Below are 115,343 nucleotides of genomic sequence, written 5' to 3'. Positions count from 1 at the left end.
ACCGAGTCGCTTTCGGAGCGAGGACGCCTGCTGCATAAAATGGCGCGACGGTCCGCCAATATTTCCGTTTGCACAAAGAGATTGCCGAAGGCAGGCGCCTGGGCATCGGCCATTGCGGGCGCCAGCACGACCTCAGCATAAGACGTGACCTCGATTTCCCGCCGCGTCCACGCGCGATTGGTGATACGAATTCGCCGCAGTTCGATATCATCCTCGGGCGATACGGTAATCTCGGTATGAGTATCGAAATCCAGATCCCGCCGCCGGAACTCGACCCGTCCTTCAGAAAAGACCACTCCGTAACGCTTTGGCTCTTTCAGCACGGGCTGATAGGTATTCGACCAGAACTCACCGCTTGCAACGTCGCGCAAATAACAGAAGCTCCCCCAGTAGTCACAGGTTCCATCTTCCCGCCAGCGCGTAATGGCCAGATCCTTCCAGCGGCTGCTTCCCGCTCCGCTGTTGGTCACCATGACATGATACCGGCCATTGGAGAGAAGCTGCACTTCCGGAATGGGCGTGTTGGCGGTTGAAAGCAGCCGGATCGGCATTTCCGGAAGTTCCTTGATAACCCGAACATCGGGGAGCTCGGCGATGGGGGAACGTATGACAGTAGCCTTGGGAATTCTCTCCTGCAGCAGGAGCATGGTTGCCTGGAATATGGGTTCGGAATCGAACCGCCGCTGCATGGGCCGGTTAAGCAGCAGGTATGCGAGCGAAAGAAAACTCATTCCCTGATGATGAGCCATGAATGAGCGCACGATCGCGGCCGTCTCGCCCCGGCGAAGTCGCGAGGGCGTATAATCCAGCGCTTCGTAAAAGCCGAATTTTCCCATCATATCCAGGGCGGCCAGCTCCTCCAGATTACGGCAGGCGGCTTCCGGCGCAACCATCAATGCCAGAGCGGATGCATAAGGTGCAATGACCAGGTCTTCTCCCAGGCCGCGCTTGATGCCCAGGCCGGGCACACCGAACGCCCGATACTGATAGTTGAACTGAACGTCTACAGCGTTGTAGCCGGATTCCGAAATACCCCAGGGCACCCCCCGCTCCCGCCCATAGGCAATCTGCCTGTTGACAGCGGCCTTGCAGGTCTGGTCAAGAAGCGTGTTTTCAAAGGTGGGCATTACCAGTAGCGGCATGAGGTATTCGAACATCGAGCCGCTCCAGGAGAGCAAAGCGGTCTCCCCATTGTGAGCTGTAAGCATCCGTCCCAGCGCAAACCAGCTTTCCTGCGGCAACTCGCCTTGTGCAATGGCGACAAAATTGGTAAATCGCGCCTCTGAGGCCAGCAGGTCATAGTAGCTGGCGTCCCGTCGCTGCTCACCCACGTTGTACCCGATCGCAAGCTGCCGCTGCGCAGGGTTGAACAGGAAGCCATACTCCATTTTCGCCATCTCTCCCGCCTGAAAGACCAGGCGTTCGAGAACAGCCAGATGTTCACGCGCTGCCTCCCCGCCCTGGTTTGCAAGTTGTCGCAAGGAGGGGATCTCCGCGGGTGCATCGCGGTCCTCCAGTGCGGCAGACGGTATGAGGCTGCCAAGTTCAGCAAGAGCGCGCTCACATTGCCGATTTAACGCCGTTGCCCATTCATGTGCTTCCTGCCCGGTTGAAGCACGGCGCGCTTTCTCGATCTCATGCGCGATTTCCCTGGAAAGTGCCGCCAGTCGATCCAGTTCGGCATGCAGTCTGAAAGAAGTATGCGGGGAACTTTCCCTTGCGAACTCCAGCGCCTTTCCGAACCGGGATAAAGGAGCACTGGCAGCCTCGGAGCCAGGAGTTCTCTCGAGAATCTGCAGAGTATCGGCAAGAGCCGGAAATAACTCTTCATGGACGACTGGCCTATCCGCTATTGCCATCAACGCCGCACGCAATGTCAATAGGTGGCCTGCAAGATTACCGCTGTCCACGCTCGATACGTAACGCGTCAAGGGAGTTTTTGTCTGCGTATCGTACCAATTGTAAAAATGGCCGGCATGCCGTTCCAGGGCTTCCATCGATTCGAGCGTGTTTTCGGTCCTCTCGATGAGTTGCAATGGGCCAATGTAGCCGAAGTCATAGGCAGTCACATTTGCGAGCAGCGCCAATCCCATGTTGGTTGGCGATGTCCTGTGCGCGACAGTCGCCACGGGGTGCTCCTGAAAATTATCAGGCGGCAGCCAGTTATTCTCAGGACCGACGAAAGTTTCGAAGAAATACCACGTGCGGCGCGAAGTCTGACGTAAAAAGTGGAGTTGCCCCTTGCTTAACTCCGTGCTGCGCAGCGGAAGAGGCTGGCTTATCCACCAGGCAATAAATGGCGCTGCCGTCCACAAAAGCAGTATGGGCAAGGCCGGAATCAGCGCCACGGGAGCAACCACTATCATTCCCGCGCCTGCTGCTACCGCAGCCGCCGGCGCTATCCACATCGCCCTGAAGGAAGTGCCGAGGCCACTCCATCTATTCGTCGAATCATATTCATGTTCCACAAGATGGGAAGGAGTCCATTCAAGAAGCCGGCGGTGTGTGAGGAAGAGTCGCACATGGGTGCGCAGTATCGCATCGAGGCTGAAATAAGCCTCGTACGGGAGACAGGCCAGCCCAAACAGGTTTTGCGCGAAATGCCGCCCGCCAGTGCGCATCGTAGTGACGATGTGAGAGCGCAGAGGCGCTTCGGCCTGTCTCTTCAGCAGATCGGAGGCCAGGGTAATAGCACTCGGAATAACGACCGTGCCGACCACAACCAGTGTCCAGAACCATGCATTGTCGAGCGCCAGCCAACCCACCAGCAGAAGCAGCAGCAGGGCTACCGGTACAAGACTGCGCCGGAGGTTATCCGTCAGCTTCCATCTCGACAGGATGGAAAGCGGGTTTGGCTGATAACTTCCGGCGGGGCCGGGAACCTTGGCGAGCAACCAGCTCGCCAGTTGCCAATCTCCCCGTATCCACCGGTGGCGACGGCTTACATCCGCGCTGTAACGCGATGGGAATTGCTCATACAACTGCACATCGCTCAACAGGCCTGCGCGAGCGTAGCAGCCTTCCAGAAGATCATGGCTTAAAATCCTGTTCTCGGGAAAACGCCGGCAGACCGATTGCTCGAACGCATCCACGTCGTAGATCCCTTTACCGACAAAGGAACCTTCGTAGAATAAATCCTGGTATACGTCCGAAACAACCCGCGTATATGGATCGATGCCTGCTTCACCACCAAATAGCCATGCATACCGGGACCGGTTGGTGCTCGATAATGTCACCGCCACCCGGGGCTGCAGAATGCCGTAGCCTTCCGTTACCACAGCCTTCCCGCCGGTCCTCTTGAGGCGTGGCCGGTTCAAGGGGTGCGCCATCGCTCCGACAAACTGATGGGCGATCTCCCGCGGTAATTGGGTATCGGTATCGAGGGTGATGACGTACTTGATATTGGCAAGCAAATCCGTATTGCCCACCACGATGGAAAATGCTTCCTCTCCCTCGCCACGCAGGAGCGTATTCAAGTCCGCCAGTTTTCCGCGCTTGCGCTCATGACCCATCCACACTCCCTCTTGCGGATTCCAGCAGCGAGGGCGATGGAACAAAAAAAACCGTGTTTCCTGTTTCTGCGCTGACGCTTCCGGAGCGCCATTCGTACCACCGATCATGTCACCTGCAATATGGCTCCCATACTTCCGGTTGAGATCCTCGATGCCCGTGCGGGCGATTCTCAATAAGGAGTCATCTTCGGGAAGCGTTTCCTGATTCGCATCCATGAAATCGGTGAGCAAACCGAAATAGACATTCTCGTCCTGATTTGCCAAGAACCGGACTTCAAGCGCCTCCACCAGGGCCGCGACTTCCGATTCCCGCGACAACATGGTTGGAACCACGACCAGCGTTTGAAATGTGGAGGGAATGCCGTTGGAGAAATCCATTCGCGGCAGCAGATGAGGTTTCACCAGAAAAGGACTCGCCCAATTGACCAGTGCCACCGCCAGCTGACTCATCGCAAACAGTGCGAGCACCCCAACAAGACCTGACAGCCATCCACTTGCACCATCCTCGAGCGCTTCGGTCAGCAGGGTGCCCGTCAGACCCAGCGTGACTAATGCGATGCTGCTGAGATACCAGAAAAGCGGGTATTTGCGGGTTGCGCGCCAGAATTGTTCACGCAGCGACCAGTGGACCTTTATCGCTTCCTCAAGATCAGCGAGCCCATCGTCCGTCAGGTAAAATCCGACATGCTCCTTAACGTTCTCCTCGACGGTACTTGTCGCTGCCTCACGCGCCAGGCGAAGTGCTGTCCGGGCCACGTCAACTTCCGAAAGAGGGCCTGCCTTGGCCAATCGCTCCACCGCATGCCGGTAGTGGTCGCGGCTGGCGAAATCCATCTCCGCATAGATTCCGCCTGGATCTTCCCGGAGGGTCTGTTCCACAACGCTGGTGGTTTCGACGAATTCGCGCCAGTCTATGGCGCCCAGCGTCCGCAAGCTGTTGATACTGTTCGAGATGGAAACCTGATCGGCAGCCTGCTGCTGGTTTCCCAATTGCACCAGCTGGTCGATCGTCTGGTTTGATTCGGCCAGTCGCTGCTCGATCCAGGTCAACGGAAACGCCAGGGCTGGTCCCTGCCCCTGCAATCGGCGCACCAGTTCCGAAATGAACGGGGTTGTCATGGGGGGATTCGACCGCGCCATATCTGCAATGACGAGAACAAGACTTTTCGGGTCTTTTGACGCCACCCGGATGATTTCATCTGCCCAGGTATCAGCGAGATTGCGGTCTGTTCGGCCCGCTGCCACATGCACGCCGACGCGCCGGAGATTTTCGATCAGCGATAGCCGCAGCATGATCGGTATCGCCCATAGTTCGCCCAGTTGCAGATTGACAACCGACTGGTACGCGGTTACGAAGCGTCTGAGGCTCTCTGTATCCACTCTCCCGTCCCCGTGCGATATGGCTTGCAATGCTATATCGTATACACGGGGGAGATTGGCGGATGTTCCCTTGGCAAGGAGGGGTAATTCGCGGCTATAGCTTTTGGGAAGGTGACGCTTGGCGGTGCGAATCTGATCCTCAATGAGGTAAAAATTGTCGTAGAGCCACTCCCCTGCAGGAGTGAGCAGCTTATCCGCCATGACTGCCTCGGTCAGCACACGGCAGATATTGAATAGCGTTGCCTCGTTCTCATCCAGCCTGGCCAGTAACTGATCGGTGCCGCGCGCCGACGATAACTCGTGTGAAGCCGCAAGTATGCCACCGTAAAGCTCCATCTGATCTGCACCGAACAGTTCGGACCGCAGGGGAAGTTCTTCACTCAGTGGAATACGCGGCTTTCCGATATTGCGAAACCGCGCGGTAGCCGAACTCAAAAATTCAGAAACAGGGGTGCCTTTAGCGTTCAATTGGGATATTCTCCAGACTGTGTCCGGTCAGCAGCGAAATTAAAATCGCCTGCCCTTCAGATGGAAGGGCTGCGCCACATGACATTCTGCTCCCGTCCTGTTCTTTGGGTACCGGAAGTTCATGCCTCAGACCTCCTGGAATTGGCAGCGCTTTCCGGAACCGGCGTGGTTAAAAGAAAAGCGAAAGAGCGATTCTGGAAGTATTGCCTGACACCTTCTCTATCCGGTGTCTTCACAGGGCCTGTTACCGCGCTGGGATGGCGCCGCATGAAATTATTACGGGGATTTCACAGGACATCGTTACAATTTCCAATCCCAAGTCCTCTTGCAATTCTCTCTGGATATCGGGTCGATGTATAAAGAAACCGGCTTGAACGATGCAAACGTCTTTTCGAGGCAGATCACAGCCGTCAATGCAGGCATTTTTTCAAGCAGGAAAATGATAAACGGATAACTCATCCGTAGTATGTACGCTAGCGCACAATATGGCCACTGGTAAAATGGAATACTCAAACCTCGCCGCGCGCATCGGGATCTCCTGGAAAGAAATGCTATCATAGGTCTGAACGGGTATCTTGCAGCCGCAAACCTCTGAAACTCGCCTGTGAAATCTTCTGAAGCATTTATGTTTCTTTCAGCATACCCAGGCCGCCGCACCCGACTATCATAAGACTTTCTCTCTACTAGCGGATGCAAAGTCCCCCCACACAGTTCAACCAAAACCACCTTCTAGCCGCTCTGTCCCCGGCTGAACTCGAACGTCTGAAACCCCATCTGGAACTGATTCATATGCCACTTGGCGACGTGCTGTGCGAATCAGGAGGACGCCTTTCCTACGTCTATTTTCCTACGTCGGCCATCATTTCCCTGCACTATATTCTGGAAAATGGTTCATCGTCAGAAGTCGCTGGCGTAGGGAATGAGGGTATGCTGGGCATCTCGTTGTTCATGGGCGGCGAGAACACGCCTACCTGGGCAACGGTTCAGACGGCTGGCTACTGTTACCGTCTGAAGGGCCCTCTCCTGCTGCAGGAGTTCAATCAGGGAGGCCCGCTGCAGCGCGTATTGCTGCGCTATACCCAGGCGCTCATAACACAGATCTCCCAAACCGCCGTATGCAACCGACATCACACGATCGAACAGCAGTTGTGCCGCTGGTTGCTGCTGACGCTCGATCGATTGAACTCCCAAGAACTGGTCATGACTCAGGAACTCATCGCCAGTATGCTGGGTGTGCGCCGTGAGGGCATTACCGAGGCCGCTGGCAAGTTGCAGCAAGCCGAAATCATTCGCTACCGCCGAGGACATATTACCGTCCTCAACCGTGCGGGGCTGCAGGGACATGTCTGCGAGTGCTATGACGTCGTCAAGAAGGAGTTTGAGCGCCTGTTTCGCGACGTAAAAAAATCCTGACTAGCGGCCTTTTCTCCTCCTTCGCCTCGAGTTCTGCGTCTCCCTACCGCATTTATCTCATTTCCGTGTGGCAACCCAAATCCGCACTTGGTTGCAGGTACTCGCTGCCTTCCAGTGTGCGCTGACGTACCGAACCGTTGTATGGGCAGAAGTATCATGACCATCTTCTTCTGCTTCGGGTCAGAAACCCGCCGTGACCATGAGAGTGCGTACCAGACAAATACTATCGGTCTCCGGCATTGCCTTCCTGCTGCTTGTCATCGCATTCTTCATATGGTTCGACTGGAATATGCTGAAACCATTTATTGAACGACAGGTTACGGAGAAGACGGGCCGTGAATTCACGATTCGCAATCTCGATGTAAATCTGTCGCTCCATCCTCTCATCAGTGTTGAAGGACTTTCGCTTGCGAATGCCGAGTGGGGGACCGAACAACCCATGGTTGCCGTGGATAAGGTTGCGGTACGGATCAGTCTATGGGACCTCCTGTCCGGCGACATCGTGTTGCCCGAGCTCTCCATTACGCGCCCTCGGGTACTCCTGGAAAAAAGCATGGATGGAAAGCGAAATTGGGACCTGAAAAAAGAAGAAAAAAAGAAGATGGAACTGCCTCAAATTGGCCAATTCACCCTGGACCAGGGAAAAGTCCTCTTCCGCGATCCGAAGACCAAGACAGATATAGCAGCCGATATATTCACGGATCCAGCGGTGGATGCCAGAGAATTGCCCCTTCATGTGGCAGCGGAAGGTAAATTTACCGACCTGAAATTCACAGCGCGAGCGCAAGGCGGCAAGATAATGTCGCTTGCAGATAAGGCTGTTCCCTATCCGATCAAAGCGAGTGCCGAGGTCGGAACAACGCGCGCAAGTGCAGACGGAACCATCAAAGGGCTCGCCGAGATGGCGGAAGTGGACCTGAAGCTGGACTTACACGGGGAGGATTTATCTGCACTCTACCCAGTAACCGGCATCGTTATTTTCCCCTCCCCACCGTACCACATTTCCGGAAGGATGTTGCACCACGATACGGAGTGGTCCATGAAGGGATTTTCCGGAAAGGTGGGCAACAGCGATCTTGGCGGCGATATCGTATTCGACACGGGAGGCGAGCGGCCGCTCCTTCGCGGCGACATGGTATCCAAAGTACTGGACCTGAGCGATTTGCAAGGTTTTATTGGAGCTCGACGCGGGCCGCAACCGCAGGACACCCCAGCGGAAAAACAGAAAAAGAAAGCTTCGGCAAAGGCCCAGAAAGGTCGAATTCTGCCGGATAAGGAGTTTGGAGTAGAAGGTCTTCAGGCGATGGATGCCGACATAAAATTCAGGGGTGAATCAATCCGCAACAAGGAGTTGCCGGTGGAGCATCTCGTAAGCCACCTGAAAGTAGACAATGGACTTCTGACCCTGGCCCCCGCCAACTTTGCGGTGGCAGGTGGGAATATCATTTCGAATATCACAATCAACACGCGCCCGGAAGTACCCAAGGGAGAAATCAAGATTGCGGTCAAGCGACTGCAACTGCCGAAACTCTTTCCCAAGCTTGAAATCACGAAGAGCAGCACGGGTCTGATCGGCGGGGCAATGGATATCAAAAGTCACGGCAAGTCCGTCGGTGCGCTGCTGGCTTCGGCCAACGGCGACTTTGGGCTGATCATGTCAGGCGGCCAGATCAGCAAGCTGTTGCTGGAAGTGATCGGACTTGATGGGGGCCAGATCATTAAGCTCCTGTTTGCCGGAGACAAAAACGTGCCGGTAAGGTGCGGGGTAATCGACTTTGATATCAAGAAAGGCATCATGAGCAGCAAAGCTTTCGTCATCGACACGACCGATACCAAGATTGTCGCTGAAGGACAGATAAGCCTCGCTGAAGAAAAGATTGACATGAAACTGTCTCCCCAAGCCAAAGATGTCAGCATCCTGAGCCTTCGCACCCCTATTCACATAGAAGGCACTTTCAAGGATCCTATAATCCTTCCCGACAAGATATTGGCCATACGCGCGGGGGCAGCGGTCATACTGGGGGTTCTGGCAACACCTTTAGCAGCACTCATCCCGACCCTTGAAACCGGACTGGCCGAGGATGCCAATTGCAGGGCGTTGATCGCTTCAGTGGAAACGCCGGCGAAGCGCGCGGCTGGAGTCAAAGATAAGAAAGGCGAGGATCATCCCAAGGCGTCCAGATCAAAGTAATACGAAGAAATATTCTGAGATGACTGTCTCCCCTGCTTACCTTACTCGCTCCCCGCTCAGGGAGTCTTTCGGGTTTTAGGGGGAAGCGAAGGGAGTAAAAATCACAACTGCAGAAAATGACTATTTTCTGGGGAATGACAAGCATGGTAAGAAAAGCGTCAATAGCCTGATCTTGTCTGCTACTCATTAACCAGATTATCGAAAAGAACCACAAATCGCCCAACAATCGGGAGGACAACATGTCCGGATACGGGCCTAACCAGATCAGCGAGAGAGCCATGGCCAATGAGACCGAGAAATACGAGGAAAAAGGCAGTGACATTCCAAAACAGCATCAACCACGCCAGCCCGGGCTGGAAACGGAGATGACGCCTCAACCCGACTCGACAATGGAGGAATACCACGGAAGCGGCAAACTGGAGTCAAAAGTTGCGATCATTACCGGGGGAGATAGCGGCATTGGACGATCTATCGCCATTGCTTTCGCAAAGGAAGGGGCGGATATTACAATCGTATATCTCGACGAGCATGAAGATGCTCAACGTACCAAAGAAGAAGTCGAGAAGTGTGGAAGAAAATGCATTTTAATAGCGGGCGACGTGGGAGACGAAAAATTCTGCACCGAGGTAGTGGAAAAAACGATTTCCACATTCCATCATGTCGAAATACTTGTGAATAACTCGGCCGAGCAGCATGTTCAGGAAAACATTCTCGATATCGATAGCGCGCAGCTCGAGAAAACCTTCCGCACGAACATATTTTCAATGTTCCATATGGTGAAGGCTGTACTCCCGCATTTGAAGAAGGGAGCGCGCATCATCAACACCACCTCTGTCACCGCCTACAAGGGAAGTCCCCACTTGGTTGATTACTCCGCAACCAAGGGTGCAATTGTCGCGTTTACCCGCTCCCTGTCCCTCCAGTTGATCGAACAGGGAATACACGTAAATGCGGTTGCCCCCGGTCCAATATGGACTCCGCTGATACCTGCCACTTTTCCTCCGGATAAAGTCGGCGATTTTGGAAAGAATGTCCCGATGAAACGCCCGGGACAACCTGATGAAGTCGCTCCTTGTTATGTCTTTCTGGCCTCTCAGGACTGCTCCTACATGTCCGGACAGGTGCTGCATCCCAATGGCGGCAATATCGTAAACAGCTAGAGAATAACTGCGAAACGTGGGCAGTTTCTCCTGATATGATAGGCATCGCAGGAATAGTACTGCTCAACAGGATGTATAAATTCCGTCTCGAGATGGAAGGGAGGAGACGAGATGTTCAATTTAGGATCGATGTTCAACCTGGGCCCCTCCGAGCCAGTAGTGGGCAAGGCGAGCATTCTTCTTGAATGTCCAGCGCGACAGGCATTCCAATTTATCGGTGAAAATCTCTTTTTGAACTACCCCAGGTGGTCACCGGAGGTGAAGGAACTCGAGCAAATCACCGATGGTCCGGTCTGCCTCGGAACCATCGCGCGGCAGGTGCGTGTTGACCAGGGACATCGTTCGGAGTCAAAGTTCAGGATTACGATTTATGAGCCCCATCGCCGTCTGGCATTCGCGGGCATCTCCGACCCCTTTCGCTGCATCTACGAGTTGCAGGACGAGCAGAATTCAGGCTCAACCAGGCTTTTTTTTAAGTTCGAATTACTCGAGATCCAGATGGTAATGCGCCCATTTGAACCAATGATCAGGACCGCGGTGCAGGGCGGCGCGGAACGAACGGTACAAAATATAAAGCGCCTGGTGGAAAGCGAACCAGGCGCATGAGCTAATGTGCCTCCATCATTCCCGCACGAGGAACCTGCAATGACCCAAGATTCCATGAACACACCCAAGCAGATAGAAGACGACCGCCCCCTCTGGGATATCGTGCTTGGAGTCTATGGCTACCCTGCATTACTGCTGGCGCACAAGCTGAAAATATTTCCCCTGCTCGCCGACGAGCCACTGTCGCTCACCGCAATCTGCGGCAAGTTGAATATCAAGGCGCGCCCCGCTGAAGCCATTTTAACCACTGCAACCGCGGCCGGTTTCTTATCCTTTCAGGATGGGTACTACTCCCTCACGCCAATTGCGGAGCACTATCTGCTGGAGACGAGTCCGAGTTATTTCGGCTATTTCTGGGATCTGATGATAGACGACGATCAGGTACATTCCTTTGCCAGTCTGAAAAAAGCAATTCTTTCAGACAGTCCCCAGGTTTATGGAGGGTCAGGCATATATCATCAGTCTCCGGAGGAGCAGGTGGAGCAAGTACGCAGGTTTACCCGCGGCATGTACAGTTTCAGCATTACCTCGGCCCTCTACTGGCCAGGTATACTTGATCTGTCCAACTACCAGACAATGCTCGATATCGGAGGAAGCTCAGGCGCCCATTCAATTGGCGCCGTATCAAAATGGCCGAAGTTGCAGGCCATCGTTTTTGATTTCCCGCTCGTCTGTGAGATTGCCCAGGAATTCATCGCCCGCCAGGGCCTGCAGGACCGTATCCGGACACAGGAAGGAAGCATGTGGAGCGACACGCTGCCTGCAGCCGATCTTCACTTTTATTCCACGGTCTACAATGACTGGCCTCCGGAAAAATGTAACTTCCTCACCGCTAAAAGCTTCAACAGTCTTCCTTCCGGGGGCCGCATCATCATCCATGGGATGCTTTACAACGATGAAAAGACTGGACCGTTTGCGGCCGCCGCCTTCAGCATGCTGATGATGGGATGGACGGAAGGCAGATCATATTCTGGCAGCGAGCTTTCAACAATGCTGACGGAAGCAGGATTTCAGGACATCGAGGTGCGCCCGGCCTTCGGTTACTACAGCCTGGTTACAGGAGTGAAGCCCTGATATCTGCCCTTCATGCCTTGGATGAAGGGTTGAATCCCAGCTTTTTCATGGCAGGAACTATCGACTGATTCATCTCTGCATAGTCGGCCCAGGGGTCGTTACCCTTATCCAGGCGTTCATGAATGTTGGAGGCGGACCAGCGCGCACTGCTTTTCAGCGAGGAGAGTTCCTCCCATGCCAACGGTACAGAAACGCCCAATCCGGGCCGTGCGCGTACTGACCAGGCAGATACGGTGGTGGCTCCGAACCCATTGCGCAGGTAATCGATGAAGATCTTTCCCACCCGGTTGCGCGGGCCGCTTTTTGCGGCGAAACGTGTCGGAATGGTTTTAGCCAGATGCTGTACGATGGCTTGGGAGAAACCTTTCACCGTATCCCAATCGCGCAGCCTCCTGATCGGCACGATGATGTGCAAACCCTTGCCCCCACTCGTTTTCAGGAAAGATTTCAACCCCAGTTCCTTGAGAAAGACATTGACGAGCTGGGCTGCCTCCTGGATGATTGGCCATTCGACTCCGCTGCCGGGATCCAGATCGAATGTGATTCTGTCAGGCTTGCCAATGGCATTCCTGGTGGCGTTCCACGTATGGAACTCGATCACGTTCATTTGCGCTGCGGAAAGAAGGCCTTCAGCGGTTGAGATTTCGAGCAGCGGAGGGTGGTCAGGGTCGAGCGACGGATCAAGCTGCTCGACCCCCGCCATGTTCTCTTTCTCCCAATGCTTCTGAAAAAAGAGCTCGCCCGATACCCCCTCGGGAGCGCGCACGAGCGAGACCGGCCGCCGCGCAAGGTGGGGCAGCATTAAAGGCGCTACCAGCGAGTAGTAGCGTATGAGATCGATCTTTGTAAACCCGGTGGAGGGATCGATCACACGGTCCGGGTTCGTCACTTTCAGGGTTTTTGGAATGGCGTTTGCAGGCGCCGCCTCCGCGGCAGGATGCACGGGCTTCTCGCGAACAATGACATCCGCCTTTTTGTCCGATCTCAAACCGTGGAATACCGAGTGGCGAATGTGGCCCCCTCGCGTCCATTCACTGAAGGAGACTTCTGCGATAAGCCGGGGTTCGACCCAATGCGCGTTTTTATCGATGCCACTCGCTTTCACAAAAGGACTATCCGTCGAAGCAATCCTGTCCAGCTTTGCCCTGAGGTCCTGCAGCGTCTTATCGCTGAATCCCGCGCCCACATTTCCCGCATATCTGAGTTTTCGGTCTTCATCATAAAAACCGAGCAGCAAAGATCCGATACCCTTCCGCGTACCTTTGGGATCTGTATACCCGCCGATAACGAATTCCTGGCGGTTTTTACATTTGAGCTTTATCCAGTCCTGAGATCGGCGCGAGACATAAACTGAGGTTTTACGTTTGCCGATCACCCCTTCCAGTCCAAGCCGGCAGGCGGAATCGAGAATTTTTGCTGGAGAGGCGTCGAAAACGTCGCTGAAGCGTATTTCGTCAGGAATGGGTGCCTCAAACAGCTTTTGCAGTAACGCGCGGCGTTCGACAAGGGAAGCGTTCCGCAAATCATACCCATCATAGAAGGGCACATCGAAGAGGTAATAAATGATGCGTTCGGTATGCGCGCTGTCGAAGGCATTCTGCAATGACTGGAAATCGGGAATGCCATTTTCGTCCAGCAGCGCAATTTCGCCATCGAGCCAGGACGACTTCAGTTTGAGCTTTCCCAGCGCTTTTACCAGATGTGGCAGCTTGCGGGACCAGTCGTTTCCGTTCCGCGTTATGAGGCGAACTTCTCCTCCCTCTATCCTGCTCAACATCCGGTACCCGTCAAACTTGATTTCGTAAATCCACTCTTCCGGATCCAAAGGGGGTTCGTCCACAAGTGTGGCGAGTTCCGGCGTCAATGTGTGCGGAAGATCGGCCTTGCGCGCATTGTCCGGCAAGGCCGTTTTCGTTCCCTTTCGCGATATCGAACTGCTTTTGGGTGATCCGCTTTCCAACATTGCGGGATCTTTGGAAGGGTCTGGCAGGTCGAGTTCGGCCACACTGTCCGGCATTTCGTCCACCACACTGTACTCCCGTGACGAACGGACATATTCATCTTTTTCTTTTATCAACAGCCAGGGTTCCTGCTTTTTGTTTTCCTCCCTTCTCATGCGCACCAGGGCCCAGTGCCCTTTCAGTTTGAATCCGCGCAACTCGAATTTCAGCTTGCCGTCACGATACCCCTTGCGGGGATCTTCGAGAGGAAGCCAGGTTCCCTTATCCCAAATAATGACTTTACCGGCGCCATACTGACCTGACGGTATCTCGCCTTCAAAACTGTTATAGGAAACGGGATGGTCTTCGACGTGGACCGCCATGCGTTTGTCATTAGGGTCGAAACTGGGCCCTTTGGGGACGGCCCAGCTCTTCATCGTTCCCTCCAGTTCCAGCCTGAAGTCGTAGTGCAGACGCGTTGCCCAGTGCTTCTGGACAACAAAGGACAAAGCCTTGGCGGTGCTCTTGATGGCTGTCTTGCCGCTGGCAGTGCCGCTCGGCTCGGGGGTTATCGAGAAATCACGTTTGGCACGGTAAGTTTTAAGCGAGTCCTCATTTCTCATTCTATGGAATCTGCCCTATACTGCCCGGCGCTTATTCGCGCCGCGGGCAGGTGCAGATGAGGCAGTCGTCGACCTGGCGGGCTTTCTGGCAGGTTTCCGGTCACGGTCTTCGTTATCTGTGTGCTTCTTCAGGCTGCGCTGGAGCAATTCAGTGAGATCCAGTATTTGTGCGCCGCCACGCTGCAACTCGACTTCTTCCGGCTGAGCCACAGTCTGTATATCACCCGTTTCGACCTTCTCCTTCACGAGTTTCATGATTTCGTCCTTGAACGAATCGTGAAATTCATCCGGGTCCCATTTGCCGCTCATGTCCATCACCAACTGCTCAGCCATTTTCAATTCTTTATCGGTAATGCCGGCCTCCTTGGCCCCCTCGGCCGGAAAACCCAGGTTTTCCCAATTGCGGATTTCATCCCCCCAGCGCAACAGATTAAGAACCAATGCGCGGCCGGACGGAATAAGAGCGGCAAGGTGCTGTTTTGTTTGAATAATCACTCGAGCAATGCCGACGCGCTCGGTCCTGGACAGGGTTTCGCGCAAAAGCGCATAAACCTTTTCGCCTTTATTGGCGGGTGTGACATAGTAGGGACGCTCCAGATAGATGAAGGGAATATCGGCTGCCGGTACGAACATTTCGATCGCAATCGTCTGCGTGGCCTTGGGATAAGCGGAGGCAATCTCCTCCTGGCTCAAAACCACGTAATGATCATCCTCGTACTCGATTCCCTTGACGATATCTTCCTTATCGATCTCTTTCCCGGTCCTCTTGTTGATGCGTTTATAGCCGACGGGATCCATGCTGCGCTTGTCCAGCCAGTCGAAATTCAAACCCTGCTCTGTCGTTGCAGCATGAAGGGCCACGGGAATATGCACCAGTCCAAAACTGATGGCGCCCCTCCATAAAGCCCGGGTTGAAGCAGATGCAACCATGATTGAGCGGAGAAGTGAATCCCTTTTCAGGGGCAAATATCGAAATACAGATCATGCTCTTCCCTCCTCCATTTGTATGTGCGATTGCGCACCCTGGAAAATACGAGCCTTTTCCACTCTGCCACTCTGATTTGTGTTCTTTCGAACGGAACTGCTGGTCTATGGATGAGATGATCGGAACTGGATGCGAACCCCTGATCGCGGAGTGCAAAAAAACAGTGCCGGGCAGCATACCGGACTTCACACCTTTAACGCTTTTTACATATTTAACATAATCGTAATATCTACATAATATCGACTGGAGCCAGCTTCAGAAGAATCGGAGGCATATGGATTACTTCAATTTGCTACAGTGGCCTGCCATGGTGATCAACATCCTTTCGGTCTGGCTCCTGACTTACCAGGCCAGGCGGAGGCGCCAGGCCGGTTTTCTGCTTTCTCTCCTCAGCAATGTGTTATGGATAATCTGGGGATGGCATGTCCAGGCGCTTGCGGTTCTCGGTCTCCAGTTCGCCCTGGCAGCAATCAATATCCGGGGAGTTCAAAAAACCGACTGAATAATCCGGAACAAGCGCGCAGGGACATCCTGCTCGCAATTCCACCTGGTTGCCCTTTCCCCTGCAATAACCCTCCATCACACCCGTCGAATTGCCCCATTGAATTCCTCGTTAATATAAGGGTTTTTTCAAGACCGTGTCCGTAATTTAGGTTATGATAACCCCCGTAGTCTGCGGCCCAATTTATGCGAACTCTCTTTGCCTATTGCATGCTTTCCCCGAGGCGTACTGCATACGTCCTGGTTGCGCTTCTGGCAGCAGGCATTGCAGAAGGCTTGAGCCTCACTGCCCTCCTTCCACTCCTTTCGATCGCTGTCGGCGATTCCGCCAGTTCGGACATGGGTCGGCACATCGCCGAAGTTCTCCAGAACATCGGGATTTCTCCCACCATAGGCGCCATGCTGCTGATCATCGTGGGAGGAATGATCCTCAAAAGCCTCATATTATTGATAGCGAACAGGCAGGTCGGTTATGCGGTCGCCCATGTGGCAACCGTCCTTCGCCTCGAACTGATCGACGCGCTGCTTGCCAGCCGCTGGCAGTATTACCTGCGCCAGCCGATGGGTTCCCTGGCCAATTCCGTCGCCACCGAAGCCTACCGGGCAGCCAATGGCTTTGAGCACAGCGTTACTGTACTCGCGCTGGCCGTACAGGTTGTCGTCTACGGAACCGTGGCCATGTTTGTTTCATGGGAGGCCACCCTTACTTCCATTCTGGCGGGCATCATCATGATGCAGGTGCTGCACCAGTTGATTCGTGCGACACGCAAGGCGGGAACCAGGCAGACCCACCTGCTGCGAAACCTGCTGACGTATCTTTCGGATGTACTCGTTTCAGTAAAATCGCTCAAGGCCATGGCGAGAGACAATGTAGCCGAAGCGATCCTGCGCGACCAGACCCAGCAACTGGAAAAGGCTACCCGGCGGGAAATCATCGCGCGTGAAGCCCTGATGGCGCTGCAGGAGCCTATCCTCGCCACACTGATGGCAATCGGCCTTTATCTGGCCTTGGAAGTATGGGGGCTCTCGTTGCCCTCGGTAATGGTGATGGTCTTTCTTCTGACCCGGCTCCTCAGTTTGCTCAATAAAACGCAGAGGAAATACCAGAATCTGATGGCGCAGGAAAGTGCCTACTGGGCCTTGCGTACCGCTGTTGCAGAAGCGCGTGCCGCAGCGGAAAGAACATCAGGCACGCGCGAGCCGACGCTTGAAAAGGGCATCAGCCTGCGCCACGTCAATTTCGATTACGACACCAAGCCGATTTTTCAGGACCTGAATCTCGAAATCCCGGTCAGGTCGTTTACCACCATAGCCGGACCGTCGGGGGTCGGCAAAAGCACTATGCTGGATCTCCTGTGCGGCCTGGTGGAGCCCAAGTCCGGCGAAATCCTGTTGGATGACGTGCCCATGCGTGACATCAATCCACGTGCCTGGCGTCGCATGATCGGATATGTCGCCCAGGAGAACGTCCTGCTGCATGACAGTATTCTCAATAATATTCTCGTCGGCGCCCCTGAACTGACTGAAGCGGATGCGGAAAGAGCACTGCGCCAGGCTGGCGCATGGGAGTTCGTCAGTGGATTGCCGGACGGCCTCTATACCATTGTCGGTGAGCGTGGCGGCCTGTTATCCGGAGGGCAGCGCCAACGCATTGCGATTGCCCGGGCGCTGGCTCACCGGCCTCTCTTTCTGGTACTGGATGAACCGACGAGTGCGCTCGATCCGGAAAGCGAACGACTTGTCTGTGAAACACTGCGAAACCTCACACAGGAACTCACGATTGTTGCCGTCTCCCATCAGCCAGCGCTGATCAGCGCAGCGGATGTGATTTTTGCGCTTTCCAGGGGAAAAGCGGAACGGATGCCGCCGGCGGAGGCAGTTCGTTACGCACCCGCGGAGCGGGATACTTCCTCCCTGTCTCACAGGGAAGCGGCTTTCGTTTCCCGTTAAGCGGACAACGAGTGCCTACCTGAGCCTTCGTCTCCATCTGTTCCAATCATTGTCCTCCCCTGTTCACCCTGAACCCTTCGTCTCCGTTCCCCCTGATCCCGAGTCGTCGAAGGATCGAAGGCGCGAACAGTGCTCAGAACAAGCCCCTTCGACAGGCTCAGGACAGGTCCTCTGGCAGGCTCAGAACAAGTGAATCGACGAGTCGGCAAAGAGGAGTTGATCAATCCTATTTTGCGAACACGAAGCAGGTTTCACCCCAATTTCGGGTGGTTTTGAATCTGACTTTCAAACCCGCCTGTTCCATCAGTGCTATCGCCTCCTGCTGCTCCTCGACTGTCCCCAGCTCGACGATGACGGACCTCAGTGCCGGATTCCTGAGCACATTCCCGGCACCCCGGATGATGGGTATCTCGATACCATCCACATCGATCTTGATGTAGTTGGGATAGGGAAATCCCCATTTTGAGCATAAGTCATCGAGTGTCACGCCGAATATGCCCTGTATATGCGTGGCGGGTTTTTTCATATTCTTCAAATCTTCTTTTCCGAACTGGGAGCGGTTCCCACCGCCTATGAATCTGGGAATATAAAGTTTCGAAAAGCCTTCCTCTCCGGCAACAGCCACGCAATAGGAGGTAATATTTTTTTCCAGCTTGTTGAGGTAAATGTTTTTATTCAATAAATAATAATTGGCGCATTGGGGCTCGAACGAATATACATGGATGTCCTTCCCGTATTTCTTTGCTGGATACAGGGAATACTGGCCGATATTCGCACCCAGGTCGAAAAAGCAGGAACCCGGCTCAAAACTGTCAAGCCAGTCCAGGGTATCGGGTTCCTTGATGGAATACGTTTTTGCCCGCTGGAGTGTCCGAAAATTATCCACTGCGATACGTATGGGTTGACCCTTGACATTGACTTTCGTGTAGCCGCCCTTCAATCCGTACAACGCTACTGCGCATCCGGATAATACATCCATGAAAAATGAAGACATCTATGCCGACCGTAACTTATTAGTAGAGATGAGAATAGAAAACAGGTGAATGGCGAAGGATATCTGGTTTGTAGTCCCAGCCGAAATATTTTTGCTGTGACCCGCTGCACGGACATCAACAGGATGAGCGACTCAGTCTACAGGTTGCTCAATCATCACTTCAGCGGAAGTGGAAATCATATGCAATAGTTTCTGGATTCCTTCTTTCGAGGCTTTCAAGGAAATGACGAAGGGAACGGCGGTCGAGCAAAATCGTGTCTTATCCGCGAGGCGACATCCAGTCGTTGAGAATTCCTGTCTCATAGGAAGAACCGGCCTCCGCGAGGATCGCTGAAACTTCCCCCAGGCTCACACCCTTTCTTGTCAGCACACTTTTTTTGAGGAACGGGAATCCAAGCTCGGTAATCAGCGGCTTCCTCAGGTGAAAGGTCGACTCAACCCATTGCAGGGGCCTATGATTGTAATCAGTTTGAGCAAGAACCTGCTCCAGACTGTAGAGCGCCGCAAGACGAAAGCGACGGCTGAGAAAGCGGGAAAAACCGACTTCATATCTGCGAACAATAGCCGGCTTGAATTCCAGAACCTCGATTTCCGCGAAGAAACGAAGAAATTCATCGGAGGACACAGCTTTTTTCTTGCAGTAGAGGAAATAGGACTGTAGGTGGGGATAAAAACGAAAAGAATCCGTCATTCCCACGATATCAGCCTCGCTGCCTTCGAGCCTGGCAATGATATTGTCGATACTGAAAAGTGGGCCGAGAACGCTGTCGTTGGCTAACAGAAGACCGCTGTGTTCGCGATATTCGGGATATTTTTCCAGCGCCGTTTTCCACCCATAGAAATCGTATCCCTTATTCTCACGGTTTATTATTGCGATACAGCATCGGGACAGCTTTTCCAGATCGCTTCCTGAAATCATGCTGCTCGAACTGATGAATACGATATCGAAGCCGGCCAGCATCAGAGCGTTGAGGTAGTAATACACGTTCTCCCTGACAACGCTATCTTTGTCGAAGCTGCAGAAAAGGCAAACAGGACGATCATAACGGGGAGATATAGCCTTTTCATACAACCTCACCAGCGGCTTTTCACCCTCCTTCTCTCGTTTAAGCAGATGAAAGGATAGATCTCGCGCATACTTCAAGTCTTTGACTACGCCCTTCACCGCCCACTTTATGGGTAAAGCGCAATTGGGTTTGCGCCGCAATTCAGACAGCTCCTCAGGTGGGACTTTCATGACCGATCCATGCATATTGCGCGTTTATCTTTTTTGAGTGTACAGAATCGTGCTGGATGAACCGGAGCATAAAAAAGAAAAAAGGCAGTAGCAGTCTATTGCTTCTGATACAACCCCACGAGTTCCGATTGCGCGATGATATGTCCCTGCATCTCCTGCTCGAGGATTGCCTTGGTGGGATGTTTCAGATCCGGAAGCATGATATCCAGCGCGTAGAGTTTATGAAAGTATCGATGCTTGCCGATAGGGGGGCAGGGTCCCCCATACCCTGTGCGCTGCCAGTCATTGAGCCCGCCGAGCGTTCCAATGGGAAGATCGGCTTCCGCCACTCCCTCAGGCAAACCTTGAGCCGCGGGAGGAATGTTATATAGAACCCAGTGCACCCAGGTCAGCTTGGGAGCGGCAGGATCGGGCGCATCCGGATCATCCAGAATCAAAACCAGGCTTTTCGCATTTTCCGGTATATTTTCCCAGAACAGCTCGGGTGAAGTATCATGCCCCTGACAGGTATGACGAATAGGAATCTCTCCGTGATTTGCAAAGGATGAAGATGTTATCGTCATAGACATGCGAGGTTCCTCCTTCTTTGGTTTTCTTTCCTTCTGACTCAAGAGAGCGTCTGGCTCAACCGCTAAATACGCTGAGGCTGCCAGCGTAGCCGGCATCGCGCCTGCGAGCAGGCAGATAAGCGTAATCTTCGGCAGGGCGCGCCGGCGCCGAAAAGCAAAATGCCACCTCATCATGATATAGAAATGAGCCTGCCCTTTTCAACGTTCAGCTTGGGCAGACGAACGGTCAGCACGCCGTTCTTGTAGTCCGCTCCCGCTTTGTCTGCATCCACTTCCGCCGGCAACGGCAGGGTTCGCTGGAAAACGCCGTAGGCACGTTCCATGACATGATATCTGCTGTCATTTGTATCACGCTCAAAGCGTTTTTCCCCTCTCAGAGAAAGCATGTTGCCCTCTATGCTGATCTCAAAGTCTTTTTTTTCCATGCCAGGCACTTCTATCCGTACCACGATTTCCTTGTCCGTTTCTTCCATATCCCCTGCCAGAATACTCCAGTGAGGAAAAGCTGGCATGCTGGCAGTAGAAGCCTGCCTTTTGTCTTCCTCACCCTTGCGGTGTACAAAGTGCGTGAGGGCATCGCTGCCATGATGGACGAGTTCACGCCAGCCGTCTGAAATGTGATCCCATGTCCGACTGAGTCTCCGGCTGATATTTTCACCTGCATTCTTCACGGAATCCATCATGATCGTACTCCTTCTGACTATTGGAAAAAACTGGTAATGACAGGCTAGGCAAGAATTGCCACTCGCATATTTTCCAGTTGTCTCTTAATCCGGTTGGTCTCTTAATGCCGTTGTCTCTCTTCCTTCTGCCGTTGATAACTGGTCAACCGGGAAATCGCCAGTAGTTCTTCCGACAGCAGTTCCAGCAAGTCATCCAGTGTAAGAATGCCCACCAGCGCGCCATTCTTGCCCACTATTGGCAAGCGCCGTACCGTCTTGCTGCGCATGTATTGAATCGTCTCGAACACCCCCACGCTTTCTTTCACGGTAACGAGTTCCTGCTCCATGATATCGCCCACCGTGATGACGGCCGGGTCCAGCCCGGTTGCCATGATTTCCACCACCAGGTCGCGATCGGTGACAATCCCGACGGGAATATTGAGGCCGTCCCGCTCTTCGACAACAACTACATCGCCCACATGGTGCTGACGCATGAGTTTAGCTGCATCCGCAACCGTATCGTCACGCTTCACAATTACAGTATCGCGGTTACAAATTTCCCCGACCGGCATCTTGCTCTCCATTTTCAATTACACACTATGGTGTAGGGACGGTGATGTATGTTGCAAATTCGAAACAGGCATTTAAGGCTATCGGAAAGTTTTTTCCTAACGCGTCCAGTGCACGCGCAGCAAATACTCGTCCGGGTTATAGTGAAATTCCAGATCGCCCTGATATGCGTTGTGTATGGCCTCGCCGATGCCTCTCGCCAGATGGATATCAGTAGTCGTCACCAGGGTTCCCCCGTCTTTTTCTTCAACGGCCATGATGCGATTGAACGGATGCTCGACCTTTTCACGCTTTTCCACATTGTGCACGATGTGCATGATTTCACTATGATGCGCGGCATAGAACTCGCCACCCAGCGTGACGAAGCCGGCAGGGAAATCATCCCGGATACGATGGCAAGCAGCACACATTTCCTGATGGGCGCCTTCGGGCGCTTCGCCCCATTGCCAGCGCCCCTCATGGAACACCGCGCCACAACTGGGGCAGACAGCAGGTTCCGACGGTTTGTGCCGCGCCCGGTAGGGATCGTGTATGCGCTCTTTGAAGAGCTGGTCATGGCGGGAAATCTGGCGAAAGCCGACAAAGGGAGGGTGCGTCATGGTAGAGCTCCTGTTGTATGGGTTTACATCTGACCCCTCTATATCGAGTTCTTCGGGAGTTTTTGTTGCCAAACCGCCTTCCAGGTCCCCAACTGTGTCATCTCGCTCGCATTACTCAACGCCCTTTTGGCCCTTTCAGGCAGTTCTAGCAATCATGACGTGCACGGTATGGGTCAGGACCGTGGACGCAGTGCTCTATAGAGCCAGAAGGTGATCGCGCTTTCCAAAAAAACGCGAGCAGGCGGGACGGCGCCCGGAGTGACTGATCGTTCTTCCGAGCGGAACGATCAGTCTGATGACCGGGAGAGTGACGCTCGGACTATTTCACCTCGATCCGTTTGGCGGTTTTTCCTTCCTTCTTCGGCAATGTAAGTTCCAGCGTGCCGTTTTCATATTTTGCCTCGGCCTTGGTCTCATCCACATCGCTTGCCAGAGTAAAGCTCCTGTAGCTCGATCCCTGATGGCATTCCCGGCAAATCACCCTCTCGCCTTCTTTTTCTTCTTTTTCCTGCTTTGTTTCGCAACTGATAGAAACGCGATTGCCCTCCACCTGAACCTTGACATCCTCCTTCTTTACTCCGGGTATTTCCGCGCGAACCGTATAGGCATTGTCGTTTTCGGCAAGATCGATCTTGATCTGAGGCGTGGTTTCCATATCCATGGAGAATGGACGCATTCCCCAATTCTTGAACCAGTCCTCCAGATTGTAAAACGGGTCATACCGAGTGATATCGCCAACAAGAGGCGAGCGACGAGCAATATTTGCCATGGTTTTCTCCTTTCTAAAAATGAATGCGAATTAAATGAATAGCCTTTTCTACCCTTATCACTTCATTTCTGCCTTACTCGACTGTGCGTGCCACGATGGTTCGAATTCTTTGCATGACTTCTTGCATCTATCTTTTACATATCAGAAATTCCCACCCGAATAAGACGCTCCATCCGATTCCGAATCCAAGTCCGACCAATCCTGTGTTTCCCCATAGTGCGCGCCACCACGCCGCTCGACCCGGTAATAACTTGCGGTAGAAATCACTTGGTGGCCTTTCCTCCGCTCCTGCCTGTATGGTCCATAAGATCCGGTTGCTGTGGGGCTGTCGGTAATCGCTTCTTCTGTATTCTCGACCGGGTTTTCGATCCCGTTCTTGTTGATCCTTGCATTGCCTCTGTCAGATGATGTGCTCAAGATTTTCCCTCTGAAACTGTTGATCGATTGTGCGACCGTACCGCTAGACGGCCTAGCTCTTTCTAACGGCCGGACCTTCGGATTTTTAACACCTGATCGAGGAATCGCTCTGTACGTTGCCTAACATTCGGGTGACAAACCCTGGATAAGCTGTCCGCCAACCGGTAACAAGACCTGCTTATCCAGAGTAGTCATAAGGCTTCCAACGATTAACCCGTATCCCGTTGCTGCTATTTTTTACTCTTGCAGATTCCCGGGCAGTCCGCGCCGCCGCGGGTGGGATCGCAATCATCCCTGGGATCATCCACGCAGGTCTGGCCTCCCGGGCATGGGATGCCGGCAATTCCGCCGCATGCTTGCGGCTCGGATTTCTTGCACTCCCCTTCATGTTCAACAGAAACACCGGCGGCTGCTGCAGTGCACGAGTTGCTGTAAGTCTTGCCATCACACCCGCAAACAGGCTTGAAGATTTGCGGACAAATGGTGGGTTTGGGCTTGCATTGACCTTGCGCATCCGGCATCTTGCATTTGGCCCCCAAGTCACAGTACTGGTTTGCGTCGGGGCAACGTGTTCCGGCGATACCCCCACAAACAGCTCCCCCTCCACCGCCTTCAATAGGTTTGCATTGATCGGTCAGCTCGACATTGAGGAACGTTCCCGTCCTGGGATGAATATCACGCAGACGCTTGACGAAAGCTTTAAAATCGCCTGGCTTCGAGCTGAAGCCTGCCTCCGCGCAAGCATTCAATCCCCCCTCTATCGGAATAGGTCCCCCTGCTCTTGGACTATAAACAACGAAAGTGTCCACTGTCTCTTCACTGATAGCCTTCCCCACCGTCTTTCGTATGGATTTCAGCGCCCCGCTGTCCAATGCCCCTCCCGTACTGCCGAGGTTGATGTTCACGGCACGATTTGCAGCATCTCCACCGGCTCCCCTATCTTCACCTTGCTGTGCGAAAGCCGGGGTTGTACCAAGCACGGCTGCTCCGATCAGAAAAACAACAAAGCCCAATTTACTCATTGCTTCCTCCATCAACAGGTGGTGTGGTTACATCATTTGCCCTTTCCCTTTTGATGAACTATCGCACCCAGAAGCCCACCCCAGGTGCAATATCCAAGTTTTGTATTTTTTATCCAGATCACGGTCAATTCGATAAGAGCGGCAAGAATGTCATCCCAGGATATGATTCCTCCGCCGGCGTGCCATCACCCCCATCAGACCCAGTCCGCCAAGAAACAAAGCGTATTGCTCCGGTTCGGGAACCGCTGTTATTGCCAACGTCACATCATGCTCATGGTAGAGTACGTTAAACGCCACGCCTGCCCCGAATCCGTGTGTGCTGACTGTGGCAAATGTCGAATTGGCAAGGCGTTCATCAAAGGTGGCCACCACGAAGCTGTCACCGACGGTGGGTGTATAACCCAGATTCCATATGTCAATCTCCCCACCCAGTGTCACATCATCGGTAACCGTTAATTGGTCAAAGCTGCTCAAGCTAGCAAGCTCGAAGTTGACTACTCCGCTTGCTGCCTGATGCAAATCACCGTCGATCGTGAGATGACCGATCCCGTCCCCAGGATTGATTGCGCCGCTATTGGATAAACCCAGCATGGGTGTGATAACTGTACCGTTGCCTTGTATAATCCCCGCGTTAACGAAACAATCCGCACCTCCACAAGAGGACTGGAGGGTTGCACCGGCGCTGATATTTACCGTGCCAGCATTATTCATGGCATGGGCTACATTAAACACACCTGCCTGCACATTCACCGTGCCCGTGTTATTGAATCCCACGCCCCCGCCAATGTTAGTAAGCGTGTTGGCCTGCTTGTTGTAAGTCCCGCTGTTGTTGAACGTCCCAGTGCCCGTCATCTGATCATTAAAGGCGTTGGTGTCCGTATAGGTCCCGGTGTTGTTGAAGGTGCCGTTATTGAAGAAGAGATCGTTAGCCCCGTTGCCTGTATTGCCGCTCCAGGTGGTATTGCCAGCATTCACTGTGCGTCCACCTGAAATAACCTTGGCACCGTTGCCGCTTAGCTCCAATGTGCTGTTAAAGGTCGTGGTCGCCCCACCCGTAATGGAACCGCCCGTCCAGGTAGCAGCACCACCAATGGGTGTGCTGGTACCTGCCAATGCTCCGCCTGAAAGCAGAAATCTCGAAGTGTGACTGCCTCCATTGAGATTAGCCGTACCTCCACTTATCTCAAAGGTGCCGTCACCGCTGGTTGTTACACTGTTCAGGTTATGGGTACCAAAGTTGAGATCGAGGGTTGCACCATCAGCAATGGCAAAACTGCCGCTGTGAGTGCCGCTCCCTTGCAGGCGCAATGTCCCCGCATTGACATTCACCGTGCCCGTGTTATTGAATCCCACGCCCCCGCCAATGTTAGTAAGCGTGTTGGCCTGCTTGTTGTAAGTCCCGCTGTTGTTGAACGTCCCAGTGCCCGTCATCTGATCATTAAAGGCGTTGGTGTCCGTATAGGTCCCGGTGTTGTTGAAGGTGCCGTTATTGAAGAAGAGATCGTTAGCCCCGTTGCCTGTATTGCCGCTCCAGGTGGTATTGCCAGCATTCACTGTGCGTCCACCTGAAATAACCTTGGCACCGTTGCCGCTTAGCTCCAATGTGCTGTTAAAGGTCGTGGTCGCCCCACCCGTAATGGAACCGCCCGTCCAGGTACTCAAACCGCTGAGCGTAAGATTGCCTGTACCTCCAAGGACGCCTCCTGATAAATCAAGACTGGTTATCGCCGTGTTGATTGACAGAGTGGAGTTACCACTGCTGATAATCGCTTTGTCACCTGCACCCGGCACACCCGTGGGCGACCAGTTCGTATCGACTCCAAACTCTCCCGTGCCACCAAACCAGGTGCGATCGACAGCAAAAGCAGGCTGAATAACGCCGGATGCAGCCATTGCTGCTGCGATCGGCAGTATCTGAAAAACGTTGCGACCCACTGACTCGATTTTTATACCCTGATGATTATTCTTAGTATTTTTCATTTTATGCCTCCTCCGAGTTCATTTGATTTTTTCTGTTCACGGCTTCTTTTTATCTACAAGGGCAACATTTTTAAAAATAGACTGCATTTTTCAAAAAGCAAGGAAATCGAGCGTTGAGTAAGAATTCATACGGAAGATAGCGCGGAGACGAATTTCAGCGTAGCTGGAATCAGAGCAAGCATTCAGATACTGCTTCGCAATACCATTCTCAGACAGAAGAAAACTCGGAGGAGAAAACTCGGTTACTCTCAGTTATAGAGATGGAGAAACCTGAATTCAAGGCATGACTTCGCTTTTCACGCATTGGGACTGATGCTGTCTCTCAGACAGAATTGCTCGACAGTGGAATGCAGAAAAGGGAAAAGGTTGAGGGTCTCAGATATGGCGCAAGTATATAAGGCCCAACGCTTGACCGAAAGGCAAGGGGCGGAACCTCGTCTGCCACCGAAAGACCAGCGAAGGGGTATTTTTCAACTTTGAAGGGTGGGTGCAGCCGGAGTTGATTTACTCAGCTCCCCACGCAGGCGTTCGCTTGAACGGTCGCGATGCAGGGCGCTTCGCTTCCTGCGCGGCCACCTTAAGGAATCAGGAATCGAGAAACACGGTCCCCTACAAGCCTGAAGGATAGGTCTCATCCAATTCACCGGCCCGGGGGTGGACGAATGCGGGCAACGGTTGCAGCGCTCCCGTTTTGTCGATATGAATCATGAAATCGAATTGCCGCGGGAGACAGGCATAGAAGTAATGGCTCATGCGCTCGGTTTCAGGCCGGTAGATCACGCCGATCGCACGCTGCAGCCGCTCCTCCTCCAAAAATCCTACGGCTTCACCTCCGGCGGTGAGGTCGAAAAAGAAGCGTTTCTTTTCGAGTTGCGAAAAAATTTCTTCGTAACTGCCTGCAAGCGGTTCGCGGACAGTCTTCGTTTCGGCGGGTCCGTCCCAGTCGGTCGCTGCAGTCACTGTTCCGCGGCTGGTCGAAAACCCGATGCGCAGCGACTTATCCCGATATTTCTCGGTAACGAGCTGGCCGATGTTGAATTCGCCGCGCCGCCCCATCTCGGTGGCCGCCGCATTGCCCAGATGAGAATTGTGAGCCCAGACAACAATGCGTGCTTCCCGCTTCAGTTGGCCTTCCAGGTAGCTCGCGAGCTTTTCGAGCGTCTCGAACATGTGCCGGTCTCTCAGGTTCCAGGTATTGGGTCTTCCCCTGAACATGGCGCGATAATATTCCTCCGCATTTTTCACCAGCTCAGCATTCTGCTGCGCCGAAAAATATTCGTTTCCGGCAAACGCGCCATCCTTTTCAACGTAAAACCGCCCTTTTCGCTGAAGCTGCATAAGCTGCGCGATCACTTCCTGCTCGCACGAATCCCACCGTCCAGAAGCAATGGCATAACCGTACGCCTGCGGATTTTCGATGAATTGGCCGAAGCAACCGTAGCGCGCCCAGGCGGCGAGAGCTTCTTCCGGATCGACCTTATCCAGATATGCCAGCACGGCCCGCATCGAGGTTGTCATGCTGTATAAATCGAGTCCATAAAACCCCACTGACCCCGCCGGTTCCTGCTGCTCGTGCTTGTATCTCCCCGTCTCCTGGTTATAGTTGCGCAGCCATGTGATGAAAGCGAATACTTCGGTATTCCTCCACATCCACGTGGGAAACCGTTCGAAATTGGACAAGGCCGCATCCGCATCCTTGTCTTCCGACCGGCCCGCAACAAAGCGGTTAACCCGATAGGCATCCGGCCAGTCCGCCTCGACCGCAACAGCGTCGAATCCGTCCTCGACAATGAGGTGTTGAGTAATTTCAGCACGCAGGCGATAAAATTCGGCTGTACCGTGGCTCGCTTCACCGATCAGGACAAACTTTTTTCCCTGCGCATGCTCGCGTACCGCGCGGATCAACTCACGGCCAGCATCGTACTCCGCCACAGGGCGAGCGTCCTGCTCCAGCACATCGATCAAATGGTAATCAAAATCGATATTAGCCATAATGAAATCCTCCTGGACCCTCAGGCAATGGAGTCCTGCAATTCCCTCAGTCTCCCCTGAGTCCTCCCTTGAATCCTCCCTTAAGCCGCTCCCTTTGGAGCTTCGGTTGTTCGCCGATGGGTTGTTTCCTGCCTCAGGAGCGCCAGTACCTCCTCATCCGGAGTTTGCATGAAGCTGTCATACCATTGCCCTACCCCGAAAAAAGGTTCGGGTGTATACAGGCACACGAGATCGTCCGCCTCCTGGCGTATTTTTCGACATGCCGATGTTGTGCCGACAGGTACAGCCACAACGATTCTTGCAGCACCGGCGTCGTGTAAAGAAACAATAGCAGCATGCATGGTCGCACCCGTAGCCAGGCCGTCATCGACGAGAATGATTGTTTTCCCCTGAATGTCGGGGGCAGGCATGCCTCTGCGATAAAGTTTGTTGCGCCGTTCCAGTTCAGTCCGCTCCCTGGTTATGGCAGCATCGATGGAAGCCTCATCGATATTCAGAAGCTTGATGATTTCCTTGTTGAGGACAAGAGTGTCTGTCCCTGCCATCGCTCCCATTGCCAGTTCCTCCTGGCCTGGCGCACCCAGTTTCCGTACAAGCCATACATCCAGCGGTACGGCCAGCATCCGCGCAATCTCGTAGGCAACCGGCACCCCACCGCGTGGAAGCGCCAGAACAAGCACGTCGGTTCTTCCCGCGTAGACCGACAACGCTTCCCCCAGCATCCTCCCTGCTTCGGCTCTGTCTGCGAAGTGATATTCGGTGCCCGACATGGCTTTATTGCCTGTCTATTACTTGTCTAGCAATGGTCCTGAAACCATTCGGCGGCAAGACCGGCGGCTGCCTCCAGCGTTCCCGGTTCTTCAAACAGGTGAGTGGCATTCGGCACGATCTCCAGCTTCGATTCGGTATTGAGGCGGGCGAGCGCTTCCTTGTTGAGCTCCAGAACTTGAGGATCGTTTTCCCCTACGATGAGAAGTACAGGCGCTACAACCTCTGGTAAATAAGCACCCGCGAGATCGGGACGTCCGCCTCGTGAAGCCACGGCCATGATATTTTCCGGACGCCGCGCCGCTGCAATCAGCGCTGCCCCGGCACCGGTGCTCGCTCCAAACCAGCCTATTTTCAAATCTCTCGTCTGCGACTCCTGCTGGAGCCAGGCAGCGATATCGATCAACCTGTCCGCCAGCATCGGGATATCGAAGCGTAGATGCCGCGTGCGCATGTCTATGACTTCCTCTTCTTCAGTCAGGAGATCGGCAAGGAGAGTGGCGAAGTTATATGCGTTCAACATTTCAGCCACGTAGCGATTACGAATGCTGTGCCGGCTGCTGCCGCTGCCATGAGCGAAGGCGACAATGGCCCGCGCGTGGGGCGGCATCGTCAGATCGGCATTCAGCACGACCCCGCTTGCCGGGATGCGAACAGCCCGGGCTTCAGAAACATCATCATACAAGGAACTCATAGCGCACATCCCTAGTGATTAAACGCAGGTACTTAACAAAAGCAAAAGGAGCAATGCGACAAAATGATCCGTTATTTGAACAGTTTGTAGGACGCTGGCTTCCCTTTCCGTTCGTTGCCGAACATAGTCAACTCCCGGATATTTCACCAAACCAGCTGAGAATTATAGAAAGCGGTAGCAACAAAGAAAGTACGGAAATATTTGTGGCAGCAGCTATGATTTGGAGTAACCGATATTCGCCGCACAATCAACGGAAAGGGAAGCGACTCGAATGAAAACGGTCTATCGCATTTATCCGGCAGTAGGAATTGCGCGCATAGGAAACAGCGAGAGCGCGTATTTTTTTGGTCCCGAATCTCCCGGAATCGTTCCCCCTGGACCCTATCGCGACAATTCCGGAAAAATAAAGCCGCAGGCAGCCCGATTCAGGATTTATAAATTCGTCAGGGATGATTTCGGCAAGGAAACCATTGACAGCGAGATCGTTGCGAATGAAAAAACAACGATTACATGGAGTGCTCACCTTGCCAATCGAAAAGCGGCGGGGGGAAATTTTCCTCCGGGCGGCCCTGGAGGGTCGCCGCGGAATCCAGGATATGATCGAGCGGGACTGGTCGTGGATACCACGTTGCGATCAATATCGGGAAAGAGCAAACCCGCTGCCCCCTTGAACGGAGAAATAGATTTCATAAGGAATGGCAACGTCGAAGGCAGTGCAAAAATCGATCTCGGGCGGCTGCTCACCGATGAGAACGGGCGCCTGATCGTCATTGGCGGTCCAGGCAAGTCAGGCTCTCCCCTTGGCAGGGGGTTGAACAGTTTTGCCAACAATGATGGCTGGTACGATGGGGTTTCCGATGGTCCGGTGAATGCCGTGGTGGAGGTCGAGGGAGAAGCGCCCGTCACTGCCGAAGAAGGCGCCTGGGTTGTCGTCGCCCCGCCTTCCTACGCACCAGGCATCGAAAACGTAACCACCTGGTACGATCAGGCCGTCAATGTTGCCTCCAGAAATTTCTCTCCCCTCCTGATAAAAAATGTGCCTTCGTTCACCCGCCATATCTACCCGATACTGAAGCGCGTAGTCCTGATTCACTGGGTAGTCGAGGAGAGAAACCGGCATCACGGGGGTGCCGGCAATTTTCTGAATCCGGCTCGATTGAGCAAACTCGCGGACAAGACCGAGAATGGAAGGTCCGCGCGCGAGACGGTCTTGAGCTGGCTGACAAAACCCAACACGCGTGTCGATCCCAATACCCCGCCGCGCCAGACGCCACCCAGCATGCCTAAAGTGAACAGCGGACTGGATCCGGACAACCCCGAGCGAGGAGAATACACCGCACTCACGGAGTATCAGTACACCCTCATGGAGAGATGGGCACGGGGTGATTTCGAAGCGGACTGGACGAGTGAACCAGCGCCGGTTGCTTTCGACGAATTGCCATTGAATCAGCAGCCGGACGCTTTGACCCGTGCTGTCCTGGAAGGATGTATCGGAGCGCCGTTCTTTCCGGGTATCGAGGTCACATATGTGATCGCGCAGGCAGCAACTTACCAGGCACCCTTTCGGATCAGGCAGACGCTTCCTCCGGGTTTTCTGACGGAACGGATGGCGTTACCCTGGCAGGCGGATTTTCTCGCTTGCGGAGAGCTGTGGTGGCCGGCTCAACGCCCTGTCGATGTTATCACCGCCTCCGGCCTGCAGCCGTTCTCTCGCGGCATAGATGACTATGTTGACATGGTCCGGTGGTGGACCGAACTGGGCTTTATCGTGAAGAAAGGCGACCAATATGTCGAGGATGAGCGCAGACCCATCGCGGGTCAGACCTGATCCGGTCAGAAAGGGAAAAAGGAGGACGCCAGTAGAACCTGTACCGCTTAGTCCAGTTCCTTCTTTTCTCAGATCTGCGCCTGCTTGAAGACGGATGGATCGAGCTGGTATCGCTGCAGCAGCTTGTAGAACTCCGTCCGATTACGCTTGGCGAGGCGTGCTGCCTGGGTGACGTTTCCTCCCGTGATTTTAAGTACGCGCACCAGATAATCCCGTTCAAAACTTCTGCGCGCATCCTCGAAAGACACGAGTTGCTCTTCTTCCCGGTGCATCGCATCGTAGACCAGCACCGGCGAGATAAGGGGTGCAGTACTCAAGGCAACGCATCTCTCGACGACGTTCATGAGTTGGCGCACATTGCCGGGCCAGGATGCGGCAACCAGTGTTTCCATGGCTTCGGGAGAGAAACCATTGATATTTTTCTGGTATTTCTCTGAAAACGTGCTGAGAAAGTAATTTATCAGTAAGGGAATATCTTCGCGCCTCTGCGCCAGAACCGGGATGGTAAGTGACACTACGTCCAGCCTGTAATACAGATCTTCCCGAAATGTTCCAGCAGCGATTTCTGTTTTCAAATCGCGGTGAGTGGCCGAAATAATACGCACATCCACCGGGATCGATTGCGTCGATCCAACCGGTCGAACTTGCCTGTCCTGCAGAACACGCAACAGCTTGACCTGAAGCAAAACCGGCATATCGCCGATTTCGTCGAGGAAGAGAGTGCCTCCCTCAGCCAGCTGGAATAAACCCTTATGATCCCTGACAGCTCCGGTAAATGCTCCTTTGACATGCCCGAACAGCTCGGATTCCAGCAACTGTTCCGGAATGGCCGCGCAATTGATGGCGACAAACGGATGGTCGGACCGTTTGGATGCATCATGTATGGCATGCGCGAACAGTTCCTTGCCCACGCCGCTTTCTCCATAGATCAGCACGCTGGCGTCACCTTCCGCAACCAGTCCTGCCCGAGTGAGAATATCCTCCATGACAGCACTCTGGGTGATGATATTCTTGCGCCACGATGCCTGCGACAGTTCTTTCTGCGATACGGCGCCCGGAACGAACTTGAGCGCCTGACTGATATTGGCCAGCAACGTCTTGCTGTCAAAAGGTTTGGCAAGATAACCGAATACCCCTCGCTGGACAGCCGTGACGGCATCGGGAATCGTCCCGTGCGCCGTGAGTATGATCACCGGCAAGGTTGGCAAGGTGCGGTGAATTTGCTCAAATAATGCCATGCCATCCATGCCACTCATCTGCATATCGCTGATGACCAGTTGCGGACGGGACACATCCAGATAGTTCAGGGCAGCCTCTGCGCTTGGGACGGCGTCCACTTTGTATCCCGCCGCCGTAAGGCGCATGGTCAGCAGCTCAAGCAGATCGGTGTCGTCATCAACGATCAGAATTTTGGGTTTTGCATCGGACATGATTTTACGTTTCTTTACAATTCTTTAAGCAGATTCTTTTCCATGCTTTTTATGGCATCGATCTGACTCTGCAGGGTTTCTGCACGCTTCTGCTCATCTTTCAGTTTCTGCGAAAGTTCCTCGACGCTGTGACTCAGCCGTTGTTGCTCTACGAGCAAGCCGGCCAGCAGGTTTCTGAAACTCTGCAAGTTATTTGCCGATTTCGAGTCTTTCGGCCATTCATTGAGCAGATGGGTTGCAGAGGTAACGTCTCGAAAGGAAGTATTCGGCAGGATGAGGAGCAATACCAGACGGGCGCGGTTAGTGTCGCTTTTGTTCCGTATGAAGCTCTGTTTCGCCTTGTCGTATACCCGGCTCAACTCCGCCGGCGACTGCCTGCGGATGGAATCATAAAACTCCATCATATCATCCATCTGCCCGGTCACAACAACCAATTCGGCCGGCGACGGCTCGACAGCGCGCGGGCTTTCAATGCTTTCAATGGCTGCGCACGCGGCCAGAAACATCAACGCCGCTACCGGAACCAGCCATAATCCTCCTATGCGCAGCACGCTCCTCATGCTGATCCCTCAGGCACATCATGAACGGGGAGGGTAAGCCGGAAGTGGGCGCCGCGATTAGCCAGCGGCACAAGCTCGATGTTCCCGCCGTGCGCAAGTGCATACTCCCGCGCGATCGACAATCCCAGGCCCGTTCCCCTCACGTGGCTGTCGATCACTTTTCGCCCCTGATAGAACGGTTCAAATACTTTCTCCCGATCAGCATCATCCACTCCGGGTCCAGCGTCCACTATATCCAGTTGCGCAATCCCAGCTGTCTCACTTGTCCAGATGCGGATGCATCCTCCCCTGGGTGAGAATTTCACGGCGTTCGATAAAAGATTGTCCACGATCACTTTGACTTTTTGCGGTTCGCACTCCAGCATCACTTCCGGACAAGACAAATCCATTCTCAGGCCTTTGTTCATAATGATGAGATTCTGATCGTGCAATACCGCATCCAGAATCTTCTTCAAACTCACCTCCTGTTTCACCAGCGCGGCTTTTTCGGTCTGGAGGGCGCTATAACTCAGCAAGTCCTCGATGCGCCGCTGCAACTGCAGGCTATTGCTGTGAAGGATGCGGGCAACGCGCTGCTGCTCTTCCGTCAGCTTTCCAGCTACACCTTCCACGAGCAAATCCGCCCCTTCCCGCATGGCCGTCAGCGGGGTCTTGAGTTCGTGAGAAACATGCTGCAGAAACCGCGTCTTCTGCTCTTCTAGCTTTAGCAGGCGCTGCCTCATCCAGTCCAGTCTTTCGCCAAAATAAACCAGGTCCTGGGGGCCATCCACCCGAATCGCCTTATGCAGCTTCCCCTGCCCCATGCTGCGAATGGCCTCCTCAATCTGGCGGATGGGGCGGGCGATCCGGAAGGAAAAAAAGAAGGCGAGCAATATGGCAAATGGAATCAGTGCAAGCAGTTGCCAGCCAACCGTAAAGCGCGCAGATCCTGCCATATCCTGCATTTCGTCCACCTCGCGCTCTATGAGCGCGTACCCGAGGGAGAAAAAAAAGCGTGCGGAATCCCGCAGGTGACCGAAGTTGCCGATCAGTTTACGCAGCTCTTCCGGTGATTCCTTGACGGCAGAAACCCTTTCGAAAATGACAGCTTCCTCTGATTTCAACTGCACCAGCAATCGTCCCTGCTCGTCGCTGAGAGAAAGCTCGGCAAGGCTTGCAGCGATTTTCTCGAATCCGGCATGCCCGCGGAAATAACCCTCCAGCAGGGCAGTATCACCCAGAATGTGAGTCTGACGCACCGCCCGCTCCATATTCGCGATTTCATCCGCAAGAGCGCGGCTGCTGTGCGCAATCTCCGCCGCCTGATATACAGCCTTCCGGCTCTGGTTCGCCAACCGGTCAATGGAAAAAGCGCTATTGATGAGCGCAACGATCAGCGGCAAGCCGACCAGAGCAAAGCCCAGCAGAATGAGTTTGACAAAGGATTTGGGCTTACGCCGCAGTCTTACCCACGAACCGCTTGCGCTATCCTGTCTTCCGGACTCCCCGGGGGCAATCATTTCTCTTCTTTGGTTCCTTTGAGGAATCGGAGTAATTTTATTTGCACTTGCCTCATACTGATCCTGCCACTCAGGCCTGGAAAACCCCATTGAGGCAGTTCAAACGATCGGAAGTGCCGGGATCCGGCAGCGATGATGCAGGATGCTTACTGTTCTATCCAGTACGCTATCCAGTCCGGGCATGCGGCCTTTTCTGATTTCTATTTTTTCGTCCTGGACGAATTCGCTGGGGCACTGGAGGCGCCGGGAGCAAGATAAGATTTGCAATAATGCTTGGAAGGAAACTCCTTGTTCCGTCGTGAATTCATGACAACGTCACCACCATTTCTTACACATTCCATGATCGATTTATCCAGGCTCGCGTAATGCTCGTCCGGGTCGGTATTTGCGGAAACAGGTGGCACTTTTTCCCTGATCTTGCGACAGACATCCGACTCGTCCTGCTCGTCCTGCTCGTCCTGCATCGCAGAAGCATTTTTTGATGAAGGTGGCAATGGACACAATCGGCAGGGATTTCCAGGGCAAAGGCATCCGGAACATTCGGCTTCCGCAGCAGTAGCAGTAGCAGTAGCAGTAGCAGTAGCAGTAGCAGTAGCAGTAGCTCCCGCCAGAGCAGCGGGAATAAGGCAGGAAATTATCCTTAACGCTTTGATTAACCTGAAATTCATTATCGCTTTCCGTACATGGGTAGCATATCACAAATTGATTCGCGAGTTTCCCCGGCTCCAGGGTGCATCCCTTTCATGGGTGCAAGCCGCGCCAAGGGATGCCGACTTTGAAGAGGATATGTTACAACAACTTCGTTACATTCTCCGGCGGACGGCACAGCACCGCCTGATTGCCTCTTACAACGATCGGACGCTGAATGAGGTCCGGGTTCTCCACCATGATTTTCATCAATTCCTCATCGGATAACTGCCCTGCCTGGTGCCGCTCGACAAGCTTGAGGTCGTGTGCGAGCGATTCCTCGCGACGCAATACATCCATTACCGGAATACCAAGCTTGTCAATCAGTTCGCGCAGCCGTTCAACGGTCAGCCGGGCGTCATAATAGTTCACTGCATCGAACTCTTCCCCGCTTTCTTTCAGCAGAGCGAGCGTCGCCCTGCATTTACTGCATGTCGGTTTCTGATAAATGGTGATCCTGTCAGTCATTGAATTCTCCTTCCTATCTCCTTCCTGGACCCCGAACCTCTACCGGGATCCGGTAATTCACGCTGCGAAACGATGAAAACACATTCAAGTCAAACCCTAAGTCAAACCTTGAGGCCGCTTTATCTGTTCGTGTATCTCATGCTCGGCATCCATGTCGGCTTTGGGGAAGTTCGCCAGCACATGCCGGACCATGCTGGACGCAAGTTCGTGTTCCCCGAGAAACACCATTCCCCCGCTTTCCTTTCTCAGTAGCGCTGCCTCTTCTTCGTTGTGCGTACGCACAATAATCCCGATCGGCGGGTTAAGTATACGTGCAGTTTCGATCATTCGGCGAGCGCGTAGTGTATCGGGAACCGCGATCACCAGCATCGCGGCCCGCGCGATATGCGCCTGGATAAGCACCGCGGGCTCCGCGGCGTCTCCAGCGACGGCGTGAATGCCGCGCTTGCGCAACCCTTCGACGGTCTCCCGATTTTGCTCGGCTACAACCAGGGGAATACTCTCTTTCCTGAGCGTTTCACCGATGCGCTCGCCTACGCGCCCATATCCCACCAGCACGACGTGACTCGTAACATAACTTGATGTGACAGTGGTCGGCAACTCCGCCAGGGGATCGTCCGAACGTTCAAGGATACGCGCCACTCCGGAACGGGAACGTATCCATGCCTGCGCCGGTTCAATCAGCTTGAATACCAGCGGATTCAATGTGATTGAGATGAAGGCTCCCGCGAGTATTAGACTCTGCGCTTCGACCGGCAGGAGTCCGAGCGACACTCCCAGACCGGCAAGGATAAACGAGAATTCACCGATCTGGGCCAGGCTGGCTGATACAGTAAGCGCCGTATTCAAGGGATAGCGGAAGGCGAGTACCAGCAGGAAGGCAGCGAGCGACTTGACAATGATGATGATGCCGAGTGTGGCGACCACGTGAAAAGGTTGCTCTATCAGTACATCGGGATCGAACAGCATTCCCACGGAGACAAAAAATAAAACCGAGAATGCGTCCCGAAGGGGCAGCGATTCATGAGCGGCGCGATGACTGAGATCCGATTCCCTCATGACCATGCCGGCAAAGAATGCGCCCAGCGCGAACGAAACGCCGAATAGCATGGCTGAGCCATAGGCGATGCCTATCGCAACAGCGATCACACTCAGGATGAAGAGTTCGTTGGAGTTGGTGCTGGCAACATACCAAAGCAATCTGGGAAAAACACGCCTCCCCACGACAAGCATCAGCGCAATGAAAATGGCCACCTTGCCAAAAGTAACCAGGACCGAGATCAGCAAACCCAGGCTCGATACACCCGTTGTGGCACCGCTCACGTCGCTGTGCAACCAGTCCGCAAGCGGGGGCAGCAATACAAGAACAAGAACCATCGCCATATCTTCAACGATCAGCCATCCCACCGCAATCGAACCATTGACTGATTTGAGCAAGCCCCGCTGCTCCAGGGCTCTCAGCAATACAACGGTGCTCGCGGTCGAAAGCGACACGCCATATACGATACTGATGGCCGGATTCCAGCCCCAGGAGAGAGCAACAGCGGCGCCGAAGGCCGTAGCGACGCTAATCTGAACGAGGGCGCCAGGCAAAGCGATACGGCGCACCGCCAACAGATCCTTGAGCGAGAAATGCAATCCCACCCCGAACATCAGTAGAATGACACCGATTTCCGCCAGTTGACCTGAAAGCTCCATATCAGCCACGAACCCCGGTGTATGGGCGCTCATGATGACGCCCGCAGTCAGATAGCCCACCAAGACGGGCAACTTCAGTCGATTGGCGATCACCCCCATCAGCAGGGCAAGACCGAAGCTGACAGCAATGGTAGTGATCAGGGTAAAACTGTGAGGCATGGGATTTGCCGGAGATAGTAAGGAGACCATGATAAACCCCTTTTTCTGCCGGGCTTATCGGGAATTCGCCTGAACAGGGTCAAGAACTGATACAGGAACGCGATCAGCGGTATGGATTCGGCGTGCGCCGACATGGAAAGAGGTTTATTTTATTATTACGGGTGCGTGAAAATGCTTGGGCTGAATAATCCGGGCGTGTCGGGACCGAGTTAATGTGATCCTCGGCGTCGGGTCGCGCTTGGCTGGCCAGGTAATCCCAATCCGGCAAGCATCATGGCTCGGATTTCCGTCTCCGGTACCGGAGAAGCATCTCAGCCATTCATGGCTGCATGATCCATTCCATAAAATATTTGCGCAGGTTAGGGTTTTATTCAGGCATTCCCCAGCGCCTGCAAGGGATCGACATATCGCATATCAAATTCCTGCGCAATAGCGGGATAAGTGATCGATCCACGATGCGTGTTCATTCCGTATTTCAATGCCAGATTTTTTCTGACCGCATCCAGGCCTTCATCTGCTAACTGTACGGTATAGATCGCCGTCTGGATATTAAGCGCGAAGGTGCTGGTACGAGGAACGGCACTGGGCATGTTCGCGACACAATAATGCACCACCCCGTCGATCTCATAGGTTGGATTGCTGTGGGTAGTGGGTCGGCTTGTTTCGATGCATCCCCCCTGATCCACGGCCACATCGACGATGACCGATCCTCTTCGCATTTTCGACAACATATCCGCCGTTACCAGCCAGGGGGTTCGTCCCCCTGGGATCAAAACCGCACCGATGACAAGATCGGCATTGTAGACCGCCTCCTCGATATTGTATTCATCGCTGAAGCGCGTCTGCAACTGCCCGCGATATATGTCATCCAGGTATTTCAGACGGTCGTGGCTCACATCCAGCACGGTGACCTGAGCCCCACATCCCGCAGCGACGCGCGCAGCATTCGTTCCCACGATGCCCGCACCGAGAATGGCGACGTTGGCCGCGGCCACACCAGGAACGCCGCCCATCAACACGCCTCGCCCCCCTTGTGTTTTTTGCAGATAGGTCGCGCCGATTTGAGTAGCCATGCGTCCCGCCACCTCGCTCATGGGCGCCAGCAGGGGCAATTTCCCATCTGCGGTTTGCACCGTTTCGTAAGCCACAGCGGTAACGCAACTCTCGAGCAGAGCCTCGACAAGAGGGCGGTCCGAGGCTAGATGAAGATAAGTGAAAAGCATCATATCCCGATGCAGATAACCGTATTCCGCAGGAGTCGGTTCCTTGACCTTGACCACGAGCTGCGCTGCCCACGCATCTTCCGCATGGGGGACAACCGTAGCCCCTGCCAGGCGATATTCATCATCCGAAAGAAAACTGCCTTCTCCCGCCCCGCTTTGCACAAGCACGCGGTGGCCACGCCGCGTCAATGCTTTGACGTTGCTTGGAGTCATGGCGACTCTGTTTTCATGGTCTTTCGTTTCTTTGGGCAATCCGATCAGCATAGGCATATATAACTGGGTAATCAGAAAACGAGGAGAGCGTTTTTTTATTGTACGACTGAACCTCGGAAGGTTGGCAGAGATGGCGCATAAATGGCTACAGCTGCCGGGAAGCGCTTCCCATCATTCTCACAAGTATACAACGGCATGAAATCACTCGAAAAAAATATTCGACGGGGCGTTGCAACGGTAGAACTATGGGGAGCAGAGCAATTGTTTGCGCAAGTGCTGGAGCACAGCCTTTCGCGTATCGACTCCACCTTTGAGAGCTGCCGGATAATCCAGCGTGAGGGTGGAATGCGCTTTCCCGGGTACCGTAACAGAGTGAAAGCGCGGAACGGATGATCCCGGGGCAGATTGAAGTGAGGCTTCCAGCCGCCTGAATCGAGCTGCGGGACAATGCGCATCATCCTCGAAACGGAGTCCGAGTAACGACATCGTATCCTTGCGGCTGGATGCAAAGGCCAGCACTTCGGGTTCGATATCGAGCCCTTCGGGTTGAAAGAACGGCAGACTCGGCTGGGCAGCCACGGGTGCGAGGAGGGATGCTTCGAGCATCATGGCCAGAACAAATCCGCCCGTATAGCACATACCGATGGCGCCCACACCGGGACCGCCACATTCTGCATGTATTTCTCGGCACAAAGCCCGAAGCGGTACTGTGATGCTGCTCGATTTGCCAGCAGCAAGAATGTTGAACTCCTTCCGTATGCATACGAAAGGCGCTTTCAGCAGGCCGAGCGTTACGGACTGGAGCGGCCTGCCGAACAGAAGTGGCATGACAACGTGAAATCCCCGATCTGCCAACCACTCCGCAAACTCGACAGTCTCCGATGTGAGGCCCGGCAGTTCGTGCAGGAGGATGACGCCGTACCCTCCACCTTTCCGGAAAATCGGGAATGCATGGTCGCCCGCAGTGAACAGTTCTTCCGAAAAGCCCTTGATTGCGCTCACTGCGTCATTACATCCGGCATCATCATCCAATTGCAGGTGATGTTCGACCTATAGGGCCTTGACCATGTCTTCGACGACCTTCTTGGCATCCCCGAATATCATCATGGTCTTGTCCATATAGAAGAGATCGTTGTCCAGGCCGGCATAACCCGCAGCCATGCTGCGTTTGACCACCATTACCGTACGCGCCTTATGCGCGTCCAGAATGGGCATGCCGTAGATCGGGCTGCCCGGCACATTTGCCGCCGGATTCACCACGTCGTTTGCGCCAAGCACAAGCACCACGTCGGTATTGGAAAAATCGCTGTTGATCTCATCCATCTCCAGCACCTGCTCATACGGTATCTCGGCTTCCGCCAGCAGCACGTTCATGTGCCCCGGCATGCGTCCTGCAACAGGATGGATGGCAAAACGCACATTCACGCCTTTCTTATGCAGCATTTCCGCCAGTTCCTTCACTGCATGCTGCGCCCTGGCCACGGCCAGTCCGTAGCCCGGCACGATGATGACGCTGTCAGCATTTCCCATGATGAAAGCGGCATCGTCCGCGCTGCCGCTACGGTAGGTTTTCTGCGTCCCATCACCTGCCACGGCGGCCCCCCCCTCACTCCCGAACCCGCCCAGTATGACGGAGAGGAATGGGCGGTTCATCGCCTTGCACATGATATAGGACAGGATCGCGCCTGAACTGCCCACCAGTGATCCCGCGATGATCAGCATGGGATTGCCAAGCGAGAACCCGATACCGGCCGCGGCCCAGCCAGAGTAGGAATTAAGCATGGAAATGACCACGGGCATGTCAGCGCCGCCAATCGGGATGATGATGAGAAAGCCGAGCACGAACGCAATCGCGGTCATGGTGGCGAAGGCAGTCCAGTTCGTGGTGGCGCTGAAGAAAAACCACAGGCCGAACCCAACCATGACGATCGCCATGACCAGATTGACCCTATGCTGACCGTTGAAGGTGATGGGTGCACCACTCATCCGGCCTGACAATTTGAGGAAGGCTATCACCGAACCCGACCAGGTCATTGCGCCGATGAATGTGCCGAGGAACAGTTCCAGCTTGCTGCCCATCGGCAATATCTCGGGCAGGCCAAAGGAAGCGGGATTATTGACTGCGGCGATGGCGATGAATACCGCCGCCAGACCGACGAGGGAGTGCATGAACGCGACCAGTTCCGGCATCGCGGTCATCTGCACACGTCGCGCCACAACAGCACCAATGGCGCCCCCCAATGCGATACAGACAATGATCAGCGCCCAGTTCCTGGTGATGGTAAGCGTGGTAATGACCGCGATTACCATTCCGATGATCCCGAACATATTCCCGCGTCGGGCGGAGAGCGGCGAGCTTAAACCTTTTAGCGCCAGGATGAAGAAAACCGAAGCGATAAGATACGCGAGAGCGACCGTATTTGCCGACATTGACTAGCTTCCTTTTTTATCTTTTTTTCTGAACATTTCCAGCATCCGCTGGGTAACAAGAAATCCGCCGAATACGTTGATCGCAGCCAGCGTTACCGCGGCAGCCCCCAGCCATACGCCCCAGTCGGTTTCCGCCGGCCCGGCGGCGAGCATGGCGCCGACGAGAATGATGCCGGAAATCGCGTTGGTCACCGACATCAATGGCGTGTGCAGGGCCGGAGTCACATTCCAGACCACGTGATACCCCACGAACACGGCCAGCACGAATACCGTGAGATTAATAATGGTTGGGTCAATTTCGCCAATCATGATCGCTCCTTCTAATCTATTAATTTTTTACCAGGACCGAGCCAGGGGAGGAAAAGCAGCGATAAAAACTTATGGACTGCTTTTCAGTCCGGGTCCGTGTCCTTTCAGGTTTTCCCGATAACTTCCCCATTGGCGCACACCAAGGTTCCGGCGATGATTTCGTCTTCACGATTTATGTTCAATTCGCCCGTCTTTGCGTCGAGCATCAGGTTGAGGAAATTCATCAGGTTGCGCGCATACAGGGCGCTGGAATCGGCGGCCACCAGTCCGGGCAGATTGGCAATGCCGACGAGATGCACGCCATGTTTCACGACGACCTTGTTCAATTCAGACAAGGGGCAGTTACCACCGGCTTCAACCGCCAAGTCGACAATGACAGAACCCGGTTTCATCGCACGCACCGTTTCTTCCCTGATCAGCACAGGCGCCGGGCGGCCGGGAATCAGTGCCGTCGTAATGATGATGTCGGCTGCTGAGGCACGCTGGTGCACCAGTTCGCCCTGACGGCGTTTGTAATCCTCCGACATTTCACGTGCGTACCCGCCCGTGGTTTCCGCTTGCGCCTTTTCCTCGTCGCTGAGCGAAACCTCGACAAACTTGGCGCCCAGGCTTTCCACCTGTTCCTTGGCGGCCGGGCGCACATCGAATGCTTCGATTACCGCTCCCAGCCGCTTAGCGGTGGCAATGGCCTGCAATCCCGCCACTCCTGCACCCAGAACCAATACTCTCGCCGCCTTTACCGTGCCCGCCGCTGTCATCAGCATGGGAAAAAATTTCTGATAAATGTTGGCCGCCATGAGCACCGCCTTGTATCCGGCGATGTTGGCCTGCGACGACAGCACGTCCATGCTCTGGGCACGCGAGATACGCGGCAGCTTTTCCATCGAAAAAGCGGTAATGCCGTGAGCGGCGAGGGTTTCGATGCCCTCGGCCTGATGCGGAGAAAGCAGTCCAATCAATACCGCATCCTTGCGCATCAATGCGAGCTCAGCCGCCTCGGGCGCGCGCACCTTGAGCACGATCTGAGACTGGCCATACAACTCACCGGGATCAGTCACAATACTTGCGCCGGCAGCCTGGTATTCCGCGTCCGGTATGCTCGCGCCCGCACCCGCGCCGGACTGTACCAGAACGACATGCAAACCTTTGGCGGTAAATTTCTTGACCGTCTCCGGCGTGGCGGCAACCCGGGTCTCTCCCCCACGGGTCTCTGCCGGTATTCCTATATGCATGAATATCTCCCTTTATCTTTCTTGTATGCGCCACGCCCGGTGGCGAGGTGAAAAGCCCCTTGCACCTGTCGCGGAGCCCTGTTCCAACAAAAACCCCGAATTATAAATGAACCTGGGCACAATGCAGTGCTCGATCAAATGAAAACCGATTCTTTTCTCCAACTTTCCGATAACCATTCCTGCAGAGGAGATCAGCGCGAGCATGAAATGATTCCGATTCCGGATTCGCGCACTTCTGGTTGTAACAATTCATGGAAGTGCGGAAGTGTAGGTGGGGACTCTGCCCGACAACATTTTCATCGTCCGGCAGAATCGACCTACAACTGTTCTGATTTGGAAAAGGTCAAGATTCCCACTTTCTTGAAAGCGATGTTCCCTATTTAACGAGCGGCTCCGCAGAGGCTTCGAGTTCTGGCTGGCCCGTCTCTTTCAGGCAATGACTGATCCAGCGGGTGGTCAGTTTCTCCTGCACGCTGTTCTGGCGCAAACGCGACGCCAGTCCGCCGAAATCGACCTGGTCGAGTGGTTGATCCTGATTGAAGCACGAAAAAACATACGTAACCTCTCCGGTCTTCGGGTCCTTATGCGGTTGCAGGCATTGAGCACAGATCTCTTTCATCATGCACTGCATCGGCGAATTGATGGAGCCGATGGCGAAATGGTCCGTTTTCAGGTAGGGTTTCAGCTTAGCATGGCGAGCAGCGCCCACAGCAGCCATCATCCTGTCGGAACCGATGGCAATGATACGGTCGGCATCCGCCAGCCGGATTTTCTGCGGCCCCAGCGCACCGCTTCCATAAGCGGCCATTGCCTCGACGATATTCCCCACAAAACTATAATCGCCCGGCCTGGAAGGCGTGAAGCCAGGTGCTTCGTCGCAACACCAGATCACCACGTCTGCCGCGGCCTCGATCTCAGCTACCTTATAGCGGTCGATCAGCTTCTTGTACCCTGCAAAATACAGGATTTTCGATCCCGCGGCCCGTGCCGCAGCGCCGATGGAGAACAGCACAGCGTTCCCGAGTCCCCCTCCCACCAATGCCACGGTCTCATCCGGCAGAATTTCTGTAGGCGTGCCGGTCGGGCCCATCAGAACGACAGGATCTCCCGGATTAAGTCTTGCACATAAATCCGCGGACCCGCCCATCTCCAGTGCAATGAGCGAAACCAGCCCACGGGAAACATCCACCGAAGCGCCGGTAAGCGCAATGCCTTCCATCGCAAGTTTGGTATCGCCTGCGGTTGTGGCAAGCGTTGCAAAATTCTGGAAGCGATAGAATTGCCCCGGATGAAAGCGTTCCACTGCCATCGGCGCATGCACGACAACCTCCACGATATTGGGTGTGAGGCGTTCGACTTTGTGCACGGTTGCGCGCAGCCTGCCATTGATCTCTGCAAAAAACAGCCAGGCGGGTTTCGTGGAAGCGGGTGCCAGGCGTTCAAGCACGTGGCTGACCACGGGATAACCCTGCTTGGCGCTGGACATCGCTTTCACCACATTCCCCGAATAGGACGGATGCAGGTCGCCGAAGAAGCTGATGAAACGCCCATCCTCGTTACGGCTCAGCAGTACGGTGGGGTGCTCAGGCTTGGGATTCCCGCGTGCTGGACTTGCCGGATCGCCGTTTTCATCGCAGGCGGCAAAATAGCGTCCATGCAGCTTGAAATGTTTATCGTCCTCCCGCGCAAGCACCGTATTGGGCTGTGTTCCCGCCGCGACCAGAACAGCGCGGGCAGGCAATACGGCTTGCCCGGTTTTCTGCCAGGAGCCGGTTTCGTCGAGCGCCTGTACCGCAAAATGCACAGCCTTCGCATGCTCCCATCTATCGGTATCCACACGGACGGGAGTGAGCCCTTCGGCAAACCATATACCCTCCTCCATGGCTTTTTCGACTTCTTCATGGTTGAGCGTGTAGGAAGGACTGTCGATGAGGCGTTTTCGATAGGCGATCGTCGCGCCTCCCCAGGATTGCAGCAACTCCAGTATTCGCGGGGCGCGTCCTTCCCGTTCCGCTTCCTTGCGCTCTGCCCGAATGGCGCGGGCATGACTGAGAAACTCCTCGGCAATTTCTCGTTCTTCCTCATCCCAGGCTCCACGGATCGCTGCTTCGCCCTGCACGGCAACAAGAATTTCATAGCGGCGGAGGAATTTGTCCACTTGCACGGGATAGTATGCCAGTGCTTCGGTCGCGGTATCGATGGCCGTCAACCCTCCGCCGATGACCACCACCGGCAGGCGCAACTGCATGTTGGCAACCGAGTTGCTCTGAGCCGCCCCGGTCAATTGCAATGCCATCAGGAAATCGGACGCAGCGCGCACCCCGCGCGCCAGACCATTGGGCAAATCGAGCACGGTGGGACGTCCTGCTCCTGCGGCGAGCGCTACATGATCGAATCCCATGGCGAACGCATCGTCCGCGGTGAGTGTTCCGCCAAAGCGGACACCGCCAAAAAGCGCAAACTCTTCCCGCCGCTCCAGCAGCAGGCGGATCAGCTTGAGAAAGTTCTTGTCCCAGCGGACGGTGATGCCGTATTCCGCAACACCGCCGAAACCGCCGGGCAAGCGCTCATCCAGATTCTCTGCCAGCTCATCCGTATTGCGGATGGCCCTGAACGGAACGTGCTCCCCCTGCTTGTTCACGCCGGAGAGTTCCGGTTCCAGGGGCTCGATCTTGAGACCATCGATTCCAACCACAGTATGACCGTCATTCATCAAATGATGCGCCAGGGTATATCCCGCCGGCCCCATGCCCACGACCAGCACCTTGCGGCCCGTCGGTGCCTTCGGCACAGGTCGGCGCAGATTGAGCGGATTCCAGCGAGTCAGGAGGCTGTATATCTCGAATCCCCAGGGCAGTTCCAGGACATCCTTGAGGGTGCGCGTCTCGGCCTGCGGGATATCCACCGGTTCCTGCTTCTGATAAATGCAGGATTTCATGCAGTCATTGCAGATACGATGACCCGTGCCGGCACACATGGGGTTGTCGATGACAATCATCGCGAGGCCGCCTATCGCCACGCCCTGCGTCTTGAGTTTGTGAAATTCCGAAATGCGCTCTTCGAGAGGACATCCTGTCAGCAGCACGCCAAGCTGGCTTTTCTTGAAGGTAACAGGCTCATCGGGTGTTTTCTGTTTTTCTTTCATCCCCTTGGAACAGGAATCCTTCCCCTGTTCATGGCACCAGATGCAGTAATTCGCCTCATCCAGGGCTCCCACCAGGTCGGTTCCCCGGTCGGTGAGGGAAAATCCTTCCCGGCGGCGTATATGATGAAGCTTGTGAATCGTATAACCTGCCGACGTATCCGTTTCCGTTGACAGCAGATGCAGGAAATCGAGCTTGGCCGGGGCCTTGAACAATACGCCAGTTGCATTGCGCTCCCGCCCGGCAGGAGTCTTCAACGCCCAGGCGGCATACAGCAAGGCATCCTTGAGGCGATCTTCATTCGCGCTCTCATCCAGCAGCCACTCCGTCACTTTTGTTGCAAAAACCAGTTCTGAGAAAGGAGTGCCGAATTCAGCCGCCAGTTTTGCTTCCAGTGCAACGCCATCCACTGCGGCAGCATCCGCCTCACTGACCTTGTTCATGGCGCGCCGCTGCACGAACAGCCTCTTGCAGGAATAAAGGGGTGCGAGCTGATGATGACGTGCAGCAAGCGCTCCGGCTTCTTTCTCTATGCCGAATAGCTTGGCAATGAAATCCTCCATCCAGGGCCCGACTTCAATCAGCAGTGCAGCTTCTTCCTTGCGATCGAGATGATCGGGTTGGATTCGCGCATGCTCCAGACGAACACGTAATCCCGGCTCTCCTTCATCGAGAAAACCAAGGAATGCCTGATCCAGTCTCACCAGCCCTTCCCGACGATACAGGTCGGCAAAAGCCATGCCAAACCCCAGCGCCGGAGATGGAACGTCAGATACCTGTGCCGGGTGAAGCGCCGATTGTAAACTTGTCATGATAAAGTCATTCAAAAGTTATAAGTGAAATCAAAAAGGGGGAAAAATCATCAGCTATCAAAACTGATTACGTACGAAAAGTTTTATATCCCTTTTTTGTGCTTTTTCCCGCTTTAAAAATACAAAAGCGGCAAGGTCCTGTTCCCCTTATCCGCCCTTATCTCCCCATACGCCTTGTTGAGCTTTCCGGACTGCGTGTTGCTGCCAGTCCTGCAGCATTAACACCCCGGCTACTACCTGGCAGCCTCGGGCTTACCGTCAGCCCTGGCCTTTTGAAGGACAAATCATCCCCGCGGCCACGGTATTGTTCGTAACCTCATCAATCACGATGAAGCTGCCGGTCGCATGGTTACGCTGGTATGCATCCCATACGAGAGGTTGATGGACCTTGAGCGATACCCGCGCAATGTCATTCATTTTGAGAATATCGGCGGCTTCATGTTTCAGGGTATTGATATCCAGCCGATACTCTATGCGGGATATGACGGCTTTTACCAACCGTGTAGAGTGCTTGATCAGGTATTTGCGTCGGGGATCGAGGCTCTGCTCAGACAACCAGCACAGCATCGCATCAAATTCTTTTGTAACCTGGGGAAGCTGGGAAATTTTTACCAGCATGTCCCCCCTTGATATGTCCAGATGATCTTCAATCGTCAGCGTTACCGACTGGGGCGCAACCGCACCCTCGACATTTCCTTCATAGGTAACAATCTCCTTGATGCGCGAAGTCAGGGCGGAAGGCAGAACCTGCACCTCGTCACCCACATTGATGGAACCGGATTCGATACGGCCCATGTAGCCCCGGAAGTCATGCCATTCCTCCGTTTGCGGGCGGCACACCAATTGCACGGGAAAGCGAAAATCTTCAAGGTTGATGTCATGGTCAACCGGAACCTTTTCCAGTAAATCCATCAACGTCATGCCTTCGTACCAGCCGAGGTTGTTGCCGCGCTCGACCACCATATCGCCGTTCAGCGCAGACATCGGAATATAGGCGATGTTTTTCAGATTGAGTCCGGCAACGAAACGGTGAAACTCCTGGCAGATTCGTTCAAATACGTCCTGGGAGTAATTCACCAGATCCATCTTGTTGACCGCCACCACCAGATGAGGAATACCGACGAGGCTGGCGAGGTAGGCATGACGACGGGATTGCGTGAGCACGCCCTTGCGCGCATCGATCAGAATAATGGCAAGATTGGCGGTGGAAGCGCCGGTCACCATGTTGCGGGTATATTGCTCATGGCCCGGCGTGTCAGCAATGATGAACTTGCGCTTGGGCGTGGCGAAGTAACGATAGGCCACATCGATGGTAATGCCTTGTTCGCGCTCTGCCTGGAGGCCATCGGTGAGCAGCGACAGATCGACAGCTTCCATCCCGCGCTTGCGCGAAGTATGGGTGATCGCGCTCAACTGGTCTTCAAAAATCGATTTCGAGTCATGCAGCAAGCGGCCGATCAACGTGCTTTTGCCGTCATCCACACTACCTGCGGTAATGAAACGCAACAACTCCGAATGATCGAAAGAAATATTTTCAATAGCTGACATTTAACACTCGTCTTGAAATTCTGCTTTCCCGTTACTTTATAAACTGAAACAAGGATGAAACAAGATCGGAGATTACCCGCTTTCCGAAGCTGTCATCTTACTAAACTACCACCTACTAGAAGTAGGTGGGTTAGCGCAGCTTGGGTGCAGACGACTAAAGTCGCCTATCCGCACCAAGCTAGCGCGCATGAGTCAACACATTTAAAGTCAAAGTCACCGTCTAAAGACGGTGGTTTTTACCAAATTTATAGAAATAAAGGAAAACCGGAGTCGCTCGGGAGATGGGAAGGCCTCTCAGAAATATCCTTCTCTCTTGCGCAACTCCATGGAAGCCTCCGATGTCTGGTCGTCCATGCGCGTTGCACCCCGCTCAGTAATTCGCGTAACCGCCGTCTCTGCAATGATTTCCCCAATACCGACCGCTGCCGACTCCACGGGACAGGTGCAGCTCATGTCCCCCACCGTCCGGAAGCGCACCATGAGATTTTCAACCTTTTCCCCTTCCTTCGGCTGAACCAGGTGGGATATCGGCAAAAGTCCACTGCCACGCCGAATGACATCACGCCTGTGGGCGAAATAGATATGCGGCACCTCCAGCCCCTCGCGTGAAATGTATTCCCACACATCGAGTTCCGTCCAGTTGCTGATGGGAAATACGCGGATATTTTCTCCCGGATGAACCCTTGCGTTGTAAAGATCCCATAATTCCGGGCGCTGATTCTTCGGATCCCATTGGCCGAATTCATCCCGGAAGGAGAATATGCGTTCCTTTGCCCGAGCTTTCTCCTCGTCGCGCCGGGCACCGCCAATACAGGCATCGAAACCATGTTCGGCGATGGCATCCAGCAGCGTCACGGATTGAAAGGGATTACGGCTTTGATTTTCCGAGCGCAGCACCACCCTTCCCTGCTTGATCGAGTCTTCCATGCTGGCAACAATTAAGCGCTCACCGAGCTGTTTGACACGGCGGTCACGAAACTCGATCACTTCCGGAAAATTATGGCCGGTATCGACATGCATCAAAGGAAACGGGAAACGTCCTGGACGGAAAGCCTTTTCCGCCAGACGCAGAAGAACAATCGAGTCCTTGCCACCGGAAAAGAGTAGAGCTGGATTGGCACACTCGGCCGCGACCTCGCGCATGATATGGATTGCTTCGCTTTCCAGTGCTTCAAGGTGGCCAAGTTGTCGCGCGACACGCCGCTTGATAACCACCGGTTCATTCTTCATCACAAGACCTGCAACCGGTCCTGCAACAGGTGCAAATTCATCCATTTGATTCAAAATAACGTCCATCAAACAATCCCCATTCAGTTCAGGGCGCTTCATCCGATTCCCTTGTCTCTGCTATCCCTGCTGCGCCTGCTGACGCCTTTTATTCCCGCTCTCCGGAACCTGCATTCAGTCTGAAACAGCCAGATCCTTTACTGCCGCGCCTTAACCGGCAGAGGTGGCGCTGACGGCATTATGGGTGCCGCGTTTTTTGCCGGGGTGCAGGCCACATTCCTTGATTTCCGGATCCTCCCACCACCAGCGGCCGGCGCGAACATCCTCACCAGGGGTAATAGCGCGCGTGCAAGGAGCGCACCCGATACTCGTGTAACCTTTGTCGTGCAGAGCATTGTATGGCACATCGAATTGCTTGAGATACGCCCACACATCAGCCTGGCTCCAGTTCAGCAGAGGGCTGAATTTTTGCAGGCCGTTCTCGGCATCGAACTCCGATTCGGCCAGATCCTTCCGGCTGGGCGCCTGGTCCCGGCGCAAGCCGGTAATCCATGCCTGCTTACCCCTCAAGGCCCGTCTCAATGGCTCCACCTTGCGAATGTGACAGCACTTCTTGCGCAAGTCCACGCTGTCGTAAAACGCATTGGGACCATTCTGCACCACGTACGCTTCCACTGCGGCAGTATCCGGAAAATAGACTGGAATCCGGATGCCGTACCGCTCGGTAACCTGCTGCATGAGGTCATAGGTTTCCTGCGGAAGCCGCCCGGTATCCAATGTGAACATTTCGATATCCGGATAATGCCGCACAATGAGATCGGTCAGCACCATATCCTCAGCGCCGAAACTGTTGGCGAAGGTGGCAGGCGAATGATCTTTCCGCACCTCCTCCAGCAATGTTCGCGCCTCTGCAATTTTTTGATCCAGGCTCATGCCCCCAACCACTTATTCGCAGTCAATCATTCATCGAGTTAATCAGACAGTCGCCGAGGAAGGCGACCGTCCCAACGCGGACCTGACAGGAAGCGGCCTCGGCAACGCACCCTCCAGATCGAGCCCGCGGTCGAAATCCAGGCAGAACTGCGCGACCTCCATCGTCCACGTATCCAATTCGGCAAACCATTCGGTCAGGCGAGCGTCATTCAACTCTTCCGCCGGACTCGCGAAATCTTCTGCGAATTTGGCCAACGACCGGGACAACCGCGGTTTGGTGGGCAGCAAACGTCGGAATTCCTCCGCTAAACCCGGCAGGTCGTCGCGCTTCTCACCGCCAATCAGTTCCAGCGTGCCTTGTGCGAGCAAGCGCGCAATCTCTTCGGCGCACCCAACAGAATCGGCAAATTTCAGCTGAAACTTGAGCGCATCCCGATAATTGCGCTCATGTGCCGCTTCGAAAAAGCTCGTACCAGTCCTTGTTTGCACTATGCCGGCACACTCACCCCCGCCCAATTGCAACACCTTGAAATCAGCCTTCTGGCCATGATCGCGTAGAACAGATTCCACTTGTTCGGGCTTGACCTCCACCAGATCCGCCAGCAGATCATTGAAATAGGCTTTATCCTTCCGATGCGCCCAGGAAAAGAATGGCTCATCCGCCTCACGTGTGGCTGAAAAAGCCGATTGCACACGTTTCACCGCCTCCTCGATACGCGCTGTCGGTATCGATGGACCTTTGAACGCCAGCGCGCCGCGCGCCATCCCATTACCACCGAAATACATCTGGTAATGAGGCACGAGTTTGCCGTGCATACGCTTGCCTTCACCGTAGATGCCGATATCTCCCGCTTCCGGCTGCGCGCAGCCGTTATGACATCCTGATACCCGTATCTTCAGGTCGTGCTCGCCCCCACTCAGCTTGGGCCCCAGGATTGTGCTGGAAGTAATCCCCAAACGGCACGTGGATGTTCCTGGACAGGCCACTACATCATCGCCCGCCTTCGGCACTCCCAGTCCCAATGCAGCAAGGGCAGCGCGCAGGGGCTCGATCTTAGCTTCGGGTACGTCGGACAGGAACATGTTCTGATCCTGGCTGGTGCGGATATCGGGCAACTCGAAGGTGTCGCAGATATCGGCAAGGCTGCGCAATTGGCTTGCGGTCAGGTTGCCCATCGGCACGCTGATGGGGAATACATAGTAGCCTGCCTGTTTCTGCGGAAAAATGCGGCGGGGAGCGCCAATGCCCGGCGCTTCCCCATCCTTGCCGGGGCTCCATTCGCCTTTCGGGTAATCAATGTTTGCCAGTGCCGACTTGGTACGCACCAGCTCTTCGCGATATTTTTCGACAAACCCTTCAGGACCGAATTTGTCCACCAGAAACTTGATTCGTGATTTCGCGCGTTTGGCACGATCCGAATAGCGGTTATGCAGTTGAATCACCGCTTCCATAACCGGCAGCAGGTCCCTCTCCTCGATGAATTCCTCTACAACGATTGCTTCATGCGGCTTGTGTCCGAGACCACCGCCCGCGACCACCTTGAAGCCGAAGCGGTCCCCATTGCGTACCGCGATGACGCCGAGATCATGCATCATCCCCTGCGCACAATCGGCCTCGCACGCTGACAGGCTGATCTTGAATTTGCGCGGCATCTGCTGCGTCAGGGGATTGCGCAGCATATGCCGAACCGTTCCCTCCAGGTGACGGGTGACGTCGGTATGCTGGCGAGGACACACCCCCGAAAGCGGACAAGTCGTTATATTCCGTATCGTATTGCCGCAGGCTTCGCGGGTGGTCAAGCCACCCTCCGCCAGGTGGCGCAAGGTTGCCGGCGTCTGTTCCAGGGGCACGTAATGCATCTGGATATCCTGGCGCGTGGTGATATGGACCACGTCATGCCGGGAGAATTTCTCCAGGGCGGAGGCGATCGTTCTCAGTTTCGGTGCAGATACCCTCCCTCCGGGCAGCTTGATACGCACCATGTTGACCCCTTCCTGCCGCTGGCCGTAAATCCCCATCTGCAGGCGACCGGCAGTAAAGCGCGTAACATCCATTTTCAGATCGCGATACTCCTGTACCGACTGATCGTATAAAGCTATTTCCCCGTCATTTGCGAGGTTATCCAGATAACCCATTTACATCCTCCACTATTCCACTATGTATGCCATACCCCACCACCTCTCCTCACTTCACCCACGCATGCGAGGAGCAGGAAACCGCGCATGATGCATCGAAAACGTGATAATAGCAATGAACATATATATCGCAAAAGAATATTATGTTAGATTAACATAACCAAACATTATTTAGATCACGACTCATGAAATTGCAGCAATTGCGTTATCTATGCGAAGTCGCCAACCAGGGGTTGAACTTATCCAAGGCGGCAGAAATTCTCCATACCTCCCAGCCTGGCATCAGCAAGCAGATCCGCCTGCTGGAAAACGAACTGGGGGTGGATATTTTTGTACGGAACGGCAAGCGGGTGGTTGAAACCACGCCGCCCGGCCGGGCGATTCTCGAAATTGCCGAAAGAATGTTAAGAGACGCAAAAAACCTGAAGCAGGTGGGGCAGGAATTTGCCAATGAAGCCAGCGGGTCTCTGACTATCGCTACGACCCATACACAGGCGCGGTATGCGCTGCCTTCCGCAATCCAGCATTTTACCGCACGCTACCCCAAGGTGCGACTGGTTTTACGCCAAGGCAATCCGACACAGATCGCTGAACTGGTCACCTCCGGCGTGGCTGATATAGCGATTGCCACAGAAGCGATCGAACTATTCAGCGAACTCGTCATGCTGCCCTGTTACCAGTGGAACCGCTGCGTAATCGTTCCAGCCAGGCATCCGCTGCTCAAACTCAAGGAATTGACACTGGAAGCGATCGCCGAACACCCGATCATCACTTATGATTTTGCATTTACCGGCCGCTCGAAGATCAACCAGGCATTCGATGCAAAAGGCTTGGTCCCCAATGTCGTGCTCACGGCGATTGATGCGGATGTAATTAAAACCTATGTGGAACTGGGGCTGGGAATCGGGATACTGGCGCAGATGGCGTTTGAGCCTTCACGCGACAGGCATTTGAGAGCCATCGACGCCAGCCACCTGTTCGAACCCAGCACGACACGCATTGGTATCAGCCGCAACAGTTATCTGCGCAAATACGTGTATGATTTCATCGAAATGTTTGCCCCACATCTTGATCGGGCAACAGTTGCGGCAGCCATGACGGAGCGGCCATGAATGCGATCCAACCCCTGCCCGATCTTCTCATCAGCCAGATTGCAGCGGGAGAAGTCGTTGAACGCCCCGCTTCGGCACTCAAGGAACTACTGGAAAACAGCCTTGATGCGGGGGCAACCGAAGTAACGGTGCAGCTTTGCCAGGGCGGCGTCAAACTTGTGCGGGTGGCAGACAATGGAGCGGGAATTCCCGGAGAAGATCTGCCCCTTGCACTTGCCCGCCACGCCACCAGCAAGATAAGGACTCTGGAGGATTTGCAGAATGTGCCAAGTCTGGGTTTTCGCGGTGAAGCGCTTGCAAGCATAGCTTCCGTTTCCAGACTGGCTCTGGTAAGCCGCAGTGCGGGAGATAAGCATGCCTGGCGGATAGAGGCGGAAGCAGGACGACTCACCCTGCCTGAGCCTGCTGCGTTCGCCCAGGGAACAGCCGTGGAAATGCGCGATCTCTACTTCAACACTCCTGCCCGGCGGAAATTTCTGAAAACAGAAGCTACCGAATTTGCGCATTGCCAGAGCGTGTTCAAGCGTATTGCTCTGTCACGACCTGGCGTCGGTTTCACCTTGCAACATAACAGTGTAGTACGCAGCCATTTGCGGACAGCGGATGCAAGGTTGCGCATTGCGACAGTATTAGGAGATGAATTCAGTCAGGCCTCGGTATTCGTCGATGATCAGGCAGCAGATCTACGGTTATGGGGCATGGCCGCACTTCCTGCCTACAGCCGATCTTCCGGTGATGCGCAATATTTCTTCGTCAATGGGCGTTTCGTGCGTGACAAACTCGTTGCTCACGCCCTGCGCGAAGCCTATCGCGACATCCTCCATCTGGATCGGCATCCGGCATTTGTACTATTCCTGGAAATAAATGGTGGCGGTGTGGATGTTAACGTGCATCCAGGCAAAACAGAGGTGAGATTCCGTGATCCGCGTGCGCTCCATCAATTCATCTTCCACACGGTTGACAAGGCTCTGGCCATGCCGCACCTGACGAGTGGAGCAGCAGTAACTGTAGCCGGAAAACTTCCTGAATTCACCCGGAAGGCAGCCGGAGAAGTGTCGGGTGCGCCTCCCGCTTATTCCCGGCAGGATGCGATTCCTTTTGCCTCGACGCCGCCTCAGATAAAAGCGGCTCAACCGCGGGCGTTCTACCAAGTGCTTTTCGGTTCCGGTCCCGATGCCAGCGCTCGTCAAATGGGATATCAGACTGGGTTCAAGGGGCAACTTGCCTCCATGGAGCCGGAAGGGGCTATTCGGGAACCGGAAATTCCGCCATTGGGGTTCGCGCTGGCGCAACTTCTCGGCGTCTACATCCTGTCGCAGAATGAAAGAGGCCTGCTTATCGTGGATATGCACGCCGCGCACGAACGCATCCTGTACGAGAAACTCAAGTCGGCGCTCGACAACCACACGCTCTCCATGCAGCCCTTGCTGATTCCGGCCACCTTCCGGGCAGATAGCCAGGATATTGCTACGGCGGAAGAAAACAGTGCTGTTCTGCATGAAATCGGTTTCGAGATCTCCCCGTTCTCACCGACGATGCTCGCGGTACGAGCCGTACCTGCCGCGCTCAAGGATGCCGACGTGGTCACGCTCGCGCATGACGTGTTGAACGAAATCCGGGAATTTGGAGGGAGCCAGGTACTCACCGGCAGGCGAAACGAACTCCTCGCCACGATGGCCTGCCACGGAGCGGTTCGGGCCAACCGCAGCTTGAGCATTCCGGAAATGAATGCGCTGCTGCGGGAAATGGAAATAACCGAACGTTCCGGCCAGTGTAATCACGGCAGGCCGACATGGTTTGAGATCAGCCTTGCTGACCTGGATAAGATGTTCATGCGTGGCAGGTAAGAGAATGGCTTGCACGATCATCCCCGGGAAGGTCCGAAATGATGGCACCGTTACTCCGCTGCACCTGCCTCTGTTTGTCGTTGCAGTCATTGTTACCCTTACCCAGACGCTCACACCCGATTGCTTACACCCGATGATCCCATGACGAAAATCCGGCTTTTGGGCGACATCTCGCCAGACCACTTCCTGCGGGATCATTGGCAGAAAAAACCTTTGCTGATACGCGAAGCCTTGCCGGATTTCAGAGGGCTGCTGGATGCGACTGAGCTTATCGACCTGGCCTGTCAGGAAGATGCGCAGTCGCGTCTGGTTACCCGCAGAAACGGCCGGTGGGAGGTGAGGCATGGTCCCTTCGCGCCCCGCACTTTCGCACGCTTGCCGAAGAAAGGCTGGACTCTGCTGGTGCAGGACGTCAATCACTTCTTTCCGGCGGCGCGTGAACTGCTGCTGAAATTCAACTTCATTCCGCATTCCCGGCTCGACGATCTGATGGTCAGCTATGCTCCCGAAGACGGAGGCGTGGGACCGCACTTTGACTCCTACGACGTTTTTCTGCTGCAAGGGACAGGCCGCCGACGCTGGCGGATATCGGGCCAGAAGGACAGAACGCTGGTGGCCGCCGCGCCGCTCAAGATTCTGCAGGATTTCAGGCCTGAGCAGGAATGGGTACTGGAACCGGGCGATATGCTGTATCTGCCGCCCGGCTACGCGCACGACGGCGTGGCGGTGGAATCCTGCATGACCTACTCCATCGGCTTTCGCGCGCCAACCTATCAGGAGCTCGCGACACAGTTTCTCGTTCATCTCCAGGATAGCTGCGAAATGGCGGGCATGTACGAGGATCCGGATCTCAGGATTCAAACCCATCCCGGACGAATCAGTTCCGCGATGCTGGACCAGGTCATCGCGGCGCTCGACAAAATCGAGTGGGACAATGTGGAAGTGGAACGTTTTATCGGTATGTATTTAACCGAGCCCAAACCTCACGTTTTTTTTACGCCTCCCCCGGAGCCGATATCCGAACGGGAATTCGTGCGTCGGATAAGAAAGGGGAAACTGCAACTGGATCTGAAAAGCCGCATGCTCTTCAGGGAAAACAGGATTTTCCTGAACGGAGACGTATATGAAGTTGGAAAAACTGCACAACGGATATTAGGAGAACTGGCCGATCGCCTTGCCTTATCTCCTGTGAGGGATATCGATGCCGAAGCACAGGCGCTGCTTTATCAATGGTATCTCGATGGTTACGTTTATGTTGAAGATATCGAAGCAGATTGATCAAATCCAGGAATCGATAATAGAGAAATGACCTGAAATTATCAAACCAACTGGCAGGTGAGTAGATCCATGAATTCCGGACTCCGTTACCTTATCTGTTTAGCGGTCGGGTTATTGAGCCTGCTTTTACCGGGCTGTCGATCCAGTCATGAGCCGCCAAAATCGAGCCAGACCTCCACGAATGATGAAGTAATACTTGGCGGTGATTCCCCGAAACGCGAGTACATCAAGGACAAAATCGTCGAACCGATCCGACGCCCGCTGATGGAGCCCGTCACAGGTAAAATAGTTTACGACGAGAGCAATACCGCACGTATTTCCTCCCCTGTTTCCGGCAGGGTGACAGGCGCAATCCGCCTACGGAGATGCAGTAGCCGATCTCAAATTGGCGAAACTCAGCTACGAGCGCACAAAGGGGCTGTTTGACAACGACATCGCCCCGCGCAAGGAGTGGGAGCTGATGGAGGACAAATTGATCCACGCACGCAGCGAGGCTCAACGGGCGCGCCTCGAACTGGCCAATCTGGGCGCGGATAATCTGCGCCTCGATAACCGCTTCGTTTTACATTCGCTGATTTCAGGGATAGTTACCGAGCGTAATCAACGCCGGCATGGAAGTAAGACCCGATCTGCCCACGCCCCTATTCGTCATTTCCAACCTGGATCAATTGTGGGTCCAGATGGATATTTTTGAAAAGGATATCGGATTGATCCATGTCGGCACTACGGTACTGCTGGAGGTGCCGGCCTATCCGGGAGAGGAATTTAAAGCGACAGTCGGCTATATCAGCAAGGTGGTGGATGAAACCACGCGAACTGTAAAAGTGCGATGCATTGTACCCAATGTGGAAAGAAGACTTTTGCCCGCGATGTTTGCCCGCCTCACGGTACTGAGCAATATTGACGATTTATCGATCGTCGTTCCGCTGGACGCCCTGTTTGTCCAGGATGAATCCGATTGGGTATATGTGAACGCGGGTGACTATCACTATCAGTTGCGCCCGGTCAAAGTAGGCCTCTGCCTCAAGGATCGCGCAGTCATCCTTTCCGGCCTGAAGCCGGGTGAGCGGCTCGTGGTGAACCGCGCCTTGATGCTGCGCGCCGAGCAAAAGACACGTGATCATCGGTGGATTACTTACTGCGACACTGCTGACCTTGACCATGCTTCCCGCCCTTTATCGCACGATCGAGGAATGGCCTAACCGGAAGCCTTTTCATGAGAGAAATTCATGCCTATATCCAGCCATTCATGCTGCCAAGAGTTACCCAGACATTACTTAAGATACCTGGCTTCCCTGCAGGAATGTATCCGACTGTGAGGGAGTCGACGGAAGCGCGCGGAGATGGTTTTACCCCTTATACCTCAAAAAAATGCATTGAAATATTTGCCCCCGACGAATTGGTAAAAATTATATTTGATACCCTGATACAAGCAGCAAATACTCATCACTCGGATGCAGGAAAGGTCTATCTTATCGAAGTCAGCAAAAACGGGAAAATAAACGACGGGGCAAGCGGGAACTCGAGCTAATGCAAGAGCGGAGTCAAATGACTTTCACGTCATCCGCATCATTTATGCGACCACGATGCGGCTACCTCTGGGCAGGGGGCATTTCTCCCAGGACAAAGAAATGCAATCTGCGGCCTCTCTGAGTTCTATTCCAGTTAAAAATGGATATCTCAGCCAATCCCTCAGTGAGAACCAAAACCATTACAGGGAATGACGTAAGCACAACGACTAGACAATATTTCCTAATTCTGCTATTAAAGTAATGGCAATTCTGCTATTACGATAGGTGCTGCTAGATGGTGGTCCGCTCAGATTTGAATGGCCGAAACGCTCTTGTAATTTACCCGTGATTTGTTATAAACCTTATAAGGAGATTAAAAAAATGAAGTACTCGCTCCTCGCTGCCGCGTTGGTAACACTGACATTTTCCGCATGTGATCAAATGAAGGAGCACAAGGCGGGAGAAGGAAAACCCGGCCAATATCCACCCAGCCTCTGGGAGAAACGTGAAGGGCAACTTAGCGATGCGGATATTGAAGCGGCCCAGAAAGAAGGTGCCGGGACGGAGACAAAGAAAGATGAACCACCGAAAGACGAGGCAAAGTAACAATACGCCTAACCAAGCATTAAAAAAGGCCGTCCCCCGGGACGGCCTTTTTTAATGACCTAGATCCAGGTTCCATTGTATTTCCGTTCTAGGGAGAAAAGGACCAGAATAAGGGGATTTGAATCCTCAAACGCTTCTGTTAAACTATCATTTTTGTACTCTATAGGATGATTGAATAATGAAATACTCACTCCTTGCCATTGTCTTGGCGGCAGTTATGCTGTCCGCTTGTGAATACAAAAAACATCCTATGGATAAACCGCCTCCCTCGGCAATGGCCGAACGCGACTCAGCGCCCGATTTTAGCGAACTTGATAAAGAAGAACCTGCTGGCAATGCACCAGCACCTGCCGGTGGTAATACCAAGCAGGAAGCCCCGGCACAATAACCAATAACAGCAGATAAAAAGTGATTTTCGTCAATCGAGAAAGTGCAATCCGTGAACTCGATAACTCGATGCTTCAAGACGCAGGAAATTTCGATTGAATGGAAATTTTTTACTATATAATATGATTCCCGTCATATCTATTTCATTTTATTAAGGACGCTCGACAATGAAACTTTCGCTTCTCGCCGCCGCTTTGATGGCAGCACTTGCTCTTTCCGCATGCAAGAGACCGGAACAGGCTTTGCCTGCCAATTCGACAACCTACGGTACCCGCACTGAAGAAGGTACAACTCTGGATCAAGAGCGTGGCGACAAGACTTCAGCAGCTCCCGCCGGTGAGTCAACCGCTTCAGCCGCTGGCACAAGTCCCGATGATGAATACTCCGGCCAAGCTGTTCTCCCTGGGCATCAACTCGACGGGAATGGCAACCCCCTTCCAGAGGGAAAAAGCGCAATACCGGAAGGACACTAAGCCCTGGTCCCAGGCAAAAAAAAGCCATCCTTTCGGATGGTTTTTTTTTGCTCCAAATACTCGAGATCCAGGGATGACAGGAGCAGGCGAACGGCACTTGCCTGATGACCTGCTACCTCCCGCACCGCTCATCAGCGATCCTATCCTCCTTATTCTCCTTGTCTCTTGAAGGACAAAGGCATTCCGATGTAGAATGTTGATTTCATAATCAACTATCAAGAGGGAATAAATGATAAGACTCTCGCTCCTGGCTGCCACAGTAGTGCTGACAATGGCTGCTTGTGGCAAGCCGAACCAGGCGCTTCCCGAGCAGGAAAAGGAAAACTATTCGAAAATTATGTCGCAGGAATCCTCAGCCTCGAATCAGTCCGCTGCCGCACCTGAAGCAGGCGCTGCCGCAGGTTCCAACACTTCCTCAGACGAAGCTCCCAAATAAAGTAAAACGCTTTATAGCGTAATAAACGAAGCCGTCCCAGGACGGCTTTTTGCTTTGCTGCCCCTGATTTTTGCTGTTCCTGTCAGAACAACTGGCGCCATCCAAAGCCCTCGCTCTGGGTGGCCACGCCAATCCAGGCTGCTTCACAGTTTAAAGCATCGCTCAGCATTCTCTGCACAAGCAGAGGTGTATTGTTCTTCTGGCTCAGATGGGCTGCTATGACATGCTGCAGGCGATTGCAATTGAGTCTGGCGAGAAGACTTGCCGAAGCAGCATTCTCAAGATGACCGAAACGCCCTCCCACCCTTCGCTTCAGGCTTTCCGGATAGTCGCTGTTTGCCAGCATCCGGGCATCATGGTTGCATTCCAGCACGAGAGCGTCACAGTCACTCAGGACCGCTTCGATATGGGGAGTCGAGCAACCTGTATCAGTCAATACGCCCAGTCGCAGCGAACCGTTTCCAAACACGAATTGCGCAGGCTCCTGTGCATCATGCGGGACCGGGTAAGGCTCTACCTCAATGTCCCCGATGGAAAAACGCTGGTAACCTTCTATGATATTGACTCCTGACAGTTTCCCGAACGCTTTTCCCGCACTGCGCAACGTGCCATGTGTCAACCAGACAGGGATGCCGAACTTGCGTGCAAACCGGGCAACACCGCAAATATGATCGCCATGCTCATGGGTTACGACAACCGCATCTATCGTGTCCGGTTCGAGACCAAGCCGGCCGAGGCGAGTAACGGTTTCCTGGAGCGTAAAACCACAATCCAGCAACAACCGGGTGTTCCCTGCTTCGACTACCAGAGCGTTGCCCTGCGAACCACTTCCCAAGCAGGCAAAGCGCATGCTCATGAACAAGAAAAATTATGAGAGATAACAGAAAGGAACAGGTACATATTTTACCCGTTCCAGATCCTAACAGTAATGCTATCTGTTCTGATCCTGAATTTATTACTCCCCTTCTTCTTTTCCCCTTGCGCCCGGCTTGGCTGGGGCGCGCGATCAGCGAGTGTCGAAGCATATTCAATACAAATGGAGGAACCACTGAACAAATCATTCCAGGGGGAAGTGGCGGAAGAATCTATCAGGTGCTCAGGCGGGGAGATCAAGGATTACAGGCAGATTCGCCGGCATTGGGCCGGCATGGAGTTGGTTTAAGCCGACGGTTTCCGCTCAACAACAATTGGGATATTTCGTTTGCCGGGAGCGGAGGTGAAAAGTAGAAACCCTGCACTTCGTCGCAGCCTCTTCCTTTCAGGAAATCAAATTGTTCGGCAGTTTCCACACCCTCCGCTACTACTCTCACATGAAGGCTGTGCGCCATATCGATGATTGCAGTCGTAATGGCGGCATCGGCGGAATTTGTAGTGATCTCCTGGATAAAAGAACGGTCGATCTTCAGCACATCTATTGGAAACCGTTTTACGTATGACAAGCTTGAATAACCGGTTCCAAAGTCGTCGATCGAGATCTGGATTCCCAGCACCTTCAACCTCTGCAGAATACTTACTGTCTTTTTTGCATGCGTCATCAAAGAGCTTTCCGTCAGTTCCAGTTCCAGCAGATCGGAATCAATGCTGTTTTCCCGCAATGCTCTTTCCGTCTGCAATTCGAATTCGAGCAGTGCGGGCTGGATGCCGTTGGCTTGAGTTGCCCGAATAACATCCTGGTTCAAAGTGCTCCGCGAAAACTGCCTTCCCGAGACATTGACCGAAACCGGGATTTCTCCTATCCCCGCATGCCGCCACTCCGCAATCTGCCTGCATACGCTCTCGATTACCCAGGCGCCCACTTGGGTAATCAACCCGGTCTGTTCGAGTGCCGGAATGAATTCCAGCGGCCCCACCACGCCATGTTCGGGCCGTTTCCATCTCAGGAGGGCTTCCATGCCAGTGACCCATCCGCTGGAGAGATCCACCTTCGGCTGATAATGCAAGACAAACTCATCCCGATCGAGCGCCTTCCGCAACGCATTTTCCTGGTCGAGTTTCTCGATTGCGCGGGCATTCATTTCCGGCGTAAAGAAGCGGTAGGTGTCCCTGCCTGCCGTCTTCGACCGGTACATCGCAATATCTCCATTTTTTACGAGCGTATCGGCATCAATCGAATCCATCGGGTACACACTGATTCCAATGCTCGCTGTTACCGTGACCTGGTGACCCTGTAGATCGAAGGGTTGGCGCAATGCTTCCCTGATCTTGCTTGCAACCACGCCCGCATTCCCCAAACCGTCAGCGCTGACAAGAATGCAACCGAATTCATCTCCTCCGATGCGCGCGATGATATCGGTTACACGCAGGCATTCCAGCAAACGAAGACTGAACTCACGCAGCAATTCATCTCCCAGCGCGAAACCCAGCGTGTCATTTATATTTTTGAAGTTATCAATATCGAGAAACAGTACTGAAACGATCCGGTGATTCATTTCAGATTGTTTGATTACCTTGCGGAGTGACTCATAGAACAGGACGCGGTTGGGAAGATGCGTGAGCGCGTCATAATGGGAAACATGCAGCAACTGCTGATCAGCCTGCTTGCGCTGGGTGATGTCATCCATTACACCCACGATTCGATGCACGCCGGTTGAATCCTTGATCGGGAAAGTGCGCGAGTGGACCCAGCGTATCGACATATCTGGTAATAGCAAGCGGTAATCATGATCCACGCCCCCGAGCGGCAGATTTGCCGCTTCGCGCAGGACACGTTCCATGTCTTCCGGATGCACAGGTTCGAAAATCGTTTCCAGCTTATCTCCCTGGCCAACCCGCTGTCCCGTCATTTTCTCCCACTCAGGATTAATATAGCGAAAGGTTTTGTCATGGACATCCCAGATCCAGAAGACCTGGGGAAGATTACCCGCAAGCTGATCAAACAAATCTCCAGTTCCCGGGGGAAAAGTTTTTTCCCCTGGCACGACTTCACTGCGCACAGCAAATTTCTGCAGCTTTTTCTGCAACTGCCTGATCTCAAGCACGTCGTGAATATGGGTCAGCATCTGCAGACGGTCAAAAGGCTTGGTAATAAAACCTTTTGCGCCTGCCTGCAAGGCTCTCTCCTTATGCTGCGGCTGGGCAGTGATTACCAGGACGGGAAGAGCAGAACGCTCACCTTGAGATTCAACCTGAAACCCGCTTTCATATCCTGCTTCCGATTCTATTTGCGCTTCTATTTCTCTCAAACATTCCATCACCTGAAATCCATCCATTCCCGGCATCATCAGATCGAGGAGAATGAGATCGTACCGATTGGTGCGATGAAGATCGCACACTTCCCAGGGATTCATGGTGCAGGCGATTGAAGTATAACCCGCGCTCGAAAGCATGCCGTGAAGGAGCTCGACATTACCTTTCCGGTCGTCGACCACTAAAATCCGGGCATTAAGAATATCGGCAGAAGACGTCATCGAATTTTCCGTTTTAATATTTGTTTAACGCTGGCGCCGTCCATGGCTAATAAATTTTTGTTCCGATGCTCAACCCAATCTGTTGCTTTGCATATAGCATCGCTCGTCTGCTTGCATGCCAGATTGATTACCCGGATTTACCCCTTATTTAGATGGGGGCGAAGACGCCGCATCATAATCCTGTTCAGACCACCCTACAACATCTGTGGAAGCTGGAAATACCACAGGACAAATACTGCAGGACTCACAATACATCAGAACCGATACCGAAACGCCGCACTTTAAAAATAAGCAGGATCTGTGCCCATCCGCTTGACCTCGCCATGCAGGCCGTTCTTCCCAAACGACAGTCAGATCGCTGTAAAATTTACCGATACCCCTGAAGGCAAATGTACTATCATGCCAAACTTTCTGCGCTCACCTGGCGGTAGCTGTTAATATACCAATCAAATATGACCCCGGAAATCAGGACTGAAAAATGCTGGATAACATGATGGCATTTCTGGCTCATTGGGGCGTCACATCGCTCTCGCTATGGATAGCGAGCCTGATGTTTCAGGGGATTTCATTCAGCAGTAAAAAATCTCTGTTCATATCCGCCTTGCTGTTGGGCCTGGTCAATGCTGTCGTGAAACCAGTCATCATCATTCTGACCATCCCGCTGACATTGATCACCTTTGGCTTTTTTTTGCTGGTTATCAATGCCCTTATGATGATGCTGGTATCGGCACTCGTGCCCGGATTCAGGATTTCCGGATTCTGGACTGCCTTTTTTGCAAGTATCGTTGTCACGGTCGTCAGCCTGTTCATCGGCACGATGGTATTTCAACCCGAAAAGAATTATTTCGAGATGCCCACTCAGCAAAAAGGCGTGATGATCTGAGAGCAATAAACCAAAGTTCGCGCCCTCACTCTCGTATATTGATAAAGACTCTGAGCAGATCCTGGTGGGACGCATTTCTGTATTAGTCAGGAGCCCATCCTGATTCTTGCAATATCCAGCAAGGGCGACAAATCCCGGGCATCATGGCTCTGATCGTAAGGCAATATGCCAAGCAATGGACAGTCAAGCCGCCGCTCCAGAGCCAATACATTCTCCTCGAAAACCGCCATTTCGGGATCGATCCGGTTTGCCACCCATCCCGCCAGGGGGACTTGGGCTGCTCGAACGGCATGAGCCGTCAACAGTGCGTGATTAATGCAGCCAAGCCGCATTCCGACCACCAGCAGGACCGGTAGACCCAAAGCCTGCACCAGCGCAGCGCTGTCCTCATGGTCGTTCAAGGGGACGAGAAATCCTCCTGCTCCTTCCACGATCACGATATCCGCTTTTTTTCTCAACTCAAGGTGTGCCTGATGAATCACTTCGAGATCGATTTCAACGCCTGCCCTGTCTGCAGCAATGTGGGGAGCAATCGGAGGAACAAGCGCATAAGGATTAATATGCTCGCGTCCCACGGAAACGCTGCTTGCCGCAGCAAGTAATTCGACATCAGGCCATGTCCCGTTTTCGCTTCCGGCTGCGATGGGCTTCATTCCCGCCACAGTTTTTCCCGCGGCAGCAAAGGCATGCAGCAGAGCGCAGCTCACGCGCGTTTTACCCACGCCGGTATCTGTCCCGGTGACGAAATACCCGCTTCCCATTCCCATAAGGCGAAATACCCTTATTCCAGACCGATGTGGCGGCGTGTTTCCGGTGTAAGAATGGATGTTCGAGACGCGGGTTTCCACGCATGGCCATACACCACTTCAAAAGTCGCTGGCAATTTTCCCCCTGAACGCAGCGCCTCATAATGACCGACCGCTTTTTGCCACGCATTTTTTCCGGTCAGGCCGCGGGGCCGCGTCCCAGTGGCGTTATGGGCGCCGATGGCTTTGAGATCGCGCATCACACCGATTACTTCATCATAGGTCAGCGTAATATATTCCATATCCATAACCGGGGTTGCAAAGCCGCTATGCACCAGCATGTCGCCAATGTCGTGCATGTCCGTAAAACGATTGACGTGGCTGTAATCATCCGCCTGGCGAAAAGCCTGCCGCAACTCTTTCAGCGTATCCGGCCCCAAAGTGCTGAACATGAACAAGCCGCCGGTTTGCAGGACACGCCGCATCTCGTCAAAGGTTTTTTTGAGATCATTGCACCATTGCAGTGTCAGGTTTGACCAGGCAAGACCGGCGCAGGAATCTTTCAACGGTAGTTGTTCGATATCGCCTGCGACATAGCGAATCCGGTTTGCGCCCTGTTTATGGCCCATCCCGAGCAGCTGGCGCCAGCGCGGGATTGTGGAATTTACCCGATATCGAGCCTGCCAGTGCATTCCCGGTGCAATATCGATGGCAAGCATGGATGCATCCGGATAGCGTTCAAGCAGTTTACGCGTCCCATAGCCGGTGCCGCTTCCCGCATCGAGAACAACATCAGGCGTATATTTGATGTATTCAAGGCGGGACAACATCCGGTCGCACACTTCGCGCTGGAGAATCGCGGCCTGGTCATATAAAGGCGCAGCCCGTTCGAACGCCTTACGCACCCGGCGCTTATCGATGAAATGGTCGTGATTCACTGCAGACTCATTTGAACTCATTTGAACTCATCTATGAAGCGAACGATATTCGCAACGAATTTATCAGGATAGGACAGGAACGGCACATGACTGCAATTCGGTAGCATGACTAGCTCGGCATCCTGAAACTGCTGCTTCATCCATTCCGCTGCCTCGGGATAAGCAATAACGTCGTTCTCACCGTGTATCAGCAAAGCGGGTTGAACGATGTTTCGCAGCTTTCGGCGAAGGTCGTTCGCAAGCACTATCTGTAATCCCGCTTCCAATGCTTCCGGCTCCGGCACACTGCGCTCGAACAAAAGTCTTCGCATCTCGGGCAATACCTTCCCGGCATCTCCCCTTCCATTCACCTGCAGGGTAAGAAATCGCTTCATGGTGGTGCTGAAGTCTCGTTTGAGATTTTCCGCAAACGCCCTCAATGTCAACTCCTCCATTCCCCATTGCCAGTACTTGCGTTTGACGAAGCTGGGCGTGGTGGAAGTCAATACGATTTTCTTCACGCGCCCCGGCTCGCGCAATGCGAGTTCGATTGCGAGTTGGCCGCCCAGCGACCATCCACAAATTACACAGCCGGGAGGCAGAACCTCCACCACCCTCTCGACCATGCACTCGCCGACATCGGTTTTTTCTCCCGTTTCATAAAGGGAGGGGAACCGGCTGAACCCATGGCCCGGCAAGTCGATGAGATGCACGCGGAAATGCTGCGCCAGAAATTTCGGAGCTTCCCCCCACATTCCGCTATGCATGGCCCACCCATGCAGTAGAACGAGATCGGGACCTTCACCAAGAGATTCAACATAAAGGCTCACCTCGCCCATCCACCATCCCACATTGTATCCGCAAACTTCACCCTTACAAGTCGAATGTCATATCGGGTGTAAAGGTGCTGAGTCATTCTATATTCATCCCATATCCCGGTCGATTTCCCGCAGTGCTGCTCCCAGTTCCATAACATCCTCGATATCATGCGAACTGGATAACGAGATCCGCAGACGCGCTGTCCCCTCCGGTACAGTAGGCGGGCGAATGGCGGTTACCAGAATACCTTTCTGGCGCAACGCTTCGCTGACCTGCAGAGCCTTGGCATTCTCTCCCATGACTAGCGGCTGGATGGGAGTATCCGACGGAAGCAGTTTCCAGGGCAGGGAACGGCATTCCTGCTTGAGCAGCCTGGTGAGTCGCGCCAGTTTTTCACGTCGCCACGCACCGCTTCCGATCAGTTCCAGGCTTTTCAGCAAGGCATGAGACAGGAACGGCGGAGTCGCAGTGGTGTAGATGTAGCTTCGCGCACACTGAATGAGCATTTCGATGATTTCTCCCTGGGCGGCTACGAAAGCCCCAAATACACCTGCTGCTTTGCCGAACGTTCCCATGTAGATAATGCGTGGCGAACTGATATTGAAGTGCGCCAGAATCCCCCTCCCCTGGTCGCCCAGCACCCCGAACCCATGCGCATCGTCGAGCAACAGCCAGGCGTCGTATCTTTCACACAACTCCAGCAACTTTGGAAGCGGTACGATATCTCCATCCATGCTGAATACTGCGTCCGATACCACGAGTTTGCGTCTGGCCTGAGATGCGGCAAGCTGCCGCTCCAGAACAGCCAGATCCAGATGGGGATAACGACTCAACCTCGCGTGCGATAGAAGCGCTGCGTCGTTGAGCGATGCATGATTGAGTTTGTCTGCGAATATGGCATCACCCCGCCCGGTCAACGCTGTTACTACGCCTGCGTTTGCCATGTATCCGGTAGAAAACAGCAATGCCCGGGGATGCCGGGTAAAGGATGCCAGCGCTTCCTCCAGCAGATGGTGTGCCCGCGAATGCCCGCTGACGAGATGCGACGCGCCTGCTCCCACGCCATACTGCGCCGCGCCTTCGCAAATCGCTGCAATCAGTTCGGGATGATTAGCAAGCCCGAGATAATCGTTACTGCAAAATGCCAGGTATTCATGACCGTTTACCGTAACCCGAGGGGCCTGGGGGCTCTCAAGTGTCAGGCGGTGACGATACAGGCGCCGGTTTTCACGGTTGCGCAGGTATTCGCCCAGGCCTTCACCCGGTTGATGGATTGAATCCGAGTCGTTGAGCATACGAGCGGAGGTTGCCCGATAAGATCATTTGCCGCAGGGCAGGGGAAAATAAAGGAGATCGGGGTGAAAAGCCGCTATATGGAATGCAGCCCCAGCTTGTCAAATAACGCTTTATCCCGTTCCGCTTCAGGATTGCCGGTAGTAAGCAGCTTATCGCCGTAAAAAATGGAATTGGCGCCAGCGAGAAAACACAGCGCCTGCACTGCCTCCGGCATTTCTCTCCTTCCGGCTGATAGCCTTACCATTGCCTTCGGCATCGTAATGCGCGCAGCTGCAATCGTGCGCACAAATTCCAGAGGATCCAGCGCCTCTGTCCCATGAAGGGGCGTACCTTCGACCTGCACCAGATGGTTGATGGGAACGGATTCGGGATAAGGATCGAGATTGGCTAACTGGCCGATTAATCCGGCGCGGGCGCGGCGTGATTCACCCATGCCCACAATGCCTCCACAACACACATTGATACCCGCATGACGAACCTTTTGCAAGGTGTCGAGCCGGTCCTCGTAATCGCGGGTGGTAATGATCTCCCCGTAAAATTCGGGTGATGTATCGAGATTATGGTTGTAATAGTCCAGACCCGCCTCTTGAAGCTGTTCCGCCTGTCCTGGCTTCAACATACCTAACGTCGTGCACGCTTCAAGTCCCAACGCTTTTACAGCCCTCACCATTTCCACCACGCTTTTCATATCCCGCTCCCTGGGACCACGCCATGCTGCGCCCATGCAAAACCGCGTAGCCCCCTGCGCTTTGGCGGCTGCCGCTGCTGCTACCACATCTTCAACCGTGAGCATGTCCTGATTTTCCACATTCGTATGATAGCGCGCTGCCTGCGGACAATATCCGCAATCCTCGGGACAACCCCCGGTCTTGACGGAAATCAGTGTGGAAAGTTGCACTCCGTTGGGATCGTGATATTGACGGTGAACCTGTTGCGCCCGATGAATCAGGTCGCTGAACGGCAGATCGAGCAGCGCTTCGATGCGACGAACGTCCCAGCGCCGAAAATCAGCGCCGAGGCTGGAAAGTTTGTCAGAGAAACTGTCGACCGCTTCGCCCGAGGGCGTTTCCATGTCAACGACACCGGAAGCTGATTGGCTCATACCCTATCCCTCAATGTTTGGCAATCGATTTGTCTGAACCCCTGTTCACGACAGACGAAATGAAAGCCAAATGGCTCTTATTTTCCCGCCTCTTCTTCAGTAGCGAATGGCATAATCACAAATTGCGCCATTGTTGTCAATTTTTTCCTGGGTTTTTTTGAACTACCGATCAAAAATAGTGCAGTCGTTATTCGGGAGAAACTGCCTCCTCTGTGGAAGTGCCGCTGCTGAAGACCTTTGCGCGCCTTGCCGGAACAGTCTGCCCCATCTTTCATCGCATCATTGCCCGATCTGTGCATTACCGACGGAGGAAAACCGCGTCTGCGGTGCTTGCCTTGCTCATCCTCCGGCCTTTGATCGTGCGCTCGCCGCCGTGAACTATGCCTTTCCGATCGATGCGCTTCTCCACTCGCTCAAATACCGGACTAATCTTGCCCTGGCGCCGGTCCTGGCAGATTTGCTGCTGGCACAGATCGACAAGACTGTATTACCGGATTTCATCATTCCGATGCCATTACACCCGGCACGATTGCGGGAACGGGGTTTCAACCAGGCGATGGAGATAGGTCGGCAGATATCGAAAAAATCGGGCGTTCCCCTGCTGCCTGCGCTATGCCGTCGCGTCAGGGATACAGCTTCCCAAACTCGACTTCCATGGAAGGAGCGGGAAAAAAATATTCAAGACGCATTTGACTGCGAGGGAAAATTAAACGGAAAGCGTATTGCCATCGTCGATGATGTAATGACCACGGGCGCAACGTTGAACGAACTGGCGAGGGTATTGCGTAAATGCGAAGCGGTTCATATCAGCGCGTGGGTAGTCGCACGCACGCTTCCCGGCACTCCATAAAAACATGTAAGACAGAATCGATATGTTCGATGTAATTCTGTATCAACCCGAGATTCCGCCCAATACCGGCAATATCATTCGCCTGTGCGCCAATACAGGCACTCGCTTACATCTGGTCAAGCCCCTCGGCTTTACGCTGGAAGACAAACAACTCCTTCGTGCCGGACTGGATTACCACGAATTTGCCAGTATCAGCGTGCATGCAGACTGGGTGGAATGTATGGACGAACTCGGGGACAGGAGCAGACGCTTTTTTGCGATTTCCACCAAAGGAAAACAACGCTATGACCTTGTTACCTATTCGCCTGGCGATGCCTTTCTTTTCGGCCCTGAAAGCCGCGGCCTGCCAGCTGATCTGCTGGAAAATTTCCCTGAGCAGCACTGCCTTCGCGTACCGATGGCAGAGGGAAGCCGCAGTCTCAACCTGTCGAATGCTGTTGCCGTGATAGTCTATGAGGCGTGGCGCCAGATGGAATTCGCATAGCATTCGCGTAGCGCTGGATGAGTTGGGGTGTACTGCCTTCTCTATTGGCTCTTGATCCGCTCAATAGATTTCTGATTTCGGTTCACGACTGAGCAGCGCTTCTACCGCCTGTCCAGCCGGAACACCATCATCCAATATACTGCAAACACCCTTTGTGATGGGCATTTCAATGCCCATCAGGTGACTTAATCGCAATACCTCGCGGGCCGTTTGGACGCCTTCGGCGATATGCCCCAATTCCTGCAGAATGTCTGGCAGGGAGCGGCCCGCTGCAAGCGCCAGCCCAACCCGGCGGTTGCGCGACAAATCCCCTGTGCAGGTCAGTATCAGATCACCCACCCCGGTCAAACCCAGGAAGGTTTCCATACGTCCTCCCAGTTTTAAACCCAACCGGGTAATTTCCGCCAGCCCACGCGTAATCAAGGCCGCGCGGGCGTTGTACCCGAACCCCATACCGTCGCAAATACCTGCAGCAATCGATATGACGTTCTTGACTGCGCCACCCGTTTCCACACCCACTACATCGGTACAGGAATAAACGCGCAACCGCGGGGTGTGCAATTGCGCGGCAACCTCTCGTGCGAATTCCCCATCCTCGGAAGCCAGAGTCAGAGCCGCGGGCAAGCCTTGTGCGACTTCAAGTGCAAAACTCGGTCCTGATAGGACGCCATATGGCGCTTCTCCGGCATATTCCTCCTCGGCCACCTGGTGAGGAAGCTTTGCCGATTGCGATTCAAATCCCTTGCATCCCCAAATTACAGGGACCTTTTTGCCGCTTGCTGCAATTTCCCGTAAAGTCTCACGCAAACCCGAAACCGGCACAACGATCAGGGCGAGGTCGGCATCCTCGACAGCCTCTTTGAGCTCTGCGGTCAACCGCAACGATGCCGGTAAAGGAAAAGCGGGAAAATAGCGACGATTGATACGCTGTGAAACGAGATCAGCCAGATGCTGACGCCTGCGGGTCCACAATGTTACCTGGTGGGAAGAGGCGGTGCTTGCACAAAGACTGAGAGCCAGCGCGGTGCCCCATGAGCCCGCTCCCATCACCGCTATTCTCATGAGCCCCAGACCTGACTGGTCCTGACGTACCCGGTTTGACCGTCACGGTGCCGCACCCTCACCCACCCGTTGGCCGGGGGCTCCAGCCACTCCAGAATTACACCTTGCTGTACCTGGAACATCAGGGGCGAATTGGTAGTTGCCACCTGATAGACGTCCGCCAGTGGCGAGGTAACGATGATATAGCGCTTCTCACTCAGGGCTTTTTCTTCTACCCAGGCAAGCGCTCCCTCACTGTCGCGAACCTTTACCCATCCGTCGACTTTTACAATAGCCTCAACTGGCAGATTCCGGCTGGCCACATATAACTTCCCCGCTTTGAGTGACGGCGCGTCATACATTATTGCGACGTTGTCATTAATCGAATAAAACTCCAGCGCCGCAACGGCGAGCGATGGAAACATCGACACCGCCAATCCGAGAATAGCCAATCCCCGGCCCAGTGAGGATGATATTTTCGATGAACCGCGCACAAACCCCATTTTTATTTTAATGCGTGATTTGCTGTGACTCTGGAGTTTGCGGGGCCGACGAATTCTCCGCCTGCTGCTTTCTCTGGTAGTAAAGTGCCTCGAAATTCACTGGATTCAAGATGACCGGATGAAATCCCGCGCGCGTCACAGTATCCGAAACCGCCTCGCGCAGGTAGGGGAAGAGAATATTTGGGCATGCAATACCGAGCACAAGCTCCATTTCAGCTTCCGGGACATGACGAATCTGAAAAACACCACCTTGCTGTATCTCCACCAGAAACATCGTCTTGTCCTTGACCTTTGCGGTGACGGTCGTTGTCAACACGACCTCATACAAGGTTTCATCGATGCGCTCGCTCTTGCTGTGCAGTTGGATGTTCACTTCAGGCGTCTCGCGCTCCAGGTATATTCTGGGCGCGTTTGGTATTTCAACAGAAAGGTCCCTGACATAGACCTTTTCGATGCTGAAAACCGGTTGCTGCTGCTCGTTGCTCATGTCGGATTCCAAAGAATGATAAAACTGTGAATCAGGTGAACATTAATCCAAACCATAATCCCCGGAAATAAAAACTGTTCACAAAAAGGTGTTCCCATCCTGCTCAAACTTGCTGCAACCCTCCTCCCTGCCTCGCCCTTTTCGAGAGGCAACTCACGTTGCGAGGAGCTTTGCCAGCCCTTCACTGCGGTCAAGCTTCGCCAGATCGTCATAACCGCCCACATGCATATCACCAATATAGATCTGGGGAACCGTGCGGCGTCCCGTTTTCTCCATCATCTCCACGCGGCGTGCGGGTTCAAGATCCACCCGTATCTTTTCTATTTCCCCCACGCCCCTGGCTCGCAACAACCGTTCGGCCATGACGCAATACGGGCAGAAACCGGTGGAGTACATCAATACCTTTGCAGACCCCTCGCTCATTTTTTTATTACCGGCAAATTGGCCTGCTGCCAGGCATCAAAACCACCTGCAAGATTGTGCACGTGCTGGAAACCCTGGTTCCGCAGAAGGAAACCTGCCTTGCCGGTGGTATTAGCCCCACTGCGATGGATCAATATCACCGGCTTGTCCTTGAACTTATCCAACTCCTGCAACCGCTGTTCGAGCTTGTCGGCTGGAATATGCTTTGAATTGGGAACGTGTCCCGATTCATATTCGCTCCCTTCGCGTACATCCAGCACCAGCCCCTCCTTATAATTGATGAGCTGCACCGCTGCCATCGTATCCACTTCTTTTCCACGCCGCGAAACCAGCGGCCATAACAGCAGGATACCGCTCGCGAGGGCAGCAACAATCAGCATAATGTTGTTCTGTAAGAATGATGACACAGCAAGTCTCCTAAAAATCCCTTTAGTCTCTGGCTCCCATCTCTGGTTTCCTTGACTTTCGTAACCGATTATTCTATCAGAGACAGAAGGTGTACGGAATTCTCACGCTTCACTCCTTTTTCAGTCTTTGTTTCGCGTGGTGGCTGTTCCCCAGAGCACGTGTGAAAGAATCCCGGGCAAGGCAAAGATGGGGGCAAGTTGTCCTGTAAAGCATCCTGCCGGTGGCAGGGATCAAGATATTCCGACGCGCCAACTACTTGCCCCAACCACTGCCCTAACCACTTCCTTCTGGCAGCTGCTCAGTTGCTCTGGCTGCTGCGGTAGTGTCGAAAATACGGTAAAATTTAAAGTTTTCCCATCGCGGAAAATATTATCTGCTCAAGAACATGAAAAAACTCGTTCTCCTGCGACATGGAGAAAGCACCTGGAACAAGGAGAATCGCTTTACGGGCTGGACAGACGTGGACTTGACTCCAAAAGGAGCGGAGGAGGCCCACAATTCCGGACGCCTGTTGCGGGAAGCCGGATTCACTTTCGATATTGCCTACACTTCGGTACTGAAGCGCGCCATTCGCACATTATGGATCGTGCTGGATGAAATGGATCAGATGTGGATTCCCGTCGAATTATCATGGCGGCTGAATGAGCGTCATTATGGCGCGTTGCAAGGCCTGAACAAACTTGAAACAGCAGTTGCATATGGTGAAGAACAGGTATTGATCTGGCGGCGGAGTTACGATATTCGCCCGCCTGCGCTCACCCCCGATGATCCCCGTTATCCCGGCTCCGACCCTCGCTACCGGAACTTGCCAAAGCTGGATATTCCCCTTACCGAGTGCCTGCGGGATACCGTGTCACGGTTTCTGCCCTACTGGCGTGAAAGCATTGCCCCGCAGGTCAAAAGTGACAAAAGCGTGCTTATCACCGCGCACGGAAATTCGCTGCGGGCCCTCGTCATGTATCTCGATAACCTTTCCGAACAGGAAATCATGGAGCTCAATATTCCGACCGGCGTTCCACTCGTATATGAGCTTGACGACAACTTGAAACCGGTCCGCAGCTATTATCTCGGAGACCAGGCAAAAATCGAGCAGGCCATGCAGGTCGTCGCGAATCAGGGAAAAATTCTGCCCAACCTTTAACTTTTGGTTTAATCTCTGTTTTTCCTGTTGCCGTACTTGCCGTGTCTGTTCTTTATACGCATACTCTCTGACTTCTGATCCGGCTACCTTTTCCTTCTCATCCCACTGCTCGATGGCGTAGGATCTGCTCACGCTCGATACGTTTGAAAATTTCAGCCTCAATCCGTATTCGTCTCTGGCTCAAGGTCTGCCGCACGCTTATCCCTGCCTGCGCGCTGTTAATCTGGCAAGCACCTGTGGCCGCGGAGCCATCCGATAGTGAAGAGTTGAAACAACTGAGAAACAAGATCGAGACGCTGGAAAAGGAACTCACGGATACGGAAGGATACAGGTCCGAAGCGGCGGGAGCGCTGCGCGAATCGGAAAAAGCGATCGATGCCGCTAACCGGCGGCTTGCGGAACTCGCCAAGCAGCGGCGTGCAGCGAACAGCAAGCTTGGCCAGCTGAAAGCGCAGTCTGCCCAGATCAAGAAGGAAATAGCGGCGCAGCAACTGCAGTTGAGGAACCTGCTTTACGGGCTCTATATCGCCGGAGGCGGACGAAAAGAGTACTTGAGTCTCTTGCTGAGTCAGCGGAATCCTAATGAAATAGCCCGCAATCTCCACTATTACGAATATTTCTCACGCGCTCGCAAGGAAGGTATCGATGGCCTGCGTGCGAATCTTGAGAAGCTCAATACGCTCAGCCTCGCCAGCCGGGAAAAAAGTGCCGAGATCTCGGGTGTGCACGCACGGCACGCCGAGCAGAAAGTACAGCTCGAACAACAAAAAGACGGTCACGCGAAGCTTCTGGCAGAAATATCACTGCAGGCCGAAGAGCAGCGGCGCGAAATCAACCGGCTCAGACGCAATGAAGACCGTCTCACCAGGCTGGTGGAAAAACTTACCAGGATGCTTGCGAAGAAAAAGAAATTCGAGGCATCTGAAAAACCTTCCGAGCCAGGCGTACCCCCTGCTCCTGCCAGCAACAGCAGTTCCCCCGATTCATCGGAGAATGCGATGCCATTCGCGAATGGAACGTCCTTCTCCTCCCTCCGCGGCCGCCTGAATTCACCAGTACGCGGGGAACTTGCGAACCGCTTCGGGAGTCCACGTGCAGATGGTGGCGTTACCTGGAAAGGGTTGTTCATCCGCGCCGCTGGCGGCGAGAGTGTAAAGGCGATTGCAAATGGACGCGTCGTATTCGCCGACTGGCTCAGAGGGTTCGGCAATCTGATGATTCTGGACCACGGCGACAGCTATATGAGTCTTTATGGAAATAATGAAGCGGTCCATAAGCGGGTGGGAGACGTGATCAATGCCGGAGAGACGATAGCCACAGTAGGCAATAGCAGTGGAAACTCCGATACCGGCCTATACTTTGAATTGCGCCATCAGGGCAAACCGTTTGACCCTTTGAACTGGGTCAGAATAAAATGATCTAAGCAACAATTTGACTTGTTTGGAGAATATTTAATGGGCGACAAAATGCGGCAGTTCGGCCTCGTCATTTTCGGTGCAATCACCGGCGTGATGCTGAGCCTCAATTTTTCTGCTGTTGCCGATAAGGAACCGCAGGGGGTCCTGCATCCCCTTCCGGTGGAGGAACTTCGCGCCTTCACAGAAGTGTTCGGCCGGATAAAAAATGATTACGTCGAACCGGTAGAAGACAAAAAGCTCATCACCGAAGCCATCAATGGCATGCTGACGGGCCTCGATCCTCATTCCGCCTATCTTGATGCAGATGCGTTCAAGGAGCTGCAGATTGGCACGCAGGGCGAGTTCGGTGGCCTGGGCATCGAAGTCAGCATGGAAGACGGGTTTGTCAAGGTCATTTCACCTATAGAGGATACGCCCGCTTTCCGCGCCGGGATAAAACCGGGAGATCTTATCATCAAGCTGGACGATACGGCAGTCAAGGGTCTCTCGCTTACGGAGGCCATCAAGCGCATGCGCGGCAAGCCCGATACTCCTATTACCCTTACCGTCGTACGCAAGGGTGAGACCAAGCCGATTGTGTTCCCGCTGGTTCGCGCCGTCATCAGGATACAAAGCGTGAAGTCGAAAATGATCGAACCCGGCTATGGGTATATTCGTATCACCCAGTTTCAGGAACAGACGGGGGAAAATCTGGCAAAAGCGATAGATAAGCTTTTCAAGGAAAATGCGGGGTCGATGAAGGGACTGGTGCTGGACCTGCGTAATGACCCGGGCGGCCTGCTGAATGGGGCAGTGGCAGTATCTGCGGCCTTTTTACCGGAGGATTCTCTGGTTGTCTATACTGATGGCCGTAGCGAAGATGCAAAGATGAAACTCAAGGCCAGTCCTGAGTTCTATCTGCGCGATACGAAGAATGACTATGTCAAGCGGCTCCCACCGGGGATCAAGACAGTACCGATGGTGACGCTCGTAAATGGTGGCTCGGCTTCAGCCTCGGAAATCGTCGCCGGCGCATTGCAGGATCATAAACGGTCGATCGTGATGGGAACGCAAACCTTCGGTAAAGGTTCGGTACAAACCATTTTACCGCTGGGGAACAACACAGCCATCAAATTGACCACAGCGCGGTACTATACGCCAAATGGGCAATCCATCCAGGCCAAGGGAATTACGCCTGATGTCATGGACGAGTTGGCAAAGGATGAAGTCGAGCGCCTGCGTGAAGCTGATCTCGATCGCCATCTCTCCAATGGCAAGGCGGAGGAGTCAAAACGGGAGGCGGAAGCGAAGGTAGCGCCGGAAGCTAAGGTAGTGCCGGAAGCGAAGGGGGCGCCAAAAACGGGAGCCAAGCCGGCCAAGCCCGAGAACGAAGAAGACAAGAGCAAGAAGCGTGAGTCACCTCCTGAATTCGGCTCCAGCGATGATCTGCTGCTGGTTCAGGCGATCAGCTATATCAAGGAAAATTCAGGCAAGCGGGCAACTGCAAAAATAGAAAACTGAGGCAACTCCTGAACATAAGGCAGCGAAAGAATCGAGGCGAAATGCCCTAATTCTTCCGCTGCCTGCCTCCCTGCAAAGTCCACAGATGCTGTGCATAAGGTCGAGCACGTTCAGTGCATTGCCCCGCTTATTTATTACGCCCTCACCTTTCCCCTATCTCCGGGAAATTCACATTGATACACCGCCCATCTGATTGTCTTGCATCTGTCCTTATGTTCCCGTATGCCTCACTTATGCCCGCTACTCCCATCTTCTGAAAAAGGGGGATATCCAGTAGCACTCCCGGACGGCGGCGAATCATTTTCCAAATGAATGACGATCAGTTGCTGCGTTACAGCCGTCACATCCTGTTGCCAGAGATAGGAATACAGGGTCAGGAAGCGTTGATCCGCTCGCATGTACTGGTAGTCGGCGCGGGCGGCCTGGGCTCTCCTGCAGCCATGTATCTTGCTTCGAGCGGGGTGGGAAGACTCACCATCTGTGACAATGACAGAGTTGACCTGACGAACCTCCAGCGCCAGATCATTCATGGTACAGACGACATCGGCGTACCGAAAACACACTCTGCCAGAAAGACACTTGCGAAAATCAATCCTGAAGTCGAAGTAATCGAGCTGGACGAGCGCATGGATGAAAAAAGATTGCTGCACCTGGTCGGGGACGCCGATGTGGTCGTGGACGCGAGCGATAATTTTCCCACCCGCTATGCCATCAACCATTCTTGCGTCCTTCGCCGCAAGCCGCTCGTATCAGGTGCAGCCGTGCGTTTTGAGGGGCAAGTCGCGGTATTCGATCGCAGACATTCGAACAGTCCATGCTATCACTGCCTGTTTCCAGCCGGTGGTGAAGATCAGGACATGCGTTGTGCAGTGATGGGCGTGTTTGCGCCGCTGGTAGGAGTCATTGGCTGCATGCAGGCTGCGGAAACACTGAAAATTCTCACCAACACTGGCCAGACCTTGAACGGCCGCCTGCTTATGCTGGACGGTCTTGCCATGAAATGGAAATCGTCCGAACTGAGAAAGGATCCAGGGTGCGAGGTTTGTGGAAACCCGTAGCTCTTGCGTACCGAGGTGATCGAGGAATCCAGCGCATACCCCTCCCGGCTTTTTAACACGCCTTGGGTCGCAGTCCCAATAGACGCCTCTCCTGAAAAAAGGATTGAGCGGGTACGGCATGGAACCCCAGAGCCGCCTCACTCTGCATGGAACGAGACGTTCCCCGCAGATCAGCAACCGGCTAGCATTATCCGGTAGGCCTCAGGCTTCAGGGAAGGCAAGGGCTCCAATGAAGACACGGTCTTGAAAAACTAAAGCGGCTAACTCACCTACAACTACAGTATTTTTGGTGCACTATATTGCGATGGCGTAGTGAGGAAGCATTGCTCCTCGAAGAAAAGGCAAAAGAAGGGGGATAATTCTTCATACGGCATTGCTATGAAACCACCTGCCCGAAGGAATTGCTGGAAACTATCTCTCTAAACTGTGCTTCCCAATATTCCATCGGATCGCGTTTGAAACCGCTTTTGGCAAACTGGTGCCAACGGCCCACAACATAACATAGCAGCATATTTGCGTGAGCGGATACGTCCAGATCCTCTACTATTTCCCGCTGGCTTACTGCAAAACGTAACGCCTGCTTGAGCGTCGCCTCCAGACGGTCGTGCAGTTGGGTGACGCGATTTTGCAAACGCTCATTCTCGTTTATCAAGGCATCACCAATCAACACCCTGGTCATTCCAGGATTTTTCTTTGCAAAACCAAGCAATAGGGCAAGGATGCCTTCGATCTGCCTGATGCCGCTTTTTTCTTCCGCTACCATCTTATTGATGAAGGTGAACAGGGTCTTTTCTATGAACTCGATCAAACTGTCAAACATTTGTGCTTTACTGGCGAAATGACGGTAAAGCGCGGCCTCGGAAACATCCAGCTTTGCCGCCAGCGCCGCTGTGGTAATTTTACCTGCCCTAGGCTCTTCCAGCATCTCTGCCAGAACCTGCAGAATCTGATCTTTTCTTTCCCCAGGCCTGCCCGTCATTGATTTCCTCGCTTCAATACCGAATTTCAAGCTCTGCCACTTATAATAACTAGCGCACGCGGCATACCAGGGCAGGCCGCAGCGCCTGAGATATCCTGTAAAACAAGTGTATCTCCCCGATTACACTTGCTTCGTTCCGTGTACCTTGTTGGCATCTATTGATCCGGCCAGAAAACACCATGTATCTCGTCATTCCGGGCCTGACTCTGAATCCAGCAAACCGGAATCCAGTCCAAACCAATAATGGCGTGCTTTGAACGTCACTGGATACCGGCTTCCGCCGGTATGACGTTTGTACTGTTTGCTCGCCAAATTAATAAGCTCAACTTCAGGTGTTCGGTCCTTACCAGAAAATTTACGGTGACCATCTCACTCGAAGGAAATCCATAAGGACCTGAGGGATATTTGGCCAGAAACCGCACTTCGCCCTGTCGGATTACCATGAAGCAGTAAATCAGTTCGCCTTTATGAGTGTTCCAACTCCCTCATCCGTCAGCACTTCGAGCAATAATCCGTGCTCGACGCGTCCATCGATGATGTGGCAGGTTTTGACACCGCTTTTGACTGCGTCCAGCGCAGAACTGATCTTGGGAATCATTCCTCCTGAAATGGTGCCATTGGCAATTAGCTCATCCACTTCCTGTGCAGTCAACCCCGTCAGTAAACTGCCATCCTTGTCCAGCACGCCCGGTGTGTTGGTAAGCAGTATCAGTTTTTCAGCGTTCAAAACCAGCGCCAGTCCCCCGGCGACCAGGTCGGCGTTGATGTTATAGGATTCGCCGCGGTTGCCCACGCCCACGGGGGCGATTACCGGGATGAAATCCCGGGTTTCGAGCAACTCGATCAAGGCAGGATCGATGTCCTCGATTTCTCCAACCTGGCCGAGATCGACCCACTCGTGCGCTCTCTCTTTGTCGCGCATCATCATTTTTTTTGCACGGATAAAACTGCCGTCCTTGCCTGTCAGGCCAACTGCGCGGCCACCGTGCTGATTGATGAGATTGACGATTTCCTTATTGATCAATCCCAGCACCATCTCTACGACATCCATGGTTTCCGCATCGGTCACGCGCATTCCCTGAATGAAGGCGCCCTGCTTGCCCACCCGCTTCAACATATCGTTGATCTGGGGGCCTCCTCCATGAACGATTACCGGGTTCATGCCGACCACTTTCAGCAGCGCTACGTCATGAGCGAAACACTTTTTGAGATTCTCCTCAGTCATGGCGTTGCCACCATATTTGATGACAATGGTTTTCCCATGAAAGCGCTGAATATAGGGCAACGCCTCAGCCAGAATTTTTGCTTTGTCTTTTGAGGAGGGTTGAGATGACAGCATGTTTTATTTGAGGAAATTTTCTGCGCTATTTTACCTTGAGTAGCGTGTTGCCGGGCTTCAAAAATTAGACATTCTCCGGCGACAGACAGGGCAAGAGGCCAGTCATCAGCAACAAGGGTCTTGATTCCTCCTCAGATTTCTACCGGCTTCTCGTCAAACCAGCGGTATAAAGTCGGCAATACAACCAGTGTCAGCAGGGTTGAGGTGATCAATCCACCAATGACCACCACGGCGAGGGGGCGTTGCACTTCCGAACCCGGACCGGTCGCGAAGAGAAATGGTATCAAGCCAAGCATCGCAACTGTTGCCGTCATCAGCACTGGCCGGAAGCGTTGCTCACAGCCCTTGATGACCGATTCCGCTATACTTGCTCCCTGCTCGCGCAGCTTCCGGATATAGGAAATCAGCACAATCCCATTGAGAACTGCAATACCCCACAACGCGATAAAACCCACGGAGGCTGGCACTGACAGATACTCGCCGGTCACAAAAAGTCCAATGACGCCACCGATGGAGGCAAATGGCAGCACGAGGATGATGAGTCCGGCAAGTTTGATGGAATTGAACAGCACAAACAGTAAGAAGAAAATCGCTGCGATGGTAAGCGGGACTATTATCGAAAGCGTTTCCATTGCGCGTTCCATGTTCTCGAACTGACCACCCCAGACAAAGTAATAACCAGTCGGAAGCTGCACTTCCTTCGCGATGCGCTGCTGCACTTCTTCAACGAAGCCCCCGAGGTCGCGTTCATGCACATTAACACCCACCACCACCCGCCGTTTCGCATATTCACGCGACACCTGCGCCGGCCCATCGACAACGCGAATCTCCGCAACGGTACTCAGCGGCACCAGAACGCCCCCATTTGCGAGGCCGCCACCAGAAGCAGGCGCGCCAGGTCGCCGTAGCAAAAGATCGCGGATCGACTCTACGTCGTCCCGAAACCGCTCCGGAAAGCGCAGAACGAGGGCTATGCGTCGCTCACGCTCGAACACTGTCGTCACCGCCTTTCCCCCGATGGCGGTCTGGATCAGTTCATTCACATCGGCAACGTTGAGGCCATGCCGGGCGATCGCGTAACGGTCGATATCGATGGTCAGGGACTGCTGTCCCGACAAACGCTCGATACGAAGGTCACGCGCACCCCGTACAGACTTCAGGATGCGCGCCACCTGCTCAGACAATTCGCGCAATTTTTCCAGATCATCGCCAAAAATTTTGAGGGCAACCTCCGAGCGTACACCGGTTACCATCTCGTCAACGCGTTGCGCAATAGGCTGGGACAACACAATGGACACACCGGGCAAGACGGCCAAGGCCTTGCGAATGTCCTCCTCGACTTCCGCCTGGGTTCGACCGGAATCGGGATCCAGCGCAGCAATAGGATCAGACTCGTTCTGCGAAGCCGGATCAGCAGGAGACTCCCCACGACCGAGCTTCGATACCACGCTCTTGACACCCGGCACTGCCGCAATCAGCGCCATTGCCTCCGATTCGATTTTGATAGCCTCATCCAGCGAGATCGAAGGCACCCGGATGATGACAGGCGTAATGGAGCCCTCCTGCATGGTCGGGATGAAGGATTTTCCGAGGAGCGGAAACAACGAAAACGATAATGCGAGCAGACCGATTGCAGTGACGATCGTGGTTTTCTCGTGCGCCAGGGCCGAATTCAGCAACCGATGATAAGCCGATTTGAGGAAGGCTATGATTCGAGTGTCTTTATCGGCGCCCCCCTTGAGAATATAGGCACAGAGCACGGGTGAAAGCGTCAACGATACGACCAGCGACACCGCCAGCGCGATCGCGATGGTGAATGCAAGCGGGCTGAAGGTCTTGCCCTCCATGCCCTGCAATGCCATGAGCGGAAGAAATACCAGAATGATGATACAGATACCGAAAATCACTGGGGTTCCTACCTCGACGACCGCATCGAGGATGGTTTGCAGTCTGGATTCGCGTGTGCCACTCGCATGCCCGAGGCGATGATAGACATTTTCCACCACTACCACGGTAGAATCGACCATCAAACCAATGGCAATGGCAAGTCCTCCGAGCGACATCAGATTGGCGGAAATCTCCTGCTGGTTCATCACCATAAAGGTGACCAGCGGTGTAATGATCAGCGTCGCGACGACGATCAGGCTGGAGCGGACATCTCCCAGAAATATGAACAATACGACCACAACCAGAAAAATACCTTCCATCAGGACTTTGCTTACCGTCCACAATGCAGCATCCACGAGGTCGGTACGATCATAGAATGGAACGATCTGAAGACCGCCTGGTAACAGCTTGCGATCGTTGATTTCGGCAACCTTTGCCTTTACTCGCGCGACAATTTCCTTCGCATTCCCGCCACGCAGCATCATCACAATACCCGCGACGGACTCGGTATATCCACCCTTGATGCTCGCGCCCTGCCGTACTTCCGCCCCGAATTTAACCTCGGCAACGTCCCGTACGAACACAGGAACGCCGTCGACTTCTTTCAGAACAATGTTTCTGATATCGTCCAACGACTGGATCAGTCCGACGCCCCTGATCAGGTACTGCTCGGCATGAAGAGGCAAGATGTTGCCACTCGAGTTGGCGTTATTACTCGCAATCGCCCGATCCACCTGGGACAAGGTGAGATCGTAGTGGCGCAAGCGGTCAGGGTTGACCAGCACATGGTATTGCTTGACGTAACCCCCCTGCGAATTGATTTCGGCCACGCCCTGCACAGAACGCAACAACGGCCGTACTACCCAGTCCTGTATGGTGCGCCGCCGCGTCAGCTCCTCCACTGAAAGCGCTTGCTTGCCGTCATCGGGATGCTCCAGGGTATATTGATAGACCTCCCCCAGGCCGGTAGTGACAGGTCCAAGTACCGGTGTAATACCAGGCGGCATCTTGCTGGCAACGCCAAGCAACCGCTCCATCACCAACTGGCGCGCAAAATAGACATCCGTCTCATCCGTGAAAACCATCGTGATGAGCGATATTCCACTCTTGTTCAGGGACCGCATCTCCACCAGCCCGGGCAGCCCAGTCATCGCAATTTCCACCGGTACAGTGACAATCCGCTCGATTTCTTCCGGACTGCGGCCCGGCGCCTCGGTGGCGACCTGCACCTGAACGTTGGTCACATCGGGAAAGGCGTCAACCGACAGCTTGGTTGACGCGCGCATGCCGGCAGCCACCAGGCCGAGCGCGACCACCACCACTATCAGGCGTTGCTTGAGCATTGCACGAATGATTGATGCCAGCACGGGACTATTCCAGTTCGGCGAGCTTGCGCTCGTTTTCCAGGTGAAATGCGCCGTCGACTACAACGGTCTGATCGATGGAAAGTCCTTTCAGCACAGGACGCACATCGCCTACTTCCGCACCCAGTTCGACGGGGACGCGCAGAAACCGGTTGTCGCCCTGGGCAAGAAATATATAGTCCTGATTGTTTTCGCGAACTACCGCCGTCTCCGGCACCACCAGACTTTCAACCGGATTGTCGAGAATATGCATGCTGGCAAGCATGGCTGGCTTGAGCTTTCTCCGCGGGTTTTCTACAACGGTCCGCACCATCACTGTTCTTGTCAACGGATTCACGGTATCGGCGACAAAGATGATCAAACCGTCGAAGCTGATATTTCCCAGCGCTGGAACGTGAATCTCCACGTGCTGACCAACCTGCACATGGCGCGCAATCTGCTCCGGCACGTCACCCACGACCCATACAGAAGAGAGATCGGCAACCTGAAACAACAGGTCGGAGGGTTGGACTACCTGCCCAATGGCGACATTCCGCTCGATAACGACGCCCGGCTTGGAACTCTTGATCGCTACTGAGGGCATGAGGGTTCCGTCTTTCCCAAGCTTGCTCAGGGCTCTGCTGTCCATGCCCAGCAGGCGCAATTGATCCGCCGCTGCGCCCAACTCTGCCCGCGAAACCTGTAGTTCGGACTCGCGCCGCTGCATTTCCGCAATACTGATGACGTCTGCGGCGAGCAAATGGCGCGCACGCTCGGCCGCTTTTTCCGCCAGGGTTTCAAGGGAGAACGCCCGCAGGTAAGCCAGTTGCGCCTGAGTCAATTCCGGACTGGAAATACGAGCGAGTTCGGCGCCCGCCTCGACGTTGTCGCCCAGCATGGCGTACACATCGATAATCCGGCCGGTGACGTTAGCCCCGACACGAACCAGCCTGTGCTCATCCACCTCGACCTGGCTCGGCGCCTGCAGCTTGTCGGCGACATTGATCAAAGTGGGTTTCCCAACCTTGACGTGATGCATCTTTTCGGGCTCCAGTGTGACGAGATTTGCGTTTTCCGGCTCCTTTGCCACAACCTCCTCTTTGACTGCCGGCTTGCCGCCCCCGCACCCGGAAACAGACAATACAAGCAGGATGCCGATTAACGGCATAGTGATTTTCATTCGAAGTCTTCCTTGGGATAGTATGCTCGAAGGCGATCGATCTCGGTAACCGCAGCCTGCAAATCGAAGCGCGCCTGCAAGAGATCCGAAAGCACGCCACGCAGTACGCGCTGCGTATCGAGCACTTCAATCAGGCCGCGCTCGCCAAAGCGGTAGGCTGCCTGAGCAATTTCCAGTGCCTTTTCAGCTTCCTTGACCAATCCGCCTTCAAACATGTCCACTCTGCGCTGGGCGATCTGCTTGGCCTGCCAGGCGGATTCAAGCAGCTGTCCTATTTCAAAGCGCCGAAACTCCAATATTCCGCGCGCCCGCTCCGAATCCGCGACAGCAGCGTTGATCTCCCCGCGGCGTTGATAAAACAAAGGGATGGTCACGTTTACGCCTGCCAGATTCGAGGTGTATTGCGCCTCCTGAAAATTACTGAGTAATACCGTTAACGATGGCAATACGGCTGCACGTTCCTGGTCGATCCGCCGCCGCGCCCGGTTCCACTCAGCCTCCAGGCGCGTAACTTCCGGATTGACCGCAGGCACAGTTTCGCGCAACTCTTCCAGGGGGGGGAGGTTCACGGGCTGTGCGAGCGATCCCTGTATCTGGAAATCAGGCTGCAAGGCGCCAGCAGTGAGTTGCATCAGGGCAATACGCGCTCTCTGGGCATTCAAGTGCGCCGCTTCCTTACGTGAAGCCGCGGCCAGAACTTCCGTTTCGGCCCTGATCAGTTCGAAGCGTGGCGCCTCCCCCACATCGACACGCACCTTGACGCGACGGCGTATTTCCTCCATCAAATCGGAAACGCTTGCCTCCACTCGCGCCACTTCCTGCCGCAGGATCAGTTCATAGGCAGCGACACGTAACTGCGCCGCCAAATCCGCCCTCACCTGTTCCAGGCCTGCATGACTGGCATCCACCCCTGCTTCTGCCGAGCCGATGCGCGCACTCCGGAGGAACGGATTCTCGATCGTCTGGGATATGGTAAATTGACGGTGGCTGTTTGCAGGAAGGGCCTGGGGGACAACACGCGCATGCTGCGGACCCGCCATGAAGGTCAGTTGCGGATTGGGATAAGCCGAGGCACCCACGACGCCCGCTTCCGCAGCTCTTATTTGAAAATTCGCTGCCTGCACCAGGCCGTTGGCCTTCAATCCGAGCCGCTGCAACTCCTCAATGGTAAGGAGCTGGGAAGGCGGTGTAGCTGGCGTAGGCATGGTTGGACCAGGTGCGGCAGGAGCCAGCAAGCCAGGCAACCGTCCCGTTGCCGGTCCCGGCACGGTTGGGCCGGGCGCAGTGGCCGGTGGCAGGGCTGGCGACCGGGGCGCAGGCATGACAGGTGGCGCAGGAGCAGGTGCCATAGCCGGCGGAAGCGCCGGAGGTTGGGTAATAGCAGGAATCGTTGAAGGCTGCTGAGCCAAAGCCGGCGGGAGTGGCGAAACAAGGATCAGGGCCGACAGAATACGGCAAAGACGTGATATATGCATGTGCTACCCGTTGATTTCTTCGAAGCAATGCCTGAACGATTGCACCGGACGCATTAAGACTGCGGAAAAGAAGGTCTCAACAACAGCGACGGCAGCAACTTTGCTGCCAGTTGGAGCGGCGAAAGGAACAGCATATAAATATGAACGCGCGATACGCGAGACGGATGACACGGCAAAGCCCATCTAATTTAGTCTAGATGAGAAATTGCATCAAGAAAAGTAGTATCTCGCTGATGATATAATCGGTTTTCACGAAGTATCGAGTTTGCCTGCACACTGATATGCTTAATTACAAGCAATTACACTATTTTTGGGCAGTGGCCAAGGCAGGCAGCATTGTCCGCGCCAGCGAACGCTTGAACCTTACGCCCCAGACTCTGAGCGGCCAGATCGGATTATTGGAAGACGCGCTGAGGGCGCCACTTTTTTTACGAGTGGGGAGACGCCTTGAATTGACCGAAACGGGACGGCTTGCCCTATCATATGCCGACGAAATCTTTCAGATTGGAAACGAGCTGGAAGAAGCATTGCGCGCCCGCCCGGAACGCCACGCCATTCCATTCCGGGTGGGCGTGGATGATGCGGTCCCCAAGTCCATCGCCTACCGATTGTTAACGCCTGCCATGGAGCTTGCTTCGCCTGTACGCATTGTCTGCCGCGAGGATAAACTGGTGCGGTTGCTGGTGGAGCTGGCGATCCAGCGAGTCGATTTGATACTGGCCGACCGACCCATGCGGGATGAAGCAAATGTGAAAGGCTACAGCCATAAGCTGGGAAACTGCGGCATTACATTTTTTGCCGCACCACATCTTGCAAAAACGTTCAAAAAAAAGTGGCCCCATGTTCTTGATGCGGCCCCCTTGCTCATTCCCGGTAAAGACGCCGCCATACGCATACCATTGATGCGATGGTTCGACGTCCACCAACTCCGCCCCCGCATCGTGGGAGAATTCGACGACAGCGCACTGATGCAGGCATTCGGCCAGGCAGGTATCGGCATTTTCATTGCCCCATCCGTAATAGCCGACGAGGTGCAGCGTGAACATGGCGTTGTTGTTGTCGGCCGCACTGATGAGGTTACCGAACAGTTTTACGCCATCTCGCTGGAACGCCGTCTTACGCACCCCGCCGTCGTCGCCATCAACGACACAGCCCACCGGGAGCTATTCGCGACCCGGGCTGCTTCCTAGCGGGCTTCAAAAACATAGTCCACGCCACACATCGGATTTACACTGCCGGCCGCGTCATGCCGTGTTCCCGCCGGTGCTCAGAAACAACTGATTGATACGCTTCACGAAACTGGCGGGATCATCCAGTTGCCCGCCCTCGGCCAACAACGCCTGGTCGAACAAAATGTGGCTCCAGTCGGCGAAATGAGTCTCCTCCGATTTCAGGCGCTCTACCATGGGATGGTACGGATTGATTTCCAGGATAGGTTTGGTATGCGTGACCTTCTGCCCGGCAGACTTGAGCAGGCGCTCCAGGTTTCCGCTCATGTCATGGGTTTCCGCCACCAGGCAGGCGGGAGATTCGGTCAGACGCAAGGTGATCCGTACATCCTTTACCTGCTCGCCGAGCGCTTCTTTTATCTTCTCGGTAAGCTCCTTGTATTCACCCGCTTCTTTTTCCTGCTCCTTTTTCTCCGCCTCGTCCTCCAGTTTACCCAGATCGAGACTGCCCTTTGCTATGGACTGCAGGTGTTTACCCTCGAACTCAGGCAGATTCGCAACCAGCCACTCATCCACGCGATCGAACAACAGAATGACTTCAATGTCTTTCTTGCGGAAAATTTCGAGGTGCGGACTGCTTTTAGCCGCCGTGAGACTGTCGGCCGTGACATAGTAGATCTTTTCCTGCCCGTCCTTCATGCGTCCTACATAATCGCTCAAGGAGACGTCCTGCTCTTCCGAATCGGAATGGGTAGAAACAAAGCGCAGCAGCTTGGCGATGCGCTCGCGGTTGGCATAGTCTTCCGCCACTCCCTCTTTCATAACCTGGCCGAATTCCTTCCAGAAGGTCTTGAATTTGGCCTTCTCGTCGTCCTTTTCACCTTGCGCGAGGTCGTCGAGTAATCCCAGCACCTTTTTCACCGAGCCGGCCCGCATGGCTTCAATGTCCTTCGATTCCTGCAATATTTCGCGGGAGACATTCAGCGGGAGGTCATTCGAATCTATTATTCCTCGTACGAAACGTAGGTAATTGGGCAGCAACTGTTTGGCATCATCCATGATGAATACTCTTCTGACATACAGTTTGATGCCGTGGCGGGATTCGCGATCATACAGATCGAACGGAGCGCGGGAGGGGATGTAAAGCAGTTGTGTATATTCCTGCTTGCCCTCTACCCTGGCGTGAACATACGCCAGCGGAGGTTCGAAATCGTGCGCGACATGCTTGTAGAATTCGTTGTACTGCTCTTCGCTGATCTCGTTTTTCGGCCGCGCCCACAAGGCGCTTGCCTGATTGATGGTTTCGTCTTCCTCGGTGATCGTATTTTCATTTTTTTCCTGCGACCATTCCTCTTTTTTCATCACGATGGGAAGGGTGATATGGTCCGAGTACTTGCGGATGATGGAGCGCAGCCGCCAGCCATTGAGCAGCTCATCCTCTCCTTCGCGCAAATGCAGGGTCACCTCGGTGCCGCGGCCGGGTTTCTCGACTGTCTCAAGAGTGTAATCTCCCTCACCGCCCGATTCCCAGCGAACACCGTGTTCGTGCGTCAGGCCGGCCCGCCGCGTGGTAAGCGTCACTTTGTCAGCAACAATGAATGCGGAATAAAAACCTACCCCGAACTGGCCGATCAGGTGCGCATCCTTGGCCTGGTCGCCGGTTAATCCGTCGAAGAATTCGCGTGTGCCGGATTTGGCGATAGTGCCGATATGGTCTATTACCTCCTGCCGAGACATGCCGATGCCATTGTCCGCAACAGTAATGGTGCGTGCCTCCTTATCGTAACTTACACGTATTTTCAGGTCCGAATCGGATTCGTACAGAGCGCCATCGGTCAAAGCTTCGAACCGCAGCTTGTCGGCAGCATCCGATGCGTTGGAAATGAGTTCGCGCAAGAAAATTTCCTTGTTACTATACAAGGAATGAATCATCAGCTTGAGGAGTTGTTTGACCTCGGTCTGAAAATTCAAATGTTCTTTTGTAGCTGTTGCTTCCATTGTTTTCCTCCAAAAAAAATGCAATAAAGTAAATGAGGGCAAATTCGGGATTTTCAAGTTGAAAAGCTTCATACCGATAATTTTCCGCGCCATCTCTCTGTCTCTGCCCTACTCCTTCATTTGCCGCACACCCGATTTGATTTCTGAATATCGTTAAACCGGAGTCTGACCATGCACATCCCAAAAATTCTCATACGTTTCATGGCCGCCTGCTTGCTCTGTTGCGGCTTACCTGCCGTGGCGGACAGCAAAACCGGCAAGCTGCCCCTGGACAAGATCAAATTACCGGCCGGATTTTCGATCGAAGTGTGGGCCGAAGTGCCGAACGCGCGCGGACTGGCGCTGGGAAAAAACGGTACGGTGTTCGCAGGCTCGATGGATGAAGGCAATATCTACGCGATTACAGATAAGGGGGACACCCGCGAGGTAAAAACCATCGCCAGAGGGCTTAATCTTCCCATAGGGGTCGCCTTTCGCGATGGCGCGTTATATGCTTCATCGGTCGACCGCATCCTGCGTTTTGACGATATTGAGGAAAAACTCGATCAACCCGGAAAACCGTATGTTGTCACCGAACGATTTCCCAACGAGAAACACCATGGAGGCAGATATATAGGTTTTGGCCCGGATGGTCTTCTGTATGTCGCGGTGGGCGCTCCATGCAATGTCTGCGAAACGGAGCCGGAGAAGTTTTCGCTGATTTCCCGCATCAATCCGGATGGCTCAAACTATGAGGTCTTCGCGTACGGGATACGAAACTCGGTAGGATTCGATTGGCATCCCGAAACAAAGGAATTGTGGTTTACCGATAACGGCCGGGACTGGATGGGCGACAACCTGCCGCCGGACGAACTCAACCGTGCATCAAAAAAGGGGATGCATTTCGGCTATCCCTACTGCCATTCCGACGATATCCTTGACCCGAAGTACGGTGCAAAGCGGGATTGCCGCAAGCTCACCTCACCCGCAGCGAAACTTCCCCCGCACGCAGGTGCCCTGGGGATGCGCTTCTATGCAGGGACCATGTTTCCTCCCCAATATCGCAACAGCATCTTTATAGCCGAACATGGCTCATGGAACCGGCGCAATAAAATCGGCTACCGCATCGAGCTCGCAAGGATAAAGGGCAGCAAGGTGATAAAGCAGGAAGTGTTTGCCGAAGGCTGGGTGGAAAATGAAAAAAATTGGGGAAGGCCTGTGGATGTACTGGTGATGCCAGACGGGGCGCTGCTTGTGTCGGATGATTTTGCCGGGGTAATTTATCGGATCAGTTATAAGAAACCTTGAGCAGACTGAGCAATGCAAAACGAGCGCAACCAGCAATTCAGGAGCAGCCTTCATTTGAGTGACGGGTGGGGGAACAGTGGATAATCTGGCTTCAATTGATTTTTCCACGCTTTCCCCTGAACGCGTGCTGGACGCTCTGGAAAGCCTGGGTTTCCGCAGCGACGGCCGGCTGCTGGCACTCAACAGCTACGAGAACCGCGTCTACCAAATCGGCCTCGAAAATGGTGCGCCAGTCGTAGCAAAATTTTACCGGCCGGAACGCTGGACGAACAACGCCATTCTTGAGGAACACGCGTTCGTGCAGGAACTGGCCAAACACGAAATTCCTGTCGTACCCCCGTTGGTGCTGCAGGGAACATCGCTGCATTATTCTGAGGGATTTCGTTTCGCTGTTTTTCCAAGGCATGGCGGCCGCGCGCCGGAACTGGAAGATCACCACACGCTGGAATGGATGGGTCGTTTCCTTGCACGCATCCATGCCGTCGGTGCGCTCAACCCCTTTCATGAACGCCCGGAATTGAATATCGCCAGCTTCGGCGAACAACCGCGCGACTATCTGCTGGGGCATGGATTCGTTCCACCTGATCTTGAGGCTGCTTATCGCAGTGCCGTGAATCAGGCGCTGGAGGGTGCGCGGCACTGTTTTGCGCGTGCAGGGGAAGTGCGCGCGTTACGCCTGCACGGCGACTGTCATGCAGGCAATGTTTTATGGACTGACGATGGCCCGCATTTCGTCGATTTTGACGACAGCCGCATGGGACCGGCAGTACAGGACTTGTGGATGCTGTTATCCGGCGACCGGGCCGACATGAGGAAGCAGTTGGACAGCGTGCTGGCCGGGTATGAGAGCTTCTTCGATTTCGACGAAAGGGAATTGCATCTGGTCGAGGCGCTACGCACTCTGCGCCTGATCCACTACGCGGCGTGGCTTGCACAGCGGTGGGACGACCCGGCTTTCAAGCGAGCGTTTCCCTGGTTCAACACCCAACGCTACTGGCAGGATCGCGTTCTCGAATTGCGGGAGCAGATCGCCCTTATGGATGAGCCGCCGCTATGACAGGATTTACAGGCATGATCGTTGTTCCCAAGTTTATTGTTCCACACGCAGCCGATCGTGATCGTAGAAAATTGAAGTTTCCATTTTAAGTCTTTATGACAAGTTTATATGGATGCAAAAACGACATCCTGTCCGTGCGGTTACACGGAGATAACAGCGAGACCAGCGGGAACTCGGCAGGCTCGTCCTTCTACGAATAGCGGAAGAAAGTATGCTGACTGCTGCGGCCGCTACCTGGATGACGGCGAAACGGCCCCCACAGCGGAAGCATTGATGCGTTCGCGCTATACTGCATATGCCCTCGGTCGTGAAGAATACCTGCTGGCAACCTGGAGTCAAGACACGCGCCCAGCATCACTTGGATTGGAAAGTAAACAGCATGGAAAATGGCTGAGACTGGAAGTGAAACTTCATGAACAGTCAGCGCCCGATCATGCCATGGTGGAATTCGTGGCACGTTACAAGGTAGATGGCCGCGCGCACCGGTTGCATGAAATCAGCCGCTTTGTGCGTGAGGGCGGGCAATGGTTCTATGTGGATGGCGATATTATAAGATCTTGAGATTAAAAAATGATATCGCGTACCTGGAACATTGAGCGGTTACCTCCCCGACGGATATCTGGACTGCAGAGTCTCGAACGCTAAGCGCCATATTTGCCTTTGGAGATCATGCGGGATATCAGCTTGAGCTTGAATCCAGCGTTCATCGTCCTCACGCGTCGCGTAATGCAAATAAGTCCTGACCGATATTGGATCTGCTGGGTGAGTCGGTCCTGAAGGTTTAGGTTGAATAACGTGCAATAGTTGCGCGAGAAAACGTACCCTCGAAAAGGGAATGATTCAATTATCCATTCAAACCTGGAGAAAGGATTATCTGCTGTGGTTTCTTGCCGGACTCCTCATCGTCCTGACCATAGCGGAACCTGCACGACTCTTTTCATACCCTCGCCTCGTAGATTGGCCCACCATCGGTGGCGTAGCGGGATTGCTCGTACTTGCCAAAGGTATTGAACTCTCCGGCTATCTGCACCGCCTTGGCAAACGACTGATAGAAATCATGCGCACCAGCCGATCCCTTGCAACATTGCTCGTTCTGGCAGCAGCGTTACTTTCTATGGTGCTGACCAACGATGTCGCCCTGTTCATAATGGTGCCGTTGACCACAGGCCTGCAGGGTGTCGGCGTGATTCCTGTGACGCGACTTATCATCGTGGAGGCATTGGCTGTAAATGCAGGTTCAGCTCTTACACCGATCGGAAACCCACAAAACCTGTTTTTGTGGAAAGTATCTGGCTTATCCTTTCATGAATACGTGCAAGCGATGCTGCCTCTAGCGCTCATCCTGATCACCAGTCTCCTGGTGTTGATTGCATTCATGTTCGACAGCAATCGCATTCAGGTCAGGGAAGAGGTTGATATGCCAATAGCGAACAACAAGCTATTCCATTCATCCTTGATTCTCTATCTACCATTTCTGATTCTTATTGATCTACATCAGGCGGAACTGGCAGTTTTGCTGATACTCATGGTCTTCTTTATCCGGCATCGCAACATTCTCGTGAATGTGGATTGGGGACTCATTCTCGTACTTGCCCTCATGTTCGTGAACATGCGCCTTATCGCTGATAACCACATTATTCATTCATTTTTTACAGAATTGAGACTGGATGAGCACGAACGGCTTTACTTTGCGGGTATTGCGCTTGCACAGATCATGAGCAATGTGCCCGCTGCAATTTTATTGGCCGATTATTCAAGCAACTGGAAACTGATTGCCTATGCGGTGAACGTCGGGGGATTTGGCTTTGTATTGGGCTCTCTCGCCAATTTAATAGCGCTACGGCTCGCCCGGGACAGAAAAGCGTGGCTGATATTTCATGTCTACTCCCTGCCATTTCTGCTTGTCACGGGTACTTTTGTCTATCTGTTGCTATTTATCGGTTAACATTCCATTGGATTTGCCCATTGCCGCACCTCTTCTAGAAGGAAGAGAGAGCAGCCACCGTTCTGTATGCGATAATGGAAGCCTCTTCACGCGTCCAAATACGGAATCATCTGCAAGCGCCGCCTATCCCTCATGCAGGCATAAAAACGGCTCGGCGGCGATGCAGAAACGCAGTTAAGTAGAGTGTTGTATCGCGTAGGAGCAGAGGGCGATAAGTGATTGGGGGAAGATGCCGAATGCGAGTATTGCGATTCCGTTGGCGCTCAGCAATACCTTGACGTCGCCTTTCGGCACGATGACCACATCGGTTTCAGGTTCGTCGAAATACATGAGCTTGACGATACGCAGGTAATAGAATACCCCGATCAGCGAAAGGAGCACAGCCAGCACGGCGAGCCAGGTATACCCTGCGTTCAGCACGGCCTGAAGCACTGACAGCTTGGCATAAATGCCCACGGTGGGCGGGATGCCGGCCATGGAGAACATCAGCAGCAGCATGATAAAGGCATACCACGGGTTGCGCCGGTTGAGCCCTTTGTAATCATCCAGTTTATCCGCTTCAAAGCCTGCGCGTGAGAGAAGCATGATAATGCCGAATGTACCCATTGTCATGAGCACGTAGACCACGACGTAAAACATTGCGGCACTGTAGCCGTTTTCATTCGCGCCGATAATGCCAAGCAACATGAATCCCATGTGCGAGATGGTGGAATAGGCCAGCATGCGCTTGATGTTGCTCTGGGCGATGGCGGCAATATTGCCGATCACCATTGACGTGATTGCAAGTATGATCAGCATGCCCTGCCAGTCGCCGGACATTGCACCCAGACCTTCCACCAGCAGGCGCATGACAAAACCGAATGCCGCGAGTTTCGGCGCCGAACCGATAAACAGCACCACTGCTGAAGACGCCCCTTCATAAACATCGGGCGCCCACATATGGAAAGGTGCTGCGCTCAGCTTGAAACTGATGCCGGCCACAATGAAAACCAGACCGACAACCAGCACACCCTGGCTGATTACTCCACCTTCGATAACTTCTCTCACACTAGCAATATGGAGCGAGCCGGTGGCCCCATAAATCATTGACATCCCATACAGCAGAAAGCCGGACGCCAAAGCACCCAGGACAAAAAACTTTATTGCCGCCTCGGTGGCCCCTGCTGAGTCGCGCCTCAACGCAACCATCGCATAGAGGGACAAGGAAAGGAGTTCCAGCCCCAGGTAGAGTGTCATGAAGTGACTGGCGGAAATCATGACCATCATTCCGAGGGTCGCGAACAGCGCGAGGCTGAAGAATTCTCCGCTCAGTATTCCCCGATCCGAAATATATGTGCGGGAATAAACCAGCACTACGGATACGGTGACATAAACCAGCATCTTGAGAATGTCAGCTAGCGTGTCATCGACAAACATGCCGGAAAATGTATGGACGACATCGGGTCCTGAAGTACTGAAGGTGATCAGCATGCAGCCGAACAGCGTCAGTTGGGCTAAAAGATAGGCAGTGCCGGGCTTCTTGTCGCCCCATGCAAGATCAGCCATTAATACTCCGCACACCATCACCAGAAGGAATATTTCCGGATAGGCTGGCGCGAAATCAGGCAGCATAAAATTCATTTATCATCCTTAGCCGAGTCGGGGCGCGCTTCATTCACTGCAATTCACTGCAATTTGCTGCGAGCAACATGCGCAAGTAAATCATCAACGGTGGTATGCATGACTTCCGTCAAGGGGAGCGGATACACTCCCATCCCCAATACCGCCGCCGCGAGTACGGCCAATACAAGAATCTCGCGCGCGCCGATATCTTTCATTTCCTCCACTGCCGGGTGCACAACGGAGCCGAATATCACGCGCTTATACATCCAGAGGGTATAAGCGGCGCCTGTGATGAGTGTCGTAGCGGCCAGAAACGCGTACCAGAAATTCACTTTCATTGAAGCCATGATGACCATGAATTCGCCGACGAAACCGCTTGTGCCGGGCAACCCGGAGTTGGCCATGGCAAACAGCATGAAAAAAGCGGCGAAGGCAGGCATGCGGTGCGCCACTCCCCCATAGTCCACGATCTGGCGTGAATGCAGCCTGTCATACATGACGCCAATGCAAAGGAACATTGCAGCTGAGATAAAGCCATGCGAAACCATCTGGACCATGGCGCCTTCAAGGCCATAACTGTTGAACAGGAAAAAGCCGAGCGTGACGAAACCCATATGGGCCACGGAGGAGTAGGCGATCAGCTTTTTCATGTCGGCCTGCACCAGGGCAACCAGACCGATATAGACGACCGCGATCAGCGACAACGCGATCATCATGCCCGCGAGCTGGTGGCTTGCATCCGGCAGGATCGGCAGCGAAAACCGCAGGAACCCGTAGCCTCCCATTTTCAGCAGGATGGCGGCAAGCACCACCGAACCTCCAGTTGGCGCTTCCACGTGCGCGTCGGGCAGCCACGTATGGACGGGCCACATGGGAACCTTGACTGCGAAAGCCAGCAGGAAGGCGATGAATATCAGGATCTGCGATGCCATCGACAAAGGCAGTTTATGATATTCAAGTATCGAGAAGCTGCCCTCGGAAACCTGGTAAAGATAGATGAATGCCACCAGCATCAGTAGTGAACCGAGCAGCGTATAAAGGAAAAACTTGATTGCCGCATAAACCCGGTTGGGTCCGCCCCACACGCCAATGATGAGAAACATCGGAATGAGAGAAGCTTCCCAGAAAACATAGAAGAGGATTGCATCCAGCGACGAAAAAACACCGTTGACGATGCCGGACATGATGAGAAAGGCGCCCATGTACTGCGATACGCGCCTGGTAATCACTTCCCATCCCGCAATCACTACCAGGGGGGTGGTAAAAGCATTCAGCAGTATCAGGGGCATGGCGATTCCATCCACCCCGAGGTGATAGTGGACGTTGAAGCGTTCGATCCACATATGGTTCTCGACGAACTGCATGGTGCTCGTCAACGGATCGAAACTGGTATAAAGCGGAATCGCCACCAGAAAACCCGCAACCGATCCGACGAGTGCGATCATGCGCGCCAGTGGGGCATTACGATCTCCACCGGTAGCGAGTACAGCAACACCGGCGAGGATAGGCAGCCAGATAACCAGACTTAACAGGGGGAAACCAAACAACATGTCTATTCCATTTTTTTCATTAGCGTGCAGCGGATGCGGGATGGTCCCACAACTAACATTTTTATTGTATTTTTCGTTGTCCCATTACCAGAACAACCACAAACTCATCAGTATAAACACGCCAACGATCATGGTGAACGCGTAGTGATAGATGTAGCCAGTTTGGAAGCGGCGCATCAATGTGGAGGCTCCGGCTACTAACCCCGCCGTGCCATTCACAAAGAACCCGTCAATTACCTTGACATCCCCGAACTTCCATAATCCCCGGCCAAGAAAGCGCGCACCGCCCGCAAACAGCCAGGAATAGAGTTCGTCTATGAAGTATTTGCGCTCGAGCAGCGTTGCAAACGGTCCTGCCGCCCCCTTGATTTTCCCGGGCAGATCGGGTTTTGCAATATAGAGATACCAGGCGGCAAAGATACCTGCAACGGATAACCAGAAGGGGATGGTGGAAAGCGCATGCCTCATCATCTCCGGTATGCCGTGAAACTCCGCTGCCAATTTCGCCATTGCTTCGTGTTGAGGCGCGATCTGTATCGTATTGTCAAAGTAATCGCCAAACAGCATCGGGCCTATCAGCCAGCCTGCGCCAATGGTCGGTATGGCGAGGGCAACGAGAGGCAGGGTCACCACCCAGGAAGATTCATGCAAATGCTCTTCAGTGTGATGGTCCATGCGCGGCTGACCGTGGAACGTCATGAACAGCAGGCGAAAGGTATAAAATGCGGTTACGAAGACAGTAGCCACGGCACAGAAATAGGCAAAGCCGGCACCGGGGATATCGGCAAAGTGCACCGCTTCTATGATCGACTCCTTTGAGAAGAAGCCCGAGAGGCCCGGGACACCGGCACTGGCGAGTGCGGCAACAAACATTGTCCAGTAGGTAATGGGCATGTATTTCTTGAGTCCGCCCATCTTGCGCATATCCTGTTCATGATGCATTGCAATAATCACGGAACCTGCGCCAAGGAACAGCACTGCCTTGAAAAAGGCATGCGTCATGAGGTGAAAAATCGCGGCCGGATAAGCGGACGCCCCGAGCGCCACCGTCATGTAGCCGAGTTGCGACAGGGTCGAGTATGCCACGACGCGCTTGATGTCGTACTGAACGATCGCCACCAGCGCCATGAACAAGGTCGTGATGCCACCTATCACCAGCACCACGGAGAGTGCGGTCTCGGTCAGTTCGAAGAGGGGTGACATACGTGCCACCATGAAAATACCGGCGGTGACCATGGTTGCAGCATGAATCAGCGCCGAAATGGGCGTGGGACCTTCCATCGAATCCGGCAGCCATACATGGAGCGGAAACTGAGCCGATTTACCCATGGCGCCGACGAAAAGCAGGATGCAGATGACGGTCAGTATTGCCCAGGGCGAACCGGAAGTGATTTCGATCGTCTCAGCCGCGACGTTGGGCGCCTGGGCAAACACGGCAGCATAATCCAGCGTTCCGAAATACACCAATACCAGACCGATGCCCAGGAGAAAACCGAAGTCACCGACACGATTGACCAGGAACGCCTTCAGATTCGCGTAAATGGCCGTCGGGCGCGTATACCAGAAGCCGATCAAGAGATATGAGACCAGTCCTACCGCTTCCCATCCGAAGAACAACTGGAGGAAATTGTTGGACATCACCAGCATCAGCATGGAGAAGGTAAAAAGCGAGATATAGCTGAAAAAGCGCTGATAGCCAGGGTCGTCATGCATATAACCGATGGTATAGATATGCACCATCAGCGATACGAAACTCACCACAACCATCATGGTCGCGGAAAGCTGATCGATCAGAAATCCTACTTCGAAACGCACGCCACCCGATGTCAGCCAGGTATAAACCGTGCCGTTGTATACGTTCCCTTTCAGCACATCGAGGAACACGGCAATCGACGCTGCCACGCAGACGAACATAAGGGCAATGGTGACGCGATGGCTTGCTGCAGGACCAATCACACGTCCAAGCAGGCCGGCTATGAGCGCCCCCGCCAGCGGCGCCAGAGGCACCAACAGGTATAGATTTTGCATCTCAGTCATGAAATTCAGGTTTTTGTTTTTGAACCAGCGATACCGACTCCGAACTATTGAACCTGGCGATTAGCCTCAGCCTTTAAGCCTGTCCAGGTCATCGACATCAATGGTGCGCAGGCTGCGAAACAGCACAACCAGTATCGCAAGTCCGATGGCAGACTCCGCTGCAGCAACGGTAAGGATGAAAAACACGAACACTTGACCGGATGCGTCCTGGAGATAATGCGAAAAAGCAACAAAATTCATATTTACCGCCAATAGCATCAGCTCAATGGCCATCAACAGGATGATCACGTTCTTTCTGTTGAGGAAGATACCGACAATACTGATGGCAAACAGAATCGCACCGATAACAAGATAATGGGATAACGAAACCACTACACCCCCTTTCATGGCGGCGTAAAAACGCCGCAATATATTACTTTTATTCTTTCTTCTCGGATGCCATCGACACGATGCGGATGCGGTCTTCACGCTTCACCGCTACCTGTTTGGCGACATCCATGGATTTGCTCCCGCTGCGCTGACGCAAGGTCAGCGCGATTGCAGCCACAATCGCGACCAGCAGAATCACCGCAGCGAGCTCAAAGGCATAAACGTATTCAGTGTAGATCAGGCGCCCCAGTTCCTTGGTGTTGCTGTAGTCGGCCGCCCGCGCCGCCGGGGCGGGGAGCTCGTCGGCACCGAACTGCTTGCCTGTCAGGACCATGGCCATCTCGATCGACATCAGCAAGCCGAGCAATAATCCGAACGGAAACCACTTCCAGAAGCCTTCCCTAAGCCGCGCAAGATTGATGTCGAGCATCATCACGACGAACAGAAACAGCACCATCACCGCTCCCACGTAGACCAGCACCAGGGTAATGGCAAGAAATTCCGCTTCCAGCAGCAGCCATAATCCGGCGGAGGCAAAAAAGGCCAGCACCAGCAACAATGCCGAGTGCACCGGATTGCGCGCGGTGATAACCCCGAGGGCCGAGGCCACCAGTACCGCGGAAAAAAAGTAGAAGATTATATCTGCAAAACTCATATAGGTACTTCTAGAAATCCGGGAGTCTGGAAGGGTCCAGGTAAGATAAAAATGAGCTCATGAAAATGTCTCCCGCTTGTTTCTGCGGATAAGCGTGACGAGCGCGACAATCCAGCGCTCCCGTAACGAAGGCAGTGTATGCCTCGACCTGATGAAAATATCCACGGCCAATATTGGCGAGCCAAGCGCGATTCATCGGTAACCTGCATCGGCTGCCCGATCCTTTGCTATCTGTTCCTCATACCGGTCCCCCACCGCCAGCAGCATCTGCTTGGTATAGACGAGGTCACCACGCTTCTCCCCGTGGTATTCCAGGATGCGCGTCTCCACAATCGAGTCCACCGGACAGGATTCCTCGCAGAAACCGCAGAATATGCACTTCGTCAGATCGATGTCATATCGCGTGGTACGCCGCGTTCCATCCTCGCGCTGCTCGGATTCGATGGTAATCGCCAATGCCGGGCATACCGCTTCGCACAGCTTGCAGGCTATGCAGCGCTCTTCTCCGTTAGGGTATCTGCGCAAGGCATGCAAACCTCTGAAGCGAGGAGATTGCGGCGTCTTTTCTTCGGGAAAATACACCGTGATCTTCCGCGCGAACATGTTTCGCCCCGTCAGCATCATTCCTTTGATGAGCTCGAACAGCAGGAAAGTACGGAAAAAATCCTTGATTCGGTTCATGGCTTCCTCCTGTGTCAGTGAAACCACAAGTTAAGCGGGAATGCGCTCCGAATCGACGCCGGAAGCTGCATCACCAGGCCGAGCACCACTATCCAGACGAGCGTGATCGGAATGAACACCTTCCAGCCAAGACGCATGATCTGGTCGTAGCGATAACGTGGAAACGTAGCGCGGAACCAGAGAAAACAGAACAATAGAAATGATGCTTTCAGGACCAGCCAGATGAAGCCGGGAACCAGGGTAAACGGCGCAACGTTGACAGGAGGCAGCCATCCACCCAGGAATATGATGCTTGCAAGCGTGGCCACCAGGATCATGTTGGAATATTCCGCCAGAAAAAACACTGTGAACGCCATGCCCGAATACTCGACATGAAAGCCCGCCACGATTTCGGATTCACCCTCGGCGACATCGAATGGAGCACGATTGGTTTCCGCGACGCCGGAAATGAAATAAACCAGAAACATGGGAAACAGCGGTATCAGATACCAGTTCAGCATGCTGGCGCCTTGCTGGCCCTTGACGATGTCACCCAGGTTCAGGCTCTGTGACATCATGAGCACGCACACGAGCGCAAAACCCATGGCCAGTTCGTAAGAAACTACTTGAGCCGCCGAACGCATTGCTCCCAGGAATGCGTATTTGGAGTTGGAAGCCCATCCCGCAATGATGATGCCATAGATCCCCATCGAGGTCATGGCCAGAATATAAAGCAGGCCGGCGTTGATGTCCGCCAGGACCACATCCGGAGAAAAGGGAATGACTGCCCAGGCCGCCAGTGCCGGGGCGAACGTCAGTATGGGCGCAAGCACGAACAGGATTTTGTTCGCTCCACTCGGGATGATGATTTCTTTCATCACCGCCTTTACCGCGTCGGCAATGGGTTGCGCCCACCCCCCCAGCCAGGGGATGCCAAAGAAGGTTACCCGATTGGGACCCACGCGCAGTTGCATATAGCCAATGATTTTGCGTTCGGCGAATGTGAGATAGGCGACTGCCAGCATCAGTGGCAGCACGATGGCCACAATCAGAAGGACATTCTTCACCAGCAGGAAAAGAGCAGGTCCCCACTCAGGACCAAAAAAATCCCCGAACAGTTGTTGCGCGTATTCCATCAGATAATCCGAGTACCGTTCGTCACGATTTTTCCACCGTGATCTGATCAAACATTCCACCCAGCGCCGCAGTCGAAGGGTGAGCGGAGACAACCCTTATGCAGTTGGCTGGCAAGCTGTCGTCCTGCGCGACAGGCATCCGCACCTCACCTTCTCCCTGCTTCAGCCGTATGACTTCGTCGGTCCGCAGGCCCAATTGCATCATGAGGCTCCCCGGCATCCATGCTAAAGGCGCAGCCGCATCGCGCGTGCGCTGCAACGACTCCGCACGGCGCACGATGAGGTCGGCCTGGTAAATCGGAACCTCACCAATACGTTGCAACCCTTCGCTTCCCTTATTTTCCTTACCGGCTTCAATGGGACTCACAGCAAGACTTCCCAAACTATTATTCAACCATGCGCTGACGTCGTTTCCGGCCGGAAGAACGTCCGCCCGCACCTGCTCCGACGTTTCATAATCGAAGCCATCAAGTTGCAGAATATTACCCAGCACCCGCAATACCTTCCATGCGGGACGCGTTTCCCCGAGCGGCGCAACCACACCGTTGAAGCTTTGCACCCTCCCTTCTGTGCTGATGAAAGTACCCGAGGTTTCCGTGAAGGGTGCAATCGGCAGCAATACATCCGCATAATTTTCCTGAATGGCGGCGTGGCTCTTGTATGCACTCATCATTACAACCAGATCGGCCGCCGCCAGTGCTTTGACGGCGCGCTGGGGGTTGTAGCTATCCAGCTCCGGCTCCAGGTTCAACAGGATGTATGCCTTGCATCCGGTCTCGCTTGCCGGGTCGTCCATGCCGAGCATTTGTGACGCATTGGCGCCCTGCCCTCCATGCCTGCCTCCGGCAGTATCCGCGTTACGGTTACCAAAGGGAATCGCATCGGCAATATAAGCTCCGACGCTGTTTGCAGCCTCTCCCAGCACTCCGAAGCGAGCGTCGGAAATTTGTGCGATATGCTGGGCCAGCTTGCAGATATCCGCGTAGCGGGGGTGATGTTGCGCAAGATTTCCGATGAAAACCGCAGCGGGTTTGTTGTCGTTGAGACTGGCCGCCATCGCATGGGCAGTGTCGCTCGCACTGACAGTGCTCAAGGCGTTCTTGGCGTCATCGGGAATCTCCACACCCTTCAACTCGGCAACAGCTTTCAACACCTCTGCCAGCATGGATACCATTTTGTCGGGCGCAACAATAGCACGATTTCTTACCTTGGTCAGCAGATCATCGTCGATCGGGTTGATCACATTCAATTGCGCGCCGTGCTTCACGGCATGGCGGATACGGTGCGCAAGGAGAGGATGGTCCTTGCGCAAGGTGCTGCCTATGACGAGCAGTGACTTCAACTGCGAAATTTCGGCAATGGGCATTCCCAGCCAGGGAGCACCCTGCATCTGCGAGTCCGCACGGAAATCGCTCTGGCGCACGCGATGATCCACACTTGCACTGCCTAATCCCCTTGCAAGTTTCTGCAACAGGTAAAGTTCTTCAAGCGTGCTGTGAGCAGAACCCAGCGCCCCGATGCTTTCCGCTCCATACTTTTCTTTCACATCTTTGAGGCCATTGGCCACAAACTCCAGCGCAGTTTGCCAGTCGCATTCCTGCCACACGCCTCCCTGCTTTATCATCGGCCTGGTAAGACGCTCCTCGGAGTTTAACCCCTCGTAGGAAAAACGGTCTTTGTCCGATAGCCAGCACTCGTTGATTTCCTCGTTCTCGCGGGGCAGCACGCGCATCACGCGATTCTGCTTTATCTGGACGATGAGATTGGAGCCAAGACCGCAATGCGGGCTTATGGATTTCCGGCGTGACAGCTCCCAGGTGCGGGCGGAATAGCGAAAGGGCTTGCTGACAAGGGCGCCTACCGGGCACAGATCGATCACGTTGCCGGATAACTCCGAATCCACGGTTTTGCCGACAAACGCCAGGATCTCCGCGTGCTCGCCACGTCCCGCCATGCCCAATTCCATGATCCCCGCGATTTCCTGCCCGAAGCGCACGCAACGCGTGCAATGGATACAACGGGTCATGTCGGTAGAAATCAGCGGCCCGAGATTCTTGTTGGCCACCACACGCTTGGCTTCGGTATAACGCGACGAACTTGCTCCGTAGCCCACGGCCAGATCCTGCAACTGGCACTCCCCACCTTGATCGCAAATCGGACAGTCCAGCGGATGATTGATGAGCAGAAATTCCATCACACCTTTTTGGGCTGTTACTGCCTGCCCGGAGTGGGTGAAAACTTTCATGCCCTCCATCGCAGGCGTGGCACACGCAGGCAGCGGCTTGGGCGCTTTCTCCACCTGCACGAGGCACATGCGACAGTTGGCCGCAATGGAGAGTTTCTTGTGATAGCAGAAATGAGGAATGTATATGCCGAGCTGATTGGCGCCATCCATTACCGTGCCATTCTTGGGCACGGACACCGGTTTACCGTCGATTTCGAAATTGATCATTACGTATGTGCTCCGGGGCAACAAGCAGCCGCAAACAAGAAAAGACTCATGACTTCATCCGTGTTACACCAGGCATTTCTTGTGTTCGACGTGGTACGCAAATTCATCACGGAAATGCTGAATCATGGCACGCACCGGCATGGCAGCCGCGTCACCCAATGCGCAGATCGTGCGTCCCTGAATGTTGTCGGCGAGATTATTGAGCAGATCCAGGTCTTCCAGGCGGCCTTTTCCTGTTTCGATCCGATGGACGATACGGTAAAGCCATCCCGTGCCTTCACGGCAGGGCGTACACTGGCCGCAGGATTCTTCATAGTAAAAATAGGATAAGCGCTCCAGTGCCCTGACCATGCAGGTCGTATCGTCCATGATAATGACCGCGCCTGAACCGAGAAATGATCCCGCCTTGGCAATCGAGTCATAGTCCATATCGGTCTGCATCATGACATCGCCCGGCAATACCGGCATGGATGAACCACCTGGAATGCACCCTTTCAGCTTGCGCCCGCCGCGCATGCCGCCAGCCATCTCCAACAGGGTTGCGAACGGCGTACCCAGCGGCACTTCATAATTACCAGGCTTGTTCACGTGACCGGAAACAGAAAAAATCTTAGTTCCGCCGTTGTTTGGCTTACCCAGTTGCAGAAACTTGTCACCGCCGTGGCGGATAATCCACGGTACCGCCGCAAATGTCTCCGTGTTGTTGATGGTAGTCGGTTTACCATAGAGACCGAAACTTGCCGGAAAAGGCGGCTTGAAGCGCGGTTGACCTTTTTTGCCTTCCAGCGACTCAAGCAGCGCTGTTTCCTCGCCGCAGATATAGGCGCCGTAGCCATGATGGTTGTATAACTGAAAGCTGAAATCGGAACCGAGGATGTTATCCCCCAGATAGCCCGCCGCACGGGCTTCATCCACTGCCTCTTCCATGCGCTCGTAGACGTCCCAGATTTCGCCGTGCACGTAGTTGTAACCGGCCCTGATACCCATCGCATAGGCTCCGATCAGCATGCCCTCGATCAGCATATGCGGGTTGTGACGCATGATGTCGCGATCCTTGAAGGTACCAGGTTCGCCTTCATCGGAATTGCATACCAGATATTTGTCGCCTTCGTACTGCTTGGGCATGAAGCTCCATTTCAGCCCGGTCGGAAAACCGGCACCCCCACGACCTCGCAAGGCAGATTTCTTTACCTCCTCGATAATCTTTTCCGGGGGAATTTTCTCGCTCAGGATTTTTCTGAGGGCAACATACCCTTCACGCTGTTCGTAATTCTTCAGTCGCCAATCGTCGGGATCCGACGGGCTCAACCCGGCCAGCAGTATCTGCGCAGGCTGGCTCATTTGCTCAAATCCTCCAGCAACTGGTCGATCTTGTCATTGGACATGAAGCTGCACATGCGTTTGTTATTGACCAGGAGAACCGGCGCATCTCCACACGCACCCATACATTCCCCTTCTTTCAAGGTAAACTTTCCATCCGTAGTGGTCTCGTTGAAGCCTATTCCCAACCTTTCCCGGAAATGGGCGACTGCCTCGTTCGCGCCGGACAGCGCACATGGAAGATTCGTGCAGACCGTGATCTTGTATTTTCCGATTGGCTGCAAATTGTACATATTGTAGAAAGTAGCCACTTCGTATACGGCGATCGACGGCATGTCCAGGTACTCCGCCACAAAATCCATCGTTTCGGTGGTCAGCCACCCTTTCTCATCCTGGGCGATGGCGAGCGCCGACATTACCGCGGATTGCTTCTGGTCTGCGGGATATTTGGTCAACTCGTAGTCGATTTTTTTCAGAGACTCTGCGCTTAGCATGTTGATAGCCGTTTCACCTTCGGTGTGTCATCTGTCTATTTCACCAAACACAATGTCCTGGGTACCAATGATGGCAACCACATCGGCAATCATATGGCCTCGCGACATTTCGTCCAGCGCTGCCAGATGGGCAAAGCCCGGAGCGCGGATTTTCATGCGGTAAGGCATGTTGGCGCCATCCGATATCAGGTAAATGCCGAATTCCCCTTTCGGGTGCTCTACCGCCGCGTAGGTTTCACCGGGTGGCACGTGAAATCCTTCAGTGAAAAGCTTGAAATGATGGATCAGTTCCTCCATGTTCTGCTTCATGTTCACACGGGAAGGCGGCGCGACCTTGTGGTTATCCGTTATGACCGGACCCGGATTCTTGCGCAACCAATCGATACATTGCCTGATGAGGCGATTGGATTGCCGGAATTCTTCGATCCGGACCAGATACCGGTCGTAGCAATCTCCATTGACGCCGACAGGTATATCGAAGTCGAGTTGATCGTAGACCTCATAGGGCTGCTTCTTCCGCAGATCCCACTCGACCCCGGACCCGCGCAGCATGGGACCTGTGAATCCCAGAGCCATTGCCCGTTCGGGAGAAACCGTTCCGATGCCTACCAGCCGCTGTTTCCAGATACGATTGTCGGTAAGCAGGGTCTCGTACTCATCGACGTACGTTGGAAACCGGTTGGTGAAATCTTCGAGGAAATCGAGCAGCGAGCCCTGGCGATTCTCGTTGCGCGCCTTGATTGTTTTTTCGTCATGAATTTTCGACGCCTTGTATTGCGGTATCGAATCCGGTAAATCCCGATAAACGCCGCCCGGCCGGTAGTAGGCTGCGTGCATCCTTGCGCCTGAAACCGCTTCATAAGCATCCATCAGGTCTTCCCGGTCACGGAATGCGTAAAGGAATACCGTCATCGCGCCCACGTCCAGGGCATGTGCTCCCAGCCACAGAAGATGATTGAGTATCCGCGTGATTTCGTCGAACATCACCCGGATATACTGCGCGCGTATTGGCACTTCGAGCTGAAGCAGCTTCTCGATTGCCATTACATACGCGTGCTCGTTGGACATCATGGAGACATAGTCCAATCTGTCCATATAAGGGACTGACTGGATATATGTCTTGTATTCGGCAAGCTTTTCCGTTGCACGGTGCAGCAGCCCGATGTGCGGATCGGCGCGTTGTATGACTTCTCCGTCGAGCTCCAGCACCAGTCGCAAGACACCGTGGGCGGCTGGATGCTGCGGCCCGAAGTTCATCGTGTAGTTACGTATCTCAGCCATCGTTAACAGACCACAAAAATCTCATTCAGAGTCCCCATAATGCTCTTCCCGGATAACACGGGGCGTGATCTGGCGCGGTTCTATGGTGACCGGCTGATAGATGACCCGCTGTTGGTCGGGATCGTAGCGCATCTCCACGTTGCCGCTGAGCGGAAAATCCTTACGGAATGGATTGCCGATAAATCCGTAATCTGTGAGGATACGGCGCAGGTCGGGGTGACCGGTGAACACGATGCCAAAAAGATCGAATGCTTCGCGTTCAAACCAGTTGGCGGAGGGCCATATATCTATTACCGAATCCACAACCGGAAATTGGTCATCCTCGGGGAATGCCTTTACACGCACTCTGCGGTTATGCCGGATCGAAAGCAGGTGATAAACGACAGCGAAGCGTTTGCCCTCGCGTCCTTGCTCCGAAGTGGGCTCTACCCCATAGATGGAGTAATCCACTCCACACAGGTCGATGAGCATCTCGAAACCCAGTTCGGGATGGTCGCGCAAGGCTCTCATCACCGGCAACAGGTTAGCTGGAAGCACCGTAATGATGAGCTGGTCCAGTTGCTGATCAATGTTGGCAAGTTTATCCGCCAACACATTCTGAAGGCAAAGCGCGAGCGTTTCCAGACGAGTGGACGACATAGATGAGCCTAACGAGCGATGGTATTGGTGCGGTGGATCTTGTTCTGGAGCTGGATAATGCCGTACAACAGGGCTTCCGCGGTAGGCGGGCAACCAGGGACATAAATATCGACCGGGACGATACGGTCACATCCGCGCACCACCGAGTAGGAGTAATGATAATAACCGCCGCCATTGGCGCAGGAGCCCATGGATATCACCCAGCGCGGCTCTGCCATCTGGTCATATACCTTGCGGAGAGCAGGCGCCATTTTATTGCAAAGGGTTCCGGCAACAATCATGACGTCCGACTGACGCGGACTGGGACGAAACACAATTCCAAAGCGGTCAAGATCGTAACGGGATGCGCCTGCCTGCATCATTTCGACGGCGCAGCATGCCAGGCCAAAAGTCATCGGCCACATCGAGCCGGTACGCCCCCAGTTGATGACCGAGTCGAGGCTTGTAGTGACAAAGCCTTTTTCCATTACTCCATTCGTACTCATGGCCTCAATCCCACTCCAGAGCGCCCTTCGTCCACTCGTAAATGAAGCCGACGACAAGGATGCCGAGAAAAACCATCATTGCAATAAAACCGAACAGGCCGATTTCATTCAATACCACTGCCCATGGGAACAGGAACGCTATCTCCAGATCGAACAGAATAAACAGAATGGCTACCAGATAGTAGCGCACGTCGAATTTCATGCGGGCGTCTTCAAACGCCTCAAATCCGCATTCATATGGAGACAGTTTCTCGCTATCTGGACGATTGGGACCGAACAGCCAGCCAAATCCCATTGCCAAAGCCCCTATGGCAAGGCCAAGCAGGATAAACAACAGAATAGGAAAATAGTTTTCGAGCATGTGATGTGTTAGCTATCGAACAAATATAAGACTTGTTTCCAGGTAACATTTATATACCTTTGTCGGTATTCCTGCTTGCCTGATGCTCAGTCCTGTTGCTGTAAATGGTGCCGACGGCGAGACTCGAACTCGCACAGCTTTCGCCACCGCCCCCTCAAGACGGCGTGTCTACCAATTCCACCACGTCGGCAGCTTAATTTGAATGCCGTTTAATTTGAACACCGGGTCGGAACGTAATCTGGTTAGAACACAATTCCAGCCGGTTGTTCAATTAGCTCAGCATTAACTTACTCAGGTATTTCTGTTGCCTTGGAAGGTCCCTCTTCTGCTGCAGGCGCTGCCGGAGCAGGCTCTACGGGCTTGACAGATTGAATCGGCACAGCTTTGTCCATCACTCCTCCACTCTCGCTCCTGTTGGTGGAAAGGTAGGTCAGGCCAAGGCTGGTCATGAAAAATACGGCAGCCAGAACGCCTGTCGTCCGGCTGAGGAAGTTCGCGGAACCACTGGCGCCAAACAAACTTCCTGACGAGCCACTGCCAAAAGCCGCGCCCATATCCGCACCTTTGCCGTGCTGCAGCAGAACCAGGACGATTACGCCCACTGCGGACAAGACATGTAGTATCCAGATCAGTGTTTCCAAAGTTGCTCCAATAAGAATTAATCTTTCGCGGCCTGGGCAATCGCGATAAATTCTTCGGCAACGAGCGAAGCGCCGCCAATCAATCCACCGTCAATGTCAGGCATGGCGAATAGCTCAGTGGCGTTGGCCGCCTTGACACTGCCGCCATAAAGAATTTTCAATCCCTCAGCTACTTCCGCTGCGTCGGCAGCAATTCTGCCGCGAATAAACGAATGTACCTCCTGAGCCTGATCGGGGCTCGCGGTCTTGCCGGTGCCAATGGCCCACACCGGTTCATAAGCCAGCACCGCCGCGCCCAAGGCATTTATCCCCGCCGACTTCACCACCGCATCCAGTTGCTCTGCCACAACCTGCTCCGTAATCCCGGCCTCCCGCTGCTCGAGAGTTTCACCAACACATAAAATAGGTATCAGGCCGACGCCTTGTGCCGCCTTGAATTTGAGCGCTACGGTGTGGCTATCCTCAACATACAGCGCCCGCCGCTCGGAGTGACCGACAATCACGTAGCGACAGCCAAAATCCAGCAGCATGGGCCCTGAAACTTCACCGGTATAGGCGCCTTTTTCGTGCTGGCTCACGTTCTGGGCACCCCAGGAAACGTGTGTACCTTCCAGAATCGATTGCACCTGGGGTAAGTAAGGATAAGGTACGCATACCGCCAACTCGACTCCGCTCAGGTCTGCCGTCTCAGCAAGAACTGCATTTAGCAAATCCCGGTTCTGCAGCGTTCCGCCGTGCATTTTCCAGTTACCCGCAACCAGCCTGGAACGTATAGCCATGAAGGATTCGCCTTTAACTTGAAAGCTGCGAATGTTACCTGTGAATGGATACGGGGTCAATCGGGGGCTGCGTCAAGCTTTGAACCGCTGGCCAGATAGGTATTCCTGCAAGCCAGGATTTTTCAGGCAGAAAAGCCTTACGGCTGAATGAATAAAAATTTCCCGGCAGCTGAAAAGGGGAAAAAGGGAAAAGTTGGCTGAAGCACTCCTTATCCGAAGCGCCCGGTAATGTAATCTTCCGTCTGTTTGTTTTTAGGTTTGATGAAAATCGTATCCGTCACCCCAAACTCGATCACTTCGCCCAGGTACATGTAGGCGGTGTAATCCGACACACGGGCAGCCTGCTGCATGTTATGTGTGACGATCAGGATCGTTACCTTGTCTTTCAGATCGGCTATAAGTTCCTCTATGCTGGCTGTGGCAATGGGGTCAAGGGCAGAAGTGGGTTCATCGAACAGGAGAATCTCAGGGTCGGTTGCAAGTGCACGCGCGATGCACAACCGCTGTTGCTGTCCGCCCGAAAGATTGTAAGCAAGCTGATGCAGGCGATCCTTCACTTCATCCCACAGGGCGGCACCCCTGAGTGCGTCTTCCACTTTTTCATCCAGTATCGCGCGGCGTCTGACCCCCCGGACCCGTAAACCATAAGCAACATTCTCATAAATGGATTTCGGAAAAGGATTGGGTTTCTGAAATACCATGCTGATGCGCATGCGTACTTCAATAGGGTCCACGCTCCGGGAAAGAATATTGACATTATCCGGGTGAAGGATAATGTCCCCCATGTAGCGATTCCCCGGATAGAGATCATGCATGCGGTTGAAGCAGCGCAGGAAGGTCGACTTGCCGCACCCCGAGGGACCGATCAAGGCGGTCACCTTTTTTTCATGCAGCATCATGTTGATGTTCTTGAGCGCCGAAAATGAACCGTAGTAGAAACTCAGGTTCCTGACTTCGGACTTGTATTGGGATGGCGAAACATCTCCCCCCGGATGCTCGGACGAAAAATCTTCTACCATTTGAGATTCTTGCGCATCCGGTAGCGGAGATAGATCGCGAGCGCATTCATTGTGAGAGTCATTACCACCAGTACCAAGCCAGCCGCGGCTGCGTTCACCTGAAACGCTTCTTCCGGGCGCGATACCCAGTTGAACATCTGGATAGGCATGACAGTAAATGGCGCCATCAGCCATTCGAAGGAAATATAAGGAAACTCCTCCTTGAAGGGGGATGGCGGTAGGAAAGCAATAAAGGTCAAGGCACCGATGGTGATAATGGGAGCCGTTTCTCCAATTGCACGCGCAAGGCCGATTATGATGCCGGTGAGAATCCCGGCTGCGGAATAAGGCAGAAGATGGTCAGAAACAGTTTGCCATTTGGTTGCACCCAGCGCATAGGCGCCTTCACGTATGGTGACCGGGATGGCGCGTATCGCTTCCCGGGTCGCAACGATGACGATCGGGAGGATCAGCAAAGCCAGCGCAAGTCCCGCGGAGAGAATGCTCTGGCCGAATCCAAGCTGGTGAACAAACAGGCTCAGCGCCAGAAGCCCGTAGATAATCGATGGCACGCCGGCAAGGTTGGTCACATTGATCTCGATGATCTCGGTAAGAATATTTTTAGGGGCATATTCTTCCAGATAGATGCCTGCTCCAATCCCCAGAGGCACCGCTGCCGCGGCTGTCACTATCATTACAAGAGTGGTCCCCACCCAGGCGGAGAGTATGCCTGCCGATCCTGGACGCCGCGAGGGGAAGGATGTAAAGAAATCCCAGGACAAGCGAGGAAGGCCGTCAATGAGCATGTGCGAGAATAAGGCGATGAACGTAAGTACGGCAATCATCAGCACAAGCAAACCGGTAACAAGGAAGATCATATCCCCCAGCTTGTGCCGGGCGATGATAGCGCGGATCTCCCTCAGATTTCGAGCGTCACTCATGGGTACCTTCTCGCAAAGGGAATGGAAACCGGGGAGCTTGATTCAACAGGAACCACCTACGGAATTTTAGAAATGAAACGAGCTGGTCATGGAAACAGGATTCGAAACATGCTTCAATATACTTCGCGGAAGCGCTTGCGCAGAAGATGCCCGATAATATTGAATACCAGCGTTATAAGCAGCAGGGTCAATCCCGCTGCAAAGATAGTCTGGTATCCGATACTGCCATGCGGCAGATCGCCCAGGCTTACCTGAACGATATAAGCGGTGATGGTAGCGGCAGGTTCCATCGGATTCCACGTGAGATTTGGCTGCATTCCCGCTGCTATCGCAACCACCATCGTTTCCCCCACTGCCCGGGAAATACCCAGAATATAAGCTGCGGCAATGCCCGAGAATGCTCCTGGCATTACCACGCGAACAGCCGTCTGGAACCGGGTCGCACCCATTGCATAAGAGCCTTCCCGCAGATGCATGGGTACCGCGCGCATCGCATCTTCCGCCATGGAGCTTACGTAGGGAATGATCATGATACCCATCACCAGCCCTGCCGAAAGAAGACTGAAACCGGGTAATTCCGGAAAAATTTTCTGCAATAGAGGCGTAACAAACAGCAATGCAAAGTAACCGTATACAACTGTTGGCACGCCCCCCAGCAGTTCAAGACAGGGCTTGGCCACCTCACGGACGGTGAAAGGCGCAAACTCGGATAGATAGATGGCCGTGATGGAGCCCATTGGGATAGCAACGAGCAAGGCTACAGCAGAGCTTACTACGGTGCCGGAAACAAGTGGAAGTATACCGTAATGCGCATTATCGAACAGAGGCGTCCATTGCGTGTCGGTAAGAAATTCCCAGAGAGATACATGCTCGAAAAATGAAAGGGATTCCGTGACCAGCATCGCGACGATCGCAAGGGTAATGGCGACGGAAACGAATGCCGTCAAAAAAAGCAAAGCTTCAATAAAACGCTCACTCAGATGACGGCGATAGTTATATCCAAGTGCACTGGAGTCGGAAGTATTATCGGAGCGGCGCGCTGTCACCGGGAACTGCACCTTGAAGTGAGACCATTGGGAGGGCCTAAATAGTATGATGGAAATGTTACAGTTTCGTGACAACCATTCACACACAAGAAATCCGCCTCTCCCTACGGCGAGCCAGAAGATCATTCAGTGATTAGGCTATCGAGGGTAAATCCCGGACACTGTCACATGCAATATAAGTGCAGCGTCCTGAGAATAAACCGTAACGACAGAAATCGAATTCTCGATCAGGAAATTCAGGCTGAACTGATTAAGCGTGAAGCATAGCAGACAGCAGGGTGTTTTCGCTGGATTCAGCCTGGAATCCAGCGAAAACAGCAGAAGCAAGGAGATAGTATAAACCGGATCGGTAATTACAGTAGCAAAGAACGCACTGCAGTTCTTTCTGCCGATTCCGGCTTACTCCTCGTCTTCCTCTTCCTCGTCGTCATCCTTCTTTTCGGGCTTGAGCACCATCTTGCCCTGCTTGATGCTCTCGTTCAGGTCGGTTTCTG

100 protein-coding genes, 1 tRNA gene and 1 pseudogene (1 of these 102 running past the window's edge) are annotated in these 115,343 nt (G+C 53.9%); 32 read left to right on the top strand and 70 right to left on the bottom strand.

Features of this window, described 5'->3' with window-relative positions:
* Positions 1 to 5,360, bottom strand: partial view of a GH36-type glycosyl hydrolase domain-containing protein gene (locus C8R21_RS03625; RefSeq protein WP_107761480.1) — the 5' portion only. Its footprint begins 3,343 nt before the window's first position; 5,360 of the gene's 8,703 nt are visible here — the first part of the coding sequence; its start codon is at positions 5,358 to 5,360; the stop codon falls past the left edge of the window.
* Between the two features lie 690 nt (positions 5,361 to 6,050).
* Between C8R21_RS03625 and C8R21_RS03620 the strand changes: the two genes are divergently transcribed.
* The 5 genes from C8R21_RS03620 to C8R21_RS03600 all read left to right on the top strand — a co-directional run bounded on the left by C8R21_RS03620 (position 6,051) and on the right by C8R21_RS03600 (position 11,804).
* Positions 6,051 to 6,773, top strand: a complete 723-nt coding sequence (locus tag C8R21_RS03620; protein ID WP_107761479.1) for a Crp/Fnr family transcriptional regulator — start codon at positions 6,051 to 6,053, stop codon at positions 6,771 to 6,773.
* A gap of 199 nt (positions 6,774 to 6,972) precedes the next feature.
* Positions 6,973 to 8,964, top strand: coding sequence for an AsmA family protein (locus tag C8R21_RS03615; protein ID WP_107761478.1), 1,992 nt, complete (start codon positions 6,973 to 6,975; stop codon positions 8,962 to 8,964).
* A gap of 239 nt (positions 8,965 to 9,203) precedes the next feature.
* Positions 9,204 to 10,124 (top strand): SDR family oxidoreductase, encoded by a 921-nt coding sequence (locus C8R21_RS03610; RefSeq protein ID WP_258192237.1) that lies wholly within the window; start codon positions 9,204 to 9,206, stop codon positions 10,122 to 10,124.
* Between the two features lie 111 nt (positions 10,125 to 10,235).
* Entirely contained in the window at positions 10,236 to 10,730 is a 495-nt protein-coding gene (locus C8R21_RS03605) for an SRPBCC family protein (RefSeq protein WP_107761477.1), read from the top strand.
* Positions 10,731 to 10,769: 39 nt separating this feature from the next.
* The gene (locus C8R21_RS03600; protein WP_107761476.1) at positions 10,770 to 11,804 is read left to right on the top strand and encodes a methyltransferase; all 1,035 of its coding nucleotides are present in this window, start codon (positions 10,770 to 10,772) and stop codon (positions 11,802 to 11,804) included.
* Between the two features lie 10 nt (positions 11,805 to 11,814).
* Here the strand turns inward: C8R21_RS03600 and ligD are convergent, their stop codons facing one another.
* Positions 11,815 to 14,367 (bottom strand): DNA ligase D, encoded by a 2,553-nt coding sequence (ligD, locus tag C8R21_RS03595; RefSeq protein WP_107761475.1) that lies wholly within the window; start codon positions 14,365 to 14,367, stop codon positions 11,815 to 11,817.
* 15 nt (positions 14,368 to 14,382) lie between these two features.
* Positions 14,383 to 15,297, bottom strand: coding sequence for a non-homologous end joining protein Ku (ku, locus tag C8R21_RS03590; protein WP_107761474.1), 915 nt, complete (start codon positions 15,295 to 15,297; stop codon positions 14,383 to 14,385).
* Positions 15,298 to 15,626: 329 nt separating this feature from the next.
* On the opposite strand from ku, the gene C8R21_RS03585 reads away from it, so the two are divergent.
* Together C8R21_RS03585 and C8R21_RS03580 are read left to right on the top strand one after the other, a co-directional pair.
* A complete protein-coding gene (locus C8R21_RS03585) occupies positions 15,627 to 15,854 on the top strand; it encodes a hypothetical protein (RefSeq protein WP_074974315.1) in 228 nt (75 codons plus the stop codon).
* A gap of 185 nt (positions 15,855 to 16,039) precedes the next feature.
* Positions 16,040 to 17,803, top strand: a complete 1,764-nt coding sequence (locus tag C8R21_RS03580; protein WP_107761473.1) for an ABC transporter ATP-binding protein — start codon at positions 16,040 to 16,042, stop codon at positions 17,801 to 17,803.
* Positions 17,804 to 18,029: 226 nt separating this feature from the next.
* On the opposite strand, the gene C8R21_RS03575 is transcribed toward C8R21_RS03580, so the two are convergent.
* The 13 genes from C8R21_RS03575 to C8R21_RS03515 form a co-directional block, all read right to left on the bottom strand.
* The gene (locus C8R21_RS03575; protein WP_107761472.1) at positions 18,030 to 18,797 is read right to left on the bottom strand and encodes an FkbM family methyltransferase; all 768 of its coding nucleotides are present in this window, start codon (positions 18,795 to 18,797) and stop codon (positions 18,030 to 18,032) included.
* A gap of 259 nt (positions 18,798 to 19,056) precedes the next feature.
* The gene (locus C8R21_RS03570; RefSeq protein WP_107761526.1) at positions 19,057 to 20,034 is read right to left on the bottom strand and encodes a rhamnan synthesis F family protein; all 978 of its coding nucleotides are present in this window, start codon (positions 20,032 to 20,034) and stop codon (positions 19,057 to 19,059) included.
* 95 nt (positions 20,035 to 20,129) lie between these two features.
* A complete protein-coding gene (locus tag C8R21_RS03565) occupies positions 20,130 to 20,603 on the bottom strand; it encodes a YbhB/YbcL family Raf kinase inhibitor-like protein (protein WP_074974413.1) in 474 nt (157 codons plus the stop codon).
* 170 nt (positions 20,604 to 20,773) lie between these two features.
* Positions 20,774 to 21,286 (bottom strand): Hsp20/alpha crystallin family protein, encoded by a 513-nt coding sequence (locus C8R21_RS03560; protein WP_107761471.1) that lies wholly within the window; start codon positions 21,284 to 21,286, stop codon positions 20,774 to 20,776.
* 101 nt (positions 21,287 to 21,387) lie between these two features.
* Positions 21,388 to 21,837, bottom strand: coding sequence for a CBS domain-containing protein (locus tag C8R21_RS03555; protein WP_107761470.1), 450 nt, complete (start codon positions 21,835 to 21,837; stop codon positions 21,388 to 21,390).
* 96 nt (positions 21,838 to 21,933) lie between these two features.
* The gene (locus C8R21_RS03550; protein ID WP_107761469.1) at positions 21,934 to 22,434 is read right to left on the bottom strand and encodes a BCAM0308 family protein; all 501 of its coding nucleotides are present in this window, start codon (positions 22,432 to 22,434) and stop codon (positions 21,934 to 21,936) included.
* Positions 22,435 to 22,753: 319 nt separating this feature from the next.
* Positions 22,754 to 23,203, bottom strand: a complete 450-nt coding sequence (locus tag C8R21_RS03545; RefSeq protein WP_107761468.1) for an Hsp20/alpha crystallin family protein — start codon at positions 23,201 to 23,203, stop codon at positions 22,754 to 22,756.
* A gap of 141 nt (positions 23,204 to 23,344) precedes the next feature.
* Positions 23,345 to 23,620, bottom strand: coding sequence for a hypothetical protein (locus tag C8R21_RS03540; RefSeq protein WP_107761467.1), 276 nt, complete (start codon positions 23,618 to 23,620; stop codon positions 23,345 to 23,347).
* 230 nt (positions 23,621 to 23,850) lie between these two features.
* Positions 23,851 to 24,642, bottom strand: a complete 792-nt coding sequence (locus tag C8R21_RS03535) for a Kazal-type serine protease inhibitor family protein (RefSeq protein WP_107761525.1) — start codon at positions 24,640 to 24,642, stop codon at positions 23,851 to 23,853.
* A 150-nt stretch (positions 24,643 to 24,792) separates the two neighbouring features.
* Entirely contained in the window at positions 24,793 to 26,622 is a 1,830-nt protein-coding gene (locus tag C8R21_RS03530; protein ID WP_107761466.1) for a beta strand repeat-containing protein, read from the bottom strand.
* Positions 26,623 to 27,231: 609 nt separating this feature from the next.
* Positions 27,232 to 28,614: an erythromycin esterase family protein gene (locus C8R21_RS03525; protein ID WP_107761465.1), complete on the bottom strand. Its 1,383-nt coding sequence runs from the start codon at positions 28,612 to 28,614 to the stop codon at positions 27,232 to 27,234.
* Between the two features lie 80 nt (positions 28,615 to 28,694).
* The gene (locus C8R21_RS03520; protein WP_107761464.1) at positions 28,695 to 29,384 is read right to left on the bottom strand and encodes a phosphoribosyltransferase; all 690 of its coding nucleotides are present in this window, start codon (positions 29,382 to 29,384) and stop codon (positions 28,695 to 28,697) included.
* A 26-nt stretch (positions 29,385 to 29,410) separates the two neighbouring features.
* Positions 29,411 to 30,076, bottom strand: coding sequence for a dienelactone hydrolase family protein (locus C8R21_RS03515; protein WP_107761463.1), 666 nt, complete (start codon positions 30,074 to 30,076; stop codon positions 29,411 to 29,413).
* Positions 30,077 to 30,347: 271 nt separating this feature from the next.
* Between C8R21_RS03515 and C8R21_RS03505 the strand changes: the two genes are divergently transcribed.
* Positions 30,348 to 31,904 (top strand): LodA/GoxA family CTQ-dependent oxidase, encoded by a 1,557-nt coding sequence (locus C8R21_RS03505; RefSeq protein WP_107761461.1) that lies wholly within the window; start codon positions 30,348 to 30,350, stop codon positions 31,902 to 31,904.
* Positions 31,905 to 31,972: 68 nt separating this feature from the next.
* Here C8R21_RS03505 and C8R21_RS03500 read toward each other — a convergent pair whose 3' ends face one another.
* The 16 genes from C8R21_RS03500 to C8R21_RS03420 form a co-directional block, all read right to left on the bottom strand.
* On the bottom strand, positions 31,973 to 33,334 hold the full coding sequence (locus C8R21_RS03500; protein ID WP_107761460.1) for a sigma 54-interacting transcriptional regulator: 1,362 nt from the start codon (positions 33,332 to 33,334) through the stop codon (positions 31,973 to 31,975).
* A gap of 14 nt (positions 33,335 to 33,348) precedes the next feature.
* Complete coding sequence (locus C8R21_RS03495) at positions 33,349 to 33,894, bottom strand: dihydrolipoamide acyltransferase (RefSeq protein ID WP_107761459.1); 546 nt, start codon at positions 33,892 to 33,894, stop codon at positions 33,349 to 33,351.
* Positions 33,891 to 35,393 carry a HAMP domain-containing sensor histidine kinase gene (locus C8R21_RS03490; RefSeq protein ID WP_107761524.1) on the bottom strand — a complete coding sequence of 501 codons (1,503 nt, stop codon included), beginning with the start codon at positions 35,391 to 35,393 and terminating at the stop codon, positions 33,891 to 33,893. Before C8R21_RS03490 ends, C8R21_RS03495 begins: the two co-directional genes overlap by 4 nt.
* Before the next feature lie 200 nt (positions 35,394 to 35,593).
* The gene (locus C8R21_RS15600; protein ID WP_146162437.1) at positions 35,594 to 36,061 is read right to left on the bottom strand and encodes a hypothetical protein; all 468 of its coding nucleotides are present in this window, start codon (positions 36,059 to 36,061) and stop codon (positions 35,594 to 35,596) included.
* A gap of 121 nt (positions 36,062 to 36,182) precedes the next feature.
* Positions 36,183 to 36,548: an arsenate reductase family protein gene (locus tag C8R21_RS03480; RefSeq protein ID WP_107761457.1), complete on the bottom strand. Its 366-nt coding sequence runs from the start codon at positions 36,546 to 36,548 to the stop codon at positions 36,183 to 36,185.
* A 96-nt stretch (positions 36,549 to 36,644) separates the two neighbouring features.
* Entirely contained in the window at positions 36,645 to 38,405 is a 1,761-nt protein-coding gene (gene ybaL, locus C8R21_RS03475; RefSeq protein WP_219906602.1) for a YbaL family putative K(+) efflux transporter, read from the bottom strand.
* Between the two features lie 371 nt (positions 38,406 to 38,776).
* Complete coding sequence (ald, locus tag C8R21_RS03470) at positions 38,777 to 39,892, bottom strand: alanine dehydrogenase (protein WP_107761455.1); 1,116 nt, start codon at positions 39,890 to 39,892, stop codon at positions 38,777 to 38,779.
* Between the two features lie 192 nt (positions 39,893 to 40,084).
* Entirely contained in the window at positions 40,085 to 40,873 is a 789-nt protein-coding gene (locus C8R21_RS03465; RefSeq protein WP_181258839.1) for a dienelactone hydrolase family protein, read from the bottom strand.
* An 18-nt stretch (positions 40,874 to 40,891) separates the two neighbouring features.
* Positions 40,892 to 42,271, bottom strand: a complete 1,380-nt coding sequence (locus C8R21_RS03460; protein WP_107761453.1) for an NAD(P)(+) transhydrogenase (Re/Si-specific) subunit beta — start codon at positions 42,269 to 42,271, stop codon at positions 40,892 to 40,894.
* A 3-nt stretch (positions 42,272 to 42,274) separates the two neighbouring features.
* Positions 42,275 to 42,580, bottom strand: a complete 306-nt coding sequence (locus tag C8R21_RS03455; RefSeq protein WP_011380496.1) for an NAD(P) transhydrogenase subunit alpha — start codon at positions 42,578 to 42,580, stop codon at positions 42,275 to 42,277.
* A 104-nt stretch (positions 42,581 to 42,684) separates the two neighbouring features.
* Positions 42,685 to 43,812, bottom strand: coding sequence for a Re/Si-specific NAD(P)(+) transhydrogenase subunit alpha (locus C8R21_RS03450; protein WP_107761452.1), 1,128 nt, complete (start codon positions 43,810 to 43,812; stop codon positions 42,685 to 42,687).
* 376 nt (positions 43,813 to 44,188) lie between these two features.
* Positions 44,189 to 47,767, bottom strand: a complete 3,579-nt coding sequence (locus C8R21_RS03440; RefSeq protein ID WP_107761450.1) for an FAD-dependent oxidoreductase — start codon at positions 47,765 to 47,767, stop codon at positions 44,189 to 44,191.
* Between the two features lie 258 nt (positions 47,768 to 48,025).
* Complete coding sequence (gene cysN, locus C8R21_RS03435; protein WP_107761449.1) at positions 48,026 to 49,315, bottom strand: sulfate adenylyltransferase subunit CysN; 1,290 nt, start codon at positions 49,313 to 49,315, stop codon at positions 48,026 to 48,028.
* 294 nt (positions 49,316 to 49,609) lie between these two features.
* Positions 49,610 to 50,545, bottom strand: coding sequence for a sulfate adenylyltransferase subunit CysD (gene cysD / locus C8R21_RS03430; protein WP_107761523.1), 936 nt, complete (start codon positions 50,543 to 50,545; stop codon positions 49,610 to 49,612).
* 207 nt (positions 50,546 to 50,752) lie between these two features.
* Positions 50,753 to 51,475, bottom strand: a complete 723-nt coding sequence (locus C8R21_RS03425; RefSeq protein ID WP_107761448.1) for a phosphoadenylyl-sulfate reductase — start codon at positions 51,473 to 51,475, stop codon at positions 50,753 to 50,755.
* A 42-nt stretch (positions 51,476 to 51,517) separates the two neighbouring features.
* The gene (locus tag C8R21_RS03420) at positions 51,518 to 53,611 is read right to left on the bottom strand and encodes a nitrite/sulfite reductase (protein ID WP_107761447.1); all 2,094 of its coding nucleotides are present in this window, start codon (positions 53,609 to 53,611) and stop codon (positions 51,518 to 51,520) included.
* A gap of 185 nt (positions 53,612 to 53,796) precedes the next feature.
* Between C8R21_RS03420 and cysB the strand changes: the two genes are divergently transcribed.
* The 10 genes from cysB to C8R21_RS03375 all read left to right on the top strand — a co-directional run bounded on the left by cysB (position 53,797) and on the right by C8R21_RS03375 (position 61,261).
* Positions 53,797 to 54,723, top strand: a complete 927-nt coding sequence (gene cysB, locus C8R21_RS03415) for an HTH-type transcriptional regulator CysB (protein WP_107761446.1) — start codon at positions 53,797 to 53,799, stop codon at positions 54,721 to 54,723.
* On the top strand, positions 54,720 to 56,570 hold the full coding sequence (gene mutL / locus C8R21_RS03410; protein ID WP_107761445.1) for a DNA mismatch repair endonuclease MutL: 1,851 nt from the start codon (positions 54,720 to 54,722) through the stop codon (positions 56,568 to 56,570). The genes cysB and mutL overlap by 4 nt, the downstream gene beginning before the upstream one ends.
* A gap of 141 nt (positions 56,571 to 56,711) precedes the next feature.
* Complete coding sequence (locus C8R21_RS03405; RefSeq protein WP_107761444.1) at positions 56,712 to 57,848, top strand: cupin domain-containing protein; 1,137 nt, start codon at positions 56,712 to 56,714, stop codon at positions 57,846 to 57,848.
* A 385-nt stretch (positions 57,849 to 58,233) separates the two neighbouring features.
* Positions 58,234 to 58,542, top strand: a complete 309-nt coding sequence (locus C8R21_RS16345; RefSeq protein WP_258192235.1) for a hypothetical protein — start codon at positions 58,234 to 58,236, stop codon at positions 58,540 to 58,542.
* The gene (locus C8R21_RS16340; RefSeq protein ID WP_258192234.1) at positions 58,460 to 59,050 is read left to right on the top strand and encodes an efflux RND transporter periplasmic adaptor subunit; all 591 of its coding nucleotides are present in this window, start codon (positions 58,460 to 58,462) and stop codon (positions 59,048 to 59,050) included. Before C8R21_RS16345 ends, C8R21_RS16340 begins: the two co-directional genes overlap by 83 nt.
* A 14-nt stretch (positions 59,051 to 59,064) precedes the next feature.
* Complete coding sequence (locus C8R21_RS03395; RefSeq protein ID WP_107761443.1) at positions 59,065 to 59,379, top strand: P-II family nitrogen regulator; 315 nt, start codon at positions 59,065 to 59,067, stop codon at positions 59,377 to 59,379.
* A gap of 361 nt (positions 59,380 to 59,740) precedes the next feature.
* Entirely contained in the window at positions 59,741 to 59,965 is a 225-nt protein-coding gene (locus C8R21_RS03390) for a hypothetical protein (protein ID WP_074708697.1), read from the top strand.
* Positions 59,966 to 60,143: 178 nt separating this feature from the next.
* Complete coding sequence (locus tag C8R21_RS03385) at positions 60,144 to 60,353, top strand: hypothetical protein (RefSeq protein ID WP_107761442.1); 210 nt, start codon at positions 60,144 to 60,146, stop codon at positions 60,351 to 60,353.
* A gap of 166 nt (positions 60,354 to 60,519) precedes the next feature.
* Positions 60,520 to 60,825: a hypothetical protein gene (locus C8R21_RS03380; protein ID WP_107761441.1), complete on the top strand. Its 306-nt coding sequence runs from the start codon at positions 60,520 to 60,522 to the stop codon at positions 60,823 to 60,825.
* A 229-nt stretch (positions 60,826 to 61,054) separates the two neighbouring features.
* Positions 61,055 to 61,261, top strand: a complete 207-nt coding sequence (locus C8R21_RS03375; RefSeq protein ID WP_107761440.1) for a hypothetical protein — start codon at positions 61,055 to 61,057, stop codon at positions 61,259 to 61,261.
* 82 nt (positions 61,262 to 61,343) lie between these two features.
* Here C8R21_RS03375 and C8R21_RS03370 read toward each other — a convergent pair whose 3' ends face one another.
* Entirely contained in the window at positions 61,344 to 62,111 is a 768-nt protein-coding gene (locus C8R21_RS03370; RefSeq protein WP_107761522.1) for an MBL fold metallo-hydrolase, read from the bottom strand.
* A 259-nt stretch (positions 62,112 to 62,370) separates the two neighbouring features.
* Positions 62,371 to 64,668: a GGDEF/EAL domain-containing response regulator gene (locus C8R21_RS03365; RefSeq protein ID WP_107761439.1), complete on the bottom strand. Its 2,298-nt coding sequence runs from the start codon at positions 64,666 to 64,668 to the stop codon at positions 62,371 to 62,373.
* Between the two features lie 478 nt (positions 64,669 to 65,146).
* Here C8R21_RS03365 and C8R21_RS03360 point away from each other — a divergent pair, with 478 nt between their 5' ends.
* Positions 65,147 to 65,551, top strand: coding sequence for a phage holin family protein (locus C8R21_RS03360; protein WP_074974351.1), 405 nt, complete (start codon positions 65,147 to 65,149; stop codon positions 65,549 to 65,551).
* Positions 65,552 to 65,637: 86 nt separating this feature from the next.
* Here the strand turns inward: C8R21_RS03360 and bioD are convergent, their stop codons facing one another.
* The 5 genes from bioD to bioB form a co-directional block, all read right to left on the bottom strand.
* Positions 65,638 to 66,318 carry a dethiobiotin synthase gene (gene bioD, locus C8R21_RS03355; protein WP_107761438.1) on the bottom strand — a complete coding sequence of 227 codons (681 nt, stop codon included), beginning with the start codon at positions 66,316 to 66,318 and terminating at the stop codon, positions 65,638 to 65,640.
* A gap of 14 nt (positions 66,319 to 66,332) precedes the next feature.
* The gene (gene bioC / locus C8R21_RS03350) at positions 66,333 to 67,256 is read right to left on the bottom strand and encodes a malonyl-ACP O-methyltransferase BioC (RefSeq protein WP_107761437.1); all 924 of its coding nucleotides are present in this window, start codon (positions 67,254 to 67,256) and stop codon (positions 66,333 to 66,335) included.
* Positions 67,253 to 68,053: an alpha/beta fold hydrolase gene (locus C8R21_RS03345; RefSeq protein WP_107761436.1), complete on the bottom strand. Its 801-nt coding sequence runs from the start codon at positions 68,051 to 68,053 to the stop codon at positions 67,253 to 67,255. Before C8R21_RS03345 ends, bioC begins: the two co-directional genes overlap by 4 nt.
* 84 nt (positions 68,054 to 68,137) lie before the next feature.
* Positions 68,138 to 69,328: an 8-amino-7-oxononanoate synthase gene (bioF, locus tag C8R21_RS03340; protein WP_107761435.1), complete on the bottom strand. Its 1,191-nt coding sequence runs from the start codon at positions 69,326 to 69,328 to the stop codon at positions 68,138 to 68,140.
* A gap of 74 nt (positions 69,329 to 69,402) precedes the next feature.
* Entirely contained in the window at positions 69,403 to 70,431 is a 1,029-nt protein-coding gene (gene bioB, locus C8R21_RS03335; protein WP_107761434.1) for a biotin synthase BioB, read from the bottom strand.
* Between the two features lie 178 nt (positions 70,432 to 70,609).
* Here bioB and C8R21_RS16575 point away from each other — a divergent pair.
* The 3 genes and pseudogenes from C8R21_RS16575 to trmL all read left to right on the top strand — a co-directional run.
* A pseudogene (locus C8R21_RS16575) lies at positions 70,610 to 70,756 on the top strand (double zinc ribbon domain-containing protein); the annotation flags it as partial.
* Positions 70,757 to 70,804: 48 nt separating this feature from the next.
* Positions 70,805 to 71,281, top strand: a complete 477-nt coding sequence (locus C8R21_RS03330; RefSeq protein WP_308811374.1) for a ComF family protein — start codon at positions 70,805 to 70,807, stop codon at positions 71,279 to 71,281.
* Positions 71,282 to 71,303: 22 nt separating this feature from the next.
* Positions 71,304 to 71,765 carry a tRNA (uridine(34)/cytosine(34)/5-carboxymethylaminomethyluridine(34)-2'-O)-methyltransferase TrmL gene (gene trmL / locus C8R21_RS03325; RefSeq protein ID WP_107761432.1) on the top strand — a complete coding sequence of 154 codons (462 nt, stop codon included), beginning with the start codon at positions 71,304 to 71,306 and terminating at the stop codon, positions 71,763 to 71,765.
* Positions 71,766 to 71,825: 60 nt separating this feature from the next.
* Here trmL and C8R21_RS03320 read toward each other — a convergent pair whose 3' ends face one another.
* The 5 genes from C8R21_RS03320 to C8R21_RS03300 form a co-directional block, all read right to left on the bottom strand.
* Complete coding sequence (locus tag C8R21_RS03320) at positions 71,826 to 72,827, bottom strand: NAD(P)H-dependent glycerol-3-phosphate dehydrogenase (RefSeq protein WP_107761431.1); 1,002 nt, start codon at positions 72,825 to 72,827, stop codon at positions 71,826 to 71,828.
* Positions 72,824 to 73,309: an SH3 domain-containing protein gene (locus tag C8R21_RS03315; protein ID WP_107761430.1), complete on the bottom strand. Its 486-nt coding sequence runs from the start codon at positions 73,307 to 73,309 to the stop codon at positions 72,824 to 72,826. The genes C8R21_RS03320 and C8R21_RS03315 overlap by 4 nt, the downstream gene beginning before the upstream one ends.
* A gap of 7 nt (positions 73,310 to 73,316) precedes the next feature.
* Positions 73,317 to 73,796 (bottom strand): protein-export chaperone SecB, encoded by a 480-nt coding sequence (gene secB, locus C8R21_RS03310; RefSeq protein WP_107761429.1) that lies wholly within the window; start codon positions 73,794 to 73,796, stop codon positions 73,317 to 73,319.
* A gap of 153 nt (positions 73,797 to 73,949) precedes the next feature.
* Complete coding sequence (grxC, locus tag C8R21_RS03305; RefSeq protein ID WP_107761428.1) at positions 73,950 to 74,219, bottom strand: glutaredoxin 3; 270 nt, start codon at positions 74,217 to 74,219, stop codon at positions 73,950 to 73,952.
* On the bottom strand, positions 74,216 to 74,626 hold the full coding sequence (locus C8R21_RS03300; protein WP_308811372.1) for a rhodanese-like domain-containing protein: 411 nt from the start codon (positions 74,624 to 74,626) through the stop codon (positions 74,216 to 74,218). Before C8R21_RS03300 ends, grxC begins: the two co-directional genes overlap by 4 nt.
* 386 nt (positions 74,627 to 75,012) lie before the next feature.
* Here C8R21_RS03300 and gpmA point away from each other — a divergent pair, with 386 nt between their 5' ends.
* The 4 genes from gpmA to C8R21_RS03280 all read left to right on the top strand — a co-directional run bounded on the left by gpmA (position 75,013) and on the right by C8R21_RS03280 (position 79,744).
* Positions 75,013 to 75,768 carry a 2,3-diphosphoglycerate-dependent phosphoglycerate mutase gene (gene gpmA, locus C8R21_RS03295; protein WP_074974364.1) on the top strand — a complete coding sequence of 252 codons (756 nt, stop codon included), beginning with the start codon at positions 75,013 to 75,015 and terminating at the stop codon, positions 75,766 to 75,768.
* Positions 75,769 to 75,911: 143 nt separating this feature from the next.
* Positions 75,912 to 77,186, top strand: coding sequence for a murein hydrolase activator EnvC family protein (locus C8R21_RS03290; RefSeq protein ID WP_258192233.1), 1,275 nt, complete (start codon positions 75,912 to 75,914; stop codon positions 77,184 to 77,186).
* 36 nt (positions 77,187 to 77,222) lie between these two features.
* Positions 77,223 to 78,686, top strand: a complete 1,464-nt coding sequence (locus C8R21_RS03285) for a S41 family peptidase (RefSeq protein WP_107761426.1) — start codon at positions 77,223 to 77,225, stop codon at positions 78,684 to 78,686.
* Between the two features lie 308 nt (positions 78,687 to 78,994).
* On the top strand, positions 78,995 to 79,744 hold the full coding sequence (locus tag C8R21_RS03280; RefSeq protein ID WP_107761425.1) for a HesA/MoeB/ThiF family protein: 750 nt from the start codon (positions 78,995 to 78,997) through the stop codon (positions 79,742 to 79,744).
* A 376-nt stretch (positions 79,745 to 80,120) separates the two neighbouring features.
* On the opposite strand, the gene slmA is transcribed toward C8R21_RS03280, so the two are convergent.
* From slmA to C8R21_RS03250, 5 genes are all read right to left on the bottom strand, one after another.
* Entirely contained in the window at positions 80,121 to 80,723 is a 603-nt protein-coding gene (gene slmA / locus C8R21_RS03275; protein ID WP_011380461.1) for a nucleoid occlusion factor SlmA, read from the bottom strand.
* Positions 80,724 to 81,177: 454 nt separating this feature from the next.
* Positions 81,178 to 82,062: an acetylglutamate kinase gene (argB, locus tag C8R21_RS03265; RefSeq protein ID WP_181258838.1), complete on the bottom strand. Its 885-nt coding sequence runs from the start codon at positions 82,060 to 82,062 to the stop codon at positions 81,178 to 81,180.
* Positions 82,063 to 82,193: 131 nt separating this feature from the next.
* Complete coding sequence (locus C8R21_RS03260) at positions 82,194 to 85,316, bottom strand: efflux RND transporter permease subunit (protein ID WP_107761423.1); 3,123 nt, start codon at positions 85,314 to 85,316, stop codon at positions 82,194 to 82,196.
* A 4-nt stretch (positions 85,317 to 85,320) separates the two neighbouring features.
* Entirely contained in the window at positions 85,321 to 86,472 is a 1,152-nt protein-coding gene (locus tag C8R21_RS03255; protein ID WP_074974370.1) for an efflux RND transporter periplasmic adaptor subunit, read from the bottom strand.
* A complete protein-coding gene (locus C8R21_RS03250) occupies positions 86,469 to 87,677 on the bottom strand; it encodes a TolC family protein (RefSeq protein WP_258192231.1) in 1,209 nt (402 codons plus the stop codon). Before C8R21_RS03250 ends, C8R21_RS03255 begins: the two co-directional genes overlap by 4 nt.
* On the opposite strand from C8R21_RS03250, the gene C8R21_RS16335 reads away from it, so the two are divergent.
* Both C8R21_RS16335 and nhaR read left to right on the top strand, forming a co-directional pair.
* Positions 87,676 to 87,876, top strand: a complete 201-nt coding sequence (locus C8R21_RS16335; RefSeq protein ID WP_256210387.1) for a hypothetical protein — start codon at positions 87,676 to 87,678, stop codon at positions 87,874 to 87,876. The genes C8R21_RS03250 and C8R21_RS16335 overlap by 2 nt on opposite strands.
* A 352-nt stretch (positions 87,877 to 88,228) precedes the next feature.
* A complete protein-coding gene (gene nhaR, locus C8R21_RS03240) occupies positions 88,229 to 89,137 on the top strand; it encodes a transcriptional activator NhaR (RefSeq protein WP_107761420.1) in 909 nt (302 codons plus the stop codon).
* A gap of 54 nt (positions 89,138 to 89,191) precedes the next feature.
* On the opposite strand, the gene htpG is transcribed toward nhaR, so the two are convergent.
* A complete protein-coding gene (gene htpG / locus C8R21_RS03235) occupies positions 89,192 to 91,114 on the bottom strand; it encodes a molecular chaperone HtpG (protein WP_107761519.1) in 1,923 nt (640 codons plus the stop codon).
* 171 nt (positions 91,115 to 91,285) lie between these two features.
* Here htpG and C8R21_RS03230 point away from each other — a divergent pair, with 171 nt between their 5' ends.
* The 4 genes from C8R21_RS03230 (at position 91,286) to C8R21_RS03215 (ending at position 95,403) form a co-directional block, all read left to right on the top strand.
* Positions 91,286 to 92,401 (top strand): PQQ-dependent sugar dehydrogenase, encoded by a 1,116-nt coding sequence (locus C8R21_RS03230; protein WP_107761419.1) that lies wholly within the window; start codon positions 91,286 to 91,288, stop codon positions 92,399 to 92,401.
* Positions 92,402 to 92,486: 85 nt separating this feature from the next.
* Positions 92,487 to 93,458: a serine/threonine protein kinase gene (locus tag C8R21_RS03225; protein WP_375135992.1), complete on the top strand. Its 972-nt coding sequence runs from the start codon at positions 92,487 to 92,489 to the stop codon at positions 93,456 to 93,458.
* Positions 93,459 to 93,566: 108 nt separating this feature from the next.
* Positions 93,567 to 94,019 (top strand): YchJ family protein, encoded by a 453-nt coding sequence (locus C8R21_RS03220; RefSeq protein WP_107761417.1) that lies wholly within the window; start codon positions 93,567 to 93,569, stop codon positions 94,017 to 94,019.
* A 274-nt stretch (positions 94,020 to 94,293) separates the two neighbouring features.
* The gene (locus tag C8R21_RS03215; RefSeq protein WP_107761416.1) at positions 94,294 to 95,403 is read left to right on the top strand and encodes an SLC13 family permease; all 1,110 of its coding nucleotides are present in this window, start codon (positions 94,294 to 94,296) and stop codon (positions 95,401 to 95,403) included.
* A gap of 174 nt (positions 95,404 to 95,577) precedes the next feature.
* On the opposite strand, the gene nuoN is transcribed toward C8R21_RS03215, so the two are convergent.
* The 20 genes from nuoN to pstC form a co-directional block, all read right to left on the bottom strand.
* Entirely contained in the window at positions 95,578 to 97,023 is a 1,446-nt protein-coding gene (gene nuoN, locus C8R21_RS03210) for an NADH-quinone oxidoreductase subunit NuoN (RefSeq protein WP_107761415.1), read from the bottom strand.
* A gap of 44 nt (positions 97,024 to 97,067) precedes the next feature.
* The gene (locus tag C8R21_RS03205) at positions 97,068 to 98,555 is read right to left on the bottom strand and encodes an NADH-quinone oxidoreductase subunit M (RefSeq protein ID WP_107761414.1); all 1,488 of its coding nucleotides are present in this window, start codon (positions 98,553 to 98,555) and stop codon (positions 97,068 to 97,070) included.
* Positions 98,556 to 98,639: 84 nt separating this feature from the next.
* On the bottom strand, positions 98,640 to 100,592 hold the full coding sequence (gene nuoL / locus C8R21_RS03200) for an NADH-quinone oxidoreductase subunit L (protein WP_107761413.1): 1,953 nt from the start codon (positions 100,590 to 100,592) through the stop codon (positions 98,640 to 98,642).
* 66 nt (positions 100,593 to 100,658) lie between these two features.
* Positions 100,659 to 100,964, bottom strand: coding sequence for an NADH-quinone oxidoreductase subunit NuoK (gene nuoK / locus C8R21_RS03195; RefSeq protein WP_177171084.1), 306 nt, complete (start codon positions 100,962 to 100,964; stop codon positions 100,659 to 100,661).
* A 46-nt stretch (positions 100,965 to 101,010) separates the two neighbouring features.
* Positions 101,011 to 101,616, bottom strand: coding sequence for an NADH-quinone oxidoreductase subunit J (locus C8R21_RS03190; RefSeq protein WP_107761412.1), 606 nt, complete (start codon positions 101,614 to 101,616; stop codon positions 101,011 to 101,013).
* 192 nt (positions 101,617 to 101,808) lie between these two features.
* On the bottom strand, positions 101,809 to 102,297 hold the full coding sequence (nuoI, locus tag C8R21_RS03180; protein ID WP_107761410.1) for an NADH-quinone oxidoreductase subunit NuoI: 489 nt from the start codon (positions 102,295 to 102,297) through the stop codon (positions 101,809 to 101,811).
* Between the two features lie 14 nt (positions 102,298 to 102,311).
* Entirely contained in the window at positions 102,312 to 103,412 is a 1,101-nt protein-coding gene (nuoH, locus tag C8R21_RS03175; protein ID WP_074974385.1) for an NADH-quinone oxidoreductase subunit NuoH, read from the bottom strand.
* A 22-nt stretch (positions 103,413 to 103,434) separates the two neighbouring features.
* Positions 103,435 to 105,864 carry an NADH-quinone oxidoreductase subunit NuoG gene (nuoG, locus tag C8R21_RS03170; protein WP_107761409.1) on the bottom strand — a complete coding sequence of 810 codons (2,430 nt, stop codon included), beginning with the start codon at positions 105,862 to 105,864 and terminating at the stop codon, positions 103,435 to 103,437.
* A 63-nt stretch (positions 105,865 to 105,927) separates the two neighbouring features.
* On the bottom strand, positions 105,928 to 107,205 hold the full coding sequence (gene nuoF / locus C8R21_RS03165) for an NADH-quinone oxidoreductase subunit NuoF (protein ID WP_107761408.1): 1,278 nt from the start codon (positions 107,203 to 107,205) through the stop codon (positions 105,928 to 105,930).
* Positions 107,202 to 107,678: an NADH-quinone oxidoreductase subunit NuoE gene (gene nuoE / locus C8R21_RS03160; protein ID WP_074974388.1), complete on the bottom strand. Its 477-nt coding sequence runs from the start codon at positions 107,676 to 107,678 to the stop codon at positions 107,202 to 107,204. The genes nuoF and nuoE overlap by 4 nt, the downstream gene beginning before the upstream one ends.
* Before the next feature lie 27 nt (positions 107,679 to 107,705).
* Entirely contained in the window at positions 107,706 to 108,959 is a 1,254-nt protein-coding gene (locus C8R21_RS03155) for an NADH-quinone oxidoreductase subunit D (protein ID WP_074974389.1), read from the bottom strand.
* A 21-nt stretch (positions 108,960 to 108,980) separates the two neighbouring features.
* Positions 108,981 to 109,598 carry an NADH-quinone oxidoreductase subunit C gene (locus tag C8R21_RS03150; protein WP_074974390.1) on the bottom strand — a complete coding sequence of 206 codons (618 nt, stop codon included), beginning with the start codon at positions 109,596 to 109,598 and terminating at the stop codon, positions 108,981 to 108,983.
* 8 nt (positions 109,599 to 109,606) lie between these two features.
* The gene (locus C8R21_RS03145; RefSeq protein ID WP_011380436.1) at positions 109,607 to 110,083 is read right to left on the bottom strand and encodes a NuoB/complex I 20 kDa subunit family protein; all 477 of its coding nucleotides are present in this window, start codon (positions 110,081 to 110,083) and stop codon (positions 109,607 to 109,609) included.
* Positions 110,084 to 110,087: 4 nt separating this feature from the next.
* Positions 110,088 to 110,444 carry an NADH-quinone oxidoreductase subunit A gene (locus tag C8R21_RS03140; protein ID WP_011380435.1) on the bottom strand — a complete coding sequence of 119 codons (357 nt, stop codon included), beginning with the start codon at positions 110,442 to 110,444 and terminating at the stop codon, positions 110,088 to 110,090.
* A gap of 105 nt (positions 110,445 to 110,549) precedes the next feature.
* Positions 110,550 to 110,634 (bottom strand) — tRNA-Leu (locus tag C8R21_RS03135).
* A 97-nt stretch (positions 110,635 to 110,731) separates the two neighbouring features.
* Complete coding sequence (gene secG / locus C8R21_RS03130; protein WP_107761407.1) at positions 110,732 to 111,085, bottom strand: preprotein translocase subunit SecG; 354 nt, start codon at positions 111,083 to 111,085, stop codon at positions 110,732 to 110,734.
* A 17-nt stretch (positions 111,086 to 111,102) separates the two neighbouring features.
* Positions 111,103 to 111,858: a triose-phosphate isomerase gene (tpiA, locus tag C8R21_RS03125; RefSeq protein WP_107761518.1), complete on the bottom strand. Its 756-nt coding sequence runs from the start codon at positions 111,856 to 111,858 to the stop codon at positions 111,103 to 111,105.
* Positions 111,859 to 112,073: 215 nt separating this feature from the next.
* Positions 112,074 to 112,883 (bottom strand): phosphate ABC transporter ATP-binding protein PstB, encoded by an 810-nt coding sequence (gene pstB, locus C8R21_RS03120; protein ID WP_074974393.1) that lies wholly within the window; start codon positions 112,881 to 112,883, stop codon positions 112,074 to 112,076.
* Entirely contained in the window at positions 112,877 to 113,803 is a 927-nt protein-coding gene (pstA, locus tag C8R21_RS03115; protein ID WP_074974394.1) for a phosphate ABC transporter permease PstA, read from the bottom strand. Before pstA ends, pstB begins: the two co-directional genes overlap by 7 nt.
* 113 nt (positions 113,804 to 113,916) lie before the next feature.
* Complete coding sequence (gene pstC, locus C8R21_RS03110; protein WP_107761406.1) at positions 113,917 to 114,849, bottom strand: phosphate ABC transporter permease subunit PstC; 933 nt, start codon at positions 114,847 to 114,849, stop codon at positions 113,917 to 113,919.
* Positions 114,850 to 115,343: the final 494 nt, after the last annotated feature.

It is taken from the genome of Nitrosospira multiformis, assembly GCF_003050865.1.
Taxonomy (GTDB): Bacteria; Pseudomonadota; Gammaproteobacteria; order Burkholderiales; family Nitrosomonadaceae; genus Nitrosospira; species Nitrosospira multiformis_E.
Note: the sequence above shows the minus strand (reverse complement) of the source record. Positions and strands in the feature narration are given on the sequence as shown.

Coding starts and splice junctions, on each gene's coding strand:
- C8R21_RS03190 (WP_107761412.1), bottom strand. CDS start 101,616: ATGAGTTTTGCAGATATAATCTTCTACTTTTTTTCCGCGGTACTGGTG.
- C8R21_RS03215 (WP_107761416.1), top strand. CDS start 94,294: ATGATTCAATTATCCATTCAAACCTGGAGAAAGGATTATCTGCTGTGG.
- C8R21_RS03280 (WP_107761425.1), top strand. CDS start 78,995: ATGAATGACGATCAGTTGCTGCGTTACAGCCGTCACATCCTGTTGCCA.
- C8R21_RS03515 (WP_107761463.1), bottom strand. CDS start 30,076: ATGAGTTCCTTGTATGATGATGTTTCTGAAGCCCGGGCTGTTCGCATC.
- C8R21_RS03565 (WP_074974413.1), bottom strand. CDS start 20,603: ATGTCTATGACGATAACATCTTCATCCTTTGCAAATCACGGAGAGATT.
- C8R21_RS03520 (WP_107761464.1), bottom strand. CDS start 29,384: ATGTCGGGCACCGAATATCACTTCGCAGACAGAGCCGAAGCAGGGAGG.
- C8R21_RS03440 (WP_107761450.1), bottom strand. CDS start 47,767: ATGACAAGTTTACAATCGGCGCTTCACCCGGCACAGGTATCTGACGTT.
- C8R21_RS03425 (WP_107761448.1), bottom strand. CDS start 51,475: ATGAGCCTGGATCAAAAAATTGCAGAGGCGCGAACATTGCTGGAGGAG.
- C8R21_RS03575 (WP_107761472.1), bottom strand. CDS start 18,797: ATGTCTTCATTTTTCATGGATGTATTATCCGGATGCGCAGTAGCGTTG.
- C8R21_RS03570 (WP_107761526.1), bottom strand. CDS start 20,034: ATGAAAGTCCCACCTGAGGAGCTGTCTGAATTGCGGCGCAAACCCAAT.
- ku (WP_107761474.1), bottom strand. CDS start 15,297: ATGGTTGCATCTGCTTCAACCCGGGCTTTATGGAGGGGCGCCATCAGT.
- C8R21_RS03450 (WP_107761452.1), bottom strand. CDS start 43,812: ATGCATATAGGAATACCGGCAGAGACCCGTGGGGGAGAGACCCGGGTT.
- C8R21_RS03495 (WP_107761459.1), bottom strand. CDS start 33,894: ATGAGGAGCGTGCTGCGCATAGGAGGATTATGGCTGGTTCCGGTAGCG.
- nuoH (WP_074974385.1), bottom strand. CDS start 103,412: ATGGAATACGCGCAACAACTGTTCGGGGATTTTTTTGGTCCTGAGTGG.
- C8R21_RS03490 (WP_107761524.1), bottom strand. CDS start 35,393: ATGATTGCCCCCGGGGAGTCCGGAAGACAGGATAGCGCAAGCGGTTCG.
- C8R21_RS16335 (WP_256210387.1), top strand. CDS start 87,676: ATGGTTGGACCAGGTGCGGCAGGAGCCAGCAAGCCAGGCAACCGTCCC.
- C8R21_RS03525 (WP_107761465.1), bottom strand. CDS start 28,614: ATGGCTAATATCGATTTTGATTACCATTTGATCGATGTGCTGGAGCAG.
- C8R21_RS03480 (WP_107761457.1), bottom strand. CDS start 36,548: ATGACTGACAGGATCACCATTTATCAGAAACCGACATGCAGTAAATGC.
- C8R21_RS03220 (WP_107761417.1), top strand. CDS start 93,567: ATGGATGCAAAAACGACATCCTGTCCGTGCGGTTACACGGAGATAACA.
- slmA (WP_011380461.1), bottom strand. CDS start 80,723: ATGACGGGCAGGCCTGGGGAAAGAAAAGATCAGATTCTGCAGGTTCTG.
- bioC (WP_107761437.1), bottom strand. CDS start 67,256: ATGAGTTCAAATGAGTCTGCAGTGAATCACGACCATTTCATCGATAAG.
- bioD (WP_107761438.1), bottom strand. CDS start 66,318: ATGGGAATGGGAAGCGGGTATTTCGTCACCGGGACAGATACCGGCGTG.
- C8R21_RS03560 (WP_107761471.1), bottom strand. CDS start 21,286: ATGATGGATTCCGTGAAGAATGCAGGTGAAAATATCAGCCGGAGACTC.
- C8R21_RS03385 (WP_107761442.1), top strand. CDS start 60,144: ATGAAATACTCACTCCTTGCCATTGTCTTGGCGGCAGTTATGCTGTCC.
- C8R21_RS16340 (WP_258192234.1), top strand. CDS start 58,460: ATGGAAGTAAGACCCGATCTGCCCACGCCCCTATTCGTCATTTCCAAC.
- C8R21_RS03370 (WP_107761522.1), bottom strand. CDS start 62,111: ATGCGCTTTGCCTGCTTGGGAAGTGGTTCGCAGGGCAACGCTCTGGTA.
- C8R21_RS03255 (WP_074974370.1), bottom strand. CDS start 86,472: ATGAAAATCACTATGCCGTTAATCGGCATCCTGCTTGTATTGTCTGTT.
- bioF (WP_107761435.1), bottom strand. CDS start 69,328: ATGCTCAACGACTCGGATTCAATCCATCAACCGGGTGAAGGCCTGGGC.
- C8R21_RS15600 (WP_146162437.1), bottom strand. CDS start 36,061: ATGAATTTCAGGTTAATCAAAGCGTTAAGGATAATTTCCTGCCTTATT.
- C8R21_RS03345 (WP_107761436.1), bottom strand. CDS start 68,053: ATGGGCGAGGTGAGCCTTTATGTTGAATCTCTTGGTGAAGGTCCCGAT.
- C8R21_RS03530 (WP_107761466.1), bottom strand. CDS start 26,622: ATGAAAAATACTAAGAATAATCATCAGGGTATAAAAATCGAGTCAGTG.
- bioB (WP_107761434.1), bottom strand. CDS start 70,431: ATGAGCCAATCAGCTTCCGGTGTCGTTGACATGGAAACGCCCTCGGGC.
- C8R21_RS03580 (WP_107761473.1), top strand. CDS start 16,040: ATGCGAACTCTCTTTGCCTATTGCATGCTTTCCCCGAGGCGTACTGCA.
- C8R21_RS03380 (WP_107761441.1), top strand. CDS start 60,520: ATGAAACTTTCGCTTCTCGCCGCCGCTTTGATGGCAGCACTTGCTCTT.
- pstA (WP_074974394.1), bottom strand. CDS start 113,803: ATGAGTGACGCTCGAAATCTGAGGGAGATCCGCGCTATCATCGCCCGG.
- C8R21_RS03230 (WP_107761419.1), top strand. CDS start 91,286: ATGCACATCCCAAAAATTCTCATACGTTTCATGGCCGCCTGCTTGCTC.
- gpmA (WP_074974364.1), top strand. CDS start 75,013: ATGAAAAAACTCGTTCTCCTGCGACATGGAGAAAGCACCTGGAACAAG.
- C8R21_RS03205 (WP_107761414.1), bottom strand. CDS start 98,555: ATGTTGTTTGGTTTCCCCCTGTTAAGTCTGGTTATCTGGCTGCCTATC.
- htpG (WP_107761519.1), bottom strand. CDS start 91,114: ATGGAAGCAACAGCTACAAAAGAACATTTGAATTTTCAGACCGAGGTC.
- cysB (WP_107761446.1), top strand. CDS start 53,797: ATGAAATTGCAGCAATTGCGTTATCTATGCGAAGTCGCCAACCAGGGG.
- C8R21_RS03420 (WP_107761447.1), bottom strand. CDS start 53,611: ATGGGTTATCTGGATAACCTCGCAAATGACGGGGAAATAGCTTTATAC.
- nuoN (WP_107761415.1), bottom strand. CDS start 97,023: ATGAATTTTATGCTGCCTGATTTCGCGCCAGCCTATCCGGAAATATTC.
- C8R21_RS03250 (WP_258192231.1), bottom strand. CDS start 87,677: ATGCCTACGCCAGCTACACCGCCTTCCCAGCTCCTTACCATTGAGGAG.
- C8R21_RS03365 (WP_107761439.1), bottom strand. CDS start 64,668: ATGACGTCTTCTGCCGATATTCTTAATGCCCGGATTTTAGTGGTCGAC.
- C8R21_RS03455 (WP_011380496.1), bottom strand. CDS start 42,580: ATGATTGGCGAAATTGACCCAACCATTATTAATCTCACGGTATTCGTG.
- cysN (WP_107761449.1), bottom strand. CDS start 49,315: ATGTCAGCTATTGAAAATATTTCTTTCGATCATTCGGAGTTGTTGCGT.
- C8R21_RS03610 (WP_258192237.1), top strand. CDS start 9,204: ATGTCCGGATACGGGCCTAACCAGATCAGCGAGAGAGCCATGGCCAAT.
- C8R21_RS03145 (WP_011380436.1), bottom strand. CDS start 110,083: ATGAGTACGAATGGAGTAATGGAAAAAGGCTTTGTCACTACAAGCCTC.
- nhaR (WP_107761420.1), top strand. CDS start 88,229: ATGCTTAATTACAAGCAATTACACTATTTTTGGGCAGTGGCCAAGGCA.
- C8R21_RS03155 (WP_074974389.1), bottom strand. CDS start 108,959: ATGGCTGAGATACGTAACTACACGATGAACTTCGGGCCGCAGCATCCA.
- cysD (WP_107761523.1), bottom strand. CDS start 50,545: ATGAAGAATGAACCGGTGGTTATCAAGCGGCGTGTCGCGCGACAACTT.
- C8R21_RS03620 (WP_107761479.1), top strand. CDS start 6,051: ATGCAAAGTCCCCCCACACAGTTCAACCAAAACCACCTTCTAGCCGCT.
- C8R21_RS03545 (WP_107761468.1), bottom strand. CDS start 23,203: ATGGCAAATATTGCTCGTCGCTCGCCTCTTGTTGGCGATATCACTCGG.
- C8R21_RS03150 (WP_074974390.1), bottom strand. CDS start 109,598: ATGTCGTCCACTCGTCTGGAAACGCTCGCGCTTTGCCTTCAGAATGTG.
- mutL (WP_107761445.1), top strand. CDS start 54,720: ATGAATGCGATCCAACCCCTGCCCGATCTTCTCATCAGCCAGATTGCA.
- C8R21_RS03600 (WP_107761476.1), top strand. CDS start 10,770: ATGACCCAAGATTCCATGAACACACCCAAGCAGATAGAAGACGACCGC.
- C8R21_RS03535 (WP_107761525.1), bottom strand. CDS start 24,642: ATGAGTAAATTGGGCTTTGTTGTTTTTCTGATCGGAGCAGCCGTGCTT.
- ligD (WP_107761475.1), bottom strand. CDS start 14,367: ATGAGAAATGAGGACTCGCTTAAAACTTACCGTGCCAAACGTGATTTC.
- C8R21_RS03285 (WP_107761426.1), top strand. CDS start 77,223: ATGGGCGACAAAATGCGGCAGTTCGGCCTCGTCATTTTCGGTGCAATC.
- ybaL (WP_219906602.1), bottom strand. CDS start 38,405: ATGCCTCACAGTTTTACCCTGATCACTACCATTGCTGTCAGCTTCGGT.
- grxC (WP_107761428.1), bottom strand. CDS start 74,219: ATGAGCGAGGGGTCTGCAAAGGTATTGATGTACTCCACCGGTTTCTGC.
- secB (WP_107761429.1), bottom strand. CDS start 73,796: ATGAGCAACGAGCAGCAGCAACCGGTTTTCAGCATCGAAAAGGTCTAT.
- pstB (WP_074974393.1), bottom strand. CDS start 112,883: ATGGTAGAAGATTTTTCGTCCGAGCATCCGGGGGGAGATGTTTCGCCA.
- nuoL (WP_107761413.1), bottom strand. CDS start 100,592: ATGACTGAGATGCAAAATCTATACCTGTTGGTGCCTCTGGCGCCGCTG.
- C8R21_RS03375 (WP_107761440.1), top strand. CDS start 61,055: ATGATAAGACTCTCGCTCCTGGCTGCCACAGTAGTGCTGACAATGGCT.
- nuoF (WP_107761408.1), bottom strand. CDS start 107,205: ATGAGCCAGCCTGCGCAGATACTGCTGGCCGGGTTGAGCCCGTCGGAT.
- nuoE (WP_074974388.1), bottom strand. CDS start 107,678: ATGCTAAGCGCAGAGTCTCTGAAAAAAATCGACTACGAGTTGACCAAA.
- C8R21_RS03500 (WP_107761460.1), bottom strand. CDS start 33,334: ATGTCCGATGCAAAACCCAAAATTCTGATCGTTGATGACGACACCGAT.
- C8R21_RS03315 (WP_107761430.1), bottom strand. CDS start 73,309: ATGGGGTTTGTGCGCGGTTCATCGAAAATATCATCCTCACTGGGCCGG.
- C8R21_RS03585 (WP_074974315.1), top strand. CDS start 15,627: ATGGATTACTTCAATTTGCTACAGTGGCCTGCCATGGTGATCAACATC.
- trmL (WP_107761432.1), top strand. CDS start 71,304: ATGTTCGATGTAATTCTGTATCAACCCGAGATTCCGCCCAATACCGGC.
- argB (WP_181258838.1), bottom strand. CDS start 82,062: ATGCTGTCATCTCAACCCTCCTCAAAAGACAAAGCAAAAATTCTGGCT.
- C8R21_RS03615 (WP_107761478.1), top strand. CDS start 6,973: ATGAGAGTGCGTACCAGACAAATACTATCGGTCTCCGGCATTGCCTTC.
- C8R21_RS03550 (WP_107761469.1), bottom strand. CDS start 22,434: ATGACGCACCCTCCCTTTGTCGGCTTTCGCCAGATTTCCCGCCATGAC.
- C8R21_RS03405 (WP_107761444.1), top strand. CDS start 56,712: ATGACGAAAATCCGGCTTTTGGGCGACATCTCGCCAGACCACTTCCTG.
- ald (WP_107761455.1), bottom strand. CDS start 39,892: ATGCTGATCGGATTGCCCAAAGAAACGAAAGACCATGAAAACAGAGTC.
- C8R21_RS03555 (WP_107761470.1), bottom strand. CDS start 21,837: ATGCCGGTCGGGGAAATTTGTAACCGCGATACTGTAATTGTGAAGCGT.
- C8R21_RS03460 (WP_107761453.1), bottom strand. CDS start 42,271: ATGTCGGCAAATACGGTCGCTCTCGCGTATCTTATCGCTTCGGTTTTC.
- C8R21_RS03140 (WP_011380435.1), bottom strand. CDS start 110,444: ATGCTCGAAAACTATTTTCCTATTCTGTTGTTTATCCTGCTTGGCCTT.
- C8R21_RS03395 (WP_107761443.1), top strand. CDS start 59,065: ATGAGAGAAATTCATGCCTATATCCAGCCATTCATGCTGCCAAGAGTT.
- C8R21_RS03360 (WP_074974351.1), top strand. CDS start 65,147: ATGCTGGATAACATGATGGCATTTCTGGCTCATTGGGGCGTCACATCG.
- nuoG (WP_107761409.1), bottom strand. CDS start 105,864: ATGATCAATTTCGAAATCGACGGTAAACCGGTGTCCGTGCCCAAGAAT.
- C8R21_RS03320 (WP_107761431.1), bottom strand. CDS start 72,827: ATGAGAATAGCGGTGATGGGAGCGGGCTCATGGGGCACCGCGCTGGCT.
- C8R21_RS03605 (WP_107761477.1), top strand. CDS start 10,236: ATGTTCAATTTAGGATCGATGTTCAACCTGGGCCCCTCCGAGCCAGTA.
- C8R21_RS03505 (WP_107761461.1), top strand. CDS start 30,348: ATGAAAACGGTCTATCGCATTTATCCGGCAGTAGGAATTGCGCGCATA.
- C8R21_RS03390 (WP_074708697.1), top strand. CDS start 59,741: ATGAAGTACTCGCTCCTCGCTGCCGCGTTGGTAACACTGACATTTTCC.
- nuoI (WP_107761410.1), bottom strand. CDS start 102,297: ATGAACCGAATCAAGGATTTTTTCCGTACTTTCCTGCTGTTCGAGCTC.